We start from the raw sequence: 84839 nt of genomic DNA, 5'->3' as shown, positions 1-84839 counted from the left end.
ATCAGATCACACACACGTGAAAGAGTTCAAAAAAAATACCCAAGCTACAAGCTTGGGGATTTGTGTATAAGAGACAGCCAACTGGAGCCTTTTCTTTTATCGAATTACGGATTCAAACCTAAGCGGTCTCTCGGCCATCTACGTTTAACTTATCATAGAGCTGAATTAGGTTAAAACCCGCTTGTAGTCCGAGTTGGTAGTCATGCTCTAGCGCTTCTGGGTCACTAAGTAGAGAAGAGGATTGGAGTTCTTCTTTAGGAGCCAACTGGAGGATAAAGGTATCATCAGGCGGCGCAGACAAGAAAGCTTGTGTCAGTTCGAACGTTTGGTAGTGAATCATCAACATATCTGCCAGCCCGGAGTCGAAGTTCTCTCCGATCAAATGACTCAAACGATACAAATTGTCCGCCCCAAACAACCAACGTCCGCCATTCAGCAGTTTGTGGCCAGTTAACTTAGAGTCATGAGCGGCATTGATTTTTTGTTGAAGGAAGTCACTCCAATCATCTTTCCATTGAGTAACTTTTTGTTGCCAAGATTCTTGTACTGAATTGATAGATTCTCGATACCACTCAACGCCACCATCACCAATCTCACTTTGCGCTTTAGCTTCTGATTCAGAAAAAGGCTCGGTACGAATCACAATAATATTACGTGCATTTTGTCGCCATGCTTCTTGCACTGGGATAGACGCAGATACACCTCCATCCACAAACTGCTGACCATTAATACTCACGGGGCTTTGGTACAATTTTGGTATGGCGCACGTCGCTACCATGGTATTAACCCAATTTTGGCTCAAAATCGGCAGGTATTGATCTGAGAGAGTGTCGGCGTTAGTAACCGCTGCGAAGGCGTTACGGGCTCCTAACACACTTTTACCCATATCTAAGTCAAGTTTGTAAGGGTAATCCTGAATCCGCTCTAAGGCCCATTCTAGCCCCAAATACTGCTTTTTACGGATGTAGCGGAAGAGATTGAAGAATTCGTCAGATGTCGTGAGGTCAGTAATGAAAGCTTTCCCCATTCCGTGTTGTCGGCAGAGATAAGCACAGAGGTTAAGCGCGCCGGCTGAAGTTCCATAGAACTCATCAAACGGGTCGAAATTGGAAAGGAGAAATGCATCCAATACACCAGCGGTAAAAATCCCTCTCTGCCCTCCACCTTGTGCGACAAGGGCAGTTTTGCCATTTCTAAAGCGCTCGTAAACATCTACATCAAGCTCTGCATGGCTGTCGGTGATTATACCGCTGTTACGTATCATAGGCGTGATGCCAGTATGTTAGTTAAGCCGTAGTAATCGCAATAATGCCAAAAGACAGTAAAACTGCGAACACCGTGACGACAATGAGTAGGGCGGATTTTAGATCGTGTTCCATAGACACCTCCTTTAGTTGTAACAAATTAATAACACCAGTGTGAATTATGTTCAAGAATTGCCTAATTTAGTCGCACGATTTTGACTAAGGCATCACAATTAGCTTAGTCATAATAAGGAGATAGCAAATGAACTATAAAATTGGCTGGCTAGTTGGGAGTATCTTATTGAGCAGTTCTATGGCTGCTCAAGCAAACGTTATCGTTACTCCCTACGTCGGCTTTACAGGGGGCGGAAAAGTAGAGGATGAAAACAGCCGCACCTACGATTTAGACCCTTCCATCAATTATGCGATATCCGTAGAAACACCTTTCGAGATGGGTCGTATTGGTTTTTTCTATTCAAACCAATCCTCAGAACTACAAGACATCAATAACTCCGCAGATATTCACTATCTCCAATTTCAAAGCAGTATTTACTACCCTCTTTCTCAAGGATGGCAAACCTATGTTGGCTTGGGATTAGGAGCCTCTTATGCCGATGTTGATTGGGTTAATGACAAATACGGGTTTTCTGGCAGTGCTTTCGCCGGTCTTGAATACGAATTCTCGAAAACCTTTGCGATGACAGCTCAGATCCGTTGGTTGGGCACTGTTGTCGATAACGACACATCAGGAGCCTGCGTCCTACCGACTGACGGTTCATCTTGTATTATCAAGTTTGAAACCGATTGGATGAACCAATTCCAGTCAAATATTGGTTTTACCTTCCGCTTCTAACACGTCGTTTTAACGTAATATCTTCTATAGGGTGTCATCAATACAGACAGACGCCCTATAAAACAAAAACAGTTTATTAGACCAAGATCACATTGATAATTTAGATATTTATTTCAAAAATAACCACTAGTTACCGATCGTATGCCCTACAAAAACACCATTTAACAATATTTAAACCACATAAAATCCTGCCATTAACATTTAGAATCTATTGCGCTAAATAATGTAAAAAGTTAGTCTAACTACAGAAAGCAGAAGAATATTTCAGCTTTTACAAACACACATCAAAATACTAAGCATTTAATTCTAATTCTTTGCAGGCATTGCAAAGTAAAACACCAGAATTTTGTAACAATTCGGAATTAAGGACAAAAACTGATGGATAACAGTTGCCCTTTCTTCTACTGGTTTTTTTCATAATGCCTGAAAGAGCTTCATTCCTTAGGGAGTTGTACAGGAGTCAAATATGAAGCGAGAACAATGGGGATCCCGTGCGGGATTCATTTTAGCCGCAGTCGGTTCAGCCATCGGTTTGGGTAACATCTGGCGTTTCCCTTATATGGCTTATGAGAATGGTGGCGGTGCCTTTTTTATTCCTTACCTTTTCGCCATGATCACAGCAGGTATTCCATTCATGATCCTAGAGTTCAGTATGGGTCAAAAGTACCGTGGTTCTGCGCCAAAAACACTCGCGAAGATCCACTCTAAGTTTGAGTGGTTAGGTTGGTTTCAGGTGGGTGTTGCTGCAGTTATCGCAGTCTATTACGTTGCCGTTATTGGTTGGGCAATTTCTTATTTTGGTATGTCGTTTACTCAAAGCTGGGGCTCAGATACGAATGCATTCTTCTTTAGTGAATACCTAAAGCTTGGCGATAATTCACCAACGGATTTAGGCAGTATTCAATGGAAGATCGCAGCATCTATGTTGATTGCTTGGGCGATTACCTACACAGCCATTGTGAGCGGTGTTAAATCGGGTATTGAACGCGCTTCAAAGATCATGATGCCTATTTTGTTTGTTATGGTGATCTTCTTGATTGGCCGCATGATTTTCCTACCTGGTGCGCTAGATGGTGTGAACTACATGTTCGAGCCTGATTTCAGCAAAATTTGGGATGTGAAGGTATGGGCTGCGGCTTATGGTCAAATCTTCTTCACGTTGAGCATTGGCTTTGCGATCATGCTGGCGTACTCAAGCTACCTACCAGAGAAATCGGACATCACCAATAACGCCTTTATGACGGTATTGATCAACTGTGGCTTCTCAATTCTATCGGGTATCATGATTTTCTCGGTGTTGGGTTATATGGCGCAAGAGCAAGGCAAACCACTCACTGAAGTTGTATCAGCAGGTGTTGGATTGGCATTTGTGACATTACCTGCGGCAATTAACTTATTACCAGCACCATACATTCTTGGCCCGCTGTTCTTCTTTGCTTTGGTTGTTGCTGGTTTAAGCTCGCACATTTCGATCATGGAGGCAGTCACTTCAGCGGTTATCGACAAGCTAAAATGGAGTCGTAAAAAAGCCGCTAACGTCGTAATTGGTGCGGGGTTTGTTGTTTCGATGGCATTCGCGACCAACGGCGGACTGCTTCTACTTGACCTTGTCGACCACTTCGCAAACAACGTTGGTATTATGGTTGGCGGCCTTGTAGAAATCGTTCTGATGGCTTGGTTATTGAAACAAGTGCCAGAAGTTCGCAATTACGTTAATGAACGCTCTGACTTCTCTATCGGTCAATGGTTTGAAATCTGTCTACGTTTCGTGACGCCTATCATGCTAGCGATTATCTTGGCAACAAAACTGTACGCGCTTATAACAGAAGGCTACGGTGGCTACGACCTAACCCTAGGTTGGGCAATGATTGCTGCGCTGTTCGTGTTTGGTGTATTAATTAACGTAATGAGCAAGGAGAAAGCGTAATGACGACAAGTGCAATCATCATGATGATTATCGGTCTGGGTATTACTTGGGGCGGAGCCGCAATTTGCATCAAACGTGCAATGAACAAGCAATAATCATAATTAGAAGTTAAAAAATAAAGTGCCGGCGACAAAGCCGGCATTTTTGTGTCTGTTAGAAATTATACTTGATACCAAGTGCCCCACCGATTTGTAGGTCAGGTCCTTTATAAAGCTCAAGTTCTGGGTGAATTTGAGCGTAGAGGTCCCAACCTTTAGATAAGTCCCAGTTCAAACCCAATGGAACACGGACACCAAATTCGTCATCCCACTCATACCAACCACCAATACCGACGTACCAGGTCAGTGGCATGCTTTGATCGAACGTCCCGCGCTTCGCAATGTAGTCAAACGCCATCCCATCATTACCAATGATGCCGCGATACTTATCTTCAATTTCAATCACGACACTCAACTGCTGATCAACAGCCATACCCACAGAAAAATTCTTTGGTCCATCTGCAGCCATTACGGCGCTTGGCAATGCAGCTGCTGCCAACAAAATTAGTTTTTTCATCAACATCTCCCCCTCTAAAAAACAGCGTGCATAATTCAAACATAACACCATTTTATTTTGTCAGTAACGAGTAAGGATGACGTACGAATAAAGCTACAAAGGTAAGGCTGAGAAGAAGATCACGCACTGTAACTAAGGAAGTGACTAAGAGAGAAAACAGTAACAATAGAAAAGAAAAAGGTAGACCAAAATTTACAGATCAAAAAAGGAGGCCGAAGCCTCCTTTTTTATGAATGACTGAGATTAGCCGTGGTTACGAATCCACTCATCCATTTCTGTTTTCAGGTTGTCAGACTTAGTACCGAAGATAGCCTGTACACCACCTGCAACAACTACAACACCAGCAGCGCCAAGTTGTTTTAGCTTGTCTTGGTCAACGGCTGCTGTATCAGCAACTGCTACACGTAGGCGAGTGATACATGCGTCTAGACCTGTGATGTTAGCTTTACCGCCGAATGCAGCAACAAGCTCACCAGCCATGTCTGAACCAGTCGCAACCGCAGCAGTTTCTGTTTCATCTTCACGACCAGGAGTTTTTAGGTCAAGAGCAGTGATTACTGTGCGGAATACTACGTAGTAAATGACTGCGTAAACTAGACCAACAGCAACCATCAGACCCATCTTCTGAGCGTGGCCAGATAGAACTAGGAAGTCGATCAGACCGTGTGAGAATGATGTACCGTGTACGAAACCGAGAGTATTAGCAACAACGTATGCAGAACCAGCTAGTAGAGCGTGGATACCGTATAGTAGTGGAGCAACGAATAGGAATGAGAATTCGATTGGCTCAGTAATACCTGTTAGGAATGAAGTCAACGCAGCAGATGCCATGATACCCATTACTTTCGCGCGGTTTTCTGGTTTAGCACAGTGAGCAATTGCGATTGCTGCAGCCGGTAGACCAAACATCTTGAACATGTAACCACCCGCTAGCTGACCGAAGCCATTACCAGCAGCACGAGATGCTTCATCAGCAACTAGGTAACAAGTTAGTACGCCGTTTTGAGTTTCGCCCGCAGCGTTCACACAAGTACCAGCTTCGAAGAAGAATGGTACGTTCCATACGTGGTGTAGACCGAATGGGATTAGAGAACGTTCAACAACACCGTAAATACCGAATGCTAGTTGTGGGTTCTGATGTGCAGCCCAGTCAGAGAATGCAGAGATTGCACCGCCGATTGGTGGCCATACGAAAGAAAGTACTACCGCAAGGAAAATCGCAGCAAAACCAGTGATGATTGGCACTGCACGCTTACCAGCGAAGAAACCAAGGTACTCTGGAAGTTGAATTTTGAAGAAACGGTTGAATGCCCAAGCAGCAACACCACCGACAAGGATACCACCTAGTACGCCTGTATCGATTTTCTCAACGCCCATGATGCCAGCCATAACGCCAAGCGTTGCTGTCATAATGCCGTAACCAACAATAGCAGCAAGACCTGCTACACCGTCGTTGTTTGTGAAGCCAAGTGCTACACCAACAGCAAATAGAAGTGCCATTTGGCCGAATACTGAACCACCAGCTTGTTCCATAAGATTCGAAACGATCTCTGGAATGAAGCTAAGGTGGGCAGCACCAACACCTAGTAGAATACCTGCGACTGGCAAAACTGATACTGGTAGCATCAGAGCTTTACCAACTTTTTGCAGGTTTGCAAAAAGGTTCTTAAACATGTTTATGCTCCTGATAAATTATAAGTATTATTTGGGCACTAACGGCACACCCCCGTAGCCTCAATGTTAGCACCCAATGAAAATGTAACCACACGTTGCATTATATTTTCCGGCTCTAAATATATATTGATGGCCCTCAAACTTTCCACACAGTTACGAAATTTAGTTTCAAAACAAGTCTCAGATCACACCGAAAAAGCGCTAATGAAAAGGTTTGCATTAAACTTATATTACTGTTTTATAAAGACTTTATTATCAACAGAATTAATTTTAAGGCGTAAATAAAATAAAGACTGATGTTATTTTTAGTAACAAAATTACATTTGAGGGATTTGAATGCGGTTAAATCAACAAATTTAGTAAACATTAAACTAAATGATCTTTTTGGCGTATTTCTAAACAAAAAAGGGGCTATTGCCCCTTTTTTACTACGCTTATTGATTTTTCATCGCAAAAAAAGATTTCGGAAGTTTTCGGTGGTTTTTTGCCCTACCTCTGCTAGCGAGCATCCTTTTAGCTGTGCGATATAGGCTGCAACTTCGACTACGTAAGCGGGTTGGTTCTCTTTTCCACGATGTGGCACAGGAGCTAAATACGGTGAGTCCGTCTCAATAAGTAGCTTTTCTAGCGGTAATGCTTTCACTACTTCCTTCAATTCTGTCGCTTGACGGAAAGTCACAATACCCGAAATTGAGATGTAGAACCCCAAATCCAACGCAGCTTCTGCAAATGGCAGATCTTCCGTAAAACAATGAATCACACCACCACATTTATCCGCTCCACCTTTACGTAGAATTTCTAATGTATCTTCACGTGCGTTACGAGTATGAATGATGAGTGGTTTATTTAGTTCTACCGCTAATTCAACTTGCTGCTCAAAACGCTCTTTTTGCAGTCCCGCTGTCTCTGGTTTGTAATGATAATCTAACCCCGTTTCACCAATCGCCACGACTTTCTCGTGAGAAGCATGACGATGCAGCGTCTCTAGTGAAAATGCACTTTCCACATCAAGTGGGTGCACACCACAAGACGCGTATACATTATCGTAAGGCGTGATCAGCTCTAACATCTTAGGGAAAGAGTCCAACGTCACACCGACCGATAGAAGTTCGGTTACGTTAGCTTGTTTTGCTTTGTTAATAACGTCTTCAACATTGATATGAAGATCGTCGTAATTCAACTTGTCTAAATGACAATGCGAATCTACGAACATAATGCCTCTCGTGATTCAATTAACCAGTTCATTGATAGTAGTTCAAGGTTCAAACCCGGAAAATTCTGCACCTGTGCTTTAAGCTCAAGGAGCTTTTTCGTTGATAGGTACAACCCATCATAATTATTTGTTGGGAACTTCGTCGCGCCAGGCAGTTGATCCACCTCGACAACGCCAAACTGAGCCTTCTGCGCATCTGTTAATAAATACCATGCCCAGCCCAACGCTTTATCAGGGTTCTTCGCAATCATAGTCGCGCACTGAAAAACATCCGATATCGGCGAAGATAGCGTGTCGATAAAACAGCGTTCAAACGTTTGATATTCATCTAACTCGCCACTTTTCACAGCTTCTAGGGTTTTTATTGGAGAGCCCATATTCAACTTTAGCGCATAAGCAGGCACATTTGACTCGCCTTGCTCTTTAATCCAGTTCATTGCCTGTTCAGTCGAAGGGGATGCCACCACCCACTGCTGACAACGACTTTGAATCGTTGGCAGTAATCGCTCTTGATTGTGCGTGACAAGTAAGAACAAGCATTTGTGTCCTGGTTCTTCGAGTGTTTTTAACAAAGCATTAGATGCAGACTCATTCATTGCATCCGCAGGCTCGATAATAAACACACGATAGCCATTCAATTGAGAAGACTCATGAGCAAGACGATTACAGGCGCGAATCTGATCAACCGTAATCGCTTTGCCTTCTTTCTCTGGCCTTATCCAGTGTAAATCGGGATGGCTTTGAGACTTCACCAACTGACAGCTATGGCAAAAACCACAAGCTTCGCTGGCGTAGTTTTGGCACAACAAAGCATGACTGAAAACTTCCACGAGCTTATCCACGGCCAAACCTTTCTCACTTTGCAGCATCAAAGCGCCGGGAACCCGTTCGGAATCTAGGCTCGTTTTTAGGTTATCCCAAACTGGCTGTAACCATGGAAAATCATTCAACATGAATCACCTCAATCCAGATATCACTTATTGTTGCTCTAACCACTCATTAAGAGCGGCTTTGATGTCTCGTGACACTTCTTCAATCGTCTGTTGTGCGTTGATAATAACAATAGAGTCGTCTGCATTCGCCAGCTCTAAATAACGCTCACGAGTACGCTCGAAGAAGCTGATGTCCATCTTTTCAATACGATCAAGTTCGCCACGACCACGAGCACGCTCAAGACCGACACGTGGATCGATATCCATGTACAGTGTGAATGCAGGCTTGAACTCACCTAACGTGGTATCACGTAGGTTCTTCATAAGAGATGCATCGATTTGACGACCACCACCTTGGTAAGCCTGAGAAGACAAATCATGACGATCGCCCACCACCCACTGTTCGTTTGCTAGAGCTGGCTTGATGACGTTTTCGACTAGCTGAACACGCGCTGCGTAAAGCAAAAGCAGTTCGGTCATGTCTTTTAGGTCTTCACCCTCATGCTCTTCTTTTACAAGCGCACGCATTTTTTCTGCTAGCGGTGTGCCACCAGGTTCACGAGTATTAACAATGTTTTCGATACCCGCCATCTTTAGCGTATCTAAAACTGTTTTAATGGCAGTGCTTTTACCCGCGCCTTCTAGGCCCTCAACGACAATAAAGTTTGCTTTCATCATTTGTTCTTTCTTAGTTCTCTTAAATAGGCACGTACAGCACGATTGTGCTCAGCAAGGGATTTCGAAAATACATGTCCGCCCTTTCCACTTGCTACGAAATATAGATAGTTGCTGTTTTCTGGGTTTAAAGCCGCTTCAATCGATGCTTCACCAGCCATGGCAATTGGTGTTGGCGGCAAGCCATTAATCGTGTAAGTGTTGTATGGCGTTGGTGTTCGTAAGTCTTTCTTCCTGATGTTGCCATCATACGCATCGCCCATACCATAGATAACCGTCGGGTCTGTTTGTAGGCGCATACGTTTATTTAAACGGTTTACAAACACAGAAGCTACACGTTCACGCTCAGAATCAATCGCCGTCTCTTTCTCGATGATAGACGCTAAGATCAATGCTTCATATTTATCTTTGATTGGCAGTTTTTCTTGGCGTTGCACCCAGTGAGCATCCAAAATGGCATTCAACTTATCATGAGCACGCTTCAGAATTTGACTTTCACTTGCGCCCGCAGTGTAGTGATACGTCTCTGCTAAAAACAAACCTTCTAGCTTATCTCGTTTAATACCCAATTTTTCCGCCATCTGTTTTTCAGATAAATCTGTCATATCATGCTTAACATATGGCGCAGCACTCAGTTGTTCGACCCACTCAGAAAAACGGCTCCCCTCAACAAACGTAATCGCAAATTGATGCTCTTTGCCAGTATTAAGTTGTTCGAGAGTTTCGTACAACGACACACTAGGCTCAAGTTGGTAAGTGCCTGCTCGCACCTGAAGAAGCTCTGGGTAAAGGTGGGGCATTAAACGAATGTAATCAGAAGCTTCTATGATGTCGTCTTTTACAAGATCACGCATCACTCGGTGAAAGCTGGTGCCATTTTCTACGGTAAACAGCTGAGGCTGCTCTATAAGAATTGGCGAGTTAACATATTGCTTAGTCTGTGAAACAACGTAAAAAACACCAGCTGCACCAATAACGGCAATCAGTACAACAAAAGCAAACAGTTTTTTAATCACGTATTTAGATTCCCTTGAAGTCGTTGTGTCAATTTTCCAATTGGAAATAGAGTCTTATTGTTTTGCGACGAAATGCTCCTAACAGGAGCAACACCTAATAGAGAGTTACACATCCAGATCTCATCGGCCTCAAGCAGCTCGGCAAGCGAATAAGTACTCACTGCCACTTTAATACCAATAACATCTAAATATTCCAGAACTTTACGGCGCTGGACGCCAGCGACACCAGATAAACTCAAATCCGGTGTAAACACACTATTATCTTTAACCCAAAAAAGGTTTGCCATTGTAGTTTCAATGACATGATTTTGCACATTTAACGTCACAGCATCGGTAAATTCAGAGCCCTCTATTTCTGCTTTGGCGAGAACTTGTTCTATTCGGTTATTATGCTTATGTCCGGCCAGAAGCGGTTGAATACCAAGGCGGGTTTCACAGACCCCTAAGTGAACACCATTTTCTTGCCAAAAAGGATAATGAGAAGGAAACGCAAAGTTAGAGACACTGACCGTAGGTCCCTCAATGCCACTTGGACTGTACCCTCGCCCACCTTCACCACGGCTGATGTGAATTTTGATACCTGCCAATTCATCTTTCAAAATAGCTTGGGTAGCCCATTCATGGACAGTGCACCAATTTGGAGAAGGTATTTGTAATGTTTTTAGGCACGCCTCCAACCGCTCGATATGTTCTGGCCAATAAACCAGTTCACCTTTTTTAGTCAAAATAGTGGTGAAGCAACCATCGCCATACTGAAAAGAACGATCGCTAACTGAAACGTGCGTTTGTGGAAGTCCATTTACCCAGAACATTCAAATACCCTTGCTTTGTGAGCGCCAAATAAAACAAAACGGCTCAATGCTAAGCATCGAGCCGTTAGAATACAAGTTTCGTGTCTCTAAACAGTGTTAGAGATTTTTACTCAGCAAATTTTTTGAATACAAGCGAACCGTTTGTTCCGCCGAAGCCGAACGAATTACAGATAGCGTATTCCATATCAACTTTACGCGCTGTGTGCGGCACAAGGTCGATATCTAAGCCTTCTTCTGGATCATCAAGGTTGATCGTTGGTGGAACAATTTGGTCAACCAGCGATAGAACCGTAATAATAGCTTCAACCGAACCTGCAGCACCTAGTAGGTGACCAGTCATCGATTTAGTCGAAGAGACAAGTACTTGCTTAGAGCCTTCTTCACCAAGAGCACGTTTCACACCCTTGATTTCAGCAACGTCACCCGCAGGCGTTGATGTACCGTGAGCATTCACGTAACCAACTTGAGTACCTGTGATGTTTGCGTCACGCATTGCTGCTTCCATCGCTAGAGCGCCACCTGAACCATCTTCACTTGGAGAAGTCATGTGGTAAGCGTCACCAGACATGCCAAAGCCAACAAGCTCTGCGTAAATCTTAGCGCCGCGTGCTTTCGCGTGTTCATACTCTTCAAGAACCATAATACCGGCACCGTCACCAAGAACGAAACCATCACGGCCTTTATCCCAAGGACGAGACGCTTTTTGTGGTTCGTCATTGCGAGTAGAAAGCGCTTTTGCTGCACCAAAACCAGCCATACCTAGTGGAGTAGATGCTTTTTCAGCACCACCAGCAACCATAGCTTCAGCGTCACCGTATGCGATCATACGTGCCGCGTGGCCAATGTTGTGAAGACCAGTAGTACATGCTGTAGAGATCGCGATATTTGGACCACGAAGACCACGCATGATAGATAGGTTACCTGCAACCATGTTTACGATGGTCGAAGGAACAAAAAATGGGCTAACTTTGCGAGGGCCTTTATCAACAAGTGCTGTATGACCTGTTTCGATAAGGTCTAGGCCGCCAATGCCTGAGCCGATTGCAACACCAACTCGAGCCGCGTTTTCTTCGGTAATTTGTAAGCCAGAGTCATCTAGCGCTTGGATACCAGCAGCAATGCCGTATTGGATGAATAGATCCATTTTACGCGCATCTTTTTTAGACATGTACTCTGTGCAATCGAAATCTTTTACAAGACCTGCAAAACGAGTTGAGAAGTTTGTTGCATCGAAATGTTCGATGTTAACAATACCACTTTGACCTTCTAGCAGGGCTTTCCAAGATGATTCGACTGTGTTGCCTACCGGTGACAACATACCCATGCCAGTGACAACTACACGACGCTTGGACACGATATAATTCTCCGGGAATTGAATGTTTCTATGAGAGGATAGAAGAAGTTAGAAAGAACACAGGCGGTCTAGGAGACCGCCTGGGAGAGATAATTACTGAGCGCTGTTTACGTAGTCGATTGCAGCTTGAACAGTAGTGATTTTCTCAGCTTCTTCGTCAGGAATCTCAGTGTCGAATTCCTCTTCTAGAGCCATAACTAGCTCTACAGTGTCTAGAGAATCAGCACCTAGATCATCAACAAATGAAGCTTCGTTTTTAACTTCTGCTTCGTCTACACCTAGCTGTTCAACAATGATTTTCTTTACGCGTTCTTCGATGTTGCTCATTTTTCTTTTCCTTTACAGATTTCGCCTAATGCGATGATTCCGTAGTTTATTCGAACTATTGAAAGTTGCAAGGGGGTCCTTGCTGGTCAAACCACAAAATTAGCGAATTTAACCGAATTTCAATACATTTTTGACTTAAATCATGCACAAATCTTGCGCATGAGCATGACAACTTAATGACAGTTAACAGCAACTATAGGCTATTTTTCACAAAGTAAAACAGCTTATTTTGCGCGAACTGTGCATTAAACCATGTACATGCCACCATTTACATGCAAAGTTTCACCAGTAATGTAAGCCGCTTCAGGTGAAGCAAGGAACACAACTGCTGATGCAATTTCACGTGGGTCACCTAGACGACCTGCAGGCACGTTTGACAACGTTGCTGCACGTTGGTCATCATTTAGCGCCTTAGTCATGTCAGTTTCAATAAAACCAGGTGCTACTGTATTTACTGTCACGCCACGAGAAGCAACTTCACGAGCCATCGACTTAGTAAAGCCAATCACGCCCGCTTTTGCTGCAGCATAGTTAGTTTGACCAGCGTTACCCATAGTACCAACAACTGAACCTACATTGATGATACGACCCGCACGTTTTTTCATCATGCCGCGTAAAACCGCTTTAGACATGCGATAGATAGGCGTTAGGTTCGTATTGATGATGTCATTCCACTCATCATCTTTCATGCGCATAAGTAGGTTATCACGCGTGATACCAGCGTTGTTAACTAGGATATCGATCGCACCAAACTCATCGTTGATGTTTTTTAGTGTCGCTTCGATTGACTCAACGTCAGTTACGTTAAGTGCAAGGCCTTTGCCATTTTCACCTAGGTATTCGCTGATCGCTGCTGCGCCGCCTTCAGACGTTGCAGTACCGATAACTGTCGCACCGCGTTCAACAAGAAGTTCAGCAATTGCACGACCAATGCCACGGCTCGCGCCTGTCACTAGGGCAATTTTACCTTCTAGATTCATCATGTTGTGTTTCCCTTTTCTTATCGTGAGTAAATTACTTAGCGGCTTCTAGCGACGCGACGTCGTTAACAGCTGCTGCGCTTAGTGTTTTCACGATACGTTTTGTTAGACCTGTAAGTACTTTACCAGGACCAAGCTCAAGAAGATTTTCTACGCCTTGCTCACTCATTAGCTGCACGCTCTCAGTCCAGCGAACTGGGCTGTGTAACTGGCGAACAAGTGCATCTTTGATTTTTGCAGGATCTGTTTCTGCTGCCACATCAACGTTGTTGATTACTGGAAGCTGTGGCGCATTGAATTCAATAGACTCTAGCGCAACAGCTAGTTTCTCTGCTGCTGGTTTCATTAGTGCACAGTGTGAAGGCACAGAAACTGGAAGAGGAAGAGCACGTTTAGCACCTGCTTCTTTACATAGTGCGCCGGCGCGCTCTACTGCGTCTTTGCTACCTGCAATAACAACTTGACCAGGCGAGTTGAAGTTTACTGGAGAAACGACGTCACCTTGTGCTGCTTCTTCACAAGCTTTTGCAATGGCTTCGTCATCTAAACCGATGATCGCGTACATTGCACCAGTACCCGCAGGTACCGCTTCTTGCATCAGTTGACCACGTAGCTCAACCAGTTTGATTGCTTCTTTAAAGTCAATCACACCAGCACACACAAGCGCTGAATACTCACCTAGGCTGTGACCCGCTAGGTTTGCTGGTTGCTCTAGACCAAGATCTTGCCATACACGCCAGATAGCCACAGATGATGCTAGTAATGCAGGCTGAGTACGGAAAGTTTGGTTTAGATCTTCTGCAGGTCCATTTTGAACAAGCGCCCATAGGTCGTAACCTAGTGCGTCAGATGCTTCTGCAAATGTTTGTTTCACTACGTCATATTGTTCGCCTAGGTCAGCAAGCATACCTACAGCTTGTGAACCTTGACCTGGAAATACGATAGCAAACTTGCTCATGTTGTTTTCCTTTAAGCAAAGTAAAAAGAAATAAGATGCACCGCAGCGCATCTTAAATTTTGAATTCTTGTGAAAGTTAGAACTTCACCAGAGCTGAGCCCCAAGTGAATCCGCCGCCAAACGCTTCAAGAAGCAGAGTTTGACCACGTTTAATACGACCATCACGTACCGCTTCATCCAGTGCTGTTGGCACGGTTGCTGCTGATGTGTTGCCGTGTTTATCAAGTGTAATCACGACTTGGTCTAGTGACATCGAAAGCTTCTTCGCTGTCGCTGAAATGATGCGGTAGTTCGCTTGATGCGGAACCAGCCAGTCTAGTTCAGACTTATGCATGTCGTTCGCTTCAAGCGTGTCTTTTACTAGCCTTGAAAGCTGAGTAACGGCTACTTTGAACACTTCGTTTCCAGCCATATGCAGCCACTTGTTCGCATCTTTACCACGTTCAGGAACAGGCAGGCTCAATAGATCGCCAAACTGGCCGTCTGAATATACGTGCGTAGAGATAATACCAGGCTCTTCGCTTGCACCAAGGACAACGGCACCCGCAGCATCACCAAATAAGATGATAGTTGAGCGATCCGTTGGATCACATGTTTTCGACAATGCGTCTGCACCAATCACAAGCACATTTTTGCACATGCCAGATTTGATGTGTTGATCAGCAACAGACAATGCGTATACAAAGCCTGAACAAGCAGCGGCTAAGTCGAATGCAGGACAACCTTTAATGCCAAGCTTTCCTTGCACCTGACACGCAGATGAAGGGAAAGTATGGCTACTGCTAGTAGTAGCAACGATAATCAGGTCGATATCGTTTTTGTCGATGCCGGCCATATCGATAGCGTTTTCAGCTGCGTAGAATGCCATATCTGCAACTGTTTCATCTTCAGCTGCAATTCGACGCTCTTTAATACCAGTACGAGCTACGATCCACTCGTCACTTGTATCTACCATTTTCTCTAGGTCTGCGTTAGTACGCACCTGAGATGGCAGGTAGCTGCCAGTACCTAAAATTTTGCTATACATGAAGACTAATAATGCCTCTCGAGTAAAACCGCTTCCAAACGATCGCTAATACGGCTTGGTACTTGTCGTTTGACCTCGTGTACTGCCTCGCCAAGTGCATTGACAATCGCAGATACATCCGCACTTCCATGGCTTTTTATGACGATGCCGCGCAATCCTAGCAAACTTGCGCCGTTATACTGGTCGGGGTTCAGTGTTTTTAGTTCATTAAATAGCCGAGAAAACAGTTTTCTAGCAATCCATCCCTTTATCGTTGATGCCATCATGCTGGTTTTTAGTTTTTCGATAAAGAGTTGCGCTGTTCCCTCGCTGGCTTTTAAGCATACGTTACCGACAAAGCCATCACAAACAATGACATCGGCCACGTCATGCAAAATTTGATTACCTTCAATATAACCCACAAAATTAATTGCGTCGGTTTGAGAAAGCATTTCTGCACAGCGTTTGACTAAATCGTTTCCTTTAATTTCTTCAGCACCAATATTCAGTACCGCCACTCGAGGTGGGTGGCCAAGATGCTCTTCGGCTAATGCACTGCCCATTACAGCAAACTGAAATAAACTGTCAGCATCGCACGACACATTTGCACCAAGATCTAACATCCAAGTACGTTTGCCACTGATGGTTGGTAATGCGGAAACTAAAGCAGGACGCTCAATACCAGGAAGCAGTTTAAGAATAAATCGTGAGAGCGCCATAAGGGCACCGGTGTTCCCACCACTCACACATGCATCTGCTCCGTTTTCAGAAACGAGATCGATAGCCATACGCATAGAGCTGTTTTGGCTGTTACGTAATGCTAATGAAGGCTTTTCTGAATTTGAAATCACTTTCTCGCTATGAAGAATGCTCAAACGAGAACTGGTCGAGGTGCCTAGTTGGGATAATTGAGACGTGATCAGAGGTTGATCACCTATAAGAATCACTTTTAGCTCTGGGAAATGAGACAGTGCCTGCACGGCGGCAGGCACTGTTACGCGTGGACCGAAATCCCCGCCCATTGCATCAAGTGCAACGGTAATACTTTGCAAAGGTTCAACCTTACTTGTTGATAACCTTTTGACCACGGTAGTAACCTTCAGCAGTTACGTTGTGGCGTAGGTGAGTTTCACCAGAAGTCGCGTCTACAGATAGTGCAGCTGTAGTTAGCGCATCGTGTGAACGACGCATACCGCGCTTAGAACGAGTTTTACGGTTTTTCTGTACGGCCATTGACCCTACTCCTATACTATTGGGTTAAAAACCTAAAGAAGAAGCGGCTACCACACCAGTTACTTTTTCAGATTTTTCAAAACGTCGAATGGATTCGGTTTTTCTTCCTCAATTTCTTCAGGAATCTCACCAAAAACCATGTTATTTGAATCAACGCTACAATCCGCTTCGTCGTGCATTGCGATTTGAGGCAATGTTAAGATGAACTCGTCTTCAACTAGTTGTATAAGGTCTAATTCACCGTACTCATTTAGATCTACCAAATCATAAATTTCTGGTGCTTCCTCTTCCGTCTTCTCACCGTAGTAAGGAGTGTAAAGGAATTCAACTTCACACTGATGTGTGAATACCTCATTACAACGCTGACACTCTAAATCGACTTCGATGTTAGCTTTACCAGAGATAACAACAAGTCGCTGTTCATCAAGATCAAATGACAATGAGACTTCTGCGTCGCGTTTTACGCCTTCAGTTGTTTCCGCTAAGCGCTTGAAAAGACTAGCTTGGATGATGCCATCGTAATCTAATCGTTTCTGTGCGGACTTCGCCGGATCAACCGTTCGCGGTATTTTTACCTTTTGCATAGGGCGCGAATATTATCTTCCAAATCAAAATTAGTCAAAGAAAAAGGCAAAAAAGTTGTACTTTTTTACGCTTAACATACAGAGCATTAGCCAGAATCGATTTTGATCGATTATCCTATTGGAAATGCTTGTGCGAATTGTAATTCAAAATGAAAAATTACCAACTGGTTTTAGCCTCAACCTCCCCTTTTCGTAAACAACTGCTGGAAAAACTAGCAGTGCCTTTTACTTGCTTGTCACCGAACAGCGACGAGACACCTTTGCCGAACGAGACACCTTTAGAATTGGTGCAAAGGCTCGCAATTAGTAAAGCCACCTCTTGTGACACAACCGATAACAGCTTAGTGATAGGCAGTGACCAAGTCTGTGTTATTGACGGTAATATAGTTGGCAAGCCGTTGAACCGAGAAAACGCCATTAAGCAATTATTAGCTCAAAGCGGTAAAACTATCACTTTCTATACTGGCCTTGCCGTACACAACACTAATACGAACCATACTGAGGTCGGCTTCGATACGTTTGAAGTGCATTTTAGAGCGTTAACCCAAGAACAAATCGAACGTTACGTCGATAGAGAAGAACCATTTTACTGCGCAGGCAGTTTTAAGAGTGAAGGCATGGGGATTTGTCTGTTTAAGAAGTTAGTCGGCAAAGATCCGAATACGTTAGTCGGGCTGCCGCTTATTGATTTGATCGACATGCTGCAAAAACAAGGGCTAGATATTTTGTAGGGAATCAGGAATCAGGAATCAGGAATCAGGAATCAGGAATCAGGAATCAGGAATCAGCTCTATTTTGTCTTTCTACATACCAATTCTGTCAACTCCAGTTAGAACTTAGCTTCTTTCACATGCCCTCCAACGGAGCGCTTCCGAATATTAGAGCGCTGCATTCCGAACGCCCTTGTAATCCAACTCAACGATCAAAAAAGCCGATGTATTAACATCGGCTTTTACATAGTTTTTTGCAGTCCAGAAGGAGTAGATACTCTTACCTCTACTTTTTACGCAAACCCGCTAAGACTTTCTCTAATTTCGCTTCCATCGGCGCGTTGATTTCCATCCACTCATCATTCGATGGGTGCTGGAACTTGATGTTAGCTGCGTGTAGGAACAAACGGTTCAAACCAACCTGACCAGTGTACGCATCAAAACGACGATCCCCATAGCGGTCATCCCATGCAATTGGGTGGCCCGTGTATTGAGTATGCACACGAATCTGGTGAGTACGCCCCGTAATTGGGCTGGCTTGAATCAACGTTGCTTGCTCGAACTTCTCCAACACTTTAAAACGCGTCTCAGACGGCTTACCGTTTGGATTCACTCGAACAATACTGTTCACTTCGTTTTTAAGAAGTGGCGCATTAACAACTTTGCAGCTGTTTTTCCACTCGCCCATCACAAGCGCGAAGTAAAACTTCTTCACTGTTTTCTCACGGAACTGTGCTTGCAGGTGACGCAGTGCTGAACGCTTCTTCGCAACAAGTAAGATTCCGGATGTATCACGGTCAATGCGATGAACAAGTTCAAGGAAGCGAGCTTGTGGACGCAATGCTCTGAGTGCCTCAATCGCACCAAACTTCAAACCACTTCCCCCGTGTACTGCCGTACCGGATGGCTTGTTGAGAATCAAAAGATGATCGTCTTCAAAAATGATCTTATCTTCTAACTCTGCCACTTTATTTAGCTTCGTACTTGGTGCAACGTCGTCTTCTTTCTTTTCTACCGTAACTGGAGGAATACGAACAAGATCGCCTGCTTTTAGTTTGTACTCTGCTTTAATGCGCTTTTTATTTACGCGTACTTCGCCCTTGCGCACAATTCGATAAATCATGCTCTTTGGGATGTCTTTTAATTGGTTACGCAAGAAATTATCAATGCGTTGACCCGCCATATCTTCGTCGATATCGACGAACTGGACTTGTGTTCTTATTTCGCTCATGGCCGCTATTGTAAACCCAAATCTGTGTGACTTCACATTATTCTTGCTGCAAAAGAAACACTTGTAGTCATAAATAGCCCCAAAACACGCCAAGCTTTTGTTTAGATTATTAAAAGTCTTTATCAACTTCTCTATTTGTTTCTCGTCTTTCTCAGTTTGCGAGACTCAAGTGCTTATGAAACAGCCAGTTATAAATTACAAAAATTGAATTTAGCGCCAATTTTTCCATCGTTTGCGCTAAAGCAGATTGCTGATATCAACCTGCGCTGCTATAGTTCACAGCTGCTAAGGAAGGTTTGGTTACATTTTGTTCATTACCAATCATTTACCCCAAGCAATGTGAGTAGGTTGTTGAATGTCAGGTGCAGCATTGGCGTAAGACACATTGAGTTCAACACACTTGTCACTCTACTCCTCGCATATTCACGTTGAGTATCAACCGCCCGAATAGCGGGTCACAAGTTTCCGTTTCCAACGAAACCCAAAAGAATTTGTGATGACTGAAGTGCCCGAGAGCATCCCCTTCCAGCCGGGAGGCTGCAAAATATAAGCCATGGGATCAGGCACCGTGAAAGAGCGAAAAACCAGTGACAAGTTGCAAAGAAATATAAAAGAAAAGACAACGAGAAATTTTCAATGAAAAGAATGTTAATTAACGCAACTCAAAAAGAAGAGTTGCGTGTCGCTCTGGTTGATGGCCAGCGACTTTTCGATCTTGATATCGAGAGTCCAGGTCATGAATCTAAAAAAGCGAATATCTACAAAGGACGTATCACACGTATCGAACCAAGCTTAGAAGCCGCATTTGTTGATTACGGTGCTGAGCGTCACGGTTTCCTCCCTCTCAAAGAAATTGCCCGCGAATATTTCCCTGAAGGTTACACTTACCAAGGTCGCCCAAGCATTAAAGAAGTGCTGACTGAAGGTCAAGAAGTAATCGTGCAAGTGGAAAAAGAAGAACGTGGTAGTAAGGGGGCAGCCCTAACTACGTTCATTTCTCTTGCGGGTAGCTACCTTGTTCTCATGCCTAATAACCCTCGTGCTGGCGGTATTTCTCGCCGTATCGAAGGTGACGAGCGCACTCAACTGAAAGCCGCTTTAAGCACGTTAGAACTACCACAAGGTATGGGTCTAATCGTACGTACTGCAGGCGTAGGTAAGAGTGCAGAAGAACTTGAGTGGGACTTGAACGTACTACTTAACCACTGGGGTGCGATTAAGGGCGCAGCAGATTCTAACCCTGCTCCATTCCTAATCCACCAAGAAAGTAACGTAATCGTTCGTGCAATCCGTGACTACCTACGTCGTGATATCGGTGAGATTCTAATCGACAGCAATACCATCTACGAACGTGCTAAAGAGCACATTCAGCTGGTACGCCCAGATTTCATCAGCCGCGTTAAAAAATACGAAGGCGAAGTACCGCTATTTAGCCACTACCAAATCGAAAGCCAAATTGAATCGGCTTTCCAACGTGAAGTGCGTCTACCATCCGGTGGTTCTATCGTAATCGACCCAACAGAAGCGCTAACTTCTATCGACATCAACTCTGCCCGCGCAACAAAGGGTGGTGATATCGAAGAAACAGCATTGAATACTAACTTAGAAGCAGCAGACGAAATTGCTCGTCAATTGCGTCTACGTGACCTTGGTGGTTTGGTTGTTATCGACTTTATCGATATGACACCAGTTCGCCACCAACGTGAAGTTGAAAACCGTCTACGTGAAGCGGTTCGCCTAGACCGTGCTCGCGTTCAGATTGGTCGTATTTCTCGCTTTGGCCTTCTAGAAATGTCTCGTCAACGTTTGAGCCCTTCTCTTGCAGAAGCGAGCCACCATATCTGTCCTCGCTGTAGCGGTACAGGTGTCGTTCGTGATAATGAATCCCTAGCTCTATCCGTCCTTCGTTTAATCGAAGAAGAAGCACTGAAAGACAACACCGCGCAAGTTCTTGCCGTTGTACCTGTTCCGATTGCCTCTTACCTTTTGAACGAAAAGCGTCGCTCAGTAAACCACATCGAGCGTATCCAAGAAGTTAAGATCACCGTTGTTCCTAACTCTGATATGGAAACGCCACACTTCGAAGTGATTCGTGTACGCGAAGGTGAAGAGTTTGACCTGCTTTCTTACCTACTTCCTAAGAAATTGGAAGCAATGAAAGAAGCAGAAGGCAAAGAACCTGTTGAAGTTGAAATCAAACCAAAACGTATTGAAGAACCAGTACTAAAAGGCTTCGCTTCACCAACTCAAACTGCACCAGCTCCGGCTTCTAAACCAGCACCAGCTGCTAAGAAGAAAGAAGTGGTACAGGAAGAGAAACCTGGGTTGTTCAGCCGTCTATTCAAAGCACTAGGTAGCTTCCTATTTGGTGGTTCTGAAGAAGTTAAAGAAGAGCCGAAACAAGAAGAGAAGAAACCAAACCGCGACAATAAACGCAACAAACGTGATCGCAACGACCGCCGTCGCAACAATCAGCGTGGCGAAAACCGTGAGAATCGTGGTGACAGAGATAACCGTGATGGCAACCGCGACAACAAACGTCGTCGTAAACCACGTGAAGAGCAGTCAACAGAGCAGAACGAAACACAGCAGCAGTCTAATAAACCGCAAAACCGTAACCAAAAGCGCAAGCCAAAACCTCAACAAGCTGAAAAAGCTCAAGAGCAAAAGGCAAACGCTAAAGTTGCGGAAAAAGGTCTACAACTAGCTGCCGAAGCTCGTACTGGTTCAGAGGCGAAGCCTGAAGAAAACAAAGCGAAGCCAAACGCGAAAGCAGAAAAAGTGAAAGAGCGTCGTCAACGTCGCAAACTGAACAAATCTGTTCGTGTGAAGGACCAACAAGCCGCCGAGCAAGCAGTTGAAACTGTAAAAGCCGTTGAACCTGTTGAAGCGCCAGTTGAAAAGCCAGTAGAGGCAGCAGCAGAAGCACAACAAGACAACAAGGCAGAGTCGAAGCAACGTCGTAACCGTCGTTCTCCACGTCACCTACGTGCAAGTGGTCAACGTCGTCGTCGTGGTCGTGATCGCCGCCCTAACCCATTCCGCCTACGTAAAGGTGGTGTAGCCTCTCCAGAGATGGCAATGGGTAAAGTAATGCCACGTTACATTCCAAAACCAGCGCCTAAGAAGGAAGAGCGAGTTCAGGAAGAAACCGTTATTGCAACATCAGCGGTACCAGCAATGCAAGGTGGTTTTGCTTGTCCAGAAATGGCGATGGGTAAAGTTATCATTCGTCGTGAACAACCTATTGTTACTGAAGCACCAGCTGTTGAACCGAAAGTTCAAGAGACTGTTGAAGCAAAAACTGAAACACCAGTTGTAGAAACGGTTGTTGTTGAAGCACCAGTCGTGGCTGAACAAGCTCCAGTTGTTGAAGTCGTTGAGGCTGTTGAAGCTCCAGTGGTTGACGCAACAGAAACCGTTGTAGAAGCAGCTCCTGTGGTAGAAGCGATTGAAGAAGCAGCAGAAGAAGTTGCCGTTGCAATCGAAACACCAGCAGTAACAGCAGAGCCAAAAGCAGAAGTCATCAAAGTTGTGGCTAAACCACAAGCTAGCGCACCAATGACGAAAGCACCGGGCCCTCAAGAAATTCGCGAAATTTCTGTTACCGCAGCACCACTTAAAGCTGAACGTTACACGTCGAAAGGCGCTGGTAGCCAAGTAGCAACAAACAGTGCAACAGCGGCAATGACAAAACCGAACTTTAACTAAGTTTAAAACTGTCATAGCTTAAAGCTAAATAAAAGGCTGCCATTTGGCAGCCTTTTTTGTTACTTATCGTGTTAACTGAAATTGTTCATATTAATATCAACGACTGATCACATTTGTTGGTCATTATCCCTATCATTCTTGAACTTAATCACACTTTTCGGTAGCATTCGCCGACTCAAGTTTTCGACACCATTCTGATGCTGCTCTTTTTTTACTACGGTTTGTGCTGATCGAAGTGGCTAACACTTCACCTATCAGTACTTGTGCAAATATGAATATGTGTCGAGAGAAATTCATCGCCAAGAGAACTCAATACAAACCATGTTCGAATTTCCTCAATTTTCTAAGCACTCCGTAAAAAATGATGTGCTTTCAGGCTTAACCGTTGCGCTTGCGCTGGTTCCTGAAGCAGTAGCATTCGCCTTCGTTGCAGGTGTAGATCCAATGGTCGGTCTATATGCTGCATTCATTGTAGGCCTTATCACCTCTATCTTTGGTGGCCGTCCTGGCATGATTTCAGGTGCGACCGGTGCAATGGCAGTGGTAATGGTATCGCTAGTTGCAACCCACGGCGTGCAATATCTATTTGCCGCGATTATGCTGGCGGGTATTCTTCAGATTGCCGCTGGTTTATTCAAACTAGGTAAATTCATCCGTATCGTTCCACATCCAGTAATGATTGGTTTTGTAAACGGTCTAGCTATTGTTATCTTCCTAGCACAGTTAGGTCAGTTTAAAGCGCCTGATATCAACGGTATGCTAACTTGGTTACCACAGGACCAAATGTTCCTTATGCTAGGTTTGGTTGCTTTGACGATGGGCATCATCCACTTCCTACCTAAGATCACCACAGCTGTGCCATCTTCGCTTGTTGCGATCGTGACAGTGACAGCGCTTGTTGTTGGTTTGGATCTGGAAACTCGCACAGTAGTAGACTTCCTACGTACTATGTCTGGTGACGAAGCAGCGACTTTGGCGGGCTCTCTCCCTACATTCTCCATTCCAGCGGTACCATTGACACTTGAAACACTACAAATCATTCTGCCGTACGCAATCATCCTTGCAGCTATCGGTCTGATTGAGTCTCTGTTGACGCTGACTGTTCTAGATGAAATGACGAATACTCGCGGTCAATCGAACCGTGAATGTATCGGTCAAGGCATGGCAAACATGACGTGTTCAGTATTTGGTGCGATGGGTGGCTGTGCAATGATTGGTCAATCAATGATCAACGTAAATTCAGGTGGTCGTGGTCGACTTTCTGGCATCGTTGCAGCAAGTGCACTTCTGATCTTTATCCTATTTGCATCATCGCTTATCGAAATGATCCCTCTAGCTGCGCTAGTCGGTGTGATGTTCATGGTTGTAATCGGCACATTTGAATGGGCGACCTTCAAGCTTGCACGACGTGTTCCTAAACAAGACTTCTTTGTTATCGTTCTAGTAACTGTCGTTACGGTGCTGACTGACCTTGCGGTAGCCGTTGCTGTCGGTGTTATTGCATCAGCGCTGATGTTTGCATGGCAGCACGCAAAACACATCTACGCAGACACTCGTTTGAATGAAGAAGGCTCTAAAGAATACAAAATCCATGGCCCTATCTTCTTCGGCTCAGCGGCAAACTTCCTAGAACTGTTTAACGCGCACGGCGATCCAAAAGATATTATCGTTGACTTCGCAGACTCTCGCGTAACAGATCACTCCGCAATCGAAGCGATTGAAACTTTGGCAGAGCGCTACGCTGCACTAGGTAAAACACTTCACCTACGTCACTTGAGCCCAGACTGCCGCAAGCTTCTTGATAAAGCTGGTAGCTTGGTTGAAATCAATGTGAAAGAAGATCCAAGCTATAAAGTAGCAACAGACATTCTAGCGGGTTAATCCCAAATTAGATTGTTCAGGTATAGTTCTTTAGAAAGCGAAAAAGGGATGAGTCATACTCGTCCCTTTTTGTTATCTGTTATTTACATTTATAGCTTGTTCAAAATCGCTTCTGAAGCTTCTTCAATCAAATCTAATACCAATTCAAATCCCCTTTCTCCACCGTAATATGGGTCAGGAATTTCATCGTATTTGGAGTCCGAATAGCTCAAAAATAACGAGACTTTATGGCGATGCTCTACCGGGCAAATATCCAGAAGATCCGCAAGATTCGTCTTGTCTGCTGCGAGTACAAGATCAAACTCTCCAAAATCCTCAACCTTTACCTGACGTGAACGTATTCCTTTAAAAGAATAGCCTCGTTGCTTACCGGCTTGCATAGAGCGTGCATCTGGTGAATTACCTGCGTGGTAACCAATTGTGCCAGCCGAGTCAATTTCGACATCCACACCAAGCTTTTCGGCTTTCGCTCTCAGTACCGCCTCTCCCGTTGGAGAGCGACAAATATTTCCCATACAAACAACGAGTATTTTCTTCATTTTATTCCCTGAATTATCGATGGTTTTTCTTCACGATGTGTTGGTCTATCATAGCGAGATAATCCAATGAACCCAAGTCAGCTTGGGCAGGCACGACAAGGAATTGAGGAAGTAATATGTCTATCGAAGAAAACAAAGAAGCACGCCATAAGGCTCGCCAACAAAAAGTAAAAGAACAGGTAGACGCAAAAATTGCTGCGGCTCAAGAGGAAAAAGGCTTGCTGCTGGTTATCACAGGTAACGGTAAAGGGAAGTCAACTTCGGGCTTCGGAACGATCGCTCGTGCAGTTGGTCACGGTTTGAATTGTTCCGTTGCTCAATTTATTAAAGGTACTTGGGACAACGGCGAGCGTAATCTACTTGAAAAACTTGGGGTAGAATTCCAAGTGATGGCCACGGGTTTTACATGGGAAACACAGAATAAAACGGCGGATACAGATGCTGCTCAGTTAGTTTGGCAAGAATGTAAGCGCATGCTTAAAGACGAATCGATCGATGTGATTCTGTTTGACGAATTAACTTACATGGTGAGCTATGGGTACATAGACTTGGATGAGGTCGTAGAAGCCCTAAACAACCGTCCTAAAATGCAATCTGTCGTGATCACTGGCCGCGGAGCACACCGCACTCTGATTGAAATGGCCGATACAGTATCGGAAGTAAAGAACGTCAAACACGCTTTTGAATCTGGCGTAAAAGCTTTAAAAGGTGTGGATTGGTAATCTATTCATCGCGCAATAATTAATAAAAAAGGGTTGGCGTATTGCCAACCCTTTTCTCTTTTAGATTTAGACCGCAGTTAATTGAACAAGCCTTTCAATAGGCCATCAACGGCTTCTTTGGTCTTCTCATCTTTGATCTTGTCCGTTAGCTTCTCTACACCACGATCAATTTCTTTCTGCGCTTTTTGTTTTAACACATCATCAAAGACCAGTTTGAATTTAGGCTCTGCCCATTTTCCAGATACATTGATAGGAATGGTAATGTCTTTAAGTTCATCGATGTTCTTACCACCTTGCCCTTCTAAAGAACCAACCACTGAGGTACTGATCGTAAAATCGACGGTTTCATTCAGATAGTTGGCTTTACCTTTACCGCGCACACGCAATAACGGTGATTGGGCTTTCATGTTATCCGTTGAAACGACACCTTTATTCAGTTTCAATGTTGCTGTCATAGCACTGAAGTCGGTTTTCTTCACTTCATCTGTGCCGTCTAAGCTCTGCCCTTTAAAACGTGCGTAGTTTTCACGAATCAATTGAGCAACGTTAATGCCGTTAACTGCACCATCGGTAAAGTTAATCGCGATAGTACCAACTAAGTTCTTTTTGATGCCTGTTGGAGTGAGGCTGCTGCCCTTCACATTAACGTCAATATTACCTGTTCCTTCAAGCATATCGTTGTTCGCTACATCAATAAGTAGCGGTTGAACATGAATACCTTTGATCGACTTCTTAGCCGTATAAGTCGCAGGTGATTTACGAGCATCCAACTTAGCTGTTGCAGAAATCGTACCTTGATACAGCTTAGAGGTGAACGAGTTCAGATCAAACACACCACGATTGATAGAGAGGCTTGCTTTTACGGCCTCCATCTTCGCATTCGCCGCTTTGAATTTATCGATCGTGATATCGCCTTTCACGTCTAACGTTTTCAATGCAGACAGGTCCGGTTCAACTTCTGGTCCTGCTGGTGCTTTACTACCACCAGATGCTGGTTTATCACCCGCAGGAGCTTGATTATTCAAGCCCAAAAATTCATCTAAGTCGATATTAGGGCTGTGCACAGCAAAGCGTACCTTAGGAATATCCCCCAGAGTGACATCCGCTTTACCATCAAGTGCAATGGCGTTCGCCGTTAGCTTCTCCAACACAAAGCTCAGGTGACTCTTAGTTAGGTCAAACGAAAGATCCGAAGCCATATCCACTTTCATTGGTGATTGCGGCAGCGTATCCCCCTCAAAAGTTGAGTTGAGCGTCAACTTGTTTAATTGCACTTTGCTAATCGCCTTATCAACGTTCAGCTCACCGCCGCCTTTCATATCGAGTTTCATGCCACCCGCTTCGCCTTTGAGCGCATAGCTTAGGTTATTGGCCTTATCGAACTCAAAAGTGTCCAGACCGATAGTTGCGGAATCAATCTTGTTTGTCGCATCCGCATAAGTCGCATCAAAGTTAATGTCTTTCAGAGCATAGTTTGCAAGACCTTTCGCCAACTTAAAGTCAGCTTTACCTTGGGCGGTAAACTTCTGCTCATTCATCTCACCTTTCACACCAAAATCTGCGGTGGTCCAGTTATCAAAAGCAAACTGGGAGAGATTTAAAGAGATATCAGAAAGCTTAATATGGCTGTCTGCTTGCTTGTCTTGGATTTCAACATAACCATTTGAGATGGTGACACCTGCAAGATTGATTGTCCAATCGGAACCAGAACCTTGTGTTGCACTCTCCTGCTCCGGCGTAGTATCCGTTGTTTGCTCAACTTGTTGAGTTTGCGCCTTGGTAAGGGAATCAATATTTCTGCTGCCATCTTTCAAGGTTTCTAAATAGAACTCAGCGCCATCCAGTGTGACATTGCCAATTTCTAATTGTTTGCTCAACAGAGGCGTAACTGAGACATCCACACCGACGGCGTCGACTTTGAATAAGTTTGGTTGGCTAAAGCCTTGAGGATTGCGCAGCTCGGTGCGTCCCAGTTCGAAACCAATCGATGGGAAAAACTGCCAACTGATATCGCCTTCAATCACCAACTCTAAACCCGTTTGCTTCTGCGCTTGTTCCACAATAAGGGGTTTAAATTGATTCGGATTGACGAAAATAATTAATGCTAAAACAACGGCCAAAATTACCACAACAGGTATGGCGATAATTAAGAGCAGTTTCTTCATTCGCTTTTTCCTTGCTCGTGTGTTTTTAAAATTATAATAGCTGACGCCACTTATCGCAGACAGTTCCGCAAAAGCGTGAAAAACATCCAATTTTTATCTGCAACTGACTAATTTAAAAACAAAAAAAAGAAGTGGCACCTAAGGTGCCACTTCTTATCACAAAAATAAAGCGATATAGCCGTCTAAAGGCTTAAGCTTTCAGAAGTTTTGCAATGTGCGCTTTAAGAACGTCGATTGCGATACGGTTTTTACCACCACGAGGAACGATGATATCTGCGTATTGCTTTGAAGGTTCAATAAATTGCATGAACATCGGACGAACAGTTTGTTGGTATTGCTTAAGAACAGAGTCCATTGTACGACCGCGTTCTTCAACGTCACGCTTAACACGACGAAGTAGACAAATATCCAAAGGCGTATCCATAAACACAGTTGCGTGCATTAGGTTACGCAGGCGTGGGTCCGTTAGCAGCAAGATGCCTTCTAAAATGATTACCTTTTTAGGGGTCATTGGTGTGGTGTTACTTGTACGAGTGTGCTCAGTGTAGCTGTACTCAGGCACTTCTACGGCTTCGCCACGCACCAATTTTTCCAAGTGTTCACAAAGTAGGTCGTGGTCTAACGCGCTCGGGTGATCGTAGTTAGTCTTTACACGCTCTTCCATGCTTAGTTGGCTTTGGTCGTTGTAGTAGCAATCTTCCGTGATGACACCGATTTGATGATCGCCCACTTTCTCGCGAAGCTCATTGTAAATCGTGCTCGCGATCAGACTTTTTCCAGAAGCAGAAGCGCCAGCAATACCTACGATGACGCATTGATTATTATCAGACATTAGTTTGCACCCGATGATGATTTTCTAGTCACATAAAAAGATAAACTGCGTGATTATAGGGAGTTCACCCCATAGTTACTAGCTGGAATTAGAGTTTCGTTATAAGTTTCTTTCTACCTAGAGGATCAACCTCTAGGCAAACGATAAAACGAACAGTTTTCAACCAGTACTGTTTAAGAACTTAGTTTACCATTGTAAAACTGATTGCATCTGGCTTGGTCTTTCCTTGCCAATACATGATGCTACAAACACGATCGGCCAATTGCTTGTAGTAGCCAGCATGCTCACTCTCCGGACGTCTTGCGACGGTTGGAGTGCCCAAATCAATGTCTTCCCGCATTGAAATGTGCAATGGGATTTGACCCAGTAAGGCTAAGCCAAACTCTTGCGACATTTTTTCAGCTCCGCCAGTACCAAAAATGTGCTCGACCGCACCACACTGACCACAAATGTGATAACTCATGTTCTCAACTACACCGACAACTGGGACGTTCACTTTATGGAACATCGCCGCCCCTTTACGAGCATCCGCTAATGCAAGATCTTGTGGTGTCGTAACAAGCACAGTACCTGTTACTGGAATCTGCTGTGACAACGTCAATTGAATATCACCCGTACCAGGTGGCATATCAATCACCAAGTAATCAAGCTCTGGCCAATCGGTTTCCGTCAGCAACTGTGAAAGCGCTTTAGAGGCCATCGGGCCGCGCCAAATGGCAGCTTCCGACTTATCCACTAAGTAACCGATAGAATGAGTATAGATACCATGTGCGAAAATAGGCTCCATCCATTTCGCATCGCGAACTTCTGGTTTTGCGTCTTCTTGACCTAGCATCATAGGAACCGATGGGCCATAGACATCAGCATCTAACAAGCCAACTTTCGCCCCCGACTGTGCAATGGCTAAAGCAAGGTTGACAGCCGTTGTCGATTTACCCACGCCTCCCTTTGCTGAGCTAACTGCGATAATGTTTTTCACGCCTTTAACGGCATTGGTAACTTGCGTCTCAAGCGCTTTGATATTCAACTCGATTTGAAAATCGAACGCTGGAACATCACCCGATGCTTGTTGCTCTTTAACCCAATGGCTCAACGCAACTTGAAGTTCGTTGCTCGCAAACGGCAAGGTAATTTGAATACCACCTTGCGCGGGGATCGCAACCATACCATTAATATCTGCCCAGTTTTCCACCAACTGCGGATGTTGAAACTGGTTAAGCCAATGACAAAAATCTTGTTTTGAAGTGAACTGATGCATGAGGCCTCCTTTATGCATCTAATCGTAGCACCCAGCGGCGAGATTCAGAACCCCAAAAAAACTAAGGCAATCCATGGTTTGATGCCTTGGCGTTAGGGAACTCATGGGGTAGTATTAGTCTCTATTTTTTATACCTATCAAAAAGCGATTATTAAGTATGGCAAACGATCCAAGAAAACTGCTGGTAACTTGTGCCCTTCCGTACGCTAATGGTTCGATTCACCTAGGTCACATGCTTGAGCACATTCAAGCTGACATCTGGGTTCGCTACCAACGCCTGCGTGGCAACACTGTAAACTTCATCTGTGCTGACGATGCTCACGGCACGCCAATCATGCTAAAAGCACAACAGATGGGTATTACGCCAGAAGAGATGATCGCTGCAGTGAGCGAAGAGCATCAAAAAGACTTCGCTGGCTTTGATATTAGCTTTGATAACTACCACAGCACACACTCAGAAGAGAACCGTGAACTGGCTTCTCACATCTACCTTGAGCTGAAGAAAAACGGTTTTATCTCTAGCCGTACTATTTCTCAGTTGTTCGATCCTGAGAAGGAAATGTTCCTACCAGATCGCTTCGTTAAAGGTACTTGCCCTAAGTGTAAGTCAGAAGACCAATATGGCGACAACTGTGATAACTGTGGTGAGACGTACAGCCCAACTGAACTGATTAACCCAAAATCAGCAGTATCTGGCGCAACTCCAGTAATGAAAGACTCGGAGCATTTCTTCTTCGACCTACCTCAGTTCGAAAGCATGCTAAAAGAGTGGACACGCTCTGGCTCACTGCAAGCTGAAACAGCAAACAAAATGCAAGAGTGGTTCGAGTCTGGTCTGCAACAGTGGGATATCTCTCGTGATGCGCCTTACTTCGGTTTCGAAATTCCTGGTGAAAAAGACAAGTTCTTCTACGTATGGCTAGATGCACCTATCGGTTACATGGGTTCATTCAAGAACCTATGTGACAAGCGTGATGACCTAGACTTCAACGAATACTGGAAGAAAGACAGCACTGCTGAGCTTTACCACTTCATCGGTAAAGACATCGTTTACTTCCACAGCCTATTCTGGCCTGCGATGCTAGAAGGTTCTGGTTTCCGTAAGCCAAACAACGTATTCGTACACGGCTACGTAACAGTAAACGGCGCTAAGATGTCTAAGTCTAAAGGCACATTCATCAAAGCGAGCACGTACCTAAACCACCTAGACCCTGAGTGTCTACGTTACTACTACGCAGCGAAGCTAAATAGCCGTATCGACGACCTTGACCTTAACCTTGAAGACTTCACTCAACGTGTAAACGCTGACGTAGTAAACAAGATTGTTAACCTAGCTTCTCGTAATGCAGGTTTCATCACTAAACGCTTCGAAGGCAAGCTATCTGCTGAATTTGCAGAACCAGAGCTTTACAACGAATTTGTTGCAGCTGCTGAGCGCATCGGTGAGCTATACGAAACTCGTGAATTCAGCCGTGCTATCCGTGAAATCACAGCGCTAGCAGACAAAGCGAACCAGTACATCGATGAGAAAGCACCTTGGGTTCTTGCAAAAGAAGAAGGTAAAGAGAAAGAGCTTCAAGAAGTTTCTTCTGTAGGTATCAACCTATTCCGCGTACTAATGGCTTACCTGAAACCAGTGATGCCTGAGCTTGCGGCTCGCACTGAAGCTTTCCTAAACGAAGAGCTAACGTGGGAAGGCGTTGCTACTCCGCTAACTGATCACGAGATCACTAAGTTCAAAGCGTTGTTTAACCGTATCGATCCTAAGAACATCGAAGCAATGATCGAAGCATCGAAGGAAGACGCTGCGGCAGAAATGGCAGCAAAAGAAAAAGCGGAAGCAGAAAAGAACAAAGCTAGCCAAACTGAGCTAGATAAAGATCCAATCGCTGAAGAGATTGAGTTCGATGCTTTTGCAGCCGTTGATATGCGTATTGCGCGCATCATCTCGTGTGAAGAAGTGCCAAAAGCAAACAAACTGCTTAAGTTCCAACTGGACATCGGTGGTGAGACTCGCCAAGTATTCTCTGGCATCAAGTCAGCTTACAAACCTGAAGAGCTAGAAGGCAAGCTAACCGTAATGGTAGCGAACCTAAAACCTCGTAAGATGAAGTTTGGTATGTCTGAAGGCATGATCCTAGCAGCGGGCCCAGGCGGCAGCGACCTATGGATCCTTGAGCCACACGAAGGTGCTCAACCAGGTATGCGTGTAATGTAATTCATTACGTTATCGTATTGCTTAAAAATCCCTGCCAATTCGGCGGGGATTTTTTTGACCAAATTCACACTTTTGGTGAGAGTACGCACCAAATTTGTACGCCTGATTTTAACCAAAACTCATAACACCCTGTTTTTATTGACTTTAATTATTGGCATTAAAACTGCTCCTACTTACTTGCTAGGTCAAAAGCACTAACAAGGAGTTGGTTATGTTTGTTTTGATTTCAACTTTCATTTCAATTGCCATTCTGGCGGGGATTTATCACTTGGCTGCGAAGCGCGAGAAGCAACATGCTCGTAAATACCAGCTACTCAGTTTATTGCGTGATGTTGTCTACTTATTACGACGTCATCGAGCAATGACTCACCACTCTCTCCAATATCATCAAAACCACGAGAATGAGATAGAACACGTCCATCGTGAGTTGAGCAATAAGTTACACCTATTACTTGATACGTCACACTTCGAGAACAAACCCATGTATCGCGTGCTGCAAATCAAAATCGATAAACTGATGGAGCAATGGGATGATAACTCTGTAGCACGCAATCAGATGGAACATGGCCGGTTAATTCGTCACTGTTTGTTCCTGATGGATGAAGTGACCATTGCGTGGTTGGCTATCGCTCAAAGAGATGAACTTAATGACGAATATCACATGAATTGGCAAACTGTCATCGACAGCTTAGAAACATTAACTCAGTTACGGATCAGTATCCAAGATATGGAAGATCGCGGCGGTCCTGAACGAATGCGCAATTATGCGTCAGTAATGATAAGAAGGCTTAATCAACTTGCGGTTATCAGCCCTTTGAGCCTTGCCTCTCCTACATCAGTAAGTTCCATACAGGCACTCAACGAATACATTGATGGGGATATCAACACGCTTAAAGTAGAGAAGTTGTATGATATTACTTCGGATTTATCTTTGACCATATTTAACACTTACGACCACATTCTGTCAGATATTATTGAAGTCCTGTATCAACCGCTACCAAAGTTATCTTTAGCCTAGTAGTTAAAATAAAAAACCGCAGTCGAGTGACTGCGGTTTCTTTATTCTTGAAAACGTCGTTAAGTTGAAGCTTAGCTGTCGTCTTCAGTGAAGTTGGTTGGAAGTTGCAGCTTCATCTCATTCCAGATCTGTGCACTTTCCATACCGTAATGACGAATCAAAATCGGTAGCTGATCACGCTGACCTGTTTCACAGGTTTCAAACAACTGACGGTAGAATCTCAATGCCAGATCACGTGATGCTGGGTTCGAGAAGTAGTAGCTGCCTACACGATCATAAAGCTTTCTCAAACCGTTAAAAATCAAGCCGTAAATTTGGTTGCCAGAATGGAATGCAAGGCGTTGAAACAGCATGTAGTCATAGAAGTTGAACGTCTTAGCAATCAGAATCTCTTGGCGTTTTGCTTCATCTTTTTCATTGTCTTCTTTGACACTTTGCAGGATTTTGTCTGCATATGGAGACGCGGCAATAAAGTCATCCCAAGAAGGTGCGCTAACAAGTGCTTCACAAGATTCAATTACGTTCTGGATTGTACGCTCAGACGCCTCTTTGTTTGCTTTGAACGCATAGCGCATAAAAATTGGACTGATATTCGTACGTGCCGCAAGCAAATCTTCAACGATGTTTGTCGCGTTATCAACGTCTAACGTCATTAGCGTGTCCAAGATATGCAGACCAGAAGTCTCCATGAATTGGTTCACTTTGGTTGGTTTACCATGCTGGATAGTCAACCATCCATCACGAGCAAGACGTTGCAATACTTCACGTAGTGTAGTTCGAGTAACCCCGATCAGTTCAGATAGTTCACGTTCAGCGGGTAAAATTGAGCCAGGAGGAAAACGGCCGTTCCAAATGCTCTCGATTATGTATTTTTCTGCGAAACCCGCAGGGCTCTTAGCCTTAATGACCATTCTGTTTTTATCCAATATTGATTTCTAAGGGTCGATACCACTCATCATACCACTACTTAACGATTAGCGAAAATTAACGATCAATAAATGAAACGATTTCTCAATATAGAGTTAATACTCTACATATATCTTCAATTTAAAATACCAACCACTTGGAACCAAAGGCGCAAAAGTCATATTCTGTATAAAATACAGCAGTCATAAAGTCATATAAAATAAAGCCTACCTCGTCACATTTTTCTGCTCAAAATATGCAAAATAAATTTGTGTTTTACGATTAATATTCTTTCTTAATTGATCTTTTCTCGTAATTGACTTCGTTTTAAATTCCAAGGTGATTTTTTTTAAGCTTTTCGTGGTATAGTAACGCCGTTTTGATCGCGTTATTACAAATAAAAAGCAGTTTTAGTCGGAAGCATCACGTTTTGTTATTGACTATAAAATGCCGAGGTGTAGAGTTGCGGTCGAAAGTGAGCGGTGCTTAAGTTCAGGGGAAGTAACTTGGCAAGACTACAGTAAGACAATGGATTGTTGTTTTTCTAAGTTATTGTTTTAAAAGACTAAATAATAAGTCTAACAAACAGATACTTAAGCACTATTGTAGTGTCTATTCATAATTTTGTTATAAAGAGAATTATCATGCCGATGTCGCTCGGAAATGCCTTTATCAAGAACTTCCTTGGTAAAGCGCCTGATTGGTACAAAGTTGCCATTATAGCCTTCCTAATTATTAACCCGATTGTTTTCTTCTTAATTGACCCATTTGTTGCAGGTTGGTTGCTAGTAGCGGAATTTATTTTCACATTAGCAATGGCGCTGAAGTGTTACCCACTTCAACCCGGAGGCCTCCTCGCAATAGAAGCGGTTGCTATCGGTATGACTAGCCCTGCCCAGGTGAAGCATGAGCTAGTTGCAAATATCGAAGTACTTCTACTATTGGTATTCATGGTTGCGGGTATCTACTTCATGAAACAGCTTCTGCTGTTCATTTTTACGAAGATCCTGCTTGGTATCCGTTCTAAAACGTTACTTTCGCTCGCATTCTGTTTCGCTGCCGCGTTTTTGTCAGCATTCTTGGATGCGCTGACCGTAATCGCAGTTGTTATCAGCGTTGCCGTTGGTTTCTACTCGATTTACCACAAAGTGGCCTCAGGAAACCCAATTGGCGACCACGATCATACTCAAGATGACACCATCACTGAGCTAACTCGTGACGACCTAGAAAACTACCGTGCTTTCTTACGTTCACTGCTTATGCATGCTGGTGTAGGTACCGCACTAGGTGGCGTAACGACGATGGTTGGCGAACCTCAAAACTTAATCATTGCTGACCAAGCTGGTTGGTTCTTTGGTGAGTTCTTGATTCGCATGGCACCGGTAACACTTCCAGTCTTCTTCTGCGGTTTGATCACTTGTGCAGTTGTAGAGAAGCTGAAAATTTGTGGTTACGGTGCGCAACTGCCTGATAACGTTCGTCAAATCCTTGTTGACTTCGACCGAGAAGAGCGCAAAACACGTACAAATCAAGACGTCGCTAAACTTTGGATTCAAGGTCTTATTGCCGTGTGGTTAATTGCAGCACTTGCACTACACTTAGCAGCAGTTGGTCTGATTGGCCTTTCGGTAATTATCCTCGCGACTTCGTTCACGGGTGTGATTGAAGAACACTCAATGGGTAAAGCTTTTGAAGAGGCTCTGCCATTCACGGCACTACTAGCGGTATTCTTCGCGATTGTAGCCGTTATCATTGACCAAGAGTTGTTTAAACCTGTTATCGACGCGGTTCTCGCCGTTGAAGACAAAGGTACGCAACTTGCGTTGTTCTATGTCGCAAACGGTCTATTGTCGATGGTATCGGATAACGTATTCGTAGGGACAGTCTACATCAATGAAGTGAAAGCGGCATTGATCGACGGTCAAATCACCCGTGAACAATTCGACCTACTTGCAGTAGCAATCAACACAGGTACTAACCTACCTTCTGTTGCGACTCCAAACGGTCAAGCAGCCTTCCTATTCTTGCTAACATCTGCACTGGCACCATTGATTCGTCTATCATACGGCCGCATGGTTGTCATGGCATTGCCATACACTATCGTACTTGCTCTTGTAGGTTTGATGGGCATCATGTTCTTCCTAGAACCTGCAACCGCATTCTTCTACGATGCTGGTTGGATTGTGCCTAGTAGTGGTGATCTAGCACCCGTTGTGTCAGGTGGACACTAAAAATATGAGTTGATTAGGAAACTTATCCACGTTAAAAAGCTCTGAGTAATCAGAGCTTTTTTATATTTCAGACAGGATTGAAACCCGTGACTATTTTCGCATCACTAAACCAGTTTTCGAAGGGACGCTTATCTTGGCTTCTACTTCTTCTTGCTATTGTCTTCTTTGAAGCCTGTGCCCTATTTTTCCAGCACGTTATGATGCTAGCCCCTTGTGTTATGTGTATTTATGAACGCGTAGCCATGCTAGGTATTGGGGCAGCTGCAATGCTCGGCCTTATTGCACCAAACAACCCAATCACGCGTTGGATTGCGCTTGCGGCTTGGGGAGCAAGTGCATATAAAGGTTTAATGCTGGCAATGCAGCATGTCGATTACCAATTTAATCCATCGCCGTTTGCTACATGCGATCTCTTTGTTACGTTCCCAAGCTGGGCGCCATTAAATCAATGGGCACCATGGATGTTTGAAGCGTATGGTGATTGTGCAAAAATCGTATGGCAATTCTTTGGATTATCGATGCCACAATGGCTCGTGGTTATTTTTGCCGGCAACTTGATCGCTTTTGCTTTCGTTCTTATTGCTCAATTTGTAAGCCCAAAAAGAAAGAACCCGATCCAATAACACGGTTCAATAACCAAGCGATAGTTATGAAAAAGCCGACCTCAGGTCGGCTTTTTCACGTCAAGTCAGCGAGTGAAACCTACTTCCCACAGCACTGCTTAAATTTCTTACCACTCTCACATGGGCATGTATCATTACGGCATACACCTTTGAATGGATTTAAGCTCTTCGACTTTTTACCGACCATCAGCTCATCAGCGCCTAATGCGACTTCATTGATCATCAAGTCAAGCTGGTCCACAAAATCAGAAAGCGCAGGCGGTGTTGCGATGCCAGCATCACGCATTTGTTGCTGTGTTTGCTCTTCATCAATCGCCAACATCATTGTCGTCAATAATGCTTGCAGCATGCGCTCTAAGCCATCATTAAGCGCAACGTCATGCCATTGTTCCTCAATGGTTGTCCATACAGACATAAAGCCTTCTGCAAAGTCTGCTAGCTGCTCTGTATTGCTATCTGCTAACTCTAGAATCGAGTATTCATTACGCAGGATATAGTTGTGCTGCTTGTGAATCTGTTCTTCTACTACTGGTTGAATCGCTTTAAAACCCTCACCTAATAGCGGCTCTAGCCAAGTTTCTGGAGCTAAAGGTTTCGTCGTTAAGTTGGCTGCAAGTACCGCGCCTTCAATAAAAAGTGAAGACTCATCTAGCTGGACTTCACCTTTTTCTATCAATGTATATTGCATGACATCTGGTTTCCCATGAATTTGGCGGCATTATACCTCAGAGCTTATACCCAAGTAACCTCGAGATGCTTGGGCATATAGAATGCTAGTTGATGTCACTCCAAGCGGATGACTCTTTTAATGACAAACTTCACTCACATCGCTACAATCGCCCTCCTTTTTCTCACCAAACTGTATTAGGCAAACTATGCGAGTTGTATTAGGCCCGATGGAAGGGGTTTTGGACCATTTGATGCGTCAAATCCTGACTGAAATAAACGACTATGATCTTTGTGTGACAGAGTTTGTTCGTGTGATCGATCAGCTTCTTCCAGATCATGTTTTCCATCGCTTATGCCCTGAACTTCTGCAAGGCTCTCAAACTGCATCTGGTGTACCTGTCCATGTCCAACTACTCGGGCAAGAACCAAACTGGATGGCTGAAAACGCGATAAAAGCAGCGGAGCTTGGCGCGCGCGGTATTGATTTGAACTTTGGCTGCCCAGCAAAGTTGGTGAACAAGAGTAAAGGTGGTGCAGCCTTGTTACAGCACCCTGAACTCATCCACAATGTGGTTAAAGCATGTCGCGATGCCATGCCTAATGATATTCCAGTGACCGCAAAGATTCGTCTTGGCTGGGAGAACCCTGAAGACTGTTTTGAGATTGTAGACGCAATTCAAACAGCTGGAGCGAATGAGCTCACTGTTCATGCTCGTACCAAAGAAGGCGGATACAAAGCTTCTGAAATTAAGTGGGAATACATTACGAAGATTCGTGAGCGTTTCGATATCCCATTAATCGCTAACGGCGAAATCTGGAATTATGAAGATGGCCAACGTTGCATTGCGACCACAGGCGTTGATTCTTTGATGGTATGCCGAGGTGCATTCAACATTCCTAACCTTGGAAACATGGTTAAACACAACCACCAGCCTATGCCTTGGTCAGAAGTGGTTGATCTATTGATTTACTACTCACAGTTTGAAATGAAGGGCGACAAAGGCTTGTACTACCCGAATCGCGTAAAACAATGGTTCTCTTATCTGCGACAAGCGTACCCAGAAGCGAAAGAACTGTTCCGAGAAATCCGTACGTTTAACAAAGCCGCCCCTATTGTCGAGTACATTCAACGCTATCGAGATGAATTGCACACGCGCGTCGCTTAACCTACCGACATTAAAAAAGGGCGATGAATTCGCCCTTATTTATGTCTAATTTCCAACAACAAATTGCTTAAGTCGCTTAATAACAGATTTTGTTCTTACCTGTACTTTTCGCTTCATAAAGCTTTTCATCAGCAAGCTTAAACAGCTCATCAAAACCTTCCAATTGAGCCGCAGACTTAAATTCAACCCCACCCGAAACCGTAAAGCCTCCGTCGACGATTTTAATGGAGTGTTTGGCAATCGCTTTTCTTACACGCTCTAAAATTCTTAGCATGCTGTCAAAGTCTTCATCATAGATAGCCAAGACAAACTCTTCTCCACCAAAGCGTGACGCAACATCGGAATGTCGAATGTTATCTCGAATACATTTGGCGACTAAGCGAATCGCATCATCACCTACATCATGACCATGCGTATCGTTAATCGCCTTAAAGTCATCGATATCAAACACCGCTAAAGCAACGTGTTTCTTGGTCATTTTGTTTCGCCAAACCGCTTGAATTCCACGGCGGTTCAATAAGCCCGTCATTGGATCTTTTGCAGCCAGTTCTTTGAAGTAATGTCGCTCTGTACGTGTGTTAACCAAAAATAGTGCTACTGTACTCAACACGTAGATAAAGAAAGCCACCGCAACGCTGTATTTCTCAAATGCCAACAAGTTCTTGAACTCATCCCAAAGATTATATTCATAGAAAATAGTATGGTTTGCACTCAGGCGTTCATGCTCAACAGGTTGGACTCGCATTACATTCTCAGGTAACCCCATCACATTAGAAATGATGTGCAGATGTCCGGTTAAGTTCTCGTTTGTTTCAAGCAATCCATCCACATCAAAATCAATCGACAATACGCCCTGATGGATGCCTCGCTCATAAACAGGTACTGTCAAACTTACAATCTGCCCGTCATGACGATCCAGCATTGGTGCAGGGCCAGACAAAGAGACTTTCATCGTCTCTTGAGCAGTTTTTTGCCAAAAAGGTCTAGCCTTTAGGGTTTCCCAAAGTTGTTGGGTGTAATATTGGGCGTAGGTATCCGGCGAAGAAATAATGTACCCTCGCTGATCAATATAATGAATCGCAACGATGTGAGATTCAATATCGTGAAGAAATGACAACGAAGGGGCAAAGCCCGCTTTTTTCTCTGCCAATTTAAACAGTTCAGTACCCGGTTCGCAGAGCTCTGTTTGCCCCACGATCATATAATCCAGCTCTACAGCGGGTAAACCACCAGAGTGCTTGCTCTCTAACAACAACACATCGATGGGCCAGACGTAGCACAACCCATTTTTTTCCATATGGTTATGTTCTTTGAACAATGGGTGCGCAGGGTTGGAATAATTAATAAAGCTATAATCTAAAGCGGTCAGCACTTTTATCGCTCGATCGATAGCTCGATCAACCTGCGCGTACTCCAATGTGATGTAGCGATTCATTGCATCGTAATAGTTCTTCGCAGTCACGATCATGACTGCGATAAACAAAAATAGCGGGAAGAAGATGACAAACTTGAGGCTAAATCGCCTTTTATTACCCATTAAACACCATTGTTTCAGTTATTATTTGCCCTTCGACAGCGTAAGTTACCAAAGGACTATTTATAGTTTTTCATTTATGTATTCATAAATTTTAATAAATCTGAGCTAACGTGTCACTCCAACTGCCATAATTTGCAGTTCATTGCTGGGATATTGACAGAAAAATGACGTTGCGCATCGATAACTTCACCATTGTCTAATAATTGATGCAAGTGCTTTGCATTTAAGCCAAGTTGCCATAAAGGTAAATTAACAATTTTGTCGTATTCGCTTAAGTTAAATGCCACGACTATTGCTTCTTCTTTCCACTGTCTGGCATACACCATTGTGCTTTCATCACAGTGCAACCATTGTATACTCCCTGACTGTAATGAGCTGTATTTATTACGAATTCCAATCAATACCTGATAGAAAGGAAACCACTGAGAACCATCTAATTCCTCCCAAGGGAAGCAACGTCTATTGTCCGGATCTAAACTCCCTTCTAACCCCACTTCGCTACCATAGTAAAGGCATGGCGTACCGACATAAGTCATTAACAGCAACAATGCCACTCGCATTTTTTCTTCATCGCCATTCAAAAGCGTCAGAAAACGGGCAGTATCATGGCTATCTAACTGATTAAGCTGAGAGAGTTGGTTTGCAAATGGGATTTTAGCCCGAGCTTCATCTATCCACTCTTTAAACTCCATGACATCAATATCAATTGGGTCATACATGATGTCTTGTTTGGCAATCAAAGCGCGAACTGGATGAGCAAAGCCGTAATAATTCATCGCGCCATCTTCTTGCCCCCCCTGAAGCCATTGTGTCGCTTCAAAGAAATGCTCCCCCAACACATAGGCATTGGGATTGACCTCTTTTGTGGCCTTGCGAAAAGCTTCCACATAGTGAGCGTTGTTCTTTGCGCCATCGCCCTCACCTAACATATGAATCACATCGAAGCGCCAACCGTCGACAGCATAAGGCGGTTTAAGCCAATATTTGATGACCGACTCTTCACCTTGGTAGATATGGTCACGAACTTGTTCATTCTCAAAGTTCAGAACCGGTAGATTGCCAATATCCTTCCATCCAATGTAATTGTTGGTTTGCCCCTCGAAGAAGTAGTAATCACGGAAGTCAGAATTTGGATTCCCGTAAGCCCCTTGGCCTTCTTGTTTAAGATCAAACCAAGGGTGATGAACTGATGTGTGGTTAAACACCGCATCCAAAACAATCTTCATCTGCTTGCCACGAATTTGCTCACACAACTGCGCAAACTGCTCATTCGAGCCAAACATTGGATCAATCTTGAAGTAGTCTGTGGTGTCGTATTTATGGTTGCTTGGCGCTGTGAAAACTGGGTTGAAGTAAAGTGCTGTTACACCAAGTTCGGCCAAGTAATCCAGTTTTTTCTCTACGCCTTTTAAGTCGCCACCAAAGAACTCGCGCGCACCCGTATTTTTATGAGAACCAACAGGGGCTCCCCATGACTTAACCAGTGCGCCTGGGTCATAGGCAGCATAATCATCTTGGGTGACTTGCTCAGAACGACTTGAGGCAAAACGGTCCGGGAAAATTTGGTAAAAGACCTGCTCTTGTACCCAACTTGGCGGTTGAGATTGAGTGTTGAGTTTGAAGTGAAACTCTTTGGGCGGCATACGTTTATGTACACCTCTGCCATCGAGCCAAAACTGCTGCTTGCCTTTGAGCAGTTTGAAGACGTAGTGAGTCACATCACGGTCTTTATTTGACGCAAACTGAGCTTTCCAGAGAGTAAGCTCACCAGCTTCTCCGCTGCGTGACATGCTAATCAGGTATTCTTCATTATCCGGTTCACAACGAACGTGCACGCTATCAAAATCAGTGTTCTCGGTTTTCAGGATGACGGTTAGCAAATCGCCATCAAAAGTGAGGCCATCATCAGTTTGGCTATGGAAGATAAATGGAAGGGTCATGGCAAGTGCTCTTAGTATTGGAATATTCCACTATTTTAATTAAGAGTATTTACCGAAAAATCCTCCTTTTAAAACGACCATTTAGGTTATTTCTCAAGGAGGAGCACGTTTGGTAGGCGTAGTTCTGTGTTTGCTTAGATTAGTTCAACAATAAACTGTCGTCCGCTAATTCCTCTCCTCGCACCTTTGAGAACATCTCTAGGAGATCCGGAACTTGCATATTGGCACGTTGCTCACCTGCGACATCAAGAACAATCTCACCTTGGTGCAGCATGACCGTTCTGTCACCACAAGCCAGCGCGTCTTTCATTGAGTGCGTCACCATCATCACTGTGAGATTGAACTCGCTGACGATACGCTTGGTTAGATCGATAACAAAAGCCGCCATGTGCGGATCTAACGCAGCAGTATGCTCATCTAACAACAACAGCTTACTGTCTGATAGTGTTGCCATGACCAAACTCACGGCTTGACGTTGGCCGCCTGACAACAGACCAATACTGTCTCCTAGCCGGTCCTCTAAACCCAAACCAAGAATACTGATTCTCTCCTGGAAAAGTTTACGTCGTTTGGAAGAAATCGCCATTCCCCAACCACGACGCTTACCGCGCATGTACGCTAGAGCCATATTCTCCTCGATGGATAAGTCCCCACAAGTCCCTGCTAAAGGATCCTGGAAAACTCTCGCACACTGCGTAGCACGTTGGTCCACACTCTTTCGTGTTACGTCTTGCCCGTTGATAATGACTTGCCCACCAATCATCGGTGTTTCACCAGTCACCGCACCAAGCAGAGTCGACTTTCCCGCACCGTTAGACCCAATCACAGTGAGGAACTGGTGCTCAGGCACATCCAGAGATACGCCTTTTAACGCTCGGTTTTCCAAAATCGTTCCGGGGTTAAAGGTTACTTGGATATTACTTAACTCAATCATAGCGCCTCCCCTGAACCATTTTTAGATGCCGTTTGTTTGGCGTCATTAACGCGTTGTTTGGCTTTCATTTTTTGTTTTAGCTTTGGTGCAATTAGAGCTACAGCTACAAGCACCGCCGTAACGAGATTCAGGTCGGAAGCCTGTAAGCCAAACATGCCAGAGCTCAGAGCAAACGCGACAGCAAGTCGGTATAAAACCGAGCCAATAATGACCGCACATACCGCCACCCATATTTTGCGACCTGGAATGAGTGTCTGGCCAAGAATCACTGCCGCAAGACCAACCACTATCGTACCGACACCAGAGGTCACGTCAGCAAAGCTATTGGTCTGAGCAAACAAGGCCCCAGCAAAGCCAACAAAACCGTTAGATAGCGCCAAGCCAAAGTAGGTGTAAAACCCTGTACTGGCTCCTTGCGCTGCAACCATACGCGCATTGACGCCTGTAGCCCTTAAACCAAGGCCAAAATCACTGTTCAGTAAACGCACCACAAACCAAGCAGAGAACAAGACCAGTACACCAACAACTAACGGCCGGATGTACATAGAGTCCCCCATGGCTTCAAACGGGGTAAGAATGGTGTCTTCACCTAGAAGGGCCATATTGGGCTTGCCCATGATGCGAATATTGATAGAAAACGCCGCAATCATGGTAAGGATGGAAGCTAATAGGTGAAGAATGCCGCATCGAACCGCAAGAAAAGCAGTTACCCACCCTGTCATTCCACCAGCAATAACAGCCATTCCGGTGGCAATCCAAGGATTGATGCCCGCAACAATCGCGGTTGCAGCCACGGCAGCCCCCATTGGAAAGCTGCCATCAACACTTAAATCGGGAAAGTCGAGAACACGAAAAGTAAGGTAAACGCCTAATGCAACCAAGCCATAAATCAAGCCAATTTCAAGCGCACCAAAAAAAGCAAATGCAGACATAACTGCTCCCTCTGCATAAATCAGGTCGGCATTTTACCGACCTGATAAGGACTCTTATTGCATGCTAGTTGCACGTTTCACTACAGCGCTAGGTAACTGGATACCGAGTTTGGTCGCTGCACCTTCATTCACCACTAAGTCAGAGCCCGTCGCAACTTTGACATCTAGCTCACCCGGTTCTTTACCTTCTAATATCGCAGCAACATAATCCGCGGTTTGCACACCGACCTGATAGTAATCGAACCCGAGGCTGGCAATGGCACCTTTTTCGACGTAAGACGTTGCACCACCAAACACTGGCTTCTTCGCCTGATTTGCCGCAACAATCATCCCTTCTATCGCACTTGCGACTGTGTTGTCTGTTGGCGCATAAAGCACATCCGACTTAGCGGCAATGGCTTGCGTCGCCGATTGAACATCCGCACTCTTCAATGCTGTCGCTTCCACGACTTCTAATCCATTTGCTGCTGCACTTTCTTTTAGCAGTTGTACCAGCGTCACCGCGTTTGCTTCTCCTGGATTGTAAACCACACCAATGGTTTTAGCGGCTGGGAGTATTTCTTGAATCAAAGCAACATGCTGTGCCACAGGTGATAAGTCAGAAAGGCCAGTGACGTTTTTCCCCGGCTGATGCATGGATTTCACAAGCTTTGCGCCCACCGGGTCCGTTACCGCAGTAAATACCACAGGAATTGAACGTGTCGCTGAAACCAGAGCTTGAGCAGAGGGCGTTGCAATACCCACTAAAACGTCTGGATTCTCACCGACGTATTGGCGAGCGATCTGTACGGAAATCGCGGGGTTACCTTGGGCAGTTTTATAATCAAACTCGAGGTTTTTTCCCTCTTCGTAACCTTTGGCTTTTAGACCGTCTAATAAGCCTTGTCGGGTAGCATCTAACGCTGGATGCTCAACGATTTGGGACACCGCTACGGTTGCGGTGTTGGCAAACACGCTGGCGGAAGAAAAAGTCGCCGTAGCAGCTAAAATGGCGGTGGCTAGTAAACGTTTCGTTCTCATCATTACTCCTTGATGTCTCTTCATCCTTGTACCACGAGCGTTCGTAAAAATTATGATGCCAGCATGGTTATTCAGAAGATGGGATGTCGTGTTTTCTGTGCACTTTTTGTGCATCTCGTTTTCATTATTAACGCTAACTCTCGGTAAATAAAAGTAAGATTTAACAACAAAGTAACATTTGTGATCGCGACGCCGCTATTAAAGATAGTTTTGACAGCACAGAAAACGGTGGGATGGAGAAATGTAGAACAGACAGAAATGGAGTGACAAAGGCTCACTCCATTTTCATAACATTGACTTGAGGGTTGTTGTTGTCGAGATTAGAACCAGCGCTCCAGCGCAGTTTTATCTAACTGACGGAAAGCTCTGTTCAAGATAATCGCCAATTCTTTGTATCTTGGTTTTGCTTTTGCTGGCTCAAGTGCAAAGCCAGTCTCAGTGATCTTTTGATGCAGTTCTCGGTACCAAGACGCAAGTGCTGGAGGCAATTTGGTATTAGAACGACTGCCTAACCACCACATCCCTTGTAAAGGCATGCTGATGGCAAATAATGCGACGACAATGGCTTGCGGTAACGCATTGTAATTGTTAAAAGCCATTTGAGTGAGAACACTGATCGCCGCTACTGCCGGCATCACTTTAATGCCGAAACGCGTTGCTTTGATAATGCGTTGTTCGGGAAAAATGGCGGTCAGCTCTTTACGAACCGGCCAGATCTCCATGTAGTTTTGGCCATCTTTCAGGCTATGGAACAATCCGACTTTATTACTCATACCACTCTCTCACTAAAAAATAGTTGAACATTTCAACTGAAGGCGCAAAAAATTGATGAAAGTTAATATTCTTTCAAAATTTTTTTGTTATCATTGCCTATTATCGCTATCCTTTGCAGACCCTCAATCTCATTGTTGCCGTTATTTACAATTTAAGCAACTTGAGATTCCTATCTGCACGGATCGCATCATAGTGATGGATGGGTTCATCACTATTCTTTTATACGGAATTAGAACGATTTTTGACCAAGATTAGTACGCACCCTCGATGGTATCGTCTATTCTTGTGATTAATTTTTCATCCTTTAACTGATTTTGATCAGACGAATAACAGGTAGTCACACATGTCTAAGCTAGTTTTAGTTTTAAACTGCGGTAGTTCTTCTCTTAAATTTGCTGTTGTTGATGCAGAAACAGGTGCAGAGCACCTATCAGGTCTTGCTGAATGTCTTCACCTTCCTGAAGCACGTATCAAGTGGAAACTTGATGGTAAACACGAAGCTCAACTAGGCAACGGTGCAGCACACGAAGAAGCGCTAGCGTTCATGGTTGAAACTATTCTTGCTTCTAAGCCAGAGCTTAAAGCTAACCTAGGCGCTATCGGTCACCGTATCGTTCACGGTGGCGAACAGTTCACTCAATCTGCACTGATCACTGACGAAGTACTTAAGGGTATTCAAGACGCTGCGACTTTCGCACCGCTTCACAACCCAGCGCACATCATCGGTATCGAAGCTGCTAAGCACAACTTCCCAGAGCTTCAAAACGTTGCTGTATTTGACACTGCGTTCCACCAAACTATGCCTGAAGAGTCTTTCCTATACGCTCTTCCTTACAAACTATACAAAGAACACGGTATCCGTCGTTACGGCATGCACGGTACTTCACACCTATTCATCACTCGTGAAGTTGCAGGTCTACTAAACAAGCCAGTTGAAGAAGTTAACATCATCAACTGTCACCTAGGTAACGGTGCATCTGTTTGTGCGATCAAGAACGGTCAATCTGTAGATACTTCTATGGGTCTTACTCCTCTTGAAGGTCTAGTAATGGGTACTCGTTGTGGTGACATCGACCCAGCTATCGTATTCCACCTACACGACGCTCTAGGTTACTCTGTTGAAGAAATCAACAACATGCTAACTAAAGAGTCTGGCCTACAAGGTCTAACTGAAGTGACTTCTGACTGTCGTTTCGTTGAAGACAACTACGGTGAGAAAGAAGAAGCAACTCGTGCAATGGACGTGTTCTGTCACCGTCTAGCTAAATACGTAGCAGGTTACACGGCTTCTATGGAAGGTCGTCTAGACGCAATCACTTTCACTGGCGGTATCGGCGAGAACTCTGGCCCTATCCGTGAAATGGTTCTAAACCGTCTAGGTATCTTCGGTATCGAAGTTGATGGTGAAGCTAACCTTAAAGCGCGTTTCGGCGGCGAAGGTACTATCACTACAGCAAACAGCCGTATCCCAGCAATGGTTATCTCTACTAACGAAGAGCTAGTAATTGCTGAAGACACTGCACGCCTAGCAGGTCTTTAATAGAATGAACTGGCTAGCCCTCGGCTAGCCAGTTTTTCTTCCAAACGAATTTCTTAGGGGCTCAACTCCTATTCTCTGAACCTCATGGAATAAGAGTTGAGCTTTTATCCCCCAATAGCTAAAGGTACTCTACGAATGTCTCGTACTATTATGCTTATCCCTGCAAGTGCTGGTGTTGGTCTAACTAGCGTAAGCATGGGTGTTCTTCGCGCTATGGAGCGCAAAGGCGTTAAGGTTTCTTTCTACAAACCAATTTCACAGCCACGTTCTGGCGGCGATCAACCTGATCTAACTTCAACAATCGTTGGTTACAACAGCGATATGAAGATCGGTCAACCTCTAGCGATGTCTGTTGCAGAAAGCCTAATCGGTAACGACAACATGGACGAGCTGCTAGAAACGGTTGTTGAACGTTACAACCAAATCAACAAAGACGCAGACGTGACGCTTATCGAAGGTCTAGTACCAACTCGTAAGCACCCATTCGCTAACCAAGTGAACGCGGAAATCGCAGCAACTCTAGGTGCGGAAATCGTTCTTGTTGCAACTCCAGGTACCGATAACCCAGCTCAACTTAAAGAGCGCATCGAAGTAGCATGTTCTAACTTCGGTGGCACTAAGAACAAGAACATCTCTGGCGTTATCATCAACAAGCTAAACGCACCTGTTGACGAAGCTGGCCGTACTCGCCCTGACCTATCTGAAATCTTTGACGATGCAGACAGCGCGAAGCAAAACGAAATGAAAGTGATGGAAATCTTCAACACTTCTCCGATTCGTGTACTAGGTTGTGTGCCATGGAGCATCGATCTGATCGCTACTCGTGCTATTGATATGGCTCAGCACCTAAATGCTGACATCATCAACGAAGGTGACATTGCGACTCGTCGTATTAAGAGCATCACTTTCTGTGCACGTTCTCTGCCAAACATGATTGAGCACTTCAAACCAGGTTCTCTACTTGTTACTTCAGCAGATCGTCCAGACGTTATCGTTGCAGCAGCACTTGCGGCAATGAACGGCGTTGATATCGGTGCTATTCTATTGACTGGCGGTTACGACATCCCTGAAGAGATTTCTGGTCTATGTAAGCCAGCATTCGAAACAGGCCTGCCGATCTTCAAAGCACAAGGTAACACTTGGCAGACTTCTCTAAACCTACAGAGCTTCAGCATCGAAGTTCCTGCTGACGATAAAGAGCGTATCGAGTTCATCAACGAACACGTTGCGGGTCACATCGACGGTAACTGGATCGAGTCTATGACTGAGGGCACTCAGAAGTCTCGTCGTCTAAGCCCACCAGCATTCCGTTACCAGCTAACTGAATTCGCTCGTAAAGCAGGCAAGCGTATCGTTCTTCCTGAAGGTGACGAGCCACGTACAGTGAAAGCTGCAGCGATCTGTGCTGAGCGCGGCATTGCAGAATGTGTGCTTCTAGGTAACCCAGACGAAATCCGTCGCGTTGCTGAGCAGCAAGGTGTAACACTAGGTGCTGGCGTAACGATCATCAACTCTGATGAAGTTCGTGAAAACTACGTTGCTCGTCTAGTTGAGCTACGTGGCGCGAAAGGCATGACTGAAGTTGTTGCTCGTGAGAAGCTACAAGATTCAGTATTCCTTGGCACTATGATGCTTGAGAACGACGAAGTTGACGGTCTAGTTTCTGGTGCGGTTCACACCACAGCGAACACTATCGTACCTCCGTTCCAAATCATCAAGACTGCACCTGATGCGTCTATCGTATCTTCTGTATTCTTCATGCTGCTACCTGACCAAGTACTGGTTTACGGTGACTGTGCGATCAACCCAGATCCTACAGCGGAACAGCTTGCTGAAATCGCTATCCAATCTGCTGATTCTGCAGCGGCATTCGGTATCGACCCTCGCGTTGCTATGATCTCTTACTCTACTGGTGAATCTGGTAAGGGTGCAGACGTAGATAAAGTACGTGAAGCAACAAAACTTGCTCAAGAGAAACGTCCAGACCTAGTAATCGACGGTCCTCTACAGTACGACGCGGCTATCATGGAAAACGTTGCTGCTTCTAAAGCACCAAACTCTCCAGTTGCAGGTAAAGCGACAGTATTCGTATTCCCAGACCTAAACACTGGTAACACGACTTACAAAGCGGTACAACGTTCAGCAGACCTAGTTTCTATCGGTCCAATGCTGCAAGGTATGCGCAAGCCTGTAAACGATCTATCTCGCGGTGCACTAGTAGACGATATCGTATACACAGTTGCTCTAACTGCGATTCAGGCAGATCAAGCTGACCAAGCAAAAGAAAAAGCAGTTAACTAATTAACCGCACCTTTCTGAATGAAAAAACCTCGCCACGGCGAGGTTTTTTATTTCATGTTGCTATACAAGAATCGGGTCCATTGGACGATTCAATTGATACTGAACGTTCAAATTCGTATTACTCGATCCGATGTCCCTATACTTCCAACGCACACCTTCATTGAGCTGGCGAGCAACAACGGACTCTACGGTAAGCAAGTTATCATTTTCTATGATGAGTCGATCGCTATCGCTACCACTTGAGGCAGCACGATAGTGCGTCATGAACCAATCTCGTTTCAACATGTATTGACGCGCGTGACCAAACTCATGAATAAGCCCAACCGCTGGTGACTGCGTCCCTCTAGATACATTGTTATTTGGCACACGACTGCGTCCAACGGGTTTATTGCGCTTAATGTCGTTTACATTCAAGCTATCAAAAGGATTCCAAGTCACTAAACTGCCGCGAACATTGCAGCCTGCTTGTTTTACGATTTCTGCAGGAAAAAAGCTGCTGGTAGTATCAGTTGTACAAAGCAACGTGACCTCTTCGCCTCTCGAAAGAAAATCTAATAGTGCTGCCGCCGCACTAGATTGACGTAAATAGGCCACAGCGTCGTTATATTTAGTGATAGGTTGTTCCACGGTTTTCCATTTAAAGCCCGTCCCTTCGACCACTCCTGGAAATACAGTAATCATATCGTTTCTTCCTTGTTCAGATTCCTAGCGCTTGGAACGAAAGCCCAGCACTTGGTGAATCAGTATAGAAAAAGGAATGAGTTTTACTTGATTGATAAGTACAGATTGGAACCTAGCTCGCGACCTAATAAATTGTCTTTGCATCAGACGGTTATTTGTTCTAAAGCACCAAATAGACAAGCCCACCCAAACAAACCGCACTCAACATAGGTGGAACAACCTTAGCCCACAGTTGACGAGCACCTATCATGAGTACCATCCCCATCTTAACAATGGTATTCACTGACGCCGCGATAAATATCCCGAGCACAGCAACCTCTATCGCCAATGACTGAGTACTTTGACGCCCTAAAGTCAGTGAAATGGCATCAACATCCGTAATCCCTGACACCGCAGATAGAACTAAGATACCCGCACTACCAAACCAATCTGAAAGCGCATGAGATAACAACATAATGATCGCTAACACAACACCAAAGAACAGTGCCGATTGAAGCGCCAACGGGTTAGTCTGTTTGTTCGATTGCTCTATTTTCTCGACTTCACTTCGACGCCATATCCACCAAGCCGGCAAATAAAGTGCAATCATCATGACCAAGACTATCGGCCATAACAGACTGACTAATTGAGGATTGAGAACAGATAGGACAATCAACAAGCGAGGAAACATAGTGCCGCAACTCAACAAGATTCCGCTTGCGAGCAGAGGGCTGATACCTTCCTGCTCACGTGAAAGATGAGAGAACTGCAACGTAAGTGCGGTAGAAGAACTTAAGCCAGCAAAGACAGACGTAAACAATATGCCCCGCTTCGCTCCGCCGATCTTAATCGCGAAATAACCGACAAATGAAATACTGGCGATCAGCACCACCATCCACCAAATCTCATAAGGATTCAGTGCCTTCCAAGGACCGTACGCTTGGTTAGGTAGAAGAGGCAATAAAACGATGGAAATAAGCAGAAGACGCAAAGCCGCATCCAACTCATATTCTTGTAAACGCAGCAACGCTTGATGAAGCTCTTTCTTATTGTCCAGCACAACTGCAGTGATAACTGCCGCCGCTGCTGCAAGAACGGCCTCACCAGAAACAGCCAGGCTACCGAGTACAAACGTAATCACTAAACTGACCACACCTGTAATGCTGATGTCCTCGCTCTTTTTTTGCTGAATCACAAATGCAATACAAGCAAGAATAACCAAAGCAATAAGAGCAAAGCCAAGTAACAAAGGCGTGTAGATCTTAGCAAGAATACCGATCAGGCCGCCAAGTAGCCCCACCAAAGAGAAAGTGCGAATCCCCGCAACTCGACTGCCTTCAACACTGTTACGCATTACCCAACCGCGTTGGGTTCCGACAATTGCGCCTAATAACAGGGCAATAAACAGATTCCAAATTAGATGCTCACCACTGACAAACTCATTGACGTCCATACCCCACCTCAGTCCAAGATCGGTTGTTATATCATCAGTTTATGTGTTCATAAGGAATAAGGTGTGACGGTGGGAAGATATTGAGAAAAAGAAAACGCGCCAAATCAAATGGCGCGTTTCTCGGAGAGCTTAAATTTTAAATTAGGTCCCGACCATGGAGCGAATCCAAATCTATCGCCGGGCCTTTTGGTACCACTTGCGTAGGGTTGATACCCGTATGACTGAAATAGTAGTGACGCTTAATGTGGTAGAAGTCTGTAGTTTCTGCCACACCTTCTACTTGGTATAGCTCTTTCAAATAGCCTTGAATGTTTGCGTAGTCGGCAATGCGTTGTTTATTACATTTGAAATGGCCTACGTATACTGCGTCAAAGCGAACAAGAGTCGTAAACAAGCGCCAGTCGGCTTCGGTGATTTTGTTGCCCGCTAGGTAGCGATGCGTCGCAAGATGAGCATCGATTTTATCCAGTGCTGCGAACAATGAATCAAACGCCTCTTCGTACGCCTCTTGCGTTGTCGCAAACCCACAACGGTAAACACCGTTATTCACGTTCGGATAAATGTAGTCGTTCCACTGGTCGATCACACTTTGAAGTTGCTCTGGGTAGTAGTCATCTTTGTTCCCCGTTAAATCGTTAAACTCGGTGTTAAACATTCGGATGATTTCAGACGATTCATTCGACACGATGGTGTTGGTCTTTTTATCCCATAAAACCGGAACAGTAACGCGACCTGTGTAATCAGACTTGGCTTGAGTGTAGATTTGGTGCATTCGAGTATGACCAAACAGTGGCTCTGGCAACCCCATCTGCCAGCCCTCACTTAGCATATCTGGGCAAACGACCGTGACGTCTATGTGTTTTTCCAAACCTTTGAGTTTGCGGAAGATCAGTGTGCGATGTGCCCACGGACAAGCAAGCGAAACATAAAGGTGGTAACGGCCTGACTCAGGTTGGAATGTTGCATCCGGTTTATTCTTTACCCACTGGCGAAAACCCGCATCTTCACGAACGAACTTCCCACTGCTTGATTTAGTGTCATACCATACGTCTTGCCAAACGCCTTCAACTAACTTACCCATAACTGCTTTCCTCATATCTTGTCTTCTACTATATTAGCGATTCATACTGGGCTTAGAATCCGTTCACTTAGTACATCTTGTTCAAGAATTTCGAATGAACTTAAACCAACAAAAATCGTAGGCATAAAAAAAGCGCGACCCTATAAAAGGAGCCGCGCTTAAGCCCGTCACAGGCTGAATTAGATTATATCGCTACGTTCAAACAGGAAACTGCGTGAACATCAGAGCCTTGGATATTTGGTTTAGTCTTCGAGCACTCATCCGTCGCTTGTGGGCAACGAGTGCGGAAAACACAACCCGATGGTGGGCTAATAGGTGACGGTAAGTCCCCTTCTAGCATTTGAATCTTTTTGTTGCGCTCTAACTCCGGATCAGGAATTGGAACCGCTGACATCAAGGCACGAGTGTATGGGTGCTTTGGATCGGCAAATAAAGCGTCTGATTCACCGAGCTCAACCGCATTACCAAGATACATAACCAGTACACGATCAGAGATGTGCTTCACAACGGACAAATCGTGCGCGATAAATACCAAAGAAAGACCAAGCTCTTTTTGTAGCTCTTTCAGTAGGTTAACTACCTGAGCCTGAATCGATACATCAAGCGCCGATACTGGCTCGTCACAAATGATCATCTTAGGCTTTAGAATAAGAGCACGAGCAATACCGATACGCTGACACTGACCGCCTGAGAATTCGTGTGGGTAACGGTTGATCACGTTAGGTAATAGACCTACCTTCGCCATCATCTCTTTAACGCGGTCCTTCACTTCTTGCTTAGTCAGTTCTGGGTAGAATGTCTCTAGCGGCTCAGCGATGATGTCGCCCACTGTCATACGCGGGTTCAAAGAAGCCAAAGGATCTTGGAAAATCATTTGGATTTCTTTACGCGTTTCGCGGCGTTGAACGTCTTTCATTTTCGTCAGGTCTTGACCCAACCAAACCACTTCACCGTCGGTAGCTTCAACAAGACCAATGATCGCGCGAGCAAACGTAGACTTACCACAACCAGACTCACCTACTACACCAAGAGTCTCGCCTTCGTACAGACGAACATTTACGCCGTCTACCGCTTTTAAGCTCGAAGGCTTTGACCAAGGCCACGCTGATTTCGATGCAATGCTGAAGTGAACTTTCAGATCAGACACATCCAGAATTAGTTTTTTATCTGTACTCATTTGCTCCAAGCCTCCCATTCAGAAAAACATGCACGCTGACGACCATCACCAAATGGTGTCAAGATTGGTGCTTCGCGTTTACAACGATCCATCACGCGGTGGCAACGCTCTTGGTAAGGGCAACCAGGTGGCAGACGCAGTAAGTTTGGCGGGTTACCTGGAATTGTTGGCAGGATCTCGCCTTCTGTATCTAGACGAGGAATCGCTTTTAATAGACCTTCCGCATACGGGTGGCTTGGGTTGTAGAAAATCTCGTTTACTGTGCCGTACTCCATAGTTCGACCAGCGTACATTACGAGTACTTTGTCACAAGAGCCCGCTACAACACCAAGATCGTGCGTGATCATGATAATTGCGGTATTGAACTCGGATTTAAGCTCGTTCAATAGATCCATGATCTGCGCTTGAACCGTTACGTCCAATGCCGTGGTTGGTTCATCCGCAATAAGCAGTTTTGGACGACACAGCAGCGCCATGGCGATCATTACACGCTGACGCATACCGCCTGAGAACTCGTGTGGGTACATAGTGATACGCTTGCGAGCTTCTGGAATTTTTACCGCTTCAAGCATACGAACAGACTCTTCGAACGCTTCTGCCTTGCCCATACCTTTGTGTAGCATCAGAACTTCCATCAGCTGATCACTAACTTTCATGTATGGGTTAAGAGACGTCATTGGGTCTTGGAATATCATCGCGATCTGTTCTGCACGAACCTTGTTCAGTGCTTTTTCTGGCAGATTAAGGATCTCGTTTCCTTCAAACTTCGCGCTACCAGAAATGATACCGTTCTTCGCTAGCAAACCCATGATAGCGAATACGGTTTGTGATTTACCTGAACCCGACTCACCTACGATACCTAGGGTTTCGCCTTGGTTTAGAGAGAAGTTCAAATCGTTTACTGCGGTCACGATACCATCTTGAGTGGTAAATTCTACGCGCAGATCTTTGACATCTAATAAACTCATCATTGCTTCCTTTATTCTTTCTATTTTTAATTATCTGTCTTTTGGATCCAGCGCATCGCGCAGGCCATCACCGACGTAGTTGAAGCAGAATAGAGTCACAACCATGAACGCTGCTGGGAACGCCAGCTGCCAGATTGCTACTTCCATTGTTTGCGAACCTTCTTGTAGAAGTGCGCCCCAACTTGTCATCGGTTCTTGAACACCAAGACCAAGGAATGAAAGGAATGATTCTGTCAGAATCATGCTTGGGATAAGCAGTGTCGAGTAAACCGCGACAATACCCAGTACGTTTGGAACGATATGGCGAGTGATGATTTTCCAATTACTCACACCACAAACGTGTGCCGCTTCAATAAACTCTTTACTACGTAGACTTAGCGTTTGACCGCGTACGATACGAGCCATATCTAGCCACGCAATAGCACCGATAGCGACGAAGATAAGAACAATATTACGACCGAAGAATGTTACCAGTACGATAACTAGGAACATGAACGGAACCGCGTATAGGATTTCAAGAATACGCATCATGATACGGTCAACTTTACCTCCGATGAAACCAGAAGCCGCACCGTAAAGCGTACCAATCACAACCGCAACCAATGCACCTAGAACACCAACCATTAGAGAGATACGACCGCCAATCAGCGTACGCACATAAAGGTCACGGCCTAAGCTGTCCGTGCCAAACCAGTGTTCAGCACTTGGACCGACGTGCATCGCATACCAGTCAGTGTCATCAAATGTGTATGGGGCAATCATTGGTAAAAAGATTACCGCCAGTGTCATCAATGTAAGAATGAACAAGCTCACCATTGCCGCTTTGTTACGCATAAAGCGGATACGGGCGTCTTGCCACAAACTACGGCCTTCAACTTCCAGGTTCTCTGCAAATTTCTCGACCGCTTCAAGATTCTCTTTTTTCGTTAACATAACCATACTTCCCTGTTAGTAGCGAATTTTCGGGTCAATCATTGCTAGTAGAATATCAACGATGGCGTTGAATAGAATGAATAGGAAACCAATCAGGATGGTTACCCCCATTACTAGCGAGTAGTCACGGTTGAAAGCAGCATTGACGAATAACTTGCCGATACCAGGTAGACCAAAGATGGTCTCGATAACAACCGAACCTGTGATGATACCTACGAAGGCAGGCCCCATATATGACACAACAGGAAGTAGTGCTGGTTTTAGCGCGTGTTTGATAACGATGTAACGGTAGCTTAGACCTTTCGCACGTGCTGTACGAATAAAGTTACTGTTCAACGTTTCTATCATCGAGCCACGGGTGATACGAGCAAACGTCGCGACATAGAGTAGTGACATACCGATAACTGGGAGTACGAGGTATTGCCATCCGCCATCATTCCAACCGCCGGCAGGGAATAAGTTCCAGTGCAACGAGAACAGATAGATTAAAGCGGGCGCCAATACAAATGAGGGCATAACCACCCCGAGCATGGCGGTCGACATGATCACATAATCCACCCAAGTATTTTGTTTGAGGGCTGCGATCGTCCCTATGCTTACCCCAAGAATGACAGTAAAGATAAAGGCAATGAAACCTACCTTTGCTGACACAGGAAGAGCAACCGAGATCAGTTCGTTTACTGTGTAGTCTAAGTATTTAAATGAAGGACCAAAGTCACCTTGGAGAACGTTGGTCAGATAAGTCGTATATTGCTCAAATACTGGCTTATCTAGGCCGTATTTAGCTTCGATGTTCGCCATAACTTCTGGCGGTAATGGACGCTCGCTCGAGAATGGGTTACCCGGTGCGAAACGCATGAGAAAGAAAGATACGGTGATCAAAACCAACATAGTTGGGATCGCCTCAAATATCCTTTTTGCGATGAATTTAAGCATAAACTCACTCTTTCAGTCTGTGACAGTTAAAAATTTGATGATAGGCACCGCACGTCCAGTGATTAGGACGTGTGGGCCTTTTTCTTATAGTCTTGAAGCGACTTTATTAGTCTGCTTTGATGTAAAGATCTTTTGAGTAGATCTTTTCTTCCGCGTTATTTGCTGGGAAACCACCAACATGCGGATTTAGTAGACGAGAACGAACGTACTGGTAGATAGGCGCGATAGGCATATCTTTCGCCATTAGCTGCTCAGCTTCTAGGTAAATTTTGGTACGCTCTTCTTCTGAAGTCGATTTAATCGCTTTGTCGATCAGAGCATCGTACTCTTTATTACCCCAGTGCTGACCACCCGTAGTGTTCGAGCTAACCATAAGGGTTAGGAATGAAGATGCTTCGTTGTAGTCACCACACCAACCTGCGCGTGCTACTTCGAAATCACCTTGGTCTTTCGTAGATAGGTAAGTTTTCCACTCTTGGTTTTCTAGCGTTACGTCTAGACCCAGAGTTTTCTTCCACATTGAACCTAGCGCTACCGCCAGTTTCTTGTGGTTCTCATCTGTGTTGTATAGAAGAGAGAATTTAAGAGGGTTGTCTTTGCCGTAGCCCGCTTCTGCAAGTAGACGTGCCGCTTCTTCGTTACGCTCTTTTTGCGTCATTTTACCGTAAGCTGGTAGCTCAGGGTTGAAGTGCGCTGTAATTTCAGGCGTTAGGAAGTAAGCAGGTTTCTGGCCTTGGCCAAGAATTGCGTTTGCTACGATGTTACGGTCAATCGCGTAAGAGATCGCCTTACGTACACGAACATCGTTAAATGGTTCTTTCTTCGTATTGAATGAGTAGTAGTAAGTACATAGGCTACCTTCAACCGATACTGACTCTGGGTATTCTTTCTTCAAACGCTTAAAGTGCTCAGTTGGCAGTTTAGACGTGAAGTCGATTTCACCAGATAGGAAACGGTTCATTTCAGCAACGCCGTTCTCGATTGGAAGGTACGTAACTTTGTTGATAACGGTCTTATCGTTATCCCAGTACTGTTCGTTACGTACAAGTTCAAGACGCTCGTTCACTACCCACTTGTTTACGACGTATGCACCGTTACCTACGAAGTTTTCAGGTTTTGTCCATTGGTCGCCAAACTTTTCGACTGTTGCTTTGTGCACTGGCTTCATTGTTGTGTGGCCAGCCATCATTACGAAGTAAGGAACCGCAGTGTCTAGCTCAACGACAAGCGTGTGATCATCAGTCGCTTTAACACCCAGCTCGCTCTTGTCTTTTTTACCTGCAACGATGTCTTTCGCATTTTTCATCTTGGTGTATTCCATGTACCAAGAGTAAGGCGAAGCCGTTGCTGGATCGACAGCACGCTGCCAGCTGTATACGAAATCTTGCGCTGTTACAGGGTCGCCGTTAGACCATTTTGCATCTTTGCGTAAGTGGAAAGTAAACGTTTTGTTGTCTGTCGTTTCCCAACTTTCTGCAACACCTGGGATAGTATCGCCATCTGCATTTTGATTCACTAAGCCTTCAAGAAGATCACGAATCACATGAGATTCAGGAACACCTTGAGATTTATGCGGGTCAATTGTCGCAACTTCAGTACCGTTACCACGAACGAGTTCTTGTTTGTCAGCAAGTTTAGTGCCTGCTGGAACATCAGCAGAGAAAGCGGTAGTTGAAGTGGCAGCCACTGCCAAACCAGCACCTAGAAGAAGGGCTTTAGTGATTTTGTTCTTATACATGCGTAAAACTCCAAGTTTTTCATTAGCATCCATGACTTCTTTGCAAGGGACTGGAACGGTCAGCATTTTAGAACTTTTTAGTGCACTTTTTGAGCATAAACGTCTAAAACCTTACAAAGACTGCGGCACACATTAGCAATCCTCAAAGTAATTTGCCATAAAAATGTAGCAAAAAAACTAATAATTCTGTAATTAGTGCTCATATTTAGCAATAAATACTAATCAAAAAGTATTGCCTAGCGAAATAAGGATTCAAGCATCCATTTGGCAGCTTAAACTTTCGATAACTCTAAAATCAAACTCTTTGATAGCATCTTATGCTAGATATATGAACAAAAATTAACATTTATGACACATTGAGTCTAATTAATAATTGCATATATCTTGTTTGATATTTTTTATTGTGAACAAGGTCACCGGGAGCAAAAATGGAGGAATACACGGCTTTTACGCACGCTGGAGAATTGGATTGGAGATAACTTGGCAGAGTAAAAAAGAAAAAAGGCCAGCTGCTCTATACATCTGACCTTTTAGGATTAAGCTGTAGAACAAATAAGAGTTCTACTTCTCCCAGCGTTGCGCTGCTTGATGGTCCGTATCACGTGACTCGATCCAGCGATTTTCACTGGTCGTGCGTTCTTTTTTCCAGAAAGGTGCTTTGGTCTTTAAATAGTCCATAACAAACTCACAAGCATCAAAGGCAGCACCTCGATGGGCACTAGAAACACCAACAAAAACGATTTGATCACCAGTGTCGAGATCGCCAACACGATGAATTACACGGATGCCCAATAACGGCCAACGCGATTCGGCTTCGTCACAGATATCGATCAGGCTTTTCTCTGTCATGCCAGGATAATGTTCTAAATGAAGGCCAATGACATTATCACCTAGGTTCATATCACGAACTTTACCGATGAAAGTGACCACAGCACCAGAGGCTGTCCCTTCTGATAGACGCTGGTATTCTTGATCAACAGAGAAGTCTTCAGCTTGCACTGAAACGCGAGGATCCATTTTAGCCCCCTGTTACTGGTGGGAAGAAGGCAACTTCGTCACCTGATTTCACTTCAGCGTCTAGCGGAACAATAGACTGGTTTACTGCGGCAAGCAGTTTACCCGGCTCAAGCGCAAGGTCCCATTTACCCTCTTTATTTACACCAGCATCCACTAAATGTGCACGAATCGCTTCAACGTTATCAAACGCGCCTTCGAGCTCAAGACCATCGATACCAACTAACTCTCGTGTTTGAGCAAAGAAAAGTACTTTAATCATGATTCCGCCTTGAAATGCCCAGATTTGCCACCCGTTTTCTCTAATAAGCGGACTTGCTCGATAACCATGTCTTTTTGCACCGCTTTACACATATCATAAATTGTCAGTGCAGCAACAGAAGCGGCAGTAAGCGCTTCCATTTCCACGCCTGTCTTACCCGCCAGCTTACATACTGATTCGATACGTACTTTATTCTCCGCTTCAATCGCTTCTAGCTGGACTTCAACTTTAGAAAGCAATAAAGGGTGACAAAGTGGGATCAGGTCCCATGTTTTCTTTGCCGCTTGAATACCAGCAATACGCGCGGTTGCAAACACATCACCTTTGTGGTGTTGGCCTGAAACAATCAGTTGCAATGTTTCTGGCGCCATGTGTACAAATGCTTCTGCGCGCGCTTCACGAACGGTTTCCGCTTTTGCAGACACGTCGACCATGTTAGCTTCGCCAGACGCATTGATATGTGTAAATTGGGTCATTGTTGTTCCTTCGCTTTTAGGAAAGGTTATACAGATAAGTGTGGCATGAAGTTACAAGGGCGGTGACTCGCGTCTAGCTGCTGCTTGATGATCTTCGTCCAACCCGTGCGGCATGCACCTGTAGAACCAGGCATTGCAAAGATAACAGTGTGGTTAGCAAAGCCCGCAATGGCGCGAGATTGAATGGTTGATGTACCAATCTCTTCGTAAGACACCTGACGGAACAATTCACCAAAGCCTTCCACTTCTTTGTCAAATAGTGGCTTAAGCGCTTCTGGAGTACTATCACGTGAAGTAAAACCTGTACCGCCAGTGATCATAATTGCTTGTACGTTTTCGTCAGCAATCCATTGAGAAACGATTGCACGAATCTTGTACATATCATCGATAACGATTTGTTTATCAACAACGTTATGACCCGCTTCCTTTGCGTGCTCAACTAGATAGCCGCCTGAAGTATCGTTTTCTTCTGTACGCGTGTCAGATACCGTTAGAACGGCAATGTTTGCAGGTTGAAATTTGCTTTCAGCGTGACCCATTTGTTCACCTATTCTTTAATTTGATTTTGATACGCAAAGTATCGATTCTGGAAAGTCATCGGAAGCCACGTCAGCTCCCAATGTAAAATCTGAATTTAACCGCCGATAGACGCAAGATGTGGCGTCATACCCGTATTGCCGTCATGCAAGAAGTGACTGACCGATTTTGTTTGCAGCTGGGCTTGAATACGCTCAATCAATTCATTTTCTTGGTCATCACGTTCTAATAGGTCCCGTAACTCTACGCCATGATCGCCGAACAGACACAGGTGCAGTTTACCTTTAGCAGAGACGCGAAGTCGGTTACAGCTCTCACAGAAGTCTTTTTCATAAGGCATGATAAGACCGATTTCGCCCTTATAGTCCGGATGAACAAACACTTGTGCAGGGCCATCATTATGAGAACGAACTTTGAGTAACCAACCGTTAGCAATTAATTGATTTCGAATAGCAACACCAGAAACATGGTGTTTCGCAAACAAATCATCCATTTCACCAGTCTGCATTAATTCGATAAAACGCAGTTGAATTGGACGATCTTTAATCCAGTTAAGGAATGCGGGCAGTTCGTTGTGGTTGAGGTCTTTCATTAGTACCACGTTAACTTTGACTTGCTCGTAACCCACTTCAAACGCGCGTTCGATACCATTCATCACTTCAGTGAACTTATTTTCACCCGTGATTTGATGGAACATGCGAGGGTCTAAACTATCCACGCTTACGTTGATGTTGGTCAAGCCAGCTTCACGCCAGTCAGCAACGTGCTTCGCCATGCGGTAACCGTTTGTCGTTGTTGCGACTTTTTTGATACCCGGCGTGGTTGCGACAGAGTGGATAATGTCAGTAAAGTCTTTGCGTAAACTCGGCTCACCACCAGTGATGCGTACCTTTGAGGTACCACAATCTGCAAACGCTCTTACGACACGATTGATCTCTGGTAGAGATAAAAAAGACGAGTTTTTATTGCCCGATGGCTTGTAGCCGTCAGGAAGGCAATAGGTACATTTAAAATTACAAACGTCGGTCACAGACAGACGCAAGTAATAGAACTTACGATGAAATTTGTCTTCGAATTGTTGCGCCACGGAACACCTTTCCAAACACGGGAGGCATAATCATTTCCAATTATGCCCTTGTGACAGTATGTCACTGGCTCAAAACGCCTATCATTAGACTTAGCATAGTGAGCTCGGAGTTATGGCAACCAGAGGAAAGCCCCCTGATAGCTTTGCCGTGTAAAATACTTAAAATTTGTAATGGAATCCAGAGCAGAGTGATAAAAAACTCTCTAGAAACACAATTTACCGCTAAGTGAGTACCGTTAAGACACTCATTAAGATAAATTGTAGTCGCTTTTTACAAGATTATTAGAAGAACGTAATGAATATCTACACCAATAAGAAAGTGGTCGCAGTTGGCGGTGGTCACGGTTTAGGTCGAATGCTGGCCGCACTTAATGATTTTGGCAGCAATGCAACGGGCATTGTGGCAACCACTGACAACGGCGGATCAACTGGCCGTATCCGCCATTGTCAAGGCGGAATAGCTTGGGGCGATACACGAAACTGTATCAACCAGTTGATCACAGAGCCATCGATCAGCTCGATGATGTTTGAGTACCGCTTTAAAGGGACTGGTGAATTAGATGGCCACAACTTGGGGAACCTGATGCTCACGGCATTGGATAACCTCTCCGTCCGCCCTTTAGACGCGATCAATCTGATTCGCAATATGTTGAAAGTCGATGTCAACATTCTTCCTATGTCTGAACATCCTTCCGACCTCACTGCTTTGTCTGTAGATGGGCAATGGGTAACAGGTGAAACTAATGTGGATGAAATGGATAAAGATCTTCGCCGATTAGACCTTTCACCAGAAGTGCCAGCAACAAAAGAGGCGGTAACCGCTCTTGCAGAAGCTGACGCCATCATCCTCGGCCCTGGTAGCTTCCTAACGAGTATCATGCCACCGCTACTCTTACCTGAATTGGGGAAAGCAATCGCAGCGAACCAAAAAGCAAAAGTCATTTTTGTGGCGAACCTTAGTCCAGAATATGGTCCAGCGGGTCGCATGACGATGAAACAAAAGCTGGAATGGTGTGAGCGAGCATGCCAAGGCAGACAGATTGATGTCGTACTTGCAGAGGAAACCGATCAAGAGGTTCTGGATAACTGGAATGTGGTCACCGAGTCATTGGCGTCTACCAACCGCGACTGGCGTCATGATCGTGACAAACTTAAGTTAGCGATTGAAAACCAATTGGTTGCAAAATAACACAAGAAGTGGCCTACAATTGAGGCACCTGAGCGTATAAAATGACAAAGCCCTTCACCGACGTGAAGGGCTTTGTTTTTACAAGGTTTAATACAGGGCTACTGCGTCCATAAACGATACGCATCACGAGTAATGTGAAGCAAGTTTAACATCGAAGTAATGTCTCCCCCCCCTTCTACTAACTCACCTGATTTAGCTTTCTTATCAATCGCTACGGCCAAATCACACAAGCGATCAGCCCCAAAACTGGCGGCACTGCTTTTTAAAGCATGACTGATTTCCTTTAGATAGATCAGTTGCTCACTGCCTTGGTATTGCGACAAGTTGGTGATATAGACATCCATTTCTCCGAGGAAAATATCCAGCAAAATAGGAACGTTATCTAGGCCAATTTCCGCGGCCAATTCGTCGATTTTTTGCTGATTCAATACATCCATGCTCATACGTTTTGTTTTTCTTCCCTATTATTCCAAGCTTGCAACTTGCGATATATGGTTGAAGGGCTGACATCTAAGTAACCCGCAGCGCGTGGAATATTGCCATCACACGCCTGAATCGCCTGCTCGATGGCCATTTTTTCAGTCATCCAAAGCGGCATAATGTCTGACACCGTCATGATTTCAGGTTCAATAAATTTTGAAATCGATTGACGAACCACCGGTTGATTCAGTGGTGGTGGTAGCATGTCCAGAGTAATTTCTTTGCCGTTGTTCAGTACCACGATATTACGCAACACGTTTTGCAACTGACGAACGTTACCCGGCCATTCGTAACTGTTGAAACGTTCAATCACATCTTGTGCAAAACGAATAAAACTCTTGCCTTCCTCGTGAGACATATAACCCAGCAAAGAATACGCAATTTCGATCACGTCTTCACCACGTTCGCGTAGTGGCGGCAAATGTAAAGGAATCACGTAAAGGCGGTAATACAAGTCTTCACGAAAACGGCCTTCTTGTACTTCTTTCCACGGGTCGCGGTTAGTCGCACACACAAAGCGAACATCCACACTCTTCATCTTAGAAGAGCCTACTTTTTGGAACGTACCCGTCTGGATGAAACGCAATAACTTGGTTTGTAAATCCAAGTCCATTTCACATAGTTCATCAAGGAACAACGTCCCGCCGTCAGCCAGTTCAGCTGCACCTTGACGGTCATTTGCTGCTCCGGTAAACGCACCTTTAACGTGGCCAAACAACTCACTTTCGATCAAGTCTTTAGGGATAGCAGCACAGTTGATCGCAATAAACGGCTTATCGCCACGTTTACTTGCTGCGTGAATCGCCTCGGCACACACCTCTTTACCAGTACCACTTTCACCAGTAATGAAGATACTGGCTTTACTGCTCGCTGCCGAGTCAATGGTGCGGTAAACCTGCTGCATGGTTTGGCTACTGCCGATGAAGCCTTGGTAGTTTTGGTTACCTGGGTTGTCGGCTTCATTCTTTAATTTCGTTGCCTTACGAATCGCGTTATTTACCGTTACGCGCAGCCGATCAGCCTCACAGGGTTTGATTAAGAAATCTTGAGAGCCATGACGCATCTCCTCTACCGCGGTATCGATAGAACCGTGAGCAGTCATGAAAATAATTGGCACATCAGGGTGACTTTTCTTCACCGCGTGCAATACGTCCATCCCCGTCATATCTGGCAGACGAAGATCGAGAAGAATAAGATCCGGAATACGGTGATTCAGGCTTTCGATTGCATCTCTGCCTGTTCCAACAATATTGATATCAATGCCGAGTGGCGTTAGGTAAGAACGGTACAATGCCGCAACGGAAGCGGTATCTTCGACCATTAATAGGTAACGTGACTTTTGACCTTCTGTTATTTGTTGCATAGCCTAGCCGATTTTTTGTTGTGTTTTAAATAATAATCGCATTACGCTTTGCATTTTGCAAATAAACATTCGTTAGATTGTGGGTATTCTAAACAAATTAAACCGAATATCAACAGGTTAAAATATGGCACAAACCATGCTGTTTGTTTAATGACCCCTCGGGTCACCTAGCCAACTGACGTTGTTAGTGAACGATATGTTCACAAAACAAGCCAATAGACCCGACTGCCTATTGGCTTCTTTTTTGTCTGTTTTTTGGGGGAAATATAAAACCCAAATACAAAAGCACTCGGGTTTTGGTAGGCCTAAAGAGTTAACTATTGGCAATAAACTGCGCTCGTAGTTTCTCTATCTCATCGCGTTTTTGTGCGGCCAATTCAAACTCAAGATCTTGAGCATGTTGGTACATCGCAGCTTCTAAACGACTGATCTCTTTTTCCAATTGCTGTGGTGACATCACGTCGTAAGACTGCGAAGGTTCTGCCACCTTAGATAACGGTACCTGCTTGGTATTACGCTGGCGCTTAGATTTAGTAATATCACCCAATTCCATGATGTCTTTGATATTGCGTTTCAGAGACTGAGGCTCAATACCCATCTCTGCGTTGTAAGCTTTCTGTTTCTCACGACGACGATCCGTTTCATCCATTGCTTTTTTCATCGATTTTGTAATCGAGTCTGCATACAAAATCGCTCGACCTTTGATATTTCGTGCCGCACGGCCAATGGTCTGAATCAAAGAACGCTCTGAACGTAAGAAGCCCTCTTTATCCGCATCAAGAATCGCCACCAGTGATACCTCTGGCATATCAAGACCTTCTCGTAACAAGTTGATCCCAACCAGCACATCAAACTCACCCAAACGCAGATCTCGAATGATCTCGACTCGCTCGACAGTATCGATGTCTGAGTGAAGGTAACGCACTCGAACATCATGCTCATGCAGGTATTCCGTTAAGTCTTCTGCCATACGTTTGGTTAGTGTAGTTACCAAAACACGCTCGTCTTTCGCCGCTCTAATTCGAATCTCAGACAACAAGTCATCGACCTGAGTTGCCACTGGGCGAACTTCTAATTCAGGATCAAGCAGACCCGTTGGGCGCACGACTTGATCGGCAATTTCATCTGCAGATTTTTCTAATTCGTAATTGCCTGGAGTTGCCGACACGAAAATAGTTTGTGGTGAGATCGACTCAAATTCCTCAAATTTCATCGGACGATTGTCTAAAGCAGAAGGTAAACGGAAGCCAAATTCCACCAGCGTTTCTTTACGCGAACGGTCGCCTTTATACATGGCACCGATTTGCGGAACCGTCACGTGCGACTCGTCGATGATCAACAAACCATCGTGAGGCAAGTAATCAAATAGTGTCGGTGGCGGCTCACCCTCGGCACGACCACTCAAGTAACGAGAGTAGTTTTCGATACCTGAACAGAAACCCAATTCGTTCATCATCTCAATATCGAATTGAGTACGTTGGCTGATACGCTGTTCTTCCAACAACTTGTTATTGTCTAGTAGTTGTTTCTTACGAACTTCTAACTCAACTTTAATGCTTTCAATTGCATCTAAAATACGCTCGCGTGGCGTAACATAGTGCGTTTTAGGATAAATGGTGTAACGAGGTAAATCGCGTTGCTTTACGACCCCAGTCAATGGATCAAATACGCTAATGCAATCCACTTCATCATCAAACATTTCTACACGTACAGCATCTTGATCTGACTCGGCCGGGAAGATGTCAATCACCTCACCACGAACACGGAACTGACCGCGTTCAAATGCGACGTCATTGCGTGAGTATTGCAACTCTGCAAGGCGGCGTAGCATATCGCGCTGATCAATCACATCACCGCGACGCAGGTGCAACATCATTTGTAGATACGATTCAGGGTCACCCAAACCATAGATAGCCGATACCGACGCGACAATAATGGCATCTTTACGTTCTAGTAGTGCTTTTGTAGCGGACAAACGCATTTGTTCAATGTGCGCGTTAACTGACGCGTCTTTCTCTATGAAGGTATCCGTGGTCGGAACATACGCTTCCGGTTGGTAGTAGTCATAGTACGAAACAAAATACTCCACCGCGTTATTGGGGAAGAAAGACTTCATTTCACCATACAACTGAGCAGCAAGTGTTTTATTGGGTGCGAGTAGAATCGCTGGTCGTTGCGCTTCTGCAATAACATTCGCTAATGTAAATGTTTTACCAGACCCCGTTACACCTAAGAGTGTTTGGTGGGCAAGACCGGAATCTAACCCTTCTAGCAACTGCTTGATGGCTGTTGGTTGATCACCAGATGGTTGATAATCAGAGACCAGTTCATAAACTTTACTCATACCCTTCCTCAAAATTACTGCACTTTGGCTGTATATATATACACCTTCAAAGATGAAATCTACGTCTATCTATGATTTATAGCTCATTACTATTAAATTTTGTGCTTTCTCTACTTTGATCTAGCCTTATTTAACACGTTCTGATATAGTCTTTCGCCCTAGTCGATGAAGCGTCTGCACTCATCACGTTATAATTTCCACAAGTTTTCCCCAAAAAACACAAAAATCATCCTTTATCCCCAAAAGTGTAAATTTTATCCACTTTAATTGATTTCATAGCAAATTTAATAAATCACTGTTTTACTTGACTAATCAGTGAATATTCTCGCGTAAAAATTCACACAAAACACACCCAGTTGCATAACAATGATCTTTACTCAGATCTCATCAACATAGTTATCCACAATTTTGGTGGATAACTAACTCCAGCCCTTTACTGGCAAGGAGTACAAAAAAGTAAAGATGTAAAAACTAACTTTTTTGCTCAAAATGTGTTTTTTGGGTGTTGACAGCTTTGTGGGTGCTCGGTAAGATTCGTCCCGCTTTCAAGCAAAGCAATTCCTCCTTAGCTCAGTTGGTAGAGCGACGGACTGTTAATCCGCAGGTCGCTGGTTCGAGCCCAGCAGGAGGAGCCAAATTCACGAAAAGCCCAGTTGAAAAACTGGGCTTTTTTCGTATCTGCCCTTCTTGAACGTCAACATCAAGATAAGTGCTTTTCGTTTCCTCAGTTCGTATCTTTGTAAGTCAGGCTAACTTAAGCTCTATCGGCAAAGGCTTGTACTATCCATTCGTCCACAAGTTCACTGTATCAACAATAAATTTGCATCTCTCAAGGCAATTTAAATACATAAGATATTGAATTTGATATTAATGCAATTTAATCATTCAAAAAATGAAAAGCATTCATTTTACTCATAGATAGTAAATCCATACGATTGACAGGGTTAAGAATGGTTCCGTCCTACTCGTCGCCTCCATTCTATTTATCAATAATTTAGGGATTTACTAATGACTATTCCGACGACTGATATGCTAGACGCATGGGCTGGATTCACCGCTGGTGAGTGGCAAAACTCTGTCAACACTCGTGACTTCATCCAAAAAAACTACACACCATATGAGGGAGACGAGTCCTTCTTAGCCGAGGTTAGCGAATCCACTTCAGCATTATGGAACCAAGTGCTTGAAGGCATTAAACAAGAAAGCCGCACACACGCTCCTGTTGATTTCGATACCGATCTGCCATCAACGATTACTTCTCACGATGCGGGTTACATCAACAAAGCTCTGGAAAAGATCGTTGGCTTACAAACCGATCAGCCTCTAAAACGTGCAATCATCGCTAATGGTGGTATTCGCATGGTGAAAAACTCGTGCGAAGTTTATGGCCGCGAGTTGGATCCAACGGTTGAAAAGATCTTCACTGAATACCGTAAAACTCACAACAAAGCGTGTTTCGATCTTTACACCAAAGAAATCCTAGCGTGTCGTAAATCAGGCATCATCACTGGCCTTCCTGATGCCTATGGTCGTGGTCGTATTATTGGTGACTACCGTCGTATCACCCTTTACGGTATCGACTTCTTAAAAGCGGACAAAAAAGAGCAATACAACTCGACACAAACGTTCCTAGAGCGCGGTGGTGATCTTGAGAAAACGCTTCGTCTACGTGAAGAAATTGCAGACCAAGTTCAAGCACTTGAAGACATTCGTCAAATGGGTTTGAAATACGGAATTGATATGTCGCTACCTGCAAAAACAGCGCAAGAAGCGATTCAATTTACCTACTTTGGTTACTTGGCGGCAGTTAAGTCTCAAAATGGCGCAGCAATGTCATTGGGTCGTACATCAACTTTCCTAGATGTTTACCTAGAACGTGATATCGCAAATGGCTTGATTGATGAATCACAAGCGCAAGAGATGATCGACCACTTCATCATGAAACTGCGCATGGTTCGCTTCCTTCGTACACCAGAATACGATTCATTGTTCTCTGGAGACCCTATCTGGGCAACAGAAGCAATGGCTGGTATGGGGGTTGATGGCCGTACACTAGTATCTAAGACGACATTCCGATACTTACATACGCTACATACTATGGGTCCTGCTCCTGAACCAAACATGACGATTCTTTGGTCAGAGCAATTACCTGAAGCGTTCAAGCAATACGCGGCAAAAGTGTCAATTGATACCTCTTCTGTTCAATACGAAAACGACGATCTAATGCGTCCTGATTTCGACAATGACGACTACGCGATTGCATGTTGTGTGAGCCCACAGATTGTTGGTCAGCATATGCAGTTCTTTGGTGCACGTGCCAACCTTGCAAAAGCGCTGCTTTACACTATCAATGGTGGTATCGACGAAAAATCGAAAGCGCAAGTGGGTCCGGTAGTAGACAAAGTTCAAGATGAAATTCTCGACTTTGACGCTTTGATGCCACGCTTCGACAACATGTTGGAATGGCTTGCAACACAATACGTGACAGCGTTGAACATCATCCATTACTCGCATGACCGTTACAGCTACGAAGCATCACTGATGGCATTGATGGATCGCGACGTGCACCGCACTATGGCGTGTGGTATTGCAGGTCTGTCTGTTGTCGCTGACTCTTTGGCGGCAATTAAATACGCGACCGTGAAGCCTGTTCGTGATGAAGATGGCATCGCCGTTGATTTTGAAATCGAAGGTGATTATCCAAAATTTGGTAACAACGATGCTCGTGTCGATGACATCGCTTGTGATCTGGTTGAGCGCTTCATGAAGAAAATTCAGAAGATGCACACTTACCGCGAAGCAGTACCAACTCAATCGATCCTAACAATCACATCTAACGTGGTTTACGGCAAAAAAACGGGTAATACACCAGATGGCCGTCGCGCAGGTATGCCTTTTGGCCCGGGTGCAAACCCAATGCACGGTCGCGATGAAAAAGGAGCGGTTGCGTCTTTGGCATCGGTATCTAAACTGCCGTTTGCTTACGCGAAAGATGGTATTTCTTACACCTTCTCAATTGTGCCTAACGCGCTGGGTAAAGATGACTTGAGTCAGAAGAAAAACCTAGCCGCGCTAATGGATGGTTACTTCCATCACGAAGCAAGCAACGAGGGCATTGCGATTGAAGGTGGTCAACACCTTAACGTCAACGTTCTGAACCGAGAGATGTTATTGGATGCGGTTGAACATCCAGAGAAATACCCTCAGTTGACGATTCGAGTGTCCGGCTACGCGGTACGTTTTAACTCGCTAACTCGAGAGCAACAACAAGACGTGATCAGCCGAACGTTTACAGAAAAACTTTAATCGTGAGATTGTAAAATAATCAAAGCTCATGCCTCTAACTTATTAGGGGTATGAGCTTTTGTCGTTTCTGGCAAACCATACGAAGTGATACCAAAACCATCAACAACGCGTGCGTTAAATCAGTGGCGGTAATTGCGTTTTTCTTTGTTAACAACCATTCACCAAACTTTTCAATTTCTTATTAATTCATCCGATCACATCACATACACGTATAATTTTCCATCGGGTGCATAAAACCACACCGTTCTCTGGTTGTTATTGGTGTCACAAAACACGATAATATTGGGATCGGATTTTAAGAACGTAATAACTATGACCGAATATATTTTGTTGTTGGTCGGCACTGTGCTGGTGAACAACTTTGTACTGGTGAAGTTTTTAGGCTTGTGTCCTTTTATGGGCGTGTCTAAAAAACTGGAAACAGCAATTGGCATGGGCTTAGCTACAACTTTTGTACTAACGCTCGCGTCTGTGTGTGCATACTTGGTGGAAAGCTATGTTTTGCGTCCACTGGGCATCGAATATCTACGAACCATGAGCTTTATTTTGGTGATCGCTGTTGTTGTACAGTTCACCGAAATGGTCGTGCACAAAACCAGCCCGACGCTGTATCGTCTGTTGGGTATCTTCCTACCTCTGATCACAACGAACTGTGCGGTTCTAGGTGTTGCTCTACTTAACATCAACGAGAACCACAACTTTATCGAATCGATCATTTACGGTTTTGGCGCAGCGGTTGGCTTCTCTTTGGTACTGATCCTATTTGCGTCAATGCGTGAACGTATTGCCGCTGCTGACGTACCTGTGCCATTTAAAGGCGCATCGATTGCGATGATCACCGCAGGCCTGATGTCTCTTGCCTTTATGGGCTTTACAGGTTTGGTGAAGTAAACGATGAGTACGATTTTAATTGCGATCATCGCTCTTGCTGCCCTCGCCGCTGTATTTGGGGCCATACTTGGTTTTGCATCGATTCGCTTCAAAGTCGAAGCGGACCCGATTGTCGATCAAATCGATTCTATTCTTCCTCAAACTCAGTGTGGCCAATGTGGCTACCCGGGTTGTCGTCCATACGCAGAAGCAATCGCGAATGGCGATAAAATCAATAAATGTCCTCCAGGTGGTCAAGCAACCATTGAAAAACTGGCGGACCTAATGGGCGTTGAAGCGGAAGAGTCGGCACACGATCTCGACAGCAAAGTCAAAACCGTTGCTTTCATTCATGAAGACATGTGTATCGGTTGTACCAAGTGTATTCAAGCGTGTCCTGTCGATGCGATTGTTGGTGGTACTAAAGCCCTTCATACCGTTATCAAAGACGAGTGTACCGGTTGTGACTTGTGCGTTGCGCCTTGTCCAACTGACTGTATTGAAATGATTCCTGTGGAAACTACCACAGAGAGCTGGAAGTGGAAGCTTAACGCTATTCCAGTAGTTAACATTACGGATGCTGCCAATGCAGCGAACGTGACTGATTCAATTAAATAAGGTTTCGTATGTTGTCTTTGATTGAACAAATTCGTACTGGTTCGCTATGGGATTTCCCAGGCGGCGTGCATCCGGCAGAAAACAAAAAGCAATCCAACAAAACTGAATTGGTTCATGCAGCCATTCCGTCGGAAATCGTCCTACCTCTGAAACAACACATCGGTAAAGCAGGTAATCTATTGATCGCTGTTGGTGACACAGTGTTGAAAGGTCAACAGCTAACGGCGTCAGACAGTGGTTTTACTGTTCCTGTTCATGCTCCAACTTCTGGGCAAGTGACAGCTATTGAGCCACGAACCGTCGCTCACCCATCGGGTTTAAGCGAACTGTGCGCAGTGATTACGCCAGATGGTAACGATACTTGGTGTGAGAAAACGCCAGTTGCCGATTACACCCAAGAATCTGCAGATGCGTTAATCGATGTGATTCGCCTTGCTGGTATCTCGGGCATGGGTGGCGCAGGCTTCCCAACGGCTAAGAAGATCCAATCGGGTATAGCGCGTACCGAAATTCTTATCGTCAACGCGGCTGAATGTGAACCTTACATCACCGCCGATGACAAACTCATGCAGGAGCATGCGGACGAACTGATCCAAGGGATCGAGATCGTCGAGCATATCCTTAAGCCAAAACTGACCATCATTGGTATTGAAGATAACAAGCCAGCAGCAATCAAAGCGCTGGAACAAGCGGCGATGAACAAAGACATCGTAATTCGCGTTATCCCAACCAAATACCCTTCTGGTGGTGAGAAGCAGCTCATCAAGATTTTAACCAACAAAGAAGTTCCTAGCGGCGCTATCCCTGCTGATATTGGCATTCTGGTTCAAAACGTTGGTTCTCTCTACTCAATTAAACGTGCAGTGATCGATGGCGAACCTGTGGTAAATCGCATCGTGACTCTGACAGGTAAGACCTTCAAGCAACCACGTAACGTTTGGACGCTACTTGGTACGCCAGTACAAGCACTGTTAGACGAGTTCGGCTACAAATCAGATAAGAAACTGCAGCGCCTGATCATGGGTGGCCCAATGATGGGCTTTACCCTACCCCACGCTCAGGTTCCTATCACTAAAACAGCAAACTGTATTCTGGCACCGAAGCGTCGTGAGATCGCTTCTGACCAATACGAAATGGAATGTATCCGTTGTAGCCAATGTGCGGAAGCGTGCCCTGCCTCGCTATTGCCACAGCAGCTTCAGTGGTATGCGAAAAGCCAAGAATACGAAAAGCTGGAAGAGCTGAACTTAAAAGACTGTATTGAATGTGGCGCGTGTGCGTTTGTGTGTCCGAGTGAAATCCCTCTGGTTCAATACTATCGTCAAGCGAAAGCTGAAATCCGAACACGCGCTCAAGAAGCGGCAGCCGCTGAACGAGCTAAGCTGCGCTTTGAAGAGAAGAAAGCGCGTATGGAACGCGAAAAAGCAGAACGTGAAAATCGCTTTAAGAAAGCCGCGGATGATCGTCGTAAAGACATGAAAGCCTCTGGCGGTGATGATGCGATTGCCGCAGCCATCGCTCGCGTGAAAGCACAAAAAGAGAATACTGAAGCGAAAGCCGAGCCAGCAGTGAAACCAGCGGTTGCTGCCGCGATTGCCAAAGCAAAAGCGAAACAAGCTGCAGCGGCTCAATCTGGCGCAACAGAGCCTGATAACTCAGAAATGGCGAAGCTACGCGAAGAACGCAAACGCCTTGCTCGCGAACGCAAAGTGCAAAAAGAACAAGGCGACGCATCTACGGATAATGCTGACGACAAGAAGTCAGCGGTTGCAGCAGCGATTGCCCGTGCTAAGGCGAAGAAAGCTCAACAAGAAGACGCATCAACACCTACTGAAGCTGGTGATAAGAAAGCAGCCATCGCAGCAGCTATCGCCAGAGCTAAAGCGAAAAAAGCTCAGCAAGAAAGCTCTACTGACTCTGCTGAAACGGAAGCACCTGCTGAACAAGCTGAAGATCCAAAGAAAGCCGCAGTTGCTGCTGCCATTGCTCGCGCTAAGGCACGCAAAGCTCAACAAGAAAGCTCTATTGAATCTGCAGAAACGGAAGCACCTTCTGAACAAGCTGAAGATCCAAAGAAAGCTGCTGTTGCCGCTGCCATTGCTCGTGCTAAAGCGCGTAAAGCCCAGCAAGAAAGCTCTACTGACTCTGCAGAAACGGAAGCACCTGCTGAACAAGCTGAAGATCCAAAGAAAGCAGCAGTTGCCGCTGCCATTGCTCGTGCTAAAGCACGCAAAGCTCAGCAAGAAGCACAAACAGAATCTGTTGAAGAAACGCCTTCTGAAGAGCCAGAAGTGGATCCGAAGAAAGCCGCGGTTGCCGCAGCTATTGCTCGCGCTAAAGCACGCAAAGCTCAGCAAGAAGCACAAACAGAATCTGTTGAAGCGGAAGCTCCTTCTGAAGAACCAGAAGTGGATCCGAAGAAAGCTGCTGTTGCCGCAGCCATTGCTCGTGCCAAAGCACTTAAAGCTCAGCAAGAAGCACAAACAGAATCTGTTGAAGAAACGCCTTCTGAAGAACCAGAAGTGGATCCAAAGAAAGCTGCTGTTGCCGCTGCCATTGCTCGCGCTAAAGCACGTAAAGCTCAGCAAGAAGCGAATAAGAACAATACTGAGGAGAACGAGTAATGTCGTTTTTTATTGCCAGTTCACCACACGCTCACAGCCGTCGCAGCACGCCTGATTTGATGAAATGGGTAGCACTGTGCGCTATTCCTGGCTTAGTGGCTCAAACCTATTTCTTTGGTTGGGGCACCATCATTCAACTTGTGTTCGCTATTGCGGTCGCAGTGTCACTTGAAGCATTAGTCATGCTTGTGCGTAAACGTTCTCCAATGCGTGCGCTGCGTGATAACAGTGCCATCGTGACAGCCTGGCTATTAGCTGTGGCAATCCCACCATGGTCTCCTTGGTGGATCATGGTTATCGGTTTGATTTTTGCCATCGTTATTGCGAAGCACTTATACGGTGGTATTGGTCAAAACCTATTTAACCCAGCGATGGTCGCTTACGTTGTATTGCTTATCTCCTTCCCTGTCCAAATGACAAGTTGGAGTGCACCTGTTTCATTAATGTCTGAGCATGTGACTTTTGCAGACGCGTTGTCTCTGATCTTCACTGGCTATGATTTTGATGGTTTGTCGCTACAACAAGTTCGTGCCGGCGTGGATGGCGTAACAATGGCAACTCCATTAGATGCATTCAAAACCGGTATTCACACTGGTGCTACGCCAAGTGAAGTGCTTTCACAGCCAATGTTTGGTGGGCTTGCGGGTATCGGTTGGCAATGGGTAAACCTAGCTTACTTGGTTGGTGGCCTAGTGATGATCAAGAAACGCATCATCCAATGGTACATTCCTGTTGGTTTCCTAGGTAGCTTGGCACTGTTTAGTACCGTCTTTAGCTTGATCATGCCGGGAGAAACCGCGTCACCAATCTTCCACCTACTTTCAGGTGCAACGATGTTAGGCGCGTTCTTTATCGCAACCGATCCTGTTTCAGCATCAACGACCGTGAAAGGTCGCTTAATTTTCGGTGCTCTCATCGGCGCGTTGGTATTCATTATTCGTAGTTGGGGTGGCTTCCCAGATGGCGTTGCGTTCGCCGTTCTGCTTGCCAATATGTGTGTACCGTTGATCGACTACTACACCAAACCAAGAACTTACGGTCACTGAGGTAAACATGTTAACCGCTATTAGAAAAAATGGTCTGACATTGGCGATCTTCGCCTGTGCAACAACCGGTCTTGTGGCACTGACTCAGTACCTAACAAAAGATCAAATTAAGCTTCAGGAACAAAAGCAATTGCTGTCGGTTCTTAACCAAGTGATTCCGGAAGAAATGCACGACAACAACCTTGTCGCGGCATGTACTATGGTATCTGCACCCGATCTAGGTACGGTTCGCTCGATGCCAACTTACATTGCGACCAAAGATGGCCAACCTACGGCAATGGCAATTGAGTCCATCGCACCAGATGGCTACAACGGTGAAATCAAAATCATTACCGGCATCGATAACCAAGGCAAGATCCTTGGTACCCGTATCCTAAGCCATCAAGAAACGCCGGGATTGGGTGATAAAATTGATTTACGCGTTACGGATTGGATCTTGAGCTTCACCGGTAAGCAAGTGACAGAAAGTAACTGGAATTCTTGGCGAGTTCGTAAAGATGGTGGCGATTTCGATCAGTTTACTGGCGCAACCATTACCCCTCGTGCGGTAGTGAAAGCGGTGAGAAACACAGTAAACTACGTAAATAAGTCTCGTGATGAGATTCTGAATCAGCCCCTAGACTGCGCAGGAGGCAACCATGAGTGAAAATAAACTGCTAATGAAAAACGGCATGTGGAGCAACAACCCTGCCCTAGTGCAACTTCTGGGTTTGTGTCCTCTACTTGCGGTTTCTTCGACCATTACCAACGCCCTTGGTCTGGGTATTGCGACTTTGTTGGTGCTTGTCGGCTCTAACTTGACGGTTTCACTGATTCGTAACTACGTACCAAAAGAAATCCGTATTCCGGTTTTTGTTATGATCATCGCAGCCTTGGTAACTTGTGTTCAACTCTTGATGAACGCTTATGCCTACGGACTGTATCTATCTCTGGGTATCTTCATCCCATTGATCGTAACCAACTGTATTATCATCGGCCGTGCGGAAGCTTACGCATCGAAGAATGATCCATTACCAGCAGCATTGGATGGTTTCTGGATGGGTCTTGGTATGACAACCGTATTAGTTGTACTTGGCGCTATGCGTGAACTTATCGGCAACGGCACCTTATTCGATGGTGCAGACCTATTATTGGGTGACTGGGCTGCGGCACTGCGTATTCAAGTTTTCCACTTCGATAGCAGCTTCTTACTGGCATTATTGCCGCCAGGTGCGTTTATCGGTGTAGGACTTTTGATTGCGTTGAAAAACGTTATCGACAGCTCAATTCAGGAACGTCAGCCGAAAGAAGAAAAACCAGCCATTGAGCGCGCCCGCGTAACTAACGCATAATACAAGAATTCTAAAATCAAGGCTCTACCACTCGTAGGGCCTTTTTCATAAACCGCAAAGACGGGTTTGGAAGTCAGCAATGAACAAAGTCAAAAGAATTGAAATTCTCGAACGACTCAGAGAAAACAATCCCAATCCTCAGACAGAGCTCAACTGGAGCACGCCGTTTGAGTTGCTTATCGCCGTACTGCTTTCTGCGCAGGCGACGGACGTAAGCGTAAACAAGGCAACAGACAAGCTCTACCCTGTTGCGAACACGCCTCAAGGCATTCTTGATTTGGGTGTCGATGGTTTAAAGGAATACATCAAAACCATCGGACTGTTTAATTCAAAAGCCGAAAACACCATCAAGACTTGTAAGATTTTACTAGAGAAGCATAACGGCGAAGTACCAGAAGATCGTGCAGCGCTTGAAGCTTTGCCGGGTGTCGGTCGTAAAACCGCTAACGTGGTACTGAACACCGCCTTCGGTTGGCCAACTATCGCGGTAGATACGCACATCTATCGTGTTTCTAACCGTACAAAGTTTGCGATGGGTAAAACCGTCGATGACGTAGAAGAAAAACTGCTAAAAGTGGTGCCAAAAGAGTTTAAGCTTGATGTACACCACTGGCTGATTCTTCATGGTCGTTACACATGTGTGGCAAGAAAACCGCGCTGTGGTAGCTGCATCATTGAAGATCTCTGTGAATACAAAGAAAAAGTGTACCCAGACGAATAAACCCGTCTGAAACAATCGCTAGGAGCAAATAATGTCAAACGGTCGAATTCTTCACACCATGCTGCGCGTGGGTGATCTAGACAAATCTATCAAGTTTTACACTGAAGTAATGGGCATGCAGCTACTTCGTACCAATGAAAATAAAGAGTACGAATACACGCTAGCATTCCTAGGTTACGGTGATGAGTCTCAGGGTGCCGTCATCGAGCTGACTTACAACTGGGGTACAACCGAGTACGACTTAGGCTCTGCATTTGGCCATATCGCAATTGGCGTAGACGATATCTACTCAACTTGCGATGCAATCAAAGCAGCAGGTGGCAATGTCACTCGTGAAGCCGGCCCAGTAAAAGGTGGTACAACGCACATCGCTTTCGTGAAAGACCCTGATGGCTACATGATCGAGCTGATCCAAAACAAGCAAGCATCAGCAGGTTTAGAGGGCTAAACCCAACCCCCATTCTGAAATGCTGTAAAAGATGACAGGCAGATCTGAGAGCTGCCTGCTCATTTATAAACAAATATCTTTACTTGATAATAATTATCGTTTAGATTTGTTCGCAACATCGATATGTGGGACAAACGATAATGATCAGTGAATGGGAAAAACACACACTTCTAGCCGATACTGCTCTTCAACTAGATGACCCTGTTCGCAGCATTCTTCATTACCAGCAAGCCCTTAGCCTGAGTGAAGATATTAGCGAATGCGTGGAAATAGAAGCTGATGAACGCTTACTAATTTCAGTGATTTCATGCCATAACCTCGCTCAATTTTGGCGCTGGGCTGGCGATACCGAGTATGAACTCAAATATCTGCAACTCGCATCTGAAAAAGTACTCACACTGATTCCTCAGTGCCCAAACAAAGATTGCGCGAGCTTTATTGATTCGATTGGCTGCTGTACAAAAGCACTGATTGATTTTATGAAACGACATCCGAATCCAGCGATTGCAAAACAAGTCGAAAAGATTGATACGGCTACGAATTGCGAAATCATTGCTAAATTTCGCTTAAACTAGCTGAAGTGACATGAAGGTAGCAACACAAGCGCATAAGTACTTTCAACAAGAACACAGTGATATAAAAACGCCAGAGTCTGACTCTGGCGTTTTTATTTGGTTAGCATTTCAATTAAACCTGAGTTCGTCCTAGCGAAATCACCACACGGCGATTCTTATCTTTACCAATTGGTGAGCCATTATCAGCAATTGGTCGACGCTTGCCGTAGCCCTGCACTTGAATACGATCACCCGATAAACCCAGAGATTCGAAATACGCTCTAAGTGACTCTGCTCTTCTTTCTGAAAGACTTTGACTCGCACTCTTGCCATCCGTTGAATCTGTGTAGGTTGCAACAAGGACTAAATCGATATCTTGGTTGTGACGAACATAATCAGCAATTTGAGCCAAACGCTTCTTCGACGCTTTTGTTAGCTGATCGCCCTGCCGCTCGTAATGAAGAATCGTAAAGGCAATATCTTCAAAGCTGTATTTCAACAAGTTGGCAATGCAGTTACTGAAGGCATTGTATTTGCTCTGAAAAAGCACCGAAGACAAGGCAACTTCAATACGTTGGTCACGACTTTGCCAATCTTGGTAGCTAAATGTCGGATAGCGCCCTTTTTCTAGCTCAGACAAAATGCCCCATGCCGTTTGACCACCCACGTAACCATCGAACTGCTTAAAGAACCTAAGATTAGTGATTCGGTCCGCATGCTCTCCCGGACGCCAAGGAGGCGGCATTGAAATCAAACTCACGTTGCGTGTTTCACCCATTGGGCGGCGCATTTTCAGTTCGAAATCCAAATTGATCTTTTTGCTCGCACGAGACGAAAATACCGCGTCACCAAATCCAGGAATAGGATGCACAAGTTGGCATTCCAATGGCGTATTCATCACCATTTCCCATTGTGACTGTTGCGGAGTGGCAACGTAGCGTTTACCCATTGATGCAAAACTATGTGCACTGAGTAAAGATAACGCGACACCACTGGTTACAAGCCATTTATTCATCTAGGTACTATCTCTCAAACGGCACTCTATTGCCGCTTATTCGCCTGAATTAAAAACACGTGAAAGAATGCAAAAATCCCGCCAACATAAAAATAGCAACTTGATAGAAGGACTTAAGGGATGATTTGGCAAGCGCATAAAATGGGAAATAACATCACGAGAATAACAGGTGACCTTCCCCCTTATTTTTAGTTATAAGTCTCACCCAATACGGACGAAACAGAATTCTACATTTATCCAAATTGCGGTTTTTCTCATCGATAGAATCTGCAATAATGCAGCCTTCGTCACACAAAAATAAGCCAACATGACAATAGAAAATGAAGCTCTAACCCTGAAAAAGCGTTTTCGTGGTTATTTTCCAGTGGTAGTTGACGTTGAGACCGCAGGTTTCAATGCTCAAACTGATGCACTTTTAGAAATCTGTGCCGTAACGTTGAGCATGGATGAAAACGGCGATTTGCATCCTGCCTCCACCATTCATTTTCATATCGAACCTTTTGAAGGCGCGAATTTAGAAAAAGAAGCGCTAGAATTCAACGGCATTCGTGACCCTTTTAGCCCACTCCGTGGTGCTGTCTCTGAGCAAGAAGCGCTGAAAGAAATTTATAAGTTGATCCGTAAAGAGCAAAAAGCAGAAGATTGCTCGCGTGCAATCATGGTGGCGCATAACGCGGCTTTCGACTTAAGTTTTGTTAATGCAGCAAACGAACGCTGCAAACTAAAAAGAGTCCCTTTCCATCCATTTGCCACTTTTGATACCGCGACATTAAGTGGACTTGCTTATGGCCAAACTGTTCTGGCTAAAGCATGCAAAACAGCAGGGATGGACTTTGACAATCGTGAAGCACACTCTGCGCTTTACGATACACAAAAAACTGCAGAGCTATTCTGCGGCATCGTAAACAAATGGAAGGCCCTAGGCGGTTGGCCGCTTGTTAGCGAAGAATAATAAATAAACACAACATATTAGGAAAAGTATGAATCCTGTCGTTATATCTGTGTGCGTCATGCTCGTGTTAGCATTGATGCGCGTAAACGTGGTGGTTGCCCTCACGTTTAGTGCCATCGTTGGTGGCCTTGTTGCTGGTATGAGTCTTACCGATACTGTTTCTGCCTTTGAAAGCGGACTCGGCGGCGGTGCAACCATCGCATTAAGCTATGCAATGCTTGGTACATTTGCCGTTGCTATTTCTCGCTCTGGAATTACTGACCTACTTGCTAAAAGCGTTATCAAGCGCCTAAATGGCAAAGAAAGCTCTGCGTCGACTACTGGTCTTAAATACGCAGTATTGGTTGCGCTTGTCCTTGTCACCATGTCATCTCAAAACGTGATTCCGGTACACATCGCCTTTATTCCAATTTTGATTCCACCTCTTTTGGGCGTTTTCGCTAAGCTGAAGCTGGACCGTCGTTTGGTCGCTTGTGTGCTTACCTTCGGTTTGATCACGCCTTATATGATTCTACCAATCGGTTTTGGTGGCATCTTCCTAAACAACATCCTATTGAAGAACTTACATGACAATGGTCTAACCGATGTCGTGGCAAGCCAAGTACCGACAGCAATGCTGTTGCCGGGCGCAGGTATGTTGTTTGGCCTTCTGACGGCAATCTTCTTTAGCTACCGTAAACCTCGGGAATACAAAGAAACTGAACTGACCGTTGTTCAAGAATCTGAAGAGAAGCTAAATAAGAAACACATTTTGGTTGCTGGCTTGGGTATTCTTGCTGCGCTAAGCGTACAGCTATACACGGGCTCAATGATCATCGGTGCACTAGCTGGCTTTATGGTATTCACCTTCGGTGGTGTTATCGCATGGAAAGAGACGCACGATGTGTTCACTAAAGGTGTACACATGATGGCAATGATCGGCTTCATCATGATTGCAGCGGCAGGTTTTGCGGCAGTAATGAAGCAAACTGGCGGCGTTGAAACACTAGTACAATCACTATCAACAAGCATCGGCGATAACAAACCTCTAGCTGCTCTGCTTATGCTGATCGTTGGTCTATTGGTCACTATGGGCATTGGTTCATCGTTCTCTACGATTCCAATCCTTGCAACTATCTATGTCCCGCTATCACTAGCGTTCGGCTTCTCACCAATGGCAACTATCGCACTAGTCGGTACTGCTGCTGCGCTAGGTGATGCAGGCTCTCCAGCTTCTGATTCAACGTTAGGTCCAACATCGGGGCTAAATGCAGATGGCCAACACGAGCACATTTGGGAAACCGTTGTTCCGACATTTATCCACTACAACATTCCACTGATCATCTTCGGTTGGATTGCTGCAATGGTGCTGTAATCGCATCATTTGAATGGATACAATTCGTTACGAAAAAGCCGCTCGAGTGAGCGGCTTTTTGTTAATTTGAATACCTACGAATAACGCTTTAGAGGCATCAATTCAATCATTGAGCGGGCATATTATCAACGATGCGCTCTCGAATAAGCTTTAGCGTCGCCTCAGTCGATAGGTAATCAACTTCAATCGGGAAGTAAGCATCGTTGATTTGCAGTACCAAGCTTGGGTACCCGTTCACACCAAGGCTTTTTGCAAGACTCAACTGATCTTGGAACACGCCTTCTAACAAAGCGCCATCCATATCGTTTTTGAACTGTTGAACGTTCAAACCAATCTCTTTTGCCAATTGCAGGTGCGTTGCTTCTTCGTGAGGAGGAAGAGCTCGCAGGTAGTACGCATGCTGAATTGCTTCTAACATTTGCTCATAAGAATCTTGGAACCCCGCGGCGATAACCGCACGGCATGATTGATATGTACTTCTTACTGGCGTACACAAGGTCCAGAAATCATAATTGAACTTTGTGCCAAGCTGGCGCTCGATCTGCTTCCAAATTTGTTCGATCTTTTGTTGCATTTCTGGAGGCATCGGCAGATTAGTATCTGGCGCAAGGCCACCCACCACATACTCAAACTGAATGACACCCGGCAGCTGTTGTTTCAATTTTTCAATGGTTGGTTTGTAACCCCAACACCAACTGCACATTGGGTCATGTACGTAGTAAAGCTTTATGTTCATTCCACTAACCTAAAAAAGAAAAAGGAGCCAATGCGGCTCCTTTGTATTCTATCGCCAAATTTGAGTATTTACGAATTACTCAGCGTCACCTTCAACGCGTGCTGCCGCTTCTTTGATAAGAGGCTGAAGCTCACCTTTCTGGAACATTTCCAAAATGATGTCACAACCACCGATCAGTTCGCCTTCAATCCATAGTTGTGGGAATGTTGGCCATTGAGCGTATTTTGGTAGCTCAGCACGGATGTCTGGGTTTTGTAGAATGTCTACGTAAGCGAACTTCTCGCCACAAGCCATTAGCGCCTGTGCAGCTTGAGAAGAGAAACCACAGCTAGGCAGTTTCGGTGATCCTTTCATGTACAGCAAGATTGTGTTTTCAGAGATCTGCTGTTTGATTTTATCGATAGTTTCCATCGCTTCCTCATTCATGGATGTGAGCTTTAATTATTGCCACATTTTACTCAATAACCACAGAATAAAAACCATATAATTAGTAAGTCTTTGTGGGTTTTATCTTAAAATATTTTCATATCGGGGTTTTAATAAAGTAAAAACTTGCTAAAATACTTTTCAAGTCAGTCGTAAAGACTACATATAAATAAAAACACTGGAAGCAATCGAAAGGTAACCCTTTCATATCTATGGAGAATTGAGCAATGGCATTTGAACTACCAGCTCTACCTTACGCGAAAGACGCACTAGAACCACACATCTCTGCTGAAACTCTAGATTTCCACCACGGTAAACACCACAACACTTACGTAGTTAAGCTAAACGGTCTTATCCCTGGTACTGAGTTCGAAGGCAAAACCCTAGAAGAAATCATCAAGACTTCTACTGGTGGCGTATTCAATAACGCAGCACAGATCTGGAACCACACGTTCTACTGGCACTGTCTAGCTCCAAACGCGGGCGGCGAACCAACTGGTGCAGTTGCTGAAGCAATCAACGCAGCATTCGGTTCTTTCGAAGAATTCAAAGCGAAGTTCACTGATTCAGCAATCAACAACTTCGGTTCTTCATGGACTTGGCTAGTTAAGAAAGCTGACGGTTCTCTAGAGATCGTTAACACTTCTAACGCTGCAACGCCTCTAACAAAAGAAGGTACTACTCCACTTCTAACTGTTGACCTTTGGGAACACGCGTACTACATCGATTACCGCAACGTACGTCCTGATTACATGAACGGCTTCTGGGCTCTTGTAAACTGGGACTTCGTAGCTGAGAACCTAGCGAAGTAATTTACTTCCCCCTAAGTTCAATTTAGTCATATTTAAAAGCTCGCATTATTGCCTGTCTCTTATACACAAATCCCCAAGCTTGTAGTTTGGGGATTTTTTTTGAACTCTTTCACGTGTGTGCGATCTG

The 84839-nt window shown here is 44.8% G+C and carries 77 protein-coding genes, 1 tRNA gene and 1 riboswitch; of the genes, 29 read left to right on the top strand and 49 right to left on the bottom strand.

Features of this window, described 5'->3' with window-relative positions; all coding sequences use genetic code 11:
• Window positions 1-118 precede the first annotated feature (118 nt).
• Together OQJ86_RS14670 and OQJ86_RS14665 are read right to left on the bottom strand one after the other, a co-directional pair.
• A complete protein-coding gene (locus OQJ86_RS14670; RefSeq protein ID WP_038881635.1) occupies window positions 119-1264 on the bottom strand; it encodes a patatin-like phospholipase family protein in 1146 nt (381 codons plus the stop codon).
• Between the two features lie 22 nt (window positions 1265-1286).
• Window positions 1287-1379: a YnhF family membrane protein gene (locus OQJ86_RS14665; protein WP_005444835.1), complete on the bottom strand. Its 93-nt coding sequence runs from the start codon at window positions 1377-1379 to the stop codon at window positions 1287-1289.
• A 127-nt stretch (window positions 1380-1506) separates the two neighbouring features.
• Between OQJ86_RS14665 and OQJ86_RS14660 the strand changes: the two genes are divergently transcribed.
• The 3 genes from OQJ86_RS14660 to OQJ86_RS14650 all read left to right on the top strand — a co-directional run bounded on the left by OQJ86_RS14660 (window position 1507) and on the right by OQJ86_RS14650 (window position 4119).
• Entirely contained in the window at window positions 1507-2097 is a 591-nt protein-coding gene (locus OQJ86_RS14660) for an outer membrane beta-barrel protein (protein ID WP_038881634.1), read from the top strand.
• A 466-nt stretch (window positions 2098-2563) separates the two neighbouring features.
• Entirely contained in the window at window positions 2564-4024 is a 1461-nt protein-coding gene (locus OQJ86_RS14655; RefSeq protein WP_265988229.1) for a sodium-dependent transporter, read from the top strand.
• A complete protein-coding gene (locus OQJ86_RS14650) occupies window positions 4024-4119 on the top strand; it encodes a MetS family NSS transporter small subunit (RefSeq protein WP_095760653.1) in 96 nt (31 codons plus the stop codon). Before OQJ86_RS14655 ends, OQJ86_RS14650 begins: the two co-directional genes overlap by 1 nt.
• A 58-nt stretch (window positions 4120-4177) precedes the next feature.
• On the opposite strand, the gene OQJ86_RS14645 is transcribed toward OQJ86_RS14650, so the two are convergent.
• From OQJ86_RS14645 to yceD, 15 genes are all read right to left on the bottom strand, one after another.
• Window positions 4178-4579 carry a hypothetical protein gene (locus OQJ86_RS14645; RefSeq protein WP_038869518.1) on the bottom strand — a complete coding sequence of 134 codons (402 nt, stop codon included), beginning with the start codon at window positions 4577-4579 and terminating at the stop codon, window positions 4178-4180.
• A 243-nt stretch (window positions 4580-4822) separates the two neighbouring features.
• Window positions 4823-6253, bottom strand: a complete 1431-nt coding sequence (gene ptsG, locus OQJ86_RS14640) for a PTS glucose transporter subunit IIBC (RefSeq protein WP_038869464.1) — start codon at window positions 6251-6253, stop codon at window positions 4823-4825.
• A 445-nt stretch (window positions 6254-6698) separates the two neighbouring features.
• On the bottom strand, window positions 6699-7466 hold the full coding sequence (locus OQJ86_RS14635) for a TatD family hydrolase (protein ID WP_038869462.1): 768 nt from the start codon (window positions 7464-7466) through the stop codon (window positions 6699-6701).
• Window positions 7457-8419, bottom strand: coding sequence for a DNA polymerase III subunit delta' (locus OQJ86_RS14630; protein ID WP_038869460.1), 963 nt, complete (start codon window positions 8417-8419; stop codon window positions 7457-7459). The genes OQJ86_RS14635 and OQJ86_RS14630 overlap by 10 nt, the downstream gene beginning before the upstream one ends.
• 24 nt (window positions 8420-8443) lie before the next feature.
• The gene (gene tmk, locus OQJ86_RS14625; RefSeq protein ID WP_038869457.1) at window positions 8444-9076 is read right to left on the bottom strand and encodes a dTMP kinase; all 633 of its coding nucleotides are present in this window, start codon (window positions 9074-9076) and stop codon (window positions 8444-8446) included.
• Window positions 9073-10089 carry an endolytic transglycosylase MltG gene (gene mltG, locus OQJ86_RS14620; RefSeq protein ID WP_104036861.1) on the bottom strand — a complete coding sequence of 339 codons (1017 nt, stop codon included), beginning with the start codon at window positions 10087-10089 and terminating at the stop codon, window positions 9073-9075. The genes tmk and mltG overlap by 4 nt, the downstream gene beginning before the upstream one ends.
• Entirely contained in the window at window positions 10086-10901 is an 816-nt protein-coding gene (gene pabC, locus OQJ86_RS14615) for an aminodeoxychorismate lyase (RefSeq protein WP_237303388.1), read from the bottom strand. Before pabC ends, mltG begins: the two co-directional genes overlap by 4 nt.
• 106 nt (window positions 10902-11007) lie before the next feature.
• Window positions 11008-12255, bottom strand: coding sequence for a beta-ketoacyl-ACP synthase II (gene fabF / locus OQJ86_RS14610; protein ID WP_038869452.1), 1248 nt, complete (start codon window positions 12253-12255; stop codon window positions 11008-11010).
• Window positions 12256-12348: 93 nt separating this feature from the next.
• The gene (gene acpP, locus OQJ86_RS14605; RefSeq protein WP_004406112.1) at window positions 12349-12582 is read right to left on the bottom strand and encodes an acyl carrier protein; all 234 of its coding nucleotides are present in this window, start codon (window positions 12580-12582) and stop codon (window positions 12349-12351) included.
• A 245-nt stretch (window positions 12583-12827) separates the two neighbouring features.
• Window positions 12828-13562 carry a 3-oxoacyl-ACP reductase FabG gene (gene fabG / locus OQJ86_RS14600; RefSeq protein WP_026000247.1) on the bottom strand — a complete coding sequence of 245 codons (735 nt, stop codon included), beginning with the start codon at window positions 13560-13562 and terminating at the stop codon, window positions 12828-12830.
• 34 nt (window positions 13563-13596) lie between these two features.
• Window positions 13597-14520 carry an ACP S-malonyltransferase gene (gene fabD, locus OQJ86_RS14595; protein WP_038869450.1) on the bottom strand — a complete coding sequence of 308 codons (924 nt, stop codon included), beginning with the start codon at window positions 14518-14520 and terminating at the stop codon, window positions 13597-13599.
• A 76-nt stretch (window positions 14521-14596) separates the two neighbouring features.
• Entirely contained in the window at window positions 14597-15547 is a 951-nt protein-coding gene (locus OQJ86_RS14590; RefSeq protein ID WP_038869448.1) for a beta-ketoacyl-ACP synthase III, read from the bottom strand.
• A 5-nt stretch (window positions 15548-15552) separates the two neighbouring features.
• A complete protein-coding gene (gene plsX, locus OQJ86_RS14585; protein ID WP_038869447.1) occupies window positions 15553-16578 on the bottom strand; it encodes a phosphate acyltransferase PlsX in 1026 nt (341 codons plus the stop codon).
• Between the two features lie 10 nt (window positions 16579-16588).
• Window positions 16589-16759 carry a 50S ribosomal protein L32 gene (gene rpmF, locus OQJ86_RS14580; protein WP_005396978.1) on the bottom strand — a complete coding sequence of 57 codons (171 nt, stop codon included), beginning with the start codon at window positions 16757-16759 and terminating at the stop codon, window positions 16589-16591.
• Window positions 16760-16818: 59 nt separating this feature from the next.
• Window positions 16819-17343, bottom strand: coding sequence for a 23S rRNA accumulation protein YceD (gene yceD / locus OQJ86_RS14575; RefSeq protein WP_038869444.1), 525 nt, complete (start codon window positions 17341-17343; stop codon window positions 16819-16821).
• A gap of 149 nt (window positions 17344-17492) precedes the next feature.
• On the opposite strand from yceD, the gene OQJ86_RS14570 reads away from it, so the two are divergent.
• Window positions 17493-18074, top strand: a complete 582-nt coding sequence (locus OQJ86_RS14570; protein WP_038869442.1) for a Maf family protein — start codon at window positions 17493-17495, stop codon at window positions 18072-18074.
• 265 nt (window positions 18075-18339) lie between these two features.
• On the opposite strand, the gene rluC is transcribed toward OQJ86_RS14570, so the two are convergent.
• A complete protein-coding gene (gene rluC, locus OQJ86_RS14565) occupies window positions 18340-19284 on the bottom strand; it encodes a 23S rRNA pseudouridine(955/2504/2580) synthase RluC (protein WP_009707033.1) in 945 nt (314 codons plus the stop codon).
• A gap of 636 nt (window positions 19285-19920) precedes the next feature.
• On the opposite strand from rluC, the gene rne reads away from it, so the two are divergent.
• Both rne and OQJ86_RS14555 read left to right on the top strand, forming a co-directional pair.
• Window positions 19921-22995, top strand: coding sequence for a ribonuclease E (gene rne, locus OQJ86_RS14560; RefSeq protein WP_265988188.1), 3075 nt, complete (start codon window positions 19921-19923; stop codon window positions 22993-22995).
• Window positions 22996-23316: 321 nt separating this feature from the next.
• Entirely contained in the window at window positions 23317-24876 is a 1560-nt protein-coding gene (locus OQJ86_RS14555) for a SulP family inorganic anion transporter (RefSeq protein WP_038869435.1), read from the top strand.
• An 89-nt stretch (window positions 24877-24965) separates the two neighbouring features.
• On the opposite strand, the gene OQJ86_RS14550 is transcribed toward OQJ86_RS14555, so the two are convergent.
• The gene (locus OQJ86_RS14550) at window positions 24966-25415 is read right to left on the bottom strand and encodes a low molecular weight protein-tyrosine-phosphatase (RefSeq protein WP_265988187.1); all 450 of its coding nucleotides are present in this window, start codon (window positions 25413-25415) and stop codon (window positions 24966-24968) included.
• Window positions 25416-25531: 116 nt separating this feature from the next.
• Here OQJ86_RS14550 and cobO point away from each other — a divergent pair, with 116 nt between their 5' ends.
• Window positions 25532-26137 carry a cob(I)yrinic acid a,c-diamide adenosyltransferase gene (gene cobO, locus OQJ86_RS14545; protein ID WP_038869430.1) on the top strand — a complete coding sequence of 202 codons (606 nt, stop codon included), beginning with the start codon at window positions 25532-25534 and terminating at the stop codon, window positions 26135-26137.
• Between the two features lie 77 nt (window positions 26138-26214).
• Here the strand turns inward: cobO and OQJ86_RS14540 are convergent, their stop codons facing one another.
• The 3 genes from OQJ86_RS14540 to apbC form a co-directional block, all read right to left on the bottom strand.
• On the bottom strand, window positions 26215-28302 hold the full coding sequence (locus OQJ86_RS14540; RefSeq protein WP_265988186.1) for an AsmA family protein: 2088 nt from the start codon (window positions 28300-28302) through the stop codon (window positions 26215-26217).
• Between the two features lie 190 nt (window positions 28303-28492).
• Complete coding sequence (udk, locus tag OQJ86_RS14535; protein ID WP_038869428.1) at window positions 28493-29134, bottom strand: uridine kinase; 642 nt, start codon at window positions 29132-29134, stop codon at window positions 28493-28495.
• Window positions 29135-29315: 181 nt separating this feature from the next.
• Entirely contained in the window at window positions 29316-30392 is a 1077-nt protein-coding gene (gene apbC / locus OQJ86_RS14530; protein ID WP_104036853.1) for an iron-sulfur cluster carrier protein ApbC, read from the bottom strand.
• Between the two features lie 157 nt (window positions 30393-30549).
• On the opposite strand from apbC, the gene metG reads away from it, so the two are divergent.
• Window positions 30550-32610 (top strand): methionine--tRNA ligase, encoded by a 2061-nt coding sequence (metG, locus tag OQJ86_RS14525; protein WP_104027004.1) that lies wholly within the window; start codon window positions 30550-30552, stop codon window positions 32608-32610.
• A gap of 211 nt (window positions 32611-32821) precedes the next feature.
• The gene (locus tag OQJ86_RS14520) at window positions 32822-33628 is read left to right on the top strand and encodes a hypothetical protein (RefSeq protein ID WP_265988185.1); all 807 of its coding nucleotides are present in this window, start codon (window positions 32822-32824) and stop codon (window positions 33626-33628) included.
• A 71-nt stretch (window positions 33629-33699) separates the two neighbouring features.
• Here OQJ86_RS14520 and fadR read toward each other — a convergent pair whose 3' ends face one another.
• The gene (gene fadR, locus OQJ86_RS14515) at window positions 33700-34539 is read right to left on the bottom strand and encodes a fatty acid metabolism transcriptional regulator FadR (protein WP_038869421.1); all 840 of its coding nucleotides are present in this window, start codon (window positions 34537-34539) and stop codon (window positions 33700-33702) included.
• Window positions 34540-35178: 639 nt separating this feature from the next.
• On the opposite strand from fadR, the gene nhaB reads away from it, so the two are divergent.
• Window positions 35179-36765: a Na(+)/H(+) antiporter NhaB gene (nhaB, locus tag OQJ86_RS14510; RefSeq protein WP_038881618.1), complete on the top strand. Its 1587-nt coding sequence runs from the start codon at window positions 35179-35181 to the stop codon at window positions 36763-36765.
• A gap of 86 nt (window positions 36766-36851) precedes the next feature.
• Window positions 36852-37388: a disulfide bond formation protein DsbB gene (gene dsbB / locus OQJ86_RS14505; RefSeq protein ID WP_038881615.1), complete on the top strand. Its 537-nt coding sequence runs from the start codon at window positions 36852-36854 to the stop codon at window positions 37386-37388.
• A 79-nt stretch (window positions 37389-37467) separates the two neighbouring features.
• Here dsbB and OQJ86_RS14500 read toward each other — a convergent pair whose 3' ends face one another.
• Window positions 37468-38076 (bottom strand): SEC-C metal-binding domain-containing protein, encoded by a 609-nt coding sequence (locus tag OQJ86_RS14500; protein WP_265988184.1) that lies wholly within the window; start codon window positions 38074-38076, stop codon window positions 37468-37470.
• A gap of 187 nt (window positions 38077-38263) precedes the next feature.
• Between OQJ86_RS14500 and dusC the strand changes: the two genes are divergently transcribed.
• Window positions 38264-39223, top strand: a complete 960-nt coding sequence (gene dusC / locus OQJ86_RS14495) for a tRNA dihydrouridine(16) synthase DusC (RefSeq protein WP_265988183.1) — start codon at window positions 38264-38266, stop codon at window positions 39221-39223.
• A 76-nt stretch (window positions 39224-39299) separates the two neighbouring features.
• Here dusC and OQJ86_RS14490 read toward each other — a convergent pair whose 3' ends face one another.
• From OQJ86_RS14490 to yfbV, 6 genes are all read right to left on the bottom strand, one after another.
• The gene (locus tag OQJ86_RS14490; protein ID WP_265988182.1) at window positions 39300-40760 is read right to left on the bottom strand and encodes a GGDEF domain-containing protein; all 1461 of its coding nucleotides are present in this window, start codon (window positions 40758-40760) and stop codon (window positions 39300-39302) included.
• 113 nt (window positions 40761-40873) lie between these two features.
• Window positions 40874-42700, bottom strand: a complete 1827-nt coding sequence (gene malZ / locus OQJ86_RS14485) for a maltodextrin glucosidase (protein ID WP_265988181.1) — start codon at window positions 42698-42700, stop codon at window positions 40874-40876.
• A 139-nt stretch (window positions 42701-42839) separates the two neighbouring features.
• Window positions 42840-43634 (bottom strand): ABC transporter ATP-binding protein, encoded by a 795-nt coding sequence (locus OQJ86_RS14480; RefSeq protein ID WP_265988180.1) that lies wholly within the window; start codon window positions 43632-43634, stop codon window positions 42840-42842.
• Window positions 43631-44566, bottom strand: a complete 936-nt coding sequence (locus tag OQJ86_RS14475) for an ABC transporter permease (RefSeq protein WP_265988179.1) — start codon at window positions 44564-44566, stop codon at window positions 43631-43633. The genes OQJ86_RS14480 and OQJ86_RS14475 overlap by 4 nt, the downstream gene beginning before the upstream one ends.
• 54 nt (window positions 44567-44620) lie before the next feature.
• A complete protein-coding gene (locus tag OQJ86_RS14470) occupies window positions 44621-45586 on the bottom strand; it encodes an ABC transporter substrate-binding protein (protein ID WP_265988178.1) in 966 nt (321 codons plus the stop codon).
• A 320-nt stretch (window positions 45587-45906) separates the two neighbouring features.
• Window positions 45907-46359 carry a terminus macrodomain insulation protein YfbV gene (gene yfbV / locus OQJ86_RS14465; protein ID WP_038869403.1) on the bottom strand — a complete coding sequence of 151 codons (453 nt, stop codon included), beginning with the start codon at window positions 46357-46359 and terminating at the stop codon, window positions 45907-45909.
• Window positions 46360-46703: 344 nt separating this feature from the next.
• Between yfbV and OQJ86_RS14460 the strand changes: the two genes are divergently transcribed.
• The gene (locus OQJ86_RS14460; RefSeq protein ID WP_038869402.1) at window positions 46704-47900 is read left to right on the top strand and encodes an acetate kinase; all 1197 of its coding nucleotides are present in this window, start codon (window positions 46704-46706) and stop codon (window positions 47898-47900) included.
• A 135-nt stretch (window positions 47901-48035) separates the two neighbouring features.
• On the top strand, window positions 48036-50201 hold the full coding sequence (gene pta / locus OQJ86_RS14455; RefSeq protein WP_038869401.1) for a phosphate acetyltransferase: 2166 nt from the start codon (window positions 48036-48038) through the stop codon (window positions 50199-50201).
• A gap of 60 nt (window positions 50202-50261) precedes the next feature.
• Here the strand turns inward: pta and OQJ86_RS14450 are convergent, their stop codons facing one another.
• The 13 genes from OQJ86_RS14450 to moaA form a co-directional block, all read right to left on the bottom strand.
• Window positions 50262-50882, bottom strand: coding sequence for a hypothetical protein (locus OQJ86_RS14450; protein WP_265988177.1), 621 nt, complete (start codon window positions 50880-50882; stop codon window positions 50262-50264).
• A 160-nt stretch (window positions 50883-51042) separates the two neighbouring features.
• Window positions 51043-52314: an MgtC/SapB family protein gene (locus OQJ86_RS14445; protein WP_265988175.1), complete on the bottom strand. Its 1272-nt coding sequence runs from the start codon at window positions 52312-52314 to the stop codon at window positions 51043-51045.
• Between the two features lie 136 nt (window positions 52315-52450).
• Window positions 52451-53395, bottom strand: a complete 945-nt coding sequence (locus OQJ86_RS14440) for a glutathione S-transferase family protein (RefSeq protein WP_038869397.1) — start codon at window positions 53393-53395, stop codon at window positions 52451-52453.
• A gap of 184 nt (window positions 53396-53579) precedes the next feature.
• Window positions 53580-54572 (bottom strand): murein tripeptide/oligopeptide ABC transporter ATP binding protein OppF, encoded by a 993-nt coding sequence (gene oppF, locus OQJ86_RS14435; protein WP_038869392.1) that lies wholly within the window; start codon window positions 54570-54572, stop codon window positions 53580-53582.
• On the bottom strand, window positions 54569-55540 hold the full coding sequence (locus OQJ86_RS14430) for an ABC transporter ATP-binding protein (RefSeq protein WP_038869383.1): 972 nt from the start codon (window positions 55538-55540) through the stop codon (window positions 54569-54571). Before OQJ86_RS14430 ends, oppF begins: the two co-directional genes overlap by 4 nt.
• A gap of 30 nt (window positions 55541-55570) precedes the next feature.
• Window positions 55571-56473 (bottom strand): oligopeptide ABC transporter permease OppC, encoded by a 903-nt coding sequence (gene oppC, locus OQJ86_RS14425; protein WP_038869373.1) that lies wholly within the window; start codon window positions 56471-56473, stop codon window positions 55571-55573.
• A 15-nt stretch (window positions 56474-56488) separates the two neighbouring features.
• Complete coding sequence (oppB, locus tag OQJ86_RS14420) at window positions 56489-57409, bottom strand: oligopeptide ABC transporter permease OppB (RefSeq protein WP_038869362.1); 921 nt, start codon at window positions 57407-57409, stop codon at window positions 56489-56491.
• A gap of 106 nt (window positions 57410-57515) precedes the next feature.
• On the bottom strand, window positions 57516-59147 hold the full coding sequence (locus OQJ86_RS14415) for an ABC transporter substrate-binding protein (RefSeq protein WP_038869516.1): 1632 nt from the start codon (window positions 59145-59147) through the stop codon (window positions 57516-57518).
• Window positions 59148-59708: 561 nt separating this feature from the next.
• Window positions 59709-60164, bottom strand: coding sequence for a molybdopterin synthase catalytic subunit MoaE (gene moaE, locus OQJ86_RS14410; protein WP_038881598.1), 456 nt, complete (start codon window positions 60162-60164; stop codon window positions 59709-59711).
• 1 nt (window position 60165) lies between these two features.
• A complete protein-coding gene (gene moaD, locus OQJ86_RS14405; RefSeq protein ID WP_045463993.1) occupies window positions 60166-60423 on the bottom strand; it encodes a molybdopterin synthase sulfur carrier subunit in 258 nt (85 codons plus the stop codon).
• Window positions 60420-60899, bottom strand: coding sequence for a cyclic pyranopterin monophosphate synthase MoaC (gene moaC / locus OQJ86_RS14400; protein ID WP_038869352.1), 480 nt, complete (start codon window positions 60897-60899; stop codon window positions 60420-60422). The genes moaD and moaC overlap by 4 nt, the downstream gene beginning before the upstream one ends.
• A gap of 26 nt (window positions 60900-60925) precedes the next feature.
• Entirely contained in the window at window positions 60926-61438 is a 513-nt protein-coding gene (moaB, locus tag OQJ86_RS14395) for a molybdenum cofactor biosynthesis protein B (RefSeq protein ID WP_038869350.1), read from the bottom strand.
• A gap of 95 nt (window positions 61439-61533) precedes the next feature.
• A complete protein-coding gene (moaA, locus tag OQJ86_RS14390; RefSeq protein WP_038869349.1) occupies window positions 61534-62523 on the bottom strand; it encodes a GTP 3',8-cyclase MoaA in 990 nt (329 codons plus the stop codon).
• A riboswitch (molybdenum cofactor riboswitch) is annotated at window positions 62512-62645 on the bottom strand. Its footprint overlaps the gene before it by 12 nt.
• A 173-nt stretch (window positions 62646-62818) precedes the next feature.
• Here moaA and OQJ86_RS14385 point away from each other — a divergent pair.
• On the top strand, window positions 62819-63712 hold the full coding sequence (locus OQJ86_RS14385) for a YvcK family protein (RefSeq protein WP_038869348.1): 894 nt from the start codon (window positions 62819-62821) through the stop codon (window positions 63710-63712).
• A 98-nt stretch (window positions 63713-63810) separates the two neighbouring features.
• Here the strand turns inward: OQJ86_RS14385 and luxU are convergent, their stop codons facing one another.
• The 3 genes from luxU to uvrB form a co-directional block, all read right to left on the bottom strand.
• The gene (gene luxU / locus OQJ86_RS14380) at window positions 63811-64155 is read right to left on the bottom strand and encodes a quorum-sensing phosphorelay protein LuxU (protein WP_080869631.1); all 345 of its coding nucleotides are present in this window, start codon (window positions 64153-64155) and stop codon (window positions 63811-63813) included.
• Window positions 64152-65555, bottom strand: coding sequence for a quorum-sensing sigma-54 dependent transcriptional regulator LuxO (gene luxO, locus OQJ86_RS14375; protein ID WP_265988174.1), 1404 nt, complete (start codon window positions 65553-65555; stop codon window positions 64152-64154). The genes luxU and luxO overlap by 4 nt, the downstream gene beginning before the upstream one ends.
• 313 nt (window positions 65556-65868) lie before the next feature.
• Window positions 65869-67899 (bottom strand): excinuclease ABC subunit UvrB, encoded by a 2031-nt coding sequence (gene uvrB / locus OQJ86_RS14370; protein ID WP_095760643.1) that lies wholly within the window; start codon window positions 67897-67899, stop codon window positions 65869-65871.
• Between the two features lie 559 nt (window positions 67900-68458).
• On the opposite strand from uvrB, the gene OQJ86_RS14365 reads away from it, so the two are divergent.
• The 11 genes from OQJ86_RS14365 (at window position 68459) to OQJ86_RS14315 (ending at window position 79438) form a co-directional block, all read left to right on the top strand.
• Window positions 68459-68534, top strand: a tRNA-Asn gene (locus tag OQJ86_RS14365).
• Window positions 68535-68907: 373 nt separating this feature from the next.
• Window positions 68908-71205, top strand: coding sequence for a formate C-acetyltransferase (gene pflB / locus OQJ86_RS14360; protein ID WP_265988173.1), 2298 nt, complete (start codon window positions 68908-68910; stop codon window positions 71203-71205).
• A 312-nt stretch (window positions 71206-71517) separates the two neighbouring features.
• Entirely contained in the window at window positions 71518-72096 is a 579-nt protein-coding gene (rsxA, locus tag OQJ86_RS14355; protein ID WP_005425202.1) for an electron transport complex subunit RsxA, read from the top strand.
• 3 nt (window positions 72097-72099) lie between these two features.
• Window positions 72100-72693 carry an electron transport complex subunit RsxB gene (gene rsxB, locus OQJ86_RS14350; RefSeq protein WP_005439677.1) on the top strand — a complete coding sequence of 198 codons (594 nt, stop codon included), beginning with the start codon at window positions 72100-72102 and terminating at the stop codon, window positions 72691-72693.
• Window positions 72694-72701: 8 nt separating this feature from the next.
• Window positions 72702-75317, top strand: coding sequence for an electron transport complex subunit RsxC (gene rsxC / locus OQJ86_RS14345; RefSeq protein ID WP_265988172.1), 2616 nt, complete (start codon window positions 72702-72704; stop codon window positions 75315-75317).
• Window positions 75317-76363: an electron transport complex subunit RsxD gene (gene rsxD, locus OQJ86_RS14340; RefSeq protein WP_009707287.1), complete on the top strand. Its 1047-nt coding sequence runs from the start codon at window positions 75317-75319 to the stop codon at window positions 76361-76363. The genes rsxC and rsxD overlap by 1 nt, the downstream gene beginning before the upstream one ends.
• A gap of 7 nt (window positions 76364-76370) precedes the next feature.
• Complete coding sequence (rsxG, locus tag OQJ86_RS14335) at window positions 76371-77009, top strand: electron transport complex subunit RsxG (protein ID WP_005536427.1); 639 nt, start codon at window positions 76371-76373, stop codon at window positions 77007-77009.
• The gene (locus OQJ86_RS14330) at window positions 77002-77694 is read left to right on the top strand and encodes an electron transport complex subunit E (RefSeq protein ID WP_005439683.1); all 693 of its coding nucleotides are present in this window, start codon (window positions 77002-77004) and stop codon (window positions 77692-77694) included. Before rsxG ends, OQJ86_RS14330 begins: the two co-directional genes overlap by 8 nt.
• Window positions 77695-77773: 79 nt before the next feature.
• Window positions 77774-78415: an endonuclease III gene (gene nth / locus OQJ86_RS14325; RefSeq protein ID WP_005439684.1), complete on the top strand. Its 642-nt coding sequence runs from the start codon at window positions 77774-77776 to the stop codon at window positions 78413-78415.
• Window positions 78416-78446: 31 nt separating this feature from the next.
• Complete coding sequence (gene gloA / locus OQJ86_RS14320) at window positions 78447-78863, top strand: lactoylglutathione lyase (RefSeq protein WP_020196364.1); 417 nt, start codon at window positions 78447-78449, stop codon at window positions 78861-78863.
• Between the two features lie 140 nt (window positions 78864-79003).
• Window positions 79004-79438, top strand: a complete 435-nt coding sequence (locus OQJ86_RS14315; protein ID WP_005439686.1) for a DUF2753 domain-containing protein — start codon at window positions 79004-79006, stop codon at window positions 79436-79438.
• Window positions 79439-79550: 112 nt separating this feature from the next.
• Here OQJ86_RS14315 and motY read toward each other — a convergent pair whose 3' ends face one another.
• Window positions 79551-80432, bottom strand: coding sequence for a flagellar protein MotY (gene motY / locus OQJ86_RS14310; protein WP_038881582.1), 882 nt, complete (start codon window positions 80430-80432; stop codon window positions 79551-79553).
• Between the two features lie 307 nt (window positions 80433-80739).
• Here motY and rnt point away from each other — a divergent pair, with 307 nt between their 5' ends.
• Window positions 80740-81384, top strand: a complete 645-nt coding sequence (rnt, locus tag OQJ86_RS14305) for a ribonuclease T (protein ID WP_038869335.1) — start codon at window positions 80740-80742, stop codon at window positions 81382-81384.
• Window positions 81385-81412: 28 nt separating this feature from the next.
• Window positions 81413-82738 (top strand): Na+/H+ antiporter family protein, encoded by a 1326-nt coding sequence (locus OQJ86_RS14300; protein ID WP_038869333.1) that lies wholly within the window; start codon window positions 81413-81415, stop codon window positions 82736-82738.
• Window positions 82739-82844: 106 nt separating this feature from the next.
• Here the strand turns inward: OQJ86_RS14300 and OQJ86_RS14295 are convergent, their stop codons facing one another.
• Both OQJ86_RS14295 and OQJ86_RS14290 read right to left on the bottom strand, forming a co-directional pair.
• The gene (locus OQJ86_RS14295; protein ID WP_039974569.1) at window positions 82845-83474 is read right to left on the bottom strand and encodes a DsbA family protein; all 630 of its coding nucleotides are present in this window, start codon (window positions 83472-83474) and stop codon (window positions 82845-82847) included.
• A 75-nt stretch (window positions 83475-83549) separates the two neighbouring features.
• Window positions 83550-83885, bottom strand: coding sequence for a Grx4 family monothiol glutaredoxin (locus OQJ86_RS14290; RefSeq protein ID WP_038869223.1), 336 nt, complete (start codon window positions 83883-83885; stop codon window positions 83550-83552).
• Window positions 83886-84127: 242 nt separating this feature from the next.
• Here OQJ86_RS14290 and sodB point away from each other — a divergent pair, with 242 nt between their 5' ends.
• Entirely contained in the window at window positions 84128-84712 is a 585-nt protein-coding gene (gene sodB, locus OQJ86_RS14285) for a superoxide dismutase [Fe] (RefSeq protein WP_265988170.1), read from the top strand.
• Window positions 84713-84839: the final 127 nt, after the last annotated feature.

Origin of the sequence: Vibrio sp. Sgm 5, from assembly GCF_026241575.1 — a bacterium.
Classification (GTDB): Bacteria; Pseudomonadota; Gammaproteobacteria; order Enterobacterales; family Vibrionaceae; genus Vibrio; species Vibrio jasicida.
The sequence above is the reverse complement of the archived record's forward strand: the minus strand, read 5'-3'. Positions and strand labels throughout refer to the sequence as shown.

Excerpts from the sequence above, each read along its gene's own strand:
- OQJ86_RS14670 (WP_038881635.1), bottom strand. The coding sequence starts at position 1,264 with ATGATACGTAACAGCGGTATAATCACCGACAGCCATGCAGAGCTTGAT.
- OQJ86_RS14665 (WP_005444835.1), bottom strand. The coding sequence starts at position 1,379 with ATGGAACACGATCTAAAATCCGCCCTACTCATTGTCGTCACGGTGTTC.
- OQJ86_RS14660 (WP_038881634.1), top strand. The coding sequence starts at position 1,507 with ATGAACTATAAAATTGGCTGGCTAGTTGGGAGTATCTTATTGAGCAGT.
- OQJ86_RS14655 (WP_265988229.1), top strand. The coding sequence starts at position 2,564 with ATGAAGCGAGAACAATGGGGATCCCGTGCGGGATTCATTTTAGCCGCA.
- OQJ86_RS14650 (WP_095760653.1), top strand. The coding sequence starts at position 4,024 with ATGACGACAAGTGCAATCATCATGATGATTATCGGTCTGGGTATTACT.
- OQJ86_RS14645 (WP_038869518.1), bottom strand. The coding sequence starts at position 4,579 with ATGAAAAAACTAATTTTGTTGGCAGCAGCTGCATTGCCAAGCGCCGTA.
- ptsG (WP_038869464.1), bottom strand. The coding sequence starts at position 6,253 with ATGTTTAAGAACCTTTTTGCAAACCTGCAAAAAGTTGGTAAAGCTCTG.
- OQJ86_RS14635 (WP_038869462.1), bottom strand. The coding sequence starts at position 7,466 with ATGTTCGTAGATTCGCATTGTCATTTAGACAAGTTGAATTACGACGAT.
- OQJ86_RS14630 (WP_038869460.1), bottom strand. The coding sequence starts at position 8,419 with ATGTTGAATGATTTTCCATGGTTACAGCCAGTTTGGGATAACCTAAAA.
- tmk (WP_038869457.1), bottom strand. The coding sequence starts at position 9,076 with ATGATGAAAGCAAACTTTATTGTCGTTGAGGGCCTAGAAGGCGCGGGT.
- pabC (WP_237303388.1), bottom strand. The coding sequence starts at position 10,901 with ATGTTCTGGGTAAATGGACTTCCACAAACGCACGTTTCAGTTAGCGAT.
- acpP (WP_004406112.1), bottom strand. The coding sequence starts at position 12,582 with ATGAGCAACATCGAAGAACGCGTAAAGAAAATCATTGTTGAACAGCTA.
- fabG (WP_026000247.1), bottom strand. The coding sequence starts at position 13,562 with ATGAATCTAGAAGGTAAAATTGCCCTAGTGACAGGCGCGAGCCGTGGC.
- fabD (WP_038869450.1), bottom strand. The coding sequence starts at position 14,520 with ATGAGCAAGTTTGCTATCGTATTTCCAGGTCAAGGTTCACAAGCTGTA.
- OQJ86_RS14590 (WP_038869448.1), bottom strand. The coding sequence starts at position 15,547 with ATGTATAGCAAAATTTTAGGTACTGGCAGCTACCTGCCATCTCAGGTG.
- rpmF (WP_005396978.1), bottom strand. The coding sequence starts at position 16,759 with ATGGCCGTACAGAAAAACCGTAAAACTCGTTCTAAGCGCGGTATGCGT.
- yceD (WP_038869444.1), bottom strand. The coding sequence starts at position 17,343 with ATGCAAAAGGTAAAAATACCGCGAACGGTTGATCCGGCGAAGTCCGCA.
- OQJ86_RS14570 (WP_038869442.1), top strand. The coding sequence starts at position 17,493 with ATGAAAAATTACCAACTGGTTTTAGCCTCAACCTCCCCTTTTCGTAAA.
- rluC (WP_009707033.1), bottom strand. The coding sequence starts at position 19,284 with ATGAGCGAAATAAGAACACAAGTCCAGTTCGTCGATATCGACGAAGAT.
- rne (WP_265988188.1), top strand. The coding sequence starts at position 19,921 with ATGAAAAGAATGTTAATTAACGCAACTCAAAAAGAAGAGTTGCGTGTC.
- OQJ86_RS14555 (WP_038869435.1), top strand. The coding sequence starts at position 23,317 with ATGTTCGAATTTCCTCAATTTTCTAAGCACTCCGTAAAAAATGATGTG.
- OQJ86_RS14550 (WP_265988187.1), bottom strand. The coding sequence starts at position 25,415 with ATGAAGAAAATACTCGTTGTTTGTATGGGAAATATTTGTCGCTCTCCA.
- cobO (WP_038869430.1), top strand. The coding sequence starts at position 25,532 with ATGTCTATCGAAGAAAACAAAGAAGCACGCCATAAGGCTCGCCAACAA.
- OQJ86_RS14540 (WP_265988186.1), bottom strand. The coding sequence starts at position 28,302 with ATGAAGAAACTGCTCTTAATTATCGCCATACCTGTTGTGGTAATTTTG.
- udk (WP_038869428.1), bottom strand. The coding sequence starts at position 29,134 with ATGTCTGATAATAATCAATGCGTCATCGTAGGTATTGCTGGCGCTTCT.
- apbC (WP_104036853.1), bottom strand. The coding sequence starts at position 30,392 with ATGCATCAGTTCACTTCAAAACAAGATTTTTGTCATTGGCTTAACCAG.
- metG (WP_104027004.1), top strand. The coding sequence starts at position 30,550 with ATGGCAAACGATCCAAGAAAACTGCTGGTAACTTGTGCCCTTCCGTAC.
- OQJ86_RS14520 (WP_265988185.1), top strand. The coding sequence starts at position 32,822 with ATGTTTGTTTTGATTTCAACTTTCATTTCAATTGCCATTCTGGCGGGG.
- fadR (WP_038869421.1), bottom strand. The coding sequence starts at position 34,539 with ATGGTCATTAAGGCTAAGAGCCCTGCGGGTTTCGCAGAAAAATACATA.
- nhaB (WP_038881618.1), top strand. The coding sequence starts at position 35,179 with ATGCCGATGTCGCTCGGAAATGCCTTTATCAAGAACTTCCTTGGTAAA.
- OQJ86_RS14500 (WP_265988184.1), bottom strand. The coding sequence starts at position 38,076 with ATGCAATATACATTGATAGAAAAAGGTGAAGTCCAGCTAGATGAGTCT.
- dusC (WP_265988183.1), top strand. The coding sequence starts at position 38,264 with ATGCGAGTTGTATTAGGCCCGATGGAAGGGGTTTTGGACCATTTGATG.
- OQJ86_RS14490 (WP_265988182.1), bottom strand. The coding sequence starts at position 40,760 with ATGGGTAATAAAAGGCGATTTAGCCTCAAGTTTGTCATCTTCTTCCCG.
- malZ (WP_265988181.1), bottom strand. The coding sequence starts at position 42,700 with ATGACCCTTCCATTTATCTTCCATAGCCAAACTGATGATGGCCTCACT.
- OQJ86_RS14480 (WP_265988180.1), bottom strand. The coding sequence starts at position 43,634 with ATGATTGAGTTAAGTAATATCCAAGTAACCTTTAACCCCGGAACGATT.
- OQJ86_RS14475 (WP_265988179.1), bottom strand. The coding sequence starts at position 44,566 with ATGTCTGCATTTGCTTTTTTTGGTGCGCTTGAAATTGGCTTGATTTAT.
- OQJ86_RS14470 (WP_265988178.1), bottom strand. The coding sequence starts at position 45,586 with ATGAGAACGAAACGTTTACTAGCCACCGCCATTTTAGCTGCTACGGCG.
- yfbV (WP_038869403.1), bottom strand. The coding sequence starts at position 46,359 with ATGAGTAATAAAGTCGGATTGTTCCATAGCCTGAAAGATGGCCAAAAC.
- OQJ86_RS14460 (WP_038869402.1), top strand. The coding sequence starts at position 46,704 with ATGTCTAAGCTAGTTTTAGTTTTAAACTGCGGTAGTTCTTCTCTTAAA.
- pta (WP_038869401.1), top strand. The coding sequence starts at position 48,036 with ATGTCTCGTACTATTATGCTTATCCCTGCAAGTGCTGGTGTTGGTCTA.
- OQJ86_RS14450 (WP_265988177.1), bottom strand. The coding sequence starts at position 50,882 with ATGATTACTGTATTTCCAGGAGTGGTCGAAGGGACGGGCTTTAAATGG.
- OQJ86_RS14445 (WP_265988175.1), bottom strand. The coding sequence starts at position 52,314 with ATGGACGTCAATGAGTTTGTCAGTGGTGAGCATCTAATTTGGAATCTG.
- OQJ86_RS14440 (WP_038869397.1), bottom strand. The coding sequence starts at position 53,395 with ATGGGTAAGTTAGTTGAAGGCGTTTGGCAAGACGTATGGTATGACACT.
- oppF (WP_038869392.1), bottom strand. The coding sequence starts at position 54,572 with ATGAGTACAGATAAAAAACTAATTCTGGATGTGTCTGATCTGAAAGTT.
- OQJ86_RS14430 (WP_038869383.1), bottom strand. The coding sequence starts at position 55,540 with ATGAGTTTATTAGATGTCAAAGATCTGCGCGTAGAATTTACCACTCAA.
- oppC (WP_038869373.1), bottom strand. The coding sequence starts at position 56,473 with ATGTTAACGAAAAAAGAGAATCTTGAAGCGGTCGAGAAATTTGCAGAG.
- oppB (WP_038869362.1), bottom strand. The coding sequence starts at position 57,409 with ATGCTTAAATTCATCGCAAAAAGGATATTTGAGGCGATCCCAACTATG.
- OQJ86_RS14415 (WP_038869516.1), bottom strand. The coding sequence starts at position 59,147 with ATGTATAAGAACAAAATCACTAAAGCCCTTCTTCTAGGTGCTGGTTTG.
- moaE (WP_038881598.1), bottom strand. The coding sequence starts at position 60,164 with ATGGATCCTCGCGTTTCAGTGCAAGCTGAAGACTTCTCTGTTGATCAA.
- moaD (WP_045463993.1), bottom strand. The coding sequence starts at position 60,423 with ATGATTAAAGTACTTTTCTTTGCTCAAACACGAGAGTTAGTTGGTATC.
- moaC (WP_038869352.1), bottom strand. The coding sequence starts at position 60,899 with ATGACCCAATTTACACATATCAATGCGTCTGGCGAAGCTAACATGGTC.
- moaB (WP_038869350.1), bottom strand. The coding sequence starts at position 61,438 with ATGGGTCACGCTGAAAGCAAATTTCAACCTGCAAACATTGCCGTTCTA.
- OQJ86_RS14385 (WP_038869348.1), top strand. The coding sequence starts at position 62,819 with ATGAATATCTACACCAATAAGAAAGTGGTCGCAGTTGGCGGTGGTCAC.
- luxU (WP_080869631.1), bottom strand. The coding sequence starts at position 64,155 with ATGAGCATGGATGTATTGAATCAGCAAAAAATCGACGAATTGGCCGCG.
- luxO (WP_265988174.1), bottom strand. The coding sequence starts at position 65,555 with ATGCAACAAATAACAGAAGGTCAAAAGTCACGTTACCTATTAATGGTC.
- uvrB (WP_095760643.1), bottom strand. The coding sequence starts at position 67,899 with ATGAGTAAAGTTTATGAACTGGTCTCTGATTATCAACCATCTGGTGAT.
- pflB (WP_265988173.1), top strand. The coding sequence starts at position 68,908 with ATGACTATTCCGACGACTGATATGCTAGACGCATGGGCTGGATTCACC.
- rsxA (WP_005425202.1), top strand. The coding sequence starts at position 71,518 with ATGACCGAATATATTTTGTTGTTGGTCGGCACTGTGCTGGTGAACAAC.
- rsxB (WP_005439677.1), top strand. The coding sequence starts at position 72,100 with ATGAGTACGATTTTAATTGCGATCATCGCTCTTGCTGCCCTCGCCGCT.
- rsxC (WP_265988172.1), top strand. The coding sequence starts at position 72,702 with ATGTTGTCTTTGATTGAACAAATTCGTACTGGTTCGCTATGGGATTTC.
- rsxD (WP_009707287.1), top strand. The coding sequence starts at position 75,317 with ATGTCGTTTTTTATTGCCAGTTCACCACACGCTCACAGCCGTCGCAGC.
- rsxG (WP_005536427.1), top strand. The coding sequence starts at position 76,371 with ATGTTAACCGCTATTAGAAAAAATGGTCTGACATTGGCGATCTTCGCC.
- OQJ86_RS14330 (WP_005439683.1), top strand. The coding sequence starts at position 77,002 with ATGAGTGAAAATAAACTGCTAATGAAAAACGGCATGTGGAGCAACAAC.
- nth (WP_005439684.1), top strand. The coding sequence starts at position 77,774 with ATGAACAAAGTCAAAAGAATTGAAATTCTCGAACGACTCAGAGAAAAC.
- gloA (WP_020196364.1), top strand. The coding sequence starts at position 78,447 with ATGTCAAACGGTCGAATTCTTCACACCATGCTGCGCGTGGGTGATCTA.
- OQJ86_RS14315 (WP_005439686.1), top strand. The coding sequence starts at position 79,004 with ATGATCAGTGAATGGGAAAAACACACACTTCTAGCCGATACTGCTCTT.
- motY (WP_038881582.1), bottom strand. The coding sequence starts at position 80,432 with ATGAATAAATGGCTTGTAACCAGTGGTGTCGCGTTATCTTTACTCAGT.
- rnt (WP_038869335.1), top strand. The coding sequence starts at position 80,740 with ATGACAATAGAAAATGAAGCTCTAACCCTGAAAAAGCGTTTTCGTGGT.
- OQJ86_RS14300 (WP_038869333.1), top strand. The coding sequence starts at position 81,413 with ATGAATCCTGTCGTTATATCTGTGTGCGTCATGCTCGTGTTAGCATTG.
- OQJ86_RS14295 (WP_039974569.1), bottom strand. The coding sequence starts at position 83,474 with ATGAACATAAAGCTTTACTACGTACATGACCCAATGTGCAGTTGGTGT.
- OQJ86_RS14290 (WP_038869223.1), bottom strand. The coding sequence starts at position 83,885 with ATGGAAACTATCGATAAAATCAAACAGCAGATCTCTGAAAACACAATC.
- sodB (WP_265988170.1), top strand. The coding sequence starts at position 84,128 with ATGGCATTTGAACTACCAGCTCTACCTTACGCGAAAGACGCACTAGAA.